The sequence below is a fragment of the Streptomyces sp. NPDC002125 genome (assembly GCF_053593715.1).
The window spans coordinates 1-112589 of the sequence record NZ_JBSFDD010000021.1 but is presented as its reverse complement, the minus strand read 5'-3'; the positions used below and the strand labels follow the sequence as shown (position 1 = coordinate 112589).

General features: G+C 71.8%; 104 protein-coding genes, 2 pseudogenes and 1 riboswitch (1 of these 107 running past the window's edge). Of the genes and pseudogenes, 62 read left to right on the top strand and 44 right to left on the bottom strand.

The window, feature by feature from the left end:
- Positions 1–580, top strand: a pseudogene (locus tag ACWCQM_RS29410) (MFS transporter) (it extends 628 nt beyond the left edge of the window).
- Between the two features lie 9 nt (positions 581–589).
- On the top strand, positions 590–1588 hold the full coding sequence (dapD, locus tag ACWCQM_RS29405) for a 2,3,4,5-tetrahydropyridine-2,6-dicarboxylate N-succinyltransferase (RefSeq protein ID WP_450918132.1): 999 nt from the start codon (positions 590–592) through the stop codon (positions 1586–1588).
- Here the strand turns inward: dapD and dapA are convergent.
- Entirely contained in the window at positions 1585–2472 is an 888-nt protein-coding gene (gene dapA / locus ACWCQM_RS29400) for a 4-hydroxy-tetrahydrodipicolinate synthase (RefSeq protein WP_450918131.1), read from the bottom strand. The genes dapD and dapA overlap by 4 nt on opposite strands.
- Positions 2473–2614: 142 nt before the next feature.
- Between dapA and ACWCQM_RS29395 the strand changes: the two genes are divergently transcribed.
- The 5 genes from ACWCQM_RS29395 to ACWCQM_RS29375 all read left to right on the top strand — a co-directional run bounded on the left by ACWCQM_RS29395 (position 2615) and on the right by ACWCQM_RS29375 (position 8927).
- Positions 2615–3256 carry a DUF4232 domain-containing protein gene (locus ACWCQM_RS29395; RefSeq protein WP_450918130.1) on the top strand — a complete coding sequence of 214 codons (642 nt, stop codon included), beginning with the start codon at positions 2615–2617 and terminating at the stop codon, positions 3254–3256.
- Positions 3257–3557: 301 nt separating this feature from the next.
- Positions 3558–5039, top strand: a complete 1482-nt coding sequence (locus ACWCQM_RS29390; RefSeq protein WP_450918129.1) for a hypothetical protein — start codon at positions 3558–3560, stop codon at positions 5037–5039.
- A gap of 200 nt (positions 5040–5239) precedes the next feature.
- A complete protein-coding gene (locus tag ACWCQM_RS29385) occupies positions 5240–6703 on the top strand; it encodes an alkaline phosphatase PhoX (RefSeq protein WP_450918128.1) in 1464 nt (487 codons plus the stop codon).
- Between the two features lie 333 nt (positions 6704–7036).
- On the top strand, positions 7037–8617 hold the full coding sequence (locus tag ACWCQM_RS29380; RefSeq protein WP_450918127.1) for a TROVE domain-containing protein: 1581 nt from the start codon (positions 7037–7039) through the stop codon (positions 8615–8617).
- Between the two features lie 79 nt (positions 8618–8696).
- On the top strand, positions 8697–8927 hold the full coding sequence (locus ACWCQM_RS29375; RefSeq protein ID WP_014156926.1) for a hypothetical protein: 231 nt from the start codon (positions 8697–8699) through the stop codon (positions 8925–8927).
- Positions 8928–9040: 113 nt separating this feature from the next.
- Here ACWCQM_RS29375 and ACWCQM_RS29370 read toward each other — a convergent pair whose 3' ends face one another.
- The 3 genes from ACWCQM_RS29370 to ACWCQM_RS29360 all read right to left on the bottom strand — a co-directional run bounded on the left by ACWCQM_RS29370 (position 9041) and on the right by ACWCQM_RS29360 (position 11431).
- Entirely contained in the window at positions 9041–10243 is a 1203-nt protein-coding gene (locus ACWCQM_RS29370) for a TerD family protein (RefSeq protein WP_450918126.1), read from the bottom strand.
- Between the two features lie 64 nt (positions 10244–10307).
- On the bottom strand, positions 10308–10541 hold the full coding sequence (locus ACWCQM_RS29365; protein WP_073747852.1) for a hypothetical protein: 234 nt from the start codon (positions 10539–10541) through the stop codon (positions 10308–10310).
- 80 nt (positions 10542–10621) lie between these two features.
- Positions 10622–11431, bottom strand: coding sequence for an NAD-dependent epimerase/dehydratase family protein (locus ACWCQM_RS29360; RefSeq protein ID WP_450918125.1), 810 nt, complete (start codon positions 11429–11431; stop codon positions 10622–10624).
- Positions 11432–11772: 341 nt separating this feature from the next.
- Here ACWCQM_RS29360 and ACWCQM_RS29355 point away from each other — a divergent pair, with 341 nt between their 5' ends.
- From ACWCQM_RS29355 to ACWCQM_RS29275, 17 genes and pseudogenes are all read left to right on the top strand, one after another.
- Complete coding sequence (locus ACWCQM_RS29355; RefSeq protein WP_450918124.1) at positions 11773–12732, top strand: 5-dehydro-4-deoxyglucarate dehydratase; 960 nt, start codon at positions 11773–11775, stop codon at positions 12730–12732.
- The gene (locus ACWCQM_RS29350) at positions 12729–13913 is read left to right on the top strand and encodes a hypothetical protein (RefSeq protein WP_450918123.1); all 1185 of its coding nucleotides are present in this window, start codon (positions 12729–12731) and stop codon (positions 13911–13913) included. The genes ACWCQM_RS29355 and ACWCQM_RS29350 overlap by 4 nt, the downstream gene beginning before the upstream one ends.
- A 219-nt stretch (positions 13914–14132) precedes the next feature.
- Positions 14133–14789 carry a GntR family transcriptional regulator gene (locus ACWCQM_RS29345; RefSeq protein ID WP_267076379.1) on the top strand — a complete coding sequence of 219 codons (657 nt, stop codon included), beginning with the start codon at positions 14133–14135 and terminating at the stop codon, positions 14787–14789.
- 50 nt (positions 14790–14839) lie between these two features.
- The gene (locus ACWCQM_RS29340) at positions 14840–15742 is read left to right on the top strand and encodes a dihydrodipicolinate synthase family protein (RefSeq protein WP_073747857.1); all 903 of its coding nucleotides are present in this window, start codon (positions 14840–14842) and stop codon (positions 15740–15742) included.
- On the top strand, positions 15739–17484 hold the full coding sequence (gene araD, locus ACWCQM_RS29335; RefSeq protein ID WP_450918122.1) for an L-arabinonate dehydratase: 1746 nt from the start codon (positions 15739–15741) through the stop codon (positions 17482–17484). The genes ACWCQM_RS29340 and araD overlap by 4 nt, the downstream gene beginning before the upstream one ends.
- 189 nt (positions 17485–17673) lie before the next feature.
- Positions 17674–18609: a carbohydrate ABC transporter permease gene (locus tag ACWCQM_RS29330; RefSeq protein ID WP_450918121.1), complete on the top strand. Its 936-nt coding sequence runs from the start codon at positions 17674–17676 to the stop codon at positions 18607–18609.
- Positions 18606–19523 carry a carbohydrate ABC transporter permease gene (locus ACWCQM_RS29325; RefSeq protein WP_450918120.1) on the top strand — a complete coding sequence of 306 codons (918 nt, stop codon included), beginning with the start codon at positions 18606–18608 and terminating at the stop codon, positions 19521–19523. The genes ACWCQM_RS29330 and ACWCQM_RS29325 overlap by 4 nt, the downstream gene beginning before the upstream one ends.
- A gap of 5 nt (positions 19524–19528) precedes the next feature.
- Complete coding sequence (locus ACWCQM_RS29320) at positions 19529–20887, top strand: pectate lyase family protein (RefSeq protein ID WP_450918119.1); 1359 nt, start codon at positions 19529–19531, stop codon at positions 20885–20887.
- Positions 20884–22056, top strand: a complete 1173-nt coding sequence (locus ACWCQM_RS29315) for a Gfo/Idh/MocA family protein (RefSeq protein ID WP_450918118.1) — start codon at positions 20884–20886, stop codon at positions 22054–22056. Before ACWCQM_RS29320 ends, ACWCQM_RS29315 begins: the two co-directional genes overlap by 4 nt.
- Positions 22053–22877: a DUF6807 domain-containing protein gene (locus tag ACWCQM_RS29310; protein WP_450918117.1), complete on the top strand. Its 825-nt coding sequence runs from the start codon at positions 22053–22055 to the stop codon at positions 22875–22877. Before ACWCQM_RS29315 ends, ACWCQM_RS29310 begins: the two co-directional genes overlap by 4 nt.
- Positions 22874–24430, top strand: coding sequence for a glycoside hydrolase family 43 protein (locus ACWCQM_RS29305; protein ID WP_450918116.1), 1557 nt, complete (start codon positions 22874–22876; stop codon positions 24428–24430). Before ACWCQM_RS29310 ends, ACWCQM_RS29305 begins: the two co-directional genes overlap by 4 nt.
- Before the next feature lie 26 nt (positions 24431–24456).
- A pseudogene (locus ACWCQM_RS29300) lies at positions 24457–25524 on the top strand (pectate lyase family protein); the annotation flags it as partial.
- 68 nt (positions 25525–25592) lie between these two features.
- The gene (locus tag ACWCQM_RS29295) at positions 25593–26927 is read left to right on the top strand and encodes an ABC transporter substrate-binding protein (RefSeq protein ID WP_450918115.1); all 1335 of its coding nucleotides are present in this window, start codon (positions 25593–25595) and stop codon (positions 26925–26927) included.
- 129 nt (positions 26928–27056) lie between these two features.
- Entirely contained in the window at positions 27057–27881 is an 825-nt protein-coding gene (locus tag ACWCQM_RS29290; protein ID WP_450918114.1) for a rhamnogalacturonan acetylesterase, read from the top strand.
- 93 nt (positions 27882–27974) lie between these two features.
- Positions 27975–29300, top strand: a complete 1326-nt coding sequence (locus ACWCQM_RS29285; protein WP_450918113.1) for a pectate lyase family protein — start codon at positions 27975–27977, stop codon at positions 29298–29300.
- A gap of 94 nt (positions 29301–29394) precedes the next feature.
- A complete protein-coding gene (locus ACWCQM_RS29280; RefSeq protein WP_450918112.1) occupies positions 29395–30501 on the top strand; it encodes a pectinesterase family protein in 1107 nt (368 codons plus the stop codon).
- On the top strand, positions 30498–31634 hold the full coding sequence (locus ACWCQM_RS29275) for a dienelactone hydrolase family protein (protein ID WP_450918111.1): 1137 nt from the start codon (positions 30498–30500) through the stop codon (positions 31632–31634). Before ACWCQM_RS29280 ends, ACWCQM_RS29275 begins: the two co-directional genes overlap by 4 nt.
- Here ACWCQM_RS29275 and ACWCQM_RS29270 read toward each other — a convergent pair.
- The 3 genes from ACWCQM_RS29270 to ACWCQM_RS29260 all read right to left on the bottom strand — a co-directional run bounded on the left by ACWCQM_RS29270 (position 31631) and on the right by ACWCQM_RS29260 (position 33892).
- Positions 31631–32464, bottom strand: coding sequence for a pectate lyase (locus ACWCQM_RS29270; RefSeq protein ID WP_450918110.1), 834 nt, complete (start codon positions 32462–32464; stop codon positions 31631–31633). The genes ACWCQM_RS29275 and ACWCQM_RS29270 overlap by 4 nt on opposite strands.
- A 145-nt stretch (positions 32465–32609) precedes the next feature.
- Entirely contained in the window at positions 32610–33320 is a 711-nt protein-coding gene (locus tag ACWCQM_RS29265) for a hypothetical protein (protein WP_450918109.1), read from the bottom strand.
- Positions 33320–33892, bottom strand: a complete 573-nt coding sequence (locus tag ACWCQM_RS29260; protein WP_450918108.1) for a SigE family RNA polymerase sigma factor — start codon at positions 33890–33892, stop codon at positions 33320–33322. The genes ACWCQM_RS29265 and ACWCQM_RS29260 overlap by 1 nt, the downstream gene beginning before the upstream one ends.
- A 217-nt stretch (positions 33893–34109) precedes the next feature.
- On the opposite strand from ACWCQM_RS29260, the gene ACWCQM_RS29255 reads away from it, so the two are divergent.
- On the top strand, positions 34110–35600 hold the full coding sequence (locus ACWCQM_RS29255) for an NCS2 family permease (protein ID WP_450918107.1): 1491 nt from the start codon (positions 34110–34112) through the stop codon (positions 35598–35600).
- Between the two features lie 101 nt (positions 35601–35701).
- On the opposite strand, the gene ACWCQM_RS29250 is transcribed toward ACWCQM_RS29255, so the two are convergent.
- Together ACWCQM_RS29250 and ACWCQM_RS29245 are read right to left on the bottom strand one after the other, a co-directional pair.
- Complete coding sequence (locus ACWCQM_RS29250; RefSeq protein ID WP_450918106.1) at positions 35702–37156, bottom strand: peptidoglycan D,D-transpeptidase FtsI family protein; 1455 nt, start codon at positions 37154–37156, stop codon at positions 35702–35704.
- Positions 37157–37280: 124 nt separating this feature from the next.
- Positions 37281–38051, bottom strand: a complete 771-nt coding sequence (locus ACWCQM_RS29245; protein WP_037691667.1) for an IclR family transcriptional regulator — start codon at positions 38049–38051, stop codon at positions 37281–37283.
- Positions 38052–38205: 154 nt separating this feature from the next.
- On the opposite strand from ACWCQM_RS29245, the gene ACWCQM_RS29240 reads away from it, so the two are divergent.
- The 7 genes from ACWCQM_RS29240 to ACWCQM_RS29210 all read left to right on the top strand — a co-directional run bounded on the left by ACWCQM_RS29240 (position 38206) and on the right by ACWCQM_RS29210 (position 46437).
- Entirely contained in the window at positions 38206–39726 is a 1521-nt protein-coding gene (locus tag ACWCQM_RS29240; protein ID WP_450918105.1) for an aldehyde dehydrogenase (NADP(+)), read from the top strand.
- Positions 39723–40337, top strand: a complete 615-nt coding sequence (locus ACWCQM_RS29235; protein WP_450918104.1) for a DUF1349 domain-containing protein — start codon at positions 39723–39725, stop codon at positions 40335–40337. Before ACWCQM_RS29240 ends, ACWCQM_RS29235 begins: the two co-directional genes overlap by 4 nt.
- A 215-nt stretch (positions 40338–40552) precedes the next feature.
- Positions 40553–41473 carry a VTC domain-containing protein gene (locus tag ACWCQM_RS29230; protein WP_450918103.1) on the top strand — a complete coding sequence of 307 codons (921 nt, stop codon included), beginning with the start codon at positions 40553–40555 and terminating at the stop codon, positions 41471–41473.
- The gene (locus ACWCQM_RS29225) at positions 41470–42147 is read left to right on the top strand and encodes a DUF4956 domain-containing protein (protein WP_450918102.1); all 678 of its coding nucleotides are present in this window, start codon (positions 41470–41472) and stop codon (positions 42145–42147) included. Before ACWCQM_RS29230 ends, ACWCQM_RS29225 begins: the two co-directional genes overlap by 4 nt.
- A complete protein-coding gene (locus ACWCQM_RS29220) occupies positions 42147–44027 on the top strand; it encodes a CotH kinase family protein (RefSeq protein ID WP_450918101.1) in 1881 nt (626 codons plus the stop codon). The genes ACWCQM_RS29225 and ACWCQM_RS29220 overlap by 1 nt, the downstream gene beginning before the upstream one ends.
- 164 nt (positions 44028–44191) lie before the next feature.
- The gene (locus ACWCQM_RS29215; protein ID WP_450918100.1) at positions 44192–44914 is read left to right on the top strand and encodes a response regulator transcription factor; all 723 of its coding nucleotides are present in this window, start codon (positions 44192–44194) and stop codon (positions 44912–44914) included.
- Positions 44911–46437 carry a sensor histidine kinase gene (locus ACWCQM_RS29210; RefSeq protein ID WP_450918099.1) on the top strand — a complete coding sequence of 509 codons (1527 nt, stop codon included), beginning with the start codon at positions 44911–44913 and terminating at the stop codon, positions 46435–46437. The genes ACWCQM_RS29215 and ACWCQM_RS29210 overlap by 4 nt, the downstream gene beginning before the upstream one ends.
- Positions 46438–46490: 53 nt before the next feature.
- On the opposite strand, the gene ACWCQM_RS29205 is transcribed toward ACWCQM_RS29210, so the two are convergent.
- Positions 46491–47063: a dihydrofolate reductase family protein gene (locus tag ACWCQM_RS29205; protein WP_450918098.1), complete on the bottom strand. Its 573-nt coding sequence runs from the start codon at positions 47061–47063 to the stop codon at positions 46491–46493.
- Positions 47064–47203: 140 nt separating this feature from the next.
- Positions 47204–47485 carry a mycothiol transferase gene (locus tag ACWCQM_RS29200; RefSeq protein ID WP_450918097.1) on the bottom strand — a complete coding sequence of 94 codons (282 nt, stop codon included), beginning with the start codon at positions 47483–47485 and terminating at the stop codon, positions 47204–47206.
- Positions 47486–47653: 168 nt separating this feature from the next.
- Here ACWCQM_RS29200 and ACWCQM_RS29195 point away from each other — a divergent pair, with 168 nt between their 5' ends.
- The gene (locus ACWCQM_RS29195; RefSeq protein WP_450918096.1) at positions 47654–48391 is read left to right on the top strand and encodes a DsbA family oxidoreductase; all 738 of its coding nucleotides are present in this window, start codon (positions 47654–47656) and stop codon (positions 48389–48391) included.
- A 70-nt stretch (positions 48392–48461) separates the two neighbouring features.
- Positions 48462–49523: an aminotransferase class V-fold PLP-dependent enzyme gene (locus ACWCQM_RS29190; RefSeq protein ID WP_450918095.1), complete on the top strand. Its 1062-nt coding sequence runs from the start codon at positions 48462–48464 to the stop codon at positions 49521–49523.
- 14 nt (positions 49524–49537) lie between these two features.
- Here ACWCQM_RS29190 and ACWCQM_RS29185 read toward each other — a convergent pair whose 3' ends face one another.
- Positions 49538–50074, bottom strand: a complete 537-nt coding sequence (locus tag ACWCQM_RS29185) for a MarR family winged helix-turn-helix transcriptional regulator (protein ID WP_450918094.1) — start codon at positions 50072–50074, stop codon at positions 49538–49540.
- A gap of 144 nt (positions 50075–50218) precedes the next feature.
- Between ACWCQM_RS29185 and ACWCQM_RS29180 the strand changes: the two genes are divergently transcribed.
- Complete coding sequence (locus ACWCQM_RS29180) at positions 50219–51286, top strand: alkene reductase (protein ID WP_450918093.1); 1068 nt, start codon at positions 50219–50221, stop codon at positions 51284–51286.
- Positions 51287–51422: 136 nt separating this feature from the next.
- Positions 51423–51884 (top strand): GNAT family N-acetyltransferase, encoded by a 462-nt coding sequence (locus tag ACWCQM_RS29175; protein WP_450918154.1) that lies wholly within the window; start codon positions 51423–51425, stop codon positions 51882–51884.
- A 90-nt stretch (positions 51885–51974) separates the two neighbouring features.
- On the opposite strand, the gene ACWCQM_RS29170 is transcribed toward ACWCQM_RS29175, so the two are convergent.
- The 4 genes from ACWCQM_RS29170 to ACWCQM_RS29155 are packed head-to-tail and all read right to left on the bottom strand — an operon-like array spanning position 51975 to position 56145.
- Positions 51975–53009 carry a LacI family DNA-binding transcriptional regulator gene (locus ACWCQM_RS29170; protein ID WP_450918092.1) on the bottom strand — a complete coding sequence of 345 codons (1035 nt, stop codon included), beginning with the start codon at positions 53007–53009 and terminating at the stop codon, positions 51975–51977.
- 42 nt (positions 53010–53051) lie between these two features.
- Entirely contained in the window at positions 53052–53912 is an 861-nt protein-coding gene (locus ACWCQM_RS29165) for a carbohydrate ABC transporter permease (protein ID WP_450918091.1), read from the bottom strand.
- A complete protein-coding gene (locus ACWCQM_RS29160) occupies positions 53909–54835 on the bottom strand; it encodes a carbohydrate ABC transporter permease (RefSeq protein ID WP_450918090.1) in 927 nt (308 codons plus the stop codon). Before ACWCQM_RS29160 ends, ACWCQM_RS29165 begins: the two co-directional genes overlap by 4 nt.
- The gene (locus ACWCQM_RS29155; RefSeq protein ID WP_450918089.1) at positions 54832–56145 is read right to left on the bottom strand and encodes an extracellular solute-binding protein; all 1314 of its coding nucleotides are present in this window, start codon (positions 56143–56145) and stop codon (positions 54832–54834) included. The genes ACWCQM_RS29160 and ACWCQM_RS29155 overlap by 4 nt, the downstream gene beginning before the upstream one ends.
- Positions 56146–56333: 188 nt before the next feature.
- Here ACWCQM_RS29155 and ACWCQM_RS29150 point away from each other — a divergent pair, with 188 nt between their 5' ends.
- Together ACWCQM_RS29150 and ACWCQM_RS29145 are read left to right on the top strand one after the other, a co-directional pair.
- Entirely contained in the window at positions 56334–58379 is a 2046-nt protein-coding gene (locus ACWCQM_RS29150; RefSeq protein ID WP_450918088.1) for a beta-galactosidase, read from the top strand.
- A 45-nt stretch (positions 58380–58424) separates the two neighbouring features.
- On the top strand, positions 58425–59984 hold the full coding sequence (locus ACWCQM_RS29145) for a glycoside hydrolase family 53 protein (protein WP_450918087.1): 1560 nt from the start codon (positions 58425–58427) through the stop codon (positions 59982–59984).
- 3 nt (positions 59985–59987) lie between these two features.
- Here ACWCQM_RS29145 and ACWCQM_RS29140 read toward each other — a convergent pair whose 3' ends face one another.
- Positions 59988–60995 carry a VOC family protein gene (locus tag ACWCQM_RS29140; RefSeq protein ID WP_450918086.1) on the bottom strand — a complete coding sequence of 336 codons (1008 nt, stop codon included), beginning with the start codon at positions 60993–60995 and terminating at the stop codon, positions 59988–59990.
- Between the two features lie 43 nt (positions 60996–61038).
- Positions 61039–61602, bottom strand: coding sequence for a TetR/AcrR family transcriptional regulator (locus ACWCQM_RS29135; protein ID WP_450918085.1), 564 nt, complete (start codon positions 61600–61602; stop codon positions 61039–61041).
- Positions 61603–61693: 91 nt separating this feature from the next.
- Here ACWCQM_RS29135 and ACWCQM_RS29130 point away from each other — a divergent pair, with 91 nt between their 5' ends.
- Positions 61694–62743, top strand: a complete 1050-nt coding sequence (locus ACWCQM_RS29130) for a zinc-binding dehydrogenase (RefSeq protein WP_450918084.1) — start codon at positions 61694–61696, stop codon at positions 62741–62743.
- 203 nt (positions 62744–62946) lie between these two features.
- Here ACWCQM_RS29130 and thpD read toward each other — a convergent pair whose 3' ends face one another.
- From thpD to ACWCQM_RS29105, 5 genes are all read right to left on the bottom strand, one after another.
- Positions 62947–63840: an ectoine hydroxylase gene (gene thpD / locus ACWCQM_RS29125; RefSeq protein WP_450918083.1), complete on the bottom strand. Its 894-nt coding sequence runs from the start codon at positions 63838–63840 to the stop codon at positions 62947–62949.
- A gap of 3 nt (positions 63841–63843) precedes the next feature.
- Positions 63844–64242: an ectoine synthase gene (locus ACWCQM_RS29120; protein ID WP_073747901.1), complete on the bottom strand. Its 399-nt coding sequence runs from the start codon at positions 64240–64242 to the stop codon at positions 63844–63846.
- Between the two features lie 62 nt (positions 64243–64304).
- On the bottom strand, positions 64305–65567 hold the full coding sequence (ectB, locus tag ACWCQM_RS29115) for a diaminobutyrate--2-oxoglutarate transaminase (RefSeq protein ID WP_267076427.1): 1263 nt from the start codon (positions 65565–65567) through the stop codon (positions 64305–64307).
- A gap of 95 nt (positions 65568–65662) precedes the next feature.
- Entirely contained in the window at positions 65663–66187 is a 525-nt protein-coding gene (ectA, locus tag ACWCQM_RS29110; RefSeq protein WP_450918082.1) for a diaminobutyrate acetyltransferase, read from the bottom strand.
- 360 nt (positions 66188–66547) lie between these two features.
- Positions 66548–67654, bottom strand: a complete 1107-nt coding sequence (locus ACWCQM_RS29105; protein WP_450918081.1) for a pyridoxal-phosphate-dependent aminotransferase family protein — start codon at positions 67652–67654, stop codon at positions 66548–66550.
- Between the two features lie 103 nt (positions 67655–67757).
- Between ACWCQM_RS29105 and ACWCQM_RS29100 the strand changes: the two genes are divergently transcribed.
- Together ACWCQM_RS29100 and ACWCQM_RS29095 are read left to right on the top strand one after the other, a co-directional pair.
- The gene (locus tag ACWCQM_RS29100; RefSeq protein ID WP_450918080.1) at positions 67758–68858 is read left to right on the top strand and encodes an amidohydrolase family protein; all 1101 of its coding nucleotides are present in this window, start codon (positions 67758–67760) and stop codon (positions 68856–68858) included.
- 322 nt (positions 68859–69180) lie between these two features.
- Positions 69181–70302, top strand: a complete 1122-nt coding sequence (locus ACWCQM_RS29095; protein WP_450918079.1) for an SCO1860 family LAETG-anchored protein — start codon at positions 69181–69183, stop codon at positions 70300–70302.
- 146 nt (positions 70303–70448) lie between these two features.
- Here ACWCQM_RS29095 and ACWCQM_RS29090 read toward each other — a convergent pair whose 3' ends face one another.
- Entirely contained in the window at positions 70449–73454 is a 3006-nt protein-coding gene (locus ACWCQM_RS29090) for a S8 family serine peptidase (protein WP_450918078.1), read from the bottom strand.
- Positions 73455–73735: 281 nt separating this feature from the next.
- Here ACWCQM_RS29090 and ACWCQM_RS29085 point away from each other — a divergent pair, with 281 nt between their 5' ends.
- Positions 73736–74716, top strand: a complete 981-nt coding sequence (locus ACWCQM_RS29085) for a helix-turn-helix domain-containing protein (protein ID WP_450918077.1) — start codon at positions 73736–73738, stop codon at positions 74714–74716.
- Positions 74717–74819: 103 nt separating this feature from the next.
- On the opposite strand, the gene cobC is transcribed toward ACWCQM_RS29085, so the two are convergent.
- Positions 74820–76340, bottom strand: a complete 1521-nt coding sequence (cobC, locus tag ACWCQM_RS29080) for an Rv2231c family pyridoxal phosphate-dependent protein CobC (RefSeq protein WP_450918076.1) — start codon at positions 76338–76340, stop codon at positions 74820–74822.
- Between the two features lie 107 nt (positions 76341–76447).
- Between cobC and ACWCQM_RS29075 the strand changes: the two genes are divergently transcribed.
- Complete coding sequence (locus ACWCQM_RS29075; RefSeq protein WP_450918075.1) at positions 76448–77170, top strand: ZIP family metal transporter; 723 nt, start codon at positions 76448–76450, stop codon at positions 77168–77170.
- A 110-nt stretch (positions 77171–77280) separates the two neighbouring features.
- On the opposite strand, the gene ACWCQM_RS29070 is transcribed toward ACWCQM_RS29075, so the two are convergent.
- The 7 genes from ACWCQM_RS29070 to ACWCQM_RS29040 all read right to left on the bottom strand — a co-directional run bounded on the left by ACWCQM_RS29070 (position 77281) and on the right by ACWCQM_RS29040 (position 85704).
- A complete protein-coding gene (locus ACWCQM_RS29070) occupies positions 77281–78627 on the bottom strand; it encodes a cobyrinate a,c-diamide synthase (protein WP_450918074.1) in 1347 nt (448 codons plus the stop codon).
- Positions 78621–79220, bottom strand: a complete 600-nt coding sequence (gene cobO, locus ACWCQM_RS29065) for a cob(I)yrinic acid a,c-diamide adenosyltransferase (protein WP_450918073.1) — start codon at positions 79218–79220, stop codon at positions 78621–78623. Before cobO ends, ACWCQM_RS29070 begins: the two co-directional genes overlap by 7 nt.
- Complete coding sequence (locus tag ACWCQM_RS29060) at positions 79220–81241, bottom strand: putative cobaltochelatase (RefSeq protein ID WP_450918072.1); 2022 nt, start codon at positions 81239–81241, stop codon at positions 79220–79222. The genes cobO and ACWCQM_RS29060 overlap by 1 nt, the downstream gene beginning before the upstream one ends.
- A complete protein-coding gene (locus ACWCQM_RS29055; RefSeq protein ID WP_450918071.1) occupies positions 81238–82818 on the bottom strand; it encodes a cobyric acid synthase in 1581 nt (526 codons plus the stop codon). The genes ACWCQM_RS29060 and ACWCQM_RS29055 overlap by 4 nt, the downstream gene beginning before the upstream one ends.
- The gene (locus ACWCQM_RS29050; protein WP_450918070.1) at positions 82815–83759 is read right to left on the bottom strand and encodes a cobalamin biosynthesis protein; all 945 of its coding nucleotides are present in this window, start codon (positions 83757–83759) and stop codon (positions 82815–82817) included. The genes ACWCQM_RS29055 and ACWCQM_RS29050 overlap by 4 nt, the downstream gene beginning before the upstream one ends.
- Before the next feature lie 132 nt (positions 83760–83891).
- Positions 83892–84020: riboswitch (cobalamin riboswitch) on the bottom strand.
- A 187-nt stretch (positions 84021–84207) separates the two neighbouring features.
- Positions 84208–84429: a hypothetical protein gene (locus tag ACWCQM_RS29045; protein WP_450918069.1), complete on the bottom strand. Its 222-nt coding sequence runs from the start codon at positions 84427–84429 to the stop codon at positions 84208–84210.
- A gap of 12 nt (positions 84430–84441) precedes the next feature.
- Positions 84442–85704, bottom strand: coding sequence for an anion permease (locus ACWCQM_RS29040; RefSeq protein ID WP_450918068.1), 1263 nt, complete (start codon positions 85702–85704; stop codon positions 84442–84444).
- 307 nt (positions 85705–86011) lie between these two features.
- Between ACWCQM_RS29040 and ACWCQM_RS29035 the strand changes: the two genes are divergently transcribed.
- From ACWCQM_RS29035 to ACWCQM_RS29025, 3 genes are all read left to right on the top strand, one after another.
- A complete protein-coding gene (locus ACWCQM_RS29035) occupies positions 86012–86671 on the top strand; it encodes a class II aldolase/adducin family protein (RefSeq protein ID WP_450918067.1) in 660 nt (219 codons plus the stop codon).
- A 164-nt stretch (positions 86672–86835) separates the two neighbouring features.
- On the top strand, positions 86836–87984 hold the full coding sequence (locus ACWCQM_RS29030) for an alpha/beta hydrolase family protein (protein WP_450918066.1): 1149 nt from the start codon (positions 86836–86838) through the stop codon (positions 87982–87984).
- Between the two features lie 185 nt (positions 87985–88169).
- The gene (locus tag ACWCQM_RS29025; RefSeq protein ID WP_450918153.1) at positions 88170–89468 is read left to right on the top strand and encodes a hypothetical protein; all 1299 of its coding nucleotides are present in this window, start codon (positions 88170–88172) and stop codon (positions 89466–89468) included.
- A 22-nt stretch (positions 89469–89490) separates the two neighbouring features.
- Here ACWCQM_RS29025 and ACWCQM_RS29020 read toward each other — a convergent pair whose 3' ends face one another.
- Both ACWCQM_RS29020 and ypfJ read right to left on the bottom strand, forming a co-directional pair.
- Complete coding sequence (locus tag ACWCQM_RS29020; RefSeq protein ID WP_450918065.1) at positions 89491–89901, bottom strand: VOC family protein; 411 nt, start codon at positions 89899–89901, stop codon at positions 89491–89493.
- A 74-nt stretch (positions 89902–89975) separates the two neighbouring features.
- Positions 89976–90863 carry a KPN_02809 family neutral zinc metallopeptidase gene (ypfJ, locus tag ACWCQM_RS29015; RefSeq protein WP_450918064.1) on the bottom strand — a complete coding sequence of 296 codons (888 nt, stop codon included), beginning with the start codon at positions 90861–90863 and terminating at the stop codon, positions 89976–89978.
- Positions 90864–91113: 250 nt separating this feature from the next.
- On the opposite strand from ypfJ, the gene ACWCQM_RS29010 reads away from it, so the two are divergent.
- Complete coding sequence (locus ACWCQM_RS29010) at positions 91114–92712, top strand: ABC-F family ATP-binding cassette domain-containing protein (protein ID WP_267076445.1); 1599 nt, start codon at positions 91114–91116, stop codon at positions 92710–92712.
- A 135-nt stretch (positions 92713–92847) separates the two neighbouring features.
- On the opposite strand, the gene ACWCQM_RS29005 is transcribed toward ACWCQM_RS29010, so the two are convergent.
- Positions 92848–92985: a hypothetical protein gene (locus ACWCQM_RS29005; protein WP_450918063.1), complete on the bottom strand. Its 138-nt coding sequence runs from the start codon at positions 92983–92985 to the stop codon at positions 92848–92850.
- 142 nt (positions 92986–93127) lie between these two features.
- Between ACWCQM_RS29005 and ACWCQM_RS29000 the strand changes: the two genes are divergently transcribed.
- A complete protein-coding gene (locus ACWCQM_RS29000; RefSeq protein ID WP_006123601.1) occupies positions 93128–93349 on the top strand; it encodes a helix-turn-helix domain-containing protein in 222 nt (73 codons plus the stop codon).
- Positions 93350–93499: 150 nt separating this feature from the next.
- Entirely contained in the window at positions 93500–94291 is a 792-nt protein-coding gene (locus ACWCQM_RS28995) for an enoyl-CoA hydratase/isomerase family protein (protein ID WP_073747921.1), read from the top strand.
- A gap of 53 nt (positions 94292–94344) precedes the next feature.
- Here the strand turns inward: ACWCQM_RS28995 and ACWCQM_RS28990 are convergent, their stop codons facing one another.
- Positions 94345–95043, bottom strand: coding sequence for a hypothetical protein (locus ACWCQM_RS28990; RefSeq protein WP_450918062.1), 699 nt, complete (start codon positions 95041–95043; stop codon positions 94345–94347).
- A 93-nt stretch (positions 95044–95136) separates the two neighbouring features.
- Here ACWCQM_RS28990 and ACWCQM_RS28985 point away from each other — a divergent pair, with 93 nt between their 5' ends.
- The 5 genes from ACWCQM_RS28985 to amaP are packed head-to-tail and all read left to right on the top strand — an operon-like array spanning position 95137 to position 97471.
- Positions 95137–95631, top strand: coding sequence for an Asp23/Gls24 family envelope stress response protein (locus ACWCQM_RS28985; protein WP_450918061.1), 495 nt, complete (start codon positions 95137–95139; stop codon positions 95629–95631).
- Between the two features lie 32 nt (positions 95632–95663).
- Entirely contained in the window at positions 95664–95855 is a 192-nt protein-coding gene (locus ACWCQM_RS28980) for a hypothetical protein (protein ID WP_031099868.1), read from the top strand.
- Positions 95852–96205 carry a hypothetical protein gene (locus ACWCQM_RS28975; protein ID WP_450918060.1) on the top strand — a complete coding sequence of 118 codons (354 nt, stop codon included), beginning with the start codon at positions 95852–95854 and terminating at the stop codon, positions 96203–96205. The genes ACWCQM_RS28980 and ACWCQM_RS28975 overlap by 4 nt, the downstream gene beginning before the upstream one ends.
- Positions 96202–96888, top strand: coding sequence for a DUF6286 domain-containing protein (locus ACWCQM_RS28970; RefSeq protein WP_450918059.1), 687 nt, complete (start codon positions 96202–96204; stop codon positions 96886–96888). The genes ACWCQM_RS28975 and ACWCQM_RS28970 overlap by 4 nt, the downstream gene beginning before the upstream one ends.
- Positions 96889–96892: 4 nt before the next feature.
- Positions 96893–97471 carry an alkaline shock response membrane anchor protein AmaP gene (gene amaP, locus ACWCQM_RS28965; protein WP_450918058.1) on the top strand — a complete coding sequence of 193 codons (579 nt, stop codon included), beginning with the start codon at positions 96893–96895 and terminating at the stop codon, positions 97469–97471.
- A 24-nt stretch (positions 97472–97495) separates the two neighbouring features.
- On the opposite strand, the gene ACWCQM_RS28960 is transcribed toward amaP, so the two are convergent.
- The 5 genes from ACWCQM_RS28960 to ACWCQM_RS28940 form a co-directional block, all read right to left on the bottom strand.
- On the bottom strand, positions 97496–98251 hold the full coding sequence (locus tag ACWCQM_RS28960) for an SDR family oxidoreductase (protein WP_450918057.1): 756 nt from the start codon (positions 98249–98251) through the stop codon (positions 97496–97498).
- Positions 98252–98255: 4 nt separating this feature from the next.
- The gene (locus ACWCQM_RS28955; protein ID WP_450918056.1) at positions 98256–100049 is read right to left on the bottom strand and encodes a glycoside hydrolase family 15 protein; all 1794 of its coding nucleotides are present in this window, start codon (positions 100047–100049) and stop codon (positions 98256–98258) included.
- Between the two features lie 104 nt (positions 100050–100153).
- Positions 100154–100954: an SURF1 family cytochrome oxidase biogenesis protein gene (locus ACWCQM_RS28950; RefSeq protein ID WP_450918055.1), complete on the bottom strand. Its 801-nt coding sequence runs from the start codon at positions 100952–100954 to the stop codon at positions 100154–100156.
- Positions 100955–101044: 90 nt separating this feature from the next.
- Complete coding sequence (locus ACWCQM_RS28945; RefSeq protein WP_073747930.1) at positions 101045–101278, bottom strand: hypothetical protein; 234 nt, start codon at positions 101276–101278, stop codon at positions 101045–101047.
- Between the two features lie 63 nt (positions 101279–101341).
- The gene (locus tag ACWCQM_RS28940) at positions 101342–102349 is read right to left on the bottom strand and encodes a DEDDh family exonuclease (RefSeq protein WP_450918054.1); all 1008 of its coding nucleotides are present in this window, start codon (positions 102347–102349) and stop codon (positions 101342–101344) included.
- A gap of 140 nt (positions 102350–102489) precedes the next feature.
- On the opposite strand from ACWCQM_RS28940, the gene ACWCQM_RS28935 reads away from it, so the two are divergent.
- The 4 genes from ACWCQM_RS28935 (at position 102490) to ACWCQM_RS28920 (ending at position 106101) form a co-directional block, all read left to right on the top strand.
- The gene (locus tag ACWCQM_RS28935) at positions 102490–103209 is read left to right on the top strand and encodes a VIT1/CCC1 transporter family protein (RefSeq protein WP_450918053.1); all 720 of its coding nucleotides are present in this window, start codon (positions 102490–102492) and stop codon (positions 103207–103209) included.
- Between the two features lie 256 nt (positions 103210–103465).
- Positions 103466–104359: a sterol desaturase family protein gene (locus ACWCQM_RS28930; RefSeq protein ID WP_450918052.1), complete on the top strand. Its 894-nt coding sequence runs from the start codon at positions 103466–103468 to the stop codon at positions 104357–104359.
- On the top strand, positions 104356–105036 hold the full coding sequence (locus ACWCQM_RS28925) for a lysoplasmalogenase (RefSeq protein WP_450918051.1): 681 nt from the start codon (positions 104356–104358) through the stop codon (positions 105034–105036). The genes ACWCQM_RS28930 and ACWCQM_RS28925 overlap by 4 nt, the downstream gene beginning before the upstream one ends.
- Before the next feature lie 21 nt (positions 105037–105057).
- On the top strand, positions 105058–106101 hold the full coding sequence (locus tag ACWCQM_RS28920; protein ID WP_450918050.1) for a zinc-dependent alcohol dehydrogenase family protein: 1044 nt from the start codon (positions 105058–105060) through the stop codon (positions 106099–106101).
- Positions 106102–106171: 70 nt separating this feature from the next.
- On the opposite strand, the gene ACWCQM_RS28915 is transcribed toward ACWCQM_RS28920, so the two are convergent.
- On the bottom strand, positions 106172–107701 hold the full coding sequence (locus tag ACWCQM_RS28915; RefSeq protein WP_450918049.1) for a S8 family peptidase: 1530 nt from the start codon (positions 107699–107701) through the stop codon (positions 106172–106174).
- 301 nt (positions 107702–108002) lie between these two features.
- Here ACWCQM_RS28915 and ACWCQM_RS28910 point away from each other — a divergent pair, with 301 nt between their 5' ends.
- The 3 genes from ACWCQM_RS28910 to moaA all read left to right on the top strand — a co-directional run bounded on the left by ACWCQM_RS28910 (position 108003) and on the right by moaA (position 111151).
- Positions 108003–108368, top strand: a complete 366-nt coding sequence (locus ACWCQM_RS28910) for a DUF485 domain-containing protein (RefSeq protein ID WP_267076461.1) — start codon at positions 108003–108005, stop codon at positions 108366–108368.
- Entirely contained in the window at positions 108365–110002 is a 1638-nt protein-coding gene (locus tag ACWCQM_RS28905; protein WP_450918048.1) for a solute symporter family protein, read from the top strand. The genes ACWCQM_RS28910 and ACWCQM_RS28905 overlap by 4 nt, the downstream gene beginning before the upstream one ends.
- A gap of 159 nt (positions 110003–110161) precedes the next feature.
- Positions 110162–111151, top strand: a complete 990-nt coding sequence (gene moaA, locus ACWCQM_RS28900; protein ID WP_450918047.1) for a GTP 3',8-cyclase MoaA — start codon at positions 110162–110164, stop codon at positions 111149–111151.
- Here the strand turns inward: moaA and ACWCQM_RS28895 are convergent.
- Positions 111134–111382 (bottom strand): hypothetical protein, encoded by a 249-nt coding sequence (locus tag ACWCQM_RS28895; RefSeq protein WP_073747941.1) that lies wholly within the window; start codon positions 111380–111382, stop codon positions 111134–111136. The genes moaA and ACWCQM_RS28895 overlap by 18 nt on opposite strands.
- 219 nt (positions 111383–111601) lie before the next feature.
- Positions 111602–111988, bottom strand: coding sequence for a DUF3099 domain-containing protein (locus tag ACWCQM_RS28890; RefSeq protein WP_450918046.1), 387 nt, complete (start codon positions 111986–111988; stop codon positions 111602–111604).
- A gap of 213 nt (positions 111989–112201) precedes the next feature.
- On the opposite strand from ACWCQM_RS28890, the gene ACWCQM_RS28885 reads away from it, so the two are divergent.
- Positions 112202–112486, top strand: a complete 285-nt coding sequence (locus ACWCQM_RS28885; RefSeq protein WP_450918045.1) for a GlsB/YeaQ/YmgE family stress response membrane protein — start codon at positions 112202–112204, stop codon at positions 112484–112486.
- Positions 112487–112589: the final 103 nt, after the last annotated feature.

Here is a 112589-nt window from a genome sequence, read left to right as displayed (position 1 = left end):
TGCTGGTCCTGCTCGCCGCGATCGTCTGCGTCGACCTCGTCTACCGCCAGCAGTACTCCACCCTGCCCGTCTTCCTCGCCGACCACGGCTACAGCACCCAGTTCTACGGCTGGCTGATCGCGGTCAACGGGGGCGTCATCCTCCTGCTCGAACTCCCGGCCGCGCACCTGCTGCGCCGCAGGGCACCCCTGACCGTCGTCGGGGCCGGACTGCTCCTGGTGGGGCTCGGCTACGCGGTGCTGACACCCGGGGCGGGCGCGGTGTTCGCCGTCTCGATGATGGTGTCGCTGACCCTGGGCGAGATCCTCTACAAGACCACGGCCACCGCCTACGTCGCCGACGAGGCGCCCGCCCACGCGCAGGGCAGGTTCCAGAGCCTGTACGCGGGCGCCTCCATCAGTGGCCAGGTCCTCGCCCCGCCGCTGGGCGGCGCCGTGTACTCCGCGGCACCCGCGCTGCTCTGGCCCCTCTGCGCCGTCCTGGCGTGCGGCGCGGGGCTGGCGGTCCTCGCGGCGAGGCGGCCGGGTGAACCCTCCCGGACGCTGAGACCGGTTCGCCCGCGCGGTGCCCGGGCGGTTAGGTTTTGGTCATGACCGACACGACTTCCCAGGGTTCCGCCCGTACCACCGGCGCCGTCGCCGCCGGCCTCGCCACCATCGCCGGTGACGGCACCGTTCTCGACACCTGGTTCCCCGCCCCGGAGCTCGCCGCCGAGCCCGGCCCGGCCGGTACCCAGCGCCTCAGCTCAGAGGAGGCGGTGAACCGCCTCGGCGAGGGCGCCGCCCGCGCCATCGGGGTGGACGCCCGCCGCGGGGTGGAGATCGTCGCCGTGTCCACGGTCATCTCCTCGCTCGACGACAAGCCGCTCGACGCGCACGACACCTACCTGCGGCTGCACCTGCTCTCGCACCGGCTGGTCCAGCCCCACGGCCAGAACCTCGACGGCATCTTCGGCTTCCTCGCCAACGTCGCCTGGACCTCGCTGGGCCCGGTGGCCGTCGACGACCTGGAGAAGGTCCGGCTCAACGCCCGCGCCGAGGGCCTGCACCTCCAGGTCACCTCGGTGGACAAGTTCCCCCGGATGACCGACTACGTCGCACCCAAGGGCGTGCGCATCGCCGACGCCGACCGCGTCAGGCTCGGGGCGCACCTGGCCTCCGGCACCACCGTGATGCACGAGGGCTTCGTCAACTTCAACGCGGGTACCCTCGGCACCTCCATGGTCGAGGGCCGCATCTCCGCAGGCGTCGTCGTCGGCGACGGCTCCGACATCGGCGGCGGCGCGTCCACCATGGGCACGCTCTCCGGCGGCGGCAAGGAGCGCATCGTCATCGGGCAGCGCTGCCTCATCGGCGCCGAGGCCGGCATCGGCATCGCGCTCGGCGACGAGTGCGTCGTCGAGGCCGGGCTCTACGTCACGGCGGGCACCCGGGTCACCATGCCCGACGGACAGGTTGTCAAGGCGCGGGAACTCTCCGGTGCGTCGAACATCCTCTTCCGCCGCAACTCGGTCACCGGCGCCGTCGAGGCCCGTCCGAACAACGCGGTCTGGGACGGGCTGAACGACATCCTGCACAGCCACAACTAGTCCGTAGCGGCGAGGAGTTCCTCGTACAGCCCACGCAGCCCGTCGGTCGCCTCGCGGCCGGCGGGCTGCAGCGGTTCGCGGACCGGGCCCGCGTCGAGCAGCGCCTTCACGGTGACCGTGCCGGGCAGGCCGGAGGACATCATCGCCTCGACCAGGCCGACGGTGAGCCCGTTCAGGCGGGCGGCCTCCGCGGTGTCACCGGAGTCGAACGCGTCCAGGACGGCCCGCATCGGGCCCGGGGCCACATTGGCGACCGTACTGACATAGCCCGCCCCGCCCAGTGCGTACAGCGGGAGGTTCAGCTCCTCGCAGCCCGAGTAGTAGGCCAGTGAGGTCCGCGCCATCACCTTCGTCGCCGCGAGCAGGTCGTACGAGCAGTCCTTGACCGCCACGACGCGCGGGTGCTCCGCCAGGCGCAGGAGCGTGGCCGGTTCGATCCTCGTGCCCGTGCGGCCGGGGATGTCGTAGAGCATCAGCGGGATGCCGGTGGCCTCCGTGACCCGGAGGAAGTGTGCCTCCACGGCGGCCTGCGGGGGGCGGCTGTAGTACGGGGTCACCACCAGCAGCCCGTCGGCGCCCGCCTCCTCGGCCTCCCGCGCCAGCCGGACCGTGTGCCGGGTGTCGGAACTGCCGACGCCCGCGACGAGCGGCACCGCCCCGCCGACCGCCTCCCGTACGGCCCGCAGCAGCGCGGTCTTCTCCTCGTCCGTCGTGGTCGGCGACTCGCCCGTGGTGCCGCTGAGCACGAGGCCGTCGCAGCCGTCCGCGACGAGAGCGGAGGCATGGCGGCGGGCCGCGTCCAGGTCCAGGCCGCCCGAGGCGGTGAACGGCGTGATCATGGCGCAGAGGGCGCGGCCGAAGGGTCTGGCCGTATGGGATGTCATCTCCGCAGTCTCGGCGCCCGGTGGGCACGGGTCCACTTAGTTCTGCTTGGGGTGACGGGCAAGAGAAGCTGAACGATGGCGGAACGGTCTGGCATGATCGAACGGAAGGGCGACGGACCGTTCCAGGGGTGGGGCACACGGCATGCGCGTACGGACATCGATCTCGGCCGCCGTGCTCGCGGCGGCCACCCTGACGCTGTCCGGCTGCGCCGGCTTCCTCGTCCCCGCGGGTGAGGGGGAGCCGGCCCCGTCACCGAGCCCGGCCGCCACGACACGCCCGCCCTGGGTCGCGCCGGACCCGGACCCCGGATCCGCCGCCGACGCGCCCGCCCAGGGCGCGCCCACCCCCGCGCCGCCGGCCGAGGGCTGCCCCGCCTCCGGAGTGGTCGTCGGCATGGGGCCCGTGGAGACGGCGATGTTCCACCGCGCCGTCACCCTCACGCTCACCAACTGCGGGAAGAAGCCGTACCGCGTCGACGGCTACCCGTCCGTCCGTGCGCTGGGCGACGACGGTGAGCGCCTTCCCGTCCCCGTGAACGCGGGCGGCTCGATGTTCGGCAACGACCCGGGGCCGGAAGAGGTCATGCTCAAGCCCGGCGCGCAGGTCCGCTCGACGCTGGCCTGGGTCTCCACCAAGGAGGGCGGCGACCTGATCGAGGGCGACGCCCTGGAGATCGCCGCTGCCCCGGACACGGGGGCGCGGGTCTTCCCCCTGGAGGGCCACGACATACGGCTGATGGACGAGCTCAACACGACGGCCTGGAGCACGGGCACGACCGGATGACCACGTCCCCGCCCGAAGGGCAACTCCCCGGCGGACACGGGCGCGTGCCGGCTGTGGGGACCCCGGCACCCCACGGGAGGCGGGCCCGGGACCACCCGGGCGTGACCGGTGACGGCCACGGCCGCACCCCGGCGCCCACGGAGCGGCAGAAGCCGGCCCGGCGAGGCCCCGCCGCCGGCCGGCGGGAGAACCGGGCGGCAGGGGACGAAATGCGTCTACGCTGGGGCCGCGGCCGAGGACTTGTACGCCACCGGTCCGGCCCCGCACAACAGCCCGCGCACGCCCCGAGGAGAACCCCCTGATGTCCGCAGAGCGCCCCTCCCTGCCGCCGGTGCGGCTGCACTCCGAGGCCGAGCTGGCACGGGACGCGCTGGCCGCTCCGCTGCTCGTCCGCGCCGTACGTCTCGCCCGCTGGGCCGGGCCCACGACACGGGTGGGCGCCGGTGGCGAGCTCGTCGAGGCCCAACTCCCCGCGGCGGCCGAGCACCTGGGGCTCACCGCCGACGAGGACGGCGCGGCGCTGGCGAGTGAGGCCTGGCGCCTCGCGGTCGACACGGGGCTCGTGGACGTCGAGGACCCGCAGGACGAGGACGGCCTCGGTGAGACCGCGGGAGACGACGCCGAGGGTACCGCCACGGCCGGTGAGAACCTCGCCCTGCTGACCTCCGGGTCCCCGCAGGACGTCCTCGCGATCTGGCTCGACGGCCTCGACGCCGTGCACGCGGACGCCACCGCCCCGGCCTTCGACGACTTCGCCGACCTCATCGGCGAGGACGGCAGCGTCGACTTCGACGCGCTGGACTGGGACCCGGAGGCGGAGGCCGAGTTCCTCGACGGGGTGCTCGGCAACCTCTATCTGCTGACCGTCTCGGAGGCGGGCCCCGCCGACGCCCCGGTGCCGCTGCCGGCCCTCGCCGCGTCCATGGTGGTGCCCGAGGACATGGGCGAGCCCACCGACGACGTGCTGGAGCAGGTGTCGGAGGCCATGATGCGGCTGGACGACCAGTTCCGGGTCCTCGAACCCATCGGGATCGTCGAGTACCAGCCGGTGGACGAGGCGCTGCTGACCGAGGAGGGCGAGGAGGCCACGCCGCCCGCCGACGACGAGGACGTCACCCGCTACGGCATGGTGAAGCTGACGCTGCTGGGCCTCTACGGCATCCGGGAGCGGATGCTGGAGGCGGGGGTGGACGCACCCGCCGTCGGCGACCTCGCGGACAAGGGCGCCGACGCGCTCCTCGACGGCATCGCGCACTACCCCGAGGAGGCCGCCCGCTCCGAGGTCGGCCTGTGGCTCGCACAGCACGGAGCCGCGGGGGCCGAGCCCGCCGCCGCCGAACTCCTGGGCGCGGCACGCGGCGCCGACGAGCGCGCCCCGCTGCGCAGGCTCCACTGCCAGCAGGCGCTCGCCCTGGTGGGGCCCGAGGCCGAACCCGCCGTGCGCGCGGTGCTCGGCGACCCCGAACTCGGCGGTCTGGCACGGGTCTGGCTGGCCGAGCGCGGCGCGGCGGACGTGCCCGCGCCGCCGGAGTCGATGATCTTCTGGCTCGCCGTCGACACGATCGCCGCGCAGCTGGACGCCGACGGTGACCTGGACGAACTCCAGGAGCTGGTCGAGGGGCTCTCCGGCCAGCACAGCGGATTCTTCGACGAGGCCTGGCGGGTGGACCACCCCGCGACGGCCGACGTCCTGGAGGCGGTAGGCCGGCTGCACCGCGACCGGAAGATCGCCAAGGAAGCGCGCAAGGCCGCCTTCAAGGCCCGCTCGCGCACGAAGGGCTGAGCAGGGCAGGGGGGCTTTCCGGCCAGGCGCGACCTTCCGCGCCTGGCCGGAACCACGTCCGGCGGCAGCTTTTGTCCCCGAACGCCGGAGGGCTTGACCTGCGGGCCCGCTCGACGTCGTACGTCGTTCAACTGGTGTTGGTGCGGGGGAGGGAGCGTGATCACGCCAACCACCCGGCCACGCACCACCAGGAGTCCGCGATGTCAGTCACGCGCAGGGAATTCACCAGACAGTCCGCCCTCACCGGGGCCGGCATCGCCCTCACCGGTGCCGTCGGCGCACTGGCCACCGCCCCCGGCGCCCTCGCCGCCGAGGACGCCCGGCACGGGCACGACGGGCACCACGGCCATGACGGCAAGGGGCACGGCAAGGAGCTGGGCTACGGCCCGCTGATCCCCGACCCCGACGGCATCCTCGCGCTGCCCGCCGGATTCTCGTACCGCGTCCTCACCCACAGCGGTGTCACCAAGCTGGAGACCGGCGAGCCGACCCCCTCCAACCACGACGGCACCGCCGCCTTCGAGGGCCCCCGCGGTGTCACCCTCCTCGTCAACAACCACGAGCTGAGCGGCACCCGGGCCGGCTGGGAGTACCCCGTCCCGCTCACCGACGGCCTCGTCTACGACCCGGTCGCGGCCGGCGGCTGCACCGTCGTGGAGACCCGTCGCGACGGCCGCACCGCCGAGTGGGTCGGCATCGCGGGCACCTCCACCAACTGCGCGGGCGGCAGCACCCCGTGGGGCACCTGGCTCACCTGTGAGGAGACCGAGGACAAGGCCGGCAAGAACGGCCTCCTCAAGGACCACGGCTACGTCTTCGAGGTCGACCCCTACGACAAGCGGGCCAACCGGGACCCCCGCCCCATCAAGGCCTTCGGCCGCTACGCCCACGAGGCCGTCGTCATCGACCCCAAGCAGGGTCACGCCTACCTGACCGAGGACGCCTCCGGCCCCAACGGACTGCTCTACCGCTGGGTCCCGCCGAAGGGCTTCAAGCACGGCCGCGGCAAGCTGCGCACCCTCGCCGACGACGCCGGTGTCCTCCAGGCCACCAAGTGCTTCGACAAGAAGGGCGCGTTCGTCGACGACCTCTCCCGCGCCACCGAGATCGGCACCGTCTACGGCGTGGACTGGGTGGACGTCCCCGACCGTGACGCGAAGACCGTCTCCGTGCGCAAGCAGTTCGCGGACGGCCAGATCACCCGCGCCCGCAAGCTCGAAGGCATGTGGTGGGGCGACGGCGGCGCCTACTTCGTCTCCTCCTTCGCGCGCTCCGAGAGCCCCGTGGCGCACGACGGCCAGGTCTGGTTCTACGACCCCAAGCGCCGCACGATCACCCTGAAGGTCCTCCTCGGCGTCAACCCCGACCCCTCCGTGGACGGCGCCCTCGACGGCCCGGACAACATCACCGTCTCGCCCTACGGCGGCATCGTCATCTCCGAGGACGGCAACGGACTCCAGCACCTCTTCGGGGCGACCGACAGCGGCCGTACGTACCCGATCGCGCGCAACGAGCTGAACGACGGAACGGCGGAGGACCCCTCCTACAGCGAATTGACCGGGGTCACCTTCTCGCCGGACGGAAAGACGCTGTTCGCCAATATCCAGACGCCGGGCATCATGCTCGCCATCACGGGCCCGTGGAAGCGTCAGCCCGCCAAGTAGCGCGCGGGGTCGCCGCGTGGCGCGGGAGGGAAATTCCCTCGCACGCCGCGCGGTCGTCCTCGTAAAGTCAGGGCCATGCACCTCCCGGTGCGAAGGCAGCGGCTACTTCCTTTCCCGAACAGCGCCGCAGCCGTCCTGACCTCGGGAGGCACGAGCGCCGGGGTGCCCGGTGCGCAGGCGACGGATACTTCCTCATTCGAGGGTTGCGGGTTCGAGTCCCGCCCGGCTCCGGCCGGTAGCTCAATCGGGTAGAGCATCGACACAACCGTCACCGATTCCGATCTCGGGCACCCCTTTGCCGTGCTCTTCCCCATGAATTCGGGGGAATTCACCATGGCACGCTTCAACACCCGTTCCACGCGTCCCCGCGTGACCTCGCCCGTGCGGTCGACCGGGCACACCGCGCGCAATCACCAGGGCGCCGCCGGACATCTCCGGGAGGCGCGCTCCGAACTTTTTCTGCTCGCGGTCGCGAACTTCGTGTCGCAGGAGACCTTCTACGAGGGCGGCGAGGAGCGCGACACCCGGTTCGCCGCACTCGTGCGGACCCTCGCCGTCCAGGACCCGGAGTGGACGGCGGGACTGCTGGGCTGGCTGCGCCGCGAGGCGCGGATGCGCACGGCGTCGGTCGTCGGCGCCGCCGAGTACGTGAAGGCGCGGCTCGACGCCGGCGCGGTGGACGGCCCGTCCAACCGCCAGGTCGTGGACTCGGTGCTGCTGCGCCCGGACGAGCCCGGTGAAATGCTCGGCTACTGGACCTCGCGCTACGGCCGGGCCGTGCCCAAGCCGGTCAAGCGGGGCATGGCCGACGCGGTGCGCAGGCTCTACGGCGGCAAGGCGCTGCTGAAGTACGACACCGCGTCCAGGGGCTACCGCTTCGGTGACGTCCTCAACCTGGTGCACGCCGCTCCGGACCCCACCAAGCCCTGGCAGGGCGACCTCTTCCGCTACGCCCTGGACCGCAGGCACCACCCCGAGAACGCCGTGGTGCCCGAGTCGAACCGCACCCTCATCGCCCACCGGGAGCTGATGGACCTGCCGGTCGCCGAGCGGCGCGCGGTGGTGACCGGGCCCGGCGGCGCGGACCGGCTGGCCGCCGCGGGCATGACCTGGGAGGCACTGGCGGGCTTTCTCCAGGGTCCGATGGACGCCGCGGCCTGGGAGGCCGTGATCCCGTCCATGGGCGCGATGGCGCTCGTCCGCAACCTGCGGAACTTCGACGAGGCGGGGGTCTCGGACGAGGTCGCGGCGCAGGTGGCGGCACGGATCAGCGACCCGGAGGCGGTGGCGGCCTCGGGACAGTTCCCCTTCCGCTACCTCGCGGCGTACCGGCACGCGCCGTCGCTGCGGTGGGCCTACCCGCTGGAGCGGGCGCTCGGCCACTCGCTGGCACACGTTCCGGCGCTGCAGGGCCGCACCCTGATCCTCGTCGACCGCTCCGGCTCCATGTGGTCGCCGCTCTCGGACCGCTCCCAGCTGAACCGGGCCGACGCGGCGGCCGTCTTCGGCGCGGCCCTGGCGCTGCGGGCGGCCGACGCCGACCTGGTGGAGTTCGGGACGACCAGTGCGCCGGTGGCGTTCCGCTGGGGCGAGTCCGTGCTGAAGATCCTGGAGCGCTTCGGCGACCTGGGCGGCACCGACACGGTGCGGGCCGTACGCAAGCACTACCGCACACATGACCGGGTGCTCATCGTCGCCGACGAGCAGGCGTCGTTCACCCACTACGGCGACGCCACCGACGGCATCCCGCTCACCGTGCCCGTCTACACCTGGAACCTCGCCGGATACCGGGTCGGGCACGCCCCGTCGGGAAGCGAGAACCGCCACACCTTCGGGGGGCTTTCCGACGCGGCGTTCCGCATGGTGCCCTTGCTGGAAGCGGGCAGGAGCGCGGACTGGCCCTGGAACCGCTGATTACGAATGCGGTACTACTGCCCGCTCCGGAGCGGTCGGGCATGGCGTCGGGCGCTTACAGGGCGCATACTCGACCGTAATGAAACAGTCAGCCGGATCCCGGCGTCACCTGCCTTCCAGTCCCTTCAACCGCCCGGCCCAGGCGGCCCCACCGGTCGAATGCTTCGATGTGGGCGACAGGGTGTCGCACGACCAGTTCGGACTCGGACGAGTCCTTGCTGTCGAGGGCGACAACGACGCAGTGCTCATCGACTTCTCGGGGCGACAGGGGAGGATCCTGAGCCCGTACTCCAAGCTGACCAAGCTCTGAGAGAGCGGACGAGCACGCACCGCGTCCCACCGGAGACTCTCCGGATCCGGGGCACCTGAGGGGTATGGCCCCCATCGGGTGCCCCGGAAGCCGTTCCGGGGCCCGTGACGGCGTCAGAGGGCCTTCGCGGCGGGCTTCACCATGCCCCGGACGGTCCGCGACTTCACGAACTCGCCCATACCGGTCATCTCCCATTCGCCGGAGAACTGCTTGATCAGCTTGGCCATCATCACGCCCGTCTGCGGCTCCGCGCCGGTCAGGTCGAAGCGGACGAGCTCCTCGCCGGTGGTCGCGTCGATCAGCCGGCAGTAGGCCTTGGCGACCTCGGTGAACTTCTGGCCGGTGAAGGAGTTGACCGTGAAGACCAGGCCGGTGGCGTCCGCCGGGATGCGGCCGAGGTCCACGACGATCACCTCGTCGTCACCGGCGCCCTCGCCCGTGAGATTGTCGCCGGAGTGCTTGATCGCGCCGTTCAGGATGGAGAGCTTGCCGAAGTAGCAGCTGTCCAGGTGGTTGCGGTTGGGGCCGTAGGCGATGACCGAGGCGTCGAGGTCGATGTCCTTGCCGCGGAAGGCGGGCTCCCAGCCGAGGCCCATCTTGACCTGCGAGAGCAGCGGCTTGCCGCCCTTGACCAGCGACACCGTCTGGTTCTTCTGGAGGCTGACCCGGCCCTTGTCGAGGTTGATCTTGCCGGAGCCGGCGGGCGCGGGCGGGGCCGGGGGAGCGATCCGGGGGTCCACGGGTGCGGTGGCCGGGGGCGCCACGGGCGGTGCGAGGGGCGCCGCCGCCGGGGCGGGCGGGGCAGCCGCGGCCGGCTCCTCCACCGAGACGCCGAAGTCGGTGGCGATGCCCGCCAGGCCGTTCGCATAGCCCTGGCCGACGGCGCGGGCCTTCCAGGCGCCGTTGCGCAGGTAGATCTCGATGACCACCAGCGCCGTCTCGCCGCCCAGCTGCGGCGGGGTGAAGGTGGCGAGCGCGCTGCCGTCGTCCGCGTTGCGCACGGTCGCGGTGGGCTCCACGCCCTGGAAGGTCTGGCCCGCGGCGTCGGGGCTCGCCGTGACGACGATCTTCTCGATGCCCGGGGGAACCGCCGTGGTGTCCACCACGATCGCGTCGGGCGCGGACCCGCCGCCCGAGCGGTAGGTCACGCCGGGGCCCGAGGGCTGGTTGTAGAAGATGAAGTCGTCGTCGGAGCGCACCTTGCCGTCGGCGGTGAGCAGCAGGCCCGAGACGTCGAGCCGCACGGGGGCGGCGACGTCCACCGCCACGCGGGCGGCGGAGAGAGGGATGTTCGAGCCGGGTGTCATTGCGGTCATGCACGGGGTAACGAACGACCCGGCTTTGCCGTTCCCTTACCTTTCGTACCGTGCTCCGTACGGCTCAGCGCCCGCCGCGGGCCCGGTTGCGCGGGTGGTCGCGGGCGGCCCGCTCGTTGCCGTGCTTGTACGCGCCGGTCCAGCGCGCCATGACGAGCTGGGCGTCGCCCGACACCACCTCGGCCAGGAACTTCTCCGCCCGGCCGCCGCGCAGGGTGCCCGCGGGGCGGCCGTGGTGGGTGATGGTGACGCCCGCGTCGCCGTGCTGCTCGTACTGGAATCCGGAAGGTTTCGGCATGGCCGTATGGTGCCCGCCCCGCGCCGTCGCGTCGCGGCGTTTTCCGGGCCGGGCCCGGCCGGCGGCCCCGCGGACAGACCTCAGTACGGCCAGATCGGCGGGTCCGTGACGAAGTGGCCGCCGATGTGGGCGTGCTCGGGATTCTGCGGGTCCAGCTCGCCGTGCTCGGCGACGAGCTTCTCCGCGTACTGCTCGGAGTCGTCCTGCGGTTCGTAGCCGAGGGAGCGGGCCGTCGTCAGGTCCCACCACAGGCGCGTGTTGTCGGAGGAGCCGTAGACCACGGTGTGCCGCACGTCCTCGGCCGTGAGCGCCGCGTGGAAGAGGCGCGCCCCGTCGCCCGGGCTCATCCAGACGGACAGCATCCGCACCGACGTCGGCTCCATGAAGCAGGACCCGATGCGCACGGAGACGGTCTCCACGCCGTGCTTGTCCCAGTAGAACTGGGCGAGGTCCTCGCCGAAGGACTTCGACAGGCCGTAGAGGGTGTCGGGGCGGCGGGGGGTCTCGACCGGGATCAGCGGGTCACCGGCGCGCGGGCGCGGGGTGTAGCCGATCGCGTGGTTGGACGAGGCGAAGACGATACGGCCGACGCCCTCCTCGCGAGCCGCTTCGTAGAGGTTGTAGGTGCCCTCGATGTTGGAGTGCAGAATCTTGTCGAAGGAGGCTTCCAGGGAGATGCCCGCGAGGTGGATGATCGCGTCGGCGCCCCGCACGGCCTCCCGCAGAGCGTCCTTGTCGCCGAGGTCGGCGGTGACGGCGTCCGGCTCGCCCTCGATGGGGGTGAGGTCCAGGAGGCGGAGGTCGTAGCCGTACGCCGGCAGCAGCCCCCGCATGAGGGTGCCGAGGCCGCCGGCGGCGCCGGTGAGCAGGACGGTACGGGGAGTGGGCATACGGGGATCTCCTCGGTGCGGGCGCAGGACGCGTCGCGGCGTGCGCGGACAGGGGCGGCAGGGTGCTGCGCGGAGCTGGACGTACGGACAGCAAGGTACGCGCGGCACGCAGACATGGCGCAACCCGCCCGGAGCGTCAAATCCATGGATGACATTCACATGCGTGGACACGCTAAGAAGTTCCCGCCGACCGCGTCAAGAGGGGCGCCGGTTCGCGCGATCCGCCACGCGTCGGCCGCACCTGTCTTGACCTTCGCCGCGGAACTGCCTTAGCGTGGCGCCGTTCATGAATATGGACGCCGATCATAATTGTGCACGCCTGAATCGCTCAGGGAGCGCCCGTGACCTCAGCCCCCCTTGCCGCCCGACTCACCGACGTCGCCGGGCCGCTCTTCTTCCCCGTCACCGCCTACGGGCCGGACGGCGCCATCGCCCTCGACGCGTTCCGCGCGCACGTGCGCGCGGGCGTCGACGCCGGTGCGGCGGCCGTCTTCGCCTGCTGCGGCACCGGCGAGTTCCACGCGCTGGCCCCCGAGGAGTTCCGCCTCGTGGTCGCCGCCGCCGTCGAGGAGACCGCGGGCCGGGTGCCCGTCGTCGCGGGCGCCGGTTACGGCACGGCGCTCGCGGTCCAGTACGCGAAGCTCGCGGAGGAGGCGGGCGCGGACGGGCTCCTGGCCATGCCGCCCTACCTCGTCGTCGCCGGCCAGGAGGGGCTGCTCGCCCACTACGCCGCGCTCGCCGCCGCCACGTCCCTGGAGACGATCGTCTACCAGCGGGACAACGCGGTCTTCACCCCGGAGACCGTCGTCGCCCTGGCGAAGACCCCCGGGATCATCGGTCTCAAGGACGGCCTGGGCGACCTCGACCTGATGCAGCGCATCGTCAGCGCCGTACGCACCGGGCTGCCCGGCGAGGACTTCCTGTACTTCAACGGGCTGCCCACCGCCGAGCTCACCGGCCTCGCCTACCGGGGCATCGGCGTCACGCTCTACTCGTCCGCCGTCTTCGCCTTCGCCCCCGACATCGCCCTGGCCTTCTACCGGGCGCTGGACTCCGGGGACGACGACCTCGTCAACGCGCTGCTCGACCACTTCTACCGGCCGCTCGTCGAACTCCGGGCCAAGGGCCGGGGCTACGCCGTCTCGCTCGTGAAGGCGGCCGTCCGGCTGGAGGGCCTGGACGTCGGCCACGTCCGCACCCCGCTCACCGAGCCCCCCGCCGAGCACGTCGAGGAGCTGGCCGCGATCATCGCCAACGGCCGCGCCCTGCTGGAGAAGTACCCCGCCGGGGAGGCCAGGTGAAGGCCTCCGCCTTTCTGTACCCCTGGGACGTCGTCGGTGACCCGGACGCGGCCCGCCGGCTCGCCGGCCTCGGCGTCGAGCAGGTGACGCTCGCCTCCGCCTACCACTCCACCCGGGCCCTGACGCCGCGCCACCCCGCCCGCCGGATCGTCACCGCCGAACACGCGGCAGTGCTCTATCCGCCGGACGAGGGCTGCTGGAAGGGGCGCGAGCTGAGTCCCTACCCGCAGTCCTGGGTGCCGGGGGAGGACCCGTACGCCGAGGCCGCCGAGGCGCTGGCGGACGCGGGCCTCCAGGTGCACTCCTGGGTGGTCCTCGCGCACAACTCCCGCATGGGCGCGGAGTATCCGGACACCTCCGTGGTCAACGCCTACGGCGACCGCTACCCCTGGGCGCCGTGCATCGCGCGGCCCGACGTCCACGCGTACCTGGTGGACCTGGCGGCCGAGGCGGCCGTACGCCCCGGGGCCTCGGGCACCGAGCTGGAGTCGTGCGGCTGGTACGGCTTCGCCCATCTCCACGCCCACGACAAGACCTCCGGGGTCGGCCTCGGGGACGCCGCGCAGTATCTGATGTCCCTCTGTTTCTGCGCCGACTGCCGCGCCGGTTACGCCTCGGCCGGCCTGGACGCGGAGGAGCTGCGGGCCGCGGTGCGCCGCGCCCTGGAGCCCGTCTGGGCCGGTCAGGGGTCCGGGGAGGCCGGCTGGCCGGGCGTCGGGAAGCTGCTCGGCGCGGACCTCGCCGACGCCACCCTGCGGTGGCGCGGACAGGTCGCCAGGGGCCTCCAGGAGGCGGCCGTCTCGGCGGTGCGGAGCGCGGCGCCGGGGCCGGACTTCCAGGTCCTGCTGCACGCCGACCCCGCGCCGTACCGCACCGGCGCCAACGTCGGTACGGACCCCGCCCACATCCTGTCCACGGCCGACGGGGTCGTGCTGCCCTGCACCGGCGGCGACGCGGCGCGCGAGGCGGTCCTGGGCCCCTTCGCGGGGCTCTCCGGGGTGCTGGCCGCCAACTTCAACGTGGTCACCGGCATGGGCGGAAGCCCCGGCACCCTGGCACGGGACGCCGCGCACGCGGCCTCGCTCGGCGCGGGCGAACTGCGCCTGTACCACGCGGGCCTGGCCTCCGGACCGGACCTCCGCGCGGTCGCGGACGCCCTGTCCGCGGTGCGAGGCGGCTGACCGGCCGGACGCCCCCCGCGGCTCTCCCGGCGCGGTCTCCCCGAACGCAGGTCCCCGGCACACGCCGGGGACCTGCGGCTTTTCCAACTTCCGGCGACGAAACCAAATTTCTTCTGCCAGAAGCGTTGACGAAACATTCGCACCGCTCTAGCTTCATCGCGTCATACTTCGTACGTCATATATGAGACGCGATACGCGAGATGTGAGAGCACCCTTCCCATGACCTTTGCGCCTGCCCCGATCCCGTCCAGGACCCAGTACGTGCTGGAGGCGATCAAGCACGCGATCCTCACCGCGCAGCTGCGCCCGGGACAGGCACTCGTGGAGACCGAACTCGCCGCCCAGTTCGGGGTGTCGAAGACGCCCGTGCGCGAGGCGCTGAAGACGCTCGCCGGCACCGGACTGGTGGTCATGAGCCAGTACAAGGGCGCCACCGTGCGGCTCGTGGACGCGGCCATGGCCCGGGAGGTGTACGACGTGCGCCTGCTCCTGGAGCCGGAGGCGCTGCGCCGCACCATCACCCGGCAGGCGTCGCTGGAGGCCGCCCAGGAGGCCCTGGAGCGGGCCGACTCGGCGATCGACAAGGCGGACAGGTCGCTCGCCAACCGGGACTTCCACCGGGCCCTCTACCTGCCCTGCGGCAACCCGCTGCTCGGCCGGATGCTCGACGAGGTCCGCGACCAGGCCGCGCTCGTGTCGACCGTCGCCTGGTCGGCCATCCCCTCCTGGGAGCGCGAGGCGGCCGAGCACCGCGAGATCCTCCGGCTCGCCCTCTCCGCCGACGCGGAGGCCGCCGCGGGAGCCCTGCACGACCACATCGCATCGTTCGTACGCCGTGCCTTCCCCGACGACGAAGACGGAGGTGACACGGCGTGAACCACCCGCTGGAACCGACTCACCAGCACTCCGACGAAAGGCCAGTCCGCATGGACCTCACCCCGCTGAAGGCGGCCCTCGCAGACGTAGTGGCGATCCCGGTGACCCCGTTCACCGAGGACGGGAGCATCGACGTTCCGGCCCACCGCGCCCTGCTGCGCAGGCTGCTCGACGGCGGCGTCCGCATCGTCACCCCGAACGGCAACACCGGTGAGTTCTACGCGCTCACCCCCGACGAGCGGCGTACCGTCACCGAGCTGACCATCGAGGAGGCGGGCGGCCGGGCCACCGTGCTGGTGGGTGTCGGCCACGACGTGCCGACCGCCGTGGCCGCCGCGGAGCACGCCAGGGAGGCCGGGGCCGAGATGGTGATGGTGCACCAGCCCGTGCACCCCTACGTCTCGCAGGACGGCTGGATCGACTACCACCGCGCCATCGCGGAGGCCGTCCCGGAGCTCGGCGTCGTCCCCTACATCCGCAACCCGCTGCTGACGGGCGAGGCGCTCACCGAGCTCGCCGACGCCTGCCCCAACGTCATCGGCGTGAAGTACGCCGTGCCGGACGCCGCCCGCTTCGGCGCGTTCGCCCGCGACGCTGGCCTGGAGCGGTTCGTCTGGGTCGCGGGGCTCGCCGAGCTGTACGCCCCCTCCTACTTCGCCACCGGCGCCACCGGATTCACCTCCGGCCTGGTCAACATCGCCCCCGGCGTCTCGCTGGACATGCTGGAGGCGCTGCGGGCCGGCGACTACACCGCGGCGATGAAGGTCTGGGAGCGGATCCGCCGCTTCGAGGAACTGCGCGCCGACCGGCAGTCCGCGAACAACGTGACGGTCGTCAAGGAGGCCCTGGCCTCGCTCGGACTTTGCCGCCGCGATGTGCGCCCGCCGAGCCGGGTGCTCCCCGAGGCGCAGCGCGCCGAGGTCGCCGACCAGGTCGCCGGGTGGTCGATATGACAGCCGACCGCACGGCGGGCCGCCGTATCGCCCCCGAGGAGCTGCGCAGCCACCAGTGGTGGGGCACGGACGGGCTCCGCTCCTTCAGTCACCGCGCCCGCACCCGGCAGCTCGGCTACCTCCCCGAGGAGCACCTGGGCAAGCCGGTCATCGCGATCCTCAACACCTGGTCCGACATCAACCCGTGCCACGTCCATCTGCGCGACCGCGCGCAGGCGGTCAAGCGGGGCGTCTGGCAGGCGGGCGGCTTCCCGCTCGAATTCCCGGTCTCCACGCTCTCGGAGACCTTCCAGAAGCCGACCCCGATGCTCTACCGCAACATGCTGGCGATGGAGACGGAGGAGCTGCTGCGCTCCTACCCCGTCGACGGCGCGGTGCTGCTGGGCGGCTGCGACAAGTCCACCCCCGCGCTGCTGATGGGCGCCGCGTCCGTCGACCTGCCGACGGTCTTCGTGCCCGCCGGGCCCATGCTGCCCGGCCACTGGCGCAACGAGGTCCTGGGCTCCGGCACGGACATGTGGAAGTACTGGGACGACAAGCGGGCCGGACTCATCGGCGACTGCGAGATGGGCGAACTGGAGAACGGGCTCGCCCGCTCTCCCGGCCACTGCATGACGATGGGCACCGCCTCGACCCTGACCGCCGCCGCCGAGGCGCTGGGCGTCACCGTGCCGGGAGCGTCCTCCATCCCGGCCGTGGACTCCGGCCACGACCGGATGGCCGCGCAGTCCGGCCTCCGTATCGTCGAACTGGTGTGGCAGCAGCTCACGCTGTCGCGGATCCTCACGGCGGACGCCTACGAGGACGCCGTCGCCACGGTGCTCGCGCTCGGCGGCTCCACCAACGCCGTCATCCACCTGATCGCGATGGCCGGCCGCTCCGGGGTGAAGCTCACCCTGGACGACTTCGACCGCATCGCCCGCACCGTCCCGGTCCTCGCCAACCTCCGCCCCGGCGGTAAGTACCTGATGGAGGACTTCCACTTCGCCGGAGGGCTGCCGGGATTCCTGGCCCGGCTCACCGACGTACTCCACCTGGACCGGCCCACCGTCACCCACGACACCCTGCGCGAACAGATCGACGGGGCTCTCGTGCACAACACCGACGTCATCCGGGAGCGGGACAACCCCCTGGCCGAGGAGGGCGGCGTGGCGGTGCTGCGCGGCAACCTCTGCCCCGACGGCGCCGTCATCAAGCACATCGCCGCCGAGCCGCATCTGCTCCGCCACACCGGGCCCGCGGTCGTCTTCGACGACTACAAGGAGATGCAGCGCACCATCAACGACCCGGCCCTGGCCCTCACCCCGGACCATGTGCTGGTGCTCCGCAACGCCGGCCCCAAGGGCGGCCCCGGCATGCCCGAGTACGGCATGCTGCCGATCCCGGACTACCTGCTCAAGCAGGGGGTGCGTGACATGGTGCGGCTCTCCGACGCCCGGATGAGCGGCACCAGTTACGGGGCCTGCGTCCTGCACATCGCGCCCGAGTCCTTCGTCGGCGGACCGCTCGCCCTGGTCCGCACCGGGGACCTGATCACGCTGGACGTGGAGGCGCGGCTGCTCCACCTCGACGTGTCCGACGAGGAGCTGGAGCAGCGCAGGTCCGAGTGGACCGAGCCGCCCGCCCGCTACGGGCGCGGTTACGGCGCGCTCTACCAGGACCAGATCACCCAGGCCGACACGGGATGCGACTTCACGTTCCTGGCCCGGCAGGGAGAAGTGCCCGACCCGTACGCGGGCTGAACCGGGCGCACGGAATTCAGCGCGCCGCTCCCGTCCGGGATACCGAACGGCATGCGGTAAGCGCTTGCACCATGCACGGAAAACGCGCACCGAACGCACCGTGAGCATGGAGCGCACGCACCGCACCGCACCGAAAGAACGCACCGAGAGCACGGCACATCCCGCACTTCCCAGAGATCGGAGAGCGTCATGGCCCACGCAGCCGTGGCCCCACCGCCGCCCAAGGCGAAGGCGCCCAAGCGCCGTTCGGCGAGTCCCCGCCGCCTGCCGTACCTGCTGATCGCGCCCGCGGGCCTGCTGATGCTGGGCTTCATCGCCTATCCGGTGGTCAGCGTCTTCTACTACAGCCTTCAGAACTACAACGTCACCAAGCCGTGGCGGAACGGCTTCGCGGGCCTCGACAACTTCACCCGGATCTTCACCGAGGACGAGCAGTTCTGGCCGACGCTCGGCTTCAGCGCCCAGTGGGTCTTCACCCAGGTGACCCTCCAGCTCGCCCTCGGCCTCGCCCTCGCGCTGATCGTCAACCAGACCTTCATCGGCCGCGGCATATCCCGCGCCATGGTCTTCTCGCCCTGGGCCGTCTCCGGCGTGCTGACCAGCACCATCTGGATCCTGCTCTACAACTCGTCCACCGGCTTCAGCCGCTACCTCGCGGACGCCGGGATCGGCGAGTACGGCACCTCGGTGCTCTCCGACACCGGGACGGTCTTCTGGGCGGCGACCATCTCCGAACTCTGGCGCGGTGTCCCCTTCTTCGCCATCCTCATCCTCGCCGACCTCCAGTCCGTCTCCAAGGAGCTGTACGAGGCGGCCGCGGTGGACGGCGCGGGGCGGATGCGGCAGTTCTTCCACATCACCCTCCCGCACCTGCGCGACGCGATCATCCTCGCCACCCTGCTGCGCGGGGTCTGGGAGTTCAACAACGTCGACCTGCTCTACACCCTCACCGGTGGCGGGCCGGCGGGTGAGACGACCACACTCCCGCTCTACGTCGCCAATACAGGCATCGAGGGCCACGACTTCGGATACGCCTCGGCGCTCACCACCGTCGCCTTCGTGATCCTCCTCTTCTGCTCGATCGTCTATCTGCGCCTGAGCAAGTTCGGAGGCGACCACAAGTGACTGCCGCACTCGCAGAGAAGAACAGCGCCCGCACGCCGGGCCTCTCCACGGGCGACGACGCCCCGCCGCCCTCCGCGCCCCGGCGCAGCAAGCGCGAGCGTGCCTTCGACGACGTACCGCGCTGGCAGATCTATGTGCCGCTCGGCATCTATCTGCTCTTCACGCTCATCCCGTTCTACTGGATGTTCCTCTTCGCCGTACGGCCCGCCGGCTCCACCTCGCTGGTGCCCTGGCCGATGACGGGGGACCACTTCTCCAAGGTCTGGAACGAGCGCAGCTTCGCCCTCTTCTTCCAGAACAGCATGATCGTCGGCGTCGCGACGCTGATCGCCACGACCCTGGTCGCGCTGGCCGGCGGCTACGCCCTGGCCCGGTTCGACTTCAAGATCAAGGGCGCCTTCATGCTGGCGCTGCTCTGCTCGCAGTTCATCCCGGGCGCACTGATGCTCGTGCCGCTCTTCGAGATCTTCAAGAACCTCCAGATGATCAACTCCCTGGGGAGTGTCGTCATCGCGGAGACCGTCTTCCAGCTCCCCCTGTCGATCATCCTGATCAGCGGCTTCATCAAGAACGTGCCGGTCTCCCTCGAAGAGGCCGCCTGGGTGGACGGCTGCTCGCGCTTCAAGGCCTTCTGCGCCGTGGTGCTGCCGCTGCTGCGCCCCGGACTGATCGCCGTAGGCTCCTTCGCCTTCGTCCACAGCTGGAACCACTTCCTGTTCGCCCTGATGTTCCTCAGCGAGCAGGACAAGCAGACGATCCCGGTCGGCCTGAACACCCTCATCGGCGCCGACAGCGTCGACCTGGGGGCGCTGGCCGCGGGCGGAGTCATCGCCGCCGTGCCCGTGGTGATCGTCTTCGCCTTCATCCAGAAGTGGCTCATCACCGGCTTCAGCGCCGGCGCCGTGAAGGGATGACGGACATGACCCCCAAGCTCCGTCCCCGTACGGCGCGCAGAGCCGCCGCCGCGCTCGCCCTGCTCCTCGGCAGCCTGGCCCTCCAGCCCGGCGCCGAGGCGGCCACCCCGGCCCCCTCGGCGCGGCCCGCGGCCCCGGAACGCGACCTCGGCCGCGAGGTCCTGCCCGAGGGCGACGGCTGGGCGGCCGAGGGCGCCGGGACCACCGGCGGCTCGGCCGCGGACGACGCCCACGTCTTCACCGTGCGCACCAGGGCGCAGCTCGTCGCGGCGCTCGACGGCGGCAGCTCCACCCCGAAGATCATCAAGGTCGCGGGGACCATCGACGCCAACACCGACGACCGCGGACGGCGCCTGGACTGCTCCGACTACGCCACCGACGGCTACGCCCTCGACGCCTACCTCGCCGCCTACGACCCCCGCACCTGGGGCGGAGCCAAGCCGGCGGGAGCCCAGGAGGACGCCCGCAAGGCATCCGCCGCCCGCCAGGCCGAGCGCGTCGAACTCCTGGTCGGCTCCAACACCACCCTCGTCGGCGTCGGCACCGGCGCGGTGCTGAAGGGCGCGAGCCTCCAGGTCAGGGACGCGGACAACGTCATCGTCCGCAACCTCGAACTGCGCGACGCCTACGACTGCTTCCCGGCCTGGCAGCCCAACACCGGCGGACTCGGCGACTGGAAGACGGCGTACGACACGCTCTGGCTGCGCGGCGCCACCCATGTCTGGGTCGACCACGTCACCGCGAGCGACAAGGGCAGGCCCGACGACGAGGAGCCCACCCTCTTCGGACGCAACTTCCTGCGCCACGACGGGCTCCTCGACATCACCAACGGCTCCGACCTGGTCACCGTCTCCTGGAGCCGGTTCGCCGACCACGACAAGGCGATGCTGATCGGCAACGGCGACGGGGTCACCACCGACCGGGGCAAGCTCCGCGTCACCCTGCACCACAACGAGTTCCACTCCGTCGTGCAACGCGCGCCCCGGGTCCGCTTCGGCCAGGTCCACCTCTACAACAACCGCTACGTCATCCCCGAGGACGGCGGCGACTACCGCTACTCCCTCGGCGTCTCGACCGAGTCGCGGATCGTCGCGGAGAACAACGCCTTCGAGGCCCCGGGCCACGTCGAGGTCGCCGACCTGCTCAAGAGCTGGAACGGCAGCGCCCTCACCCAGCGCGGCACCGTCTTCAACGGCTTCCCCGTCGACCTCGTCTCCATCTACAACGCCTACAACTCCGGCAGCGAGCAGGACCTCAGCCCCGACACCGGCTGGACGCCCGCCCTGCACGGCCCCGTCGACAGCGCCGAACGCGCCGCCGCCGACGTGGCCCGCGAGGCAGGAGCGGGGAGGGCTGCCCGATGAGCACGAGCACCCCCCTCCCCGTCGTCCTGGCCGGTGCCAGGGGCCACGGCCGCTGGCACCTCGCCAACATCCGCCGGCTCCAGCACCAGGGCCTGGTCAGACTGGCCGGCATCTGTGAGCTGAACCCGCTGACCGAGGACGAACTCGAGGCGTTCGCAGGTGAACTCCCCGAGCAGTCGTCCGACTTCGGCGCCCTGCTGGACTCCACCGGGGCCCGCGCCGCGATCATCTGCACCCCCATCCCGACCCACACCGCGCTCGCCCTCACCGCGGCGGCCCGGGGCGTCCACCTCCTCCTGGAGAAGCCCCCCGCCGCGACCTGGGACGACTACGCCCGCATGACCGAGGGCGTACGGGAGGCGGGCATCGCCTGCCAGGTCGGCTTCCAGTCCTTCGGCTCGCACGCCGTGCCCGCCATCAAGGACCTCGTACGCTCCGGAGCCATCGGAGAGCTGCGCGGCATCGGTGCCGCGGGGGCCTGGGTACGCGACGACACCTACTTCCGCCGGGCGCCCTGGGCGGGCCGCCGCAGGCTCGGCGGGACGGACGTGGTCGACGGGGTGCTCACCAACCCGCTCGCGCACGCCGTCGCCACCGCGCTCGAACTCGCCGACAAGGGGACGGCCGAGGACGTGGCGTCCATCGAGACCGAGCTGTTCCGGGCCCACGACATCGAGTCCGACGACACCAGCTGCGTCCGCGTCACCACCACCGACGGGCTCCCCGTCACCGTCGCGGTCACCCTCTGCGCGGAGGAGGCCGGTGAGCCGTACGTGATCGTCCACGGCGACCGGGGCCGCATCACCTTCTGGTACAAGCAGGACCGCGTCCTCGTCCAGCGCGCCGGACACGGGCCCGAGGAGGCCGTGCACGGGCGGACCGACCTCCTGGAGAACCTCGTCGGCCACCTGGAGCACGGCACCGCTCTCCTCGTGCCGCCGGAGCGCACCGGCGCCTTCATGCGGGTCGTCGAGGCCGTACGCACCGCACCCGAGCCCACCGCGCTGCCCGCCGCCGCCTGGCACACCCGGCCGGACGGACCCGGCGGCGGCATCCGGCGCGTCGTACGCGGCATCGACGGAACCGTCGCCGCCGCGGCCGACACCCTCACCCTCTTCTCCGAACTAGGCGCCTCATGGGCGCGCCCCAGCGAGGTGAGCACACCATGACCACGGCACTCCTCAGCTGCGCCGGACGCCCCGTCGGCCGCTACACCTACCGGCCCGACACCGACAGCCGGCCCTACCTCCACCCCGTCACCACCCTCGCCGGCACCCCGGTCACCGAGGAGCGCCCGGCCGACCACATCCACCACCTCGGCGCCTCCGTCGCGGTGCCCGACGTGGCCGGGCACAACTTCTGGGGCGGACGCACCTTCGTCCGCGGCCAGGGCCCCACAGAGCTCGACAACCACGGGACGCAGCGCCACCTCGGCTGGAAGCTCCGCGACCCGGACGGCTTCGTGGAGGAGCTCAGCTGGGAGGCCGACGGAACCGAGCTGCTGCGCGAGCACCGCACCGTCGCCGTCACCGAACTCTCCGACACCGCCTGGGCGCTGGACTTCTCCTTCTCCCTGACCAACCGGGGCGGCGGCGACCTCTCCATCGGCAGCCCCGCCACCAACGGCCGCCCCGGCGCCGGGTACGGCGGCTTCTTCTGGCGCGCCCCCAAGGAGGCCGCCCCGCCCGCCGTGTTCAGCGGAACCCTCGACGGCGAGGAGGCCGTGCACGGCAGGGCCGCGGACTGGCTGGCCCTCGCGGGGGACGGCTGGACGCTCGTCTTCGCCGGCGCGACCGAGGAGACCCGGCGCGACCCGTGGTTCGTACGGACCACCGAATACCCCGGCGTCGGCTCGTCCCTCGCCGCCGACCGCCGGCTGCCCGTCCCCGCCGGAGCCACCGTCGTACGCCGGATCGTCACCGTCGTCGCCGACGGCCGCCTCGACCGCGACTCCGCCGCCGCCCACGTCCGCAAGGTGGCGACCACATGAGCGCCCCCGTGAAGCTCCGGTCCGCGGACCTCGGGGACGGCACCTACCGCAACCCGGTCCTGCACGCCGACTGGTCCGACCCGGATGTCGTCCGCGTGGGCGACGACTACTACCTCACCTCCTCCAGCTTCGGGCGTGTCCCCGGGCTGCCGCTGCTGCACTCCCGCGACCTGGTCAACTGGACCCTCATCGGCCACGCCCTCGAACGGCTGGGACCCGACGCGGACTTCGCCGTGCCCCGCCACGACTGCGGGGTGTGGGCGCCCTCGCTGCGCCACCACGACGGACGCTTCTGGATCTTCTGGGGCGACCCCGACCACGGCATCCAGCAGATCAACGCCGAGGACATCCGCGGCCCCTGGAGCGCCCCGCACCTCGTCAAGGCGGGCAAGGGCCTGATCGACGCCTGCCCGCTCTGGGACGAGGAGACCGGCGAGGCCTACCTGGTGCACGCCTGGGCGAAGTCCCGCTCCGGCATCAAGAACCGGCTCACCGGCCACCGGATGAGCCCCGACGGACGCGAGCTCCTCGACGAGGGCACGACCCTGATCGACGCCGACACGATCCCGGGCTGGTTCACCCTCGAAGGTCCCAAGCTCTACCGGCACGACGGCTGGTTCTGGATCTTCGCCCCCGCCGGGGGAGTGGAGACGGGCTGGCAGGGCGCCTTCCGCTCGCGGACCTTCGACGGGCCCTACGAGGAGCGCGTCGTCCTGGAACAGGGCGCCACCGAGGTCAACGGCCCCCACCAGGGCGGCTGGGTCCGCACCGCCGCCGGCGAGGACTGGTTCCTCCACTTCCAGGCACGCGGGGCGTACGGCCGTGTGGTGCACCTCCAGCCCATGACCTGGGAGGACGGCTGGCCGGTCATCGGCGACCGGGGGGAACCCGTCCTCGTCCACCCCCTGCCGAAGGGGCCGGGAGGGACCCCCGGGACACCCGCGTCCAGCGACGACTTCCCCGGAGGGCGCCACGGCCGCCAGTGGCAGTGGACGGCCAACCCCCGGCCCGGCTGGACCGTCGGACACGCGGGCGACGGGCTGCGGCTCAGCTGCGTACGGACCGCGTACGCGCACGACCTGCGGGCCCTGCCCAACGTCCTGGTGCAGCGGCTGCCCGCCGAGGAGTTCACCGTCGAGGTCGGCATCACGCTGGACAGCGACGAGCCGGGCTCCAAGGCCGGGCTCGCCGTGCTCGGGGACGCCTTCTCGTGGATCGGCCTGGAGACCGGCCCCGACGGCACGGCCCGGCTCGTGCACCGGTACGCCGAGACCGTCGCCGAGCACGAGCGGGACGCCGAACACCCCCGCCCCGCGCCCGGCGCCGTCGTCCGCGTCCGGATCGAGGTCGGCAGGGGCGCGCGCTGCCGCTTCTTCGCCGACACCGGCGACGGCACCGGCTTCAGGGCTTCCGGCCAGGTCTTCGCCGCCACCCCCTGGCGCTGGGTCGGCGCACTGCTCGGCCTCTTCGCCACCGCACCGACCGGCACCGGGCCCTCCGGAACCGCCGGCTTCACCGCCTTCCGCACCAGCGAAAGACCTCGCACCACCTGACCCCGCACCGCTGTATGGGAGCCGCAATGACGCACCTCCGTACCGAGCGCACCAGAGCGAGAACGCTGTTCACGGCCTTCGCCCTCGCCGCCGCCCTCCTGCTGCCCGCAGCCCCGGGCGGGGCGGCGGCAGCGGAGGCGCCGCGGCCGGCCGCCGCCCACCAGGGCGGCGGGCCCGGGACCCCGCACGGGCCCGGCACCCCGCACGGATTCGCCTCGCTCGCCGGGGGCACCACCGGGGGCCGCAGCGGCGAGGTGGTGACCGTCACCGACCAGGCGGGCCTGGAGAAGTACGCCGGTGCCGAGAAGCCCTACGTCATCAGGGTGGCCGGCTCCATCGCCGTGGAGCCGTTCGGGGCGGACATCGACGTCGCGTCGGACAAGACCATCGTCGGGGCGGGCGACACGGGCGAGATCGTCCATGGCGAGCTCCACCTGAACCCCGGCACCAGCAACGTCATCATCCGCAACCTCACCATCCGCGACTCCTACGTGGAAGGCGACTGGGACGGGAAGACGACGGACTTCGACGCGATCCAGATGGACTCGGCCGACCACGTCTGGATCGACCACAACCGGCTGACGCACATGGGCGACGGGCTGCTCGACATCCGCAAGGACAGCCAGTACATCACCGTGTCGTACAACCACTTCGACAACCACAACAAGGCGCTCGGCATCGGCTGGACGGAGAACGTCACCACGCAGATCACGATCGACCACAACTGGTTCAGCGGCACCAAGCAGCGCAACCCGTCCGCCGACAACTGCGCCTACGCCCACCTCTACAACAACTACCTCTCCGCGCAGGTCGCGGACGGGGACCCGCTGTGGACGTACGGCAACTGGGCGCGCGGCGCCACGAAGATGGTCATCGAGAACAGCTACTACCAGGACGTCCAGCACCCCTACCAGGCCGACGACACGGCCGAGCTGGTCCAGCGCGGATCGATCCTGAAGAACACCACGGGACGCACCGACGCCCGGGGCACCGCGTTCGAGCCGCGCGACTTCTACCCGTACACCCTGCACCGGGCCGCCGACGTGCCGAGGCTCGTCACCCGGAACTCCGGCCCGCAGAAGTACATCGGTACCGCGCCGCACGGCACACACCACTGATTTCCCCCCACGCACGCGTACAGATCCGAGAGAGAAGAGCCGACATGAACATCTCGAAGACGCTCCGGGGGCGTGCCGCGACCGCGGTGTCCCTCACGGCGGTCCTGGCCATCGCGGCCACCGGCTGCGGTGACGACGGCAGCAGCTCAGGCACGGAGGGCAGCGGCAAGGGCGAGATCACCTTCTGGGACAACAACGGTGGTCCGCGCACCGAGATCTGGACCGAGATCATCAAGGATTTCGAGAAGGCCAACCCGGACATCAAGGTCAAGTACGTCCCGATCCCGATCGCTGACGTCCAGTCCAAGTACGACACGGCCATCGCGGGCGGCGGCCTGCCCGACGTCGGCGGCGTCGGCACGGCCTACCTGGCCAACATCGTGTCCCAGGAAGCCCTGGAGCCCGTCAACGACCGGCTGGAGAAGTCGGAGCTGAAGGGCAAGCTCGTCGAGAGCATGGTCGAGAGCGTCAAGGCCGCAGGCGGCCGGGGCGACGACATGTACTCCGTGCCGACCTCCGCGAACAACGGCGCGCTCTGGTACCGCACCGACCTGTTCGAGGCGGCCGGCCTGGAGGCTCCCACCACCTGGGAGAAGTTCTACGTCGCCGCCGACAAGCTCACCGACGCGAAGAAGAACAAGTTCGGCTACACCATCCGCGGCGGCGCCGGCTCCATCGCCCAGGCCCTCGACGCGATCTACGGCCAGACCGGCATCACGGAGTTCTGGGACGGCGACAGGACGACCCTGAACGACCCGAAGAACGTCGCGGCGCTGGAGAAGTACGCCGGCCTCTTCAAGAAGACGACGCCGGCCGCCGACGTCAACAACGACTTCACCAAGATGGTCGCCCAGTGGGACACCGGCACCATCGGGATGCTCAGCCACAACCTGGGCTCCTACCAGGACCACCTGAAGGCCCTCGGCGAGGACAAGTTCGCCGGGATACCCGCCCCCACCGGGGCCGGTGACAAGCGTGTCCAGGTCTCCAACCCCGTCGACGGCCTGGGCCTCTTCCGGTCCAGCAAGAACAAGAACGCGGCGTGGAAGTTCATCGAGTTCGCGGCCTCGCACGAGTCCAACAGCAAGTGGAACGAGTCCGCGGGCGCCATCCCGGCCAACACCGAGGCCGCCAAGGACCCGTGGATCTCCAAGACCGAGCCGACCGCGCTCGCCGCGAAGGCCCTCACCGACGGCTCCACCACCATCGTGGACCTGCCGTACCACCTGCCCGACTGGAACAACATCAGCAAGGCCGACAACGAGCCGGAGTTCCAGAAGCTGCTCCTCGGCAAGGTCACGGCCAAGGCCTTCCTCGACAAGATGGCCGATGAGCTGAACACCGCCCAGAAGGAGTGGAAGGAACTGGGCAACGGCTGAGCCGCCGCCCACGCCACGCCAGGCACCCCGGTGACCGGGGGACCGGCGGCGGTCCGGGTCGCGTCCCGCCGCCGGTCCCTCCCCACGTGCACCACCTCGCGTTCGTCCTCCGAGAGAGGCAGTCATCCTGTGTCACTCACCCGCAGACGGACGGCAGCCGCGCTCCTCGCGCTGCCCCTCGCCCTCGGCGCCACCCCCGCACTCGCGGACGGCGGCCGGGGCAGGCCCAGGCCCCGGACGCTGCACATCGCGGGCGACTCCACGGCGGCCCAGAAGTACGCCGCCGCGGCACCCGAGACGGGCTGGGGCATGGCCCTCCCCTTCTTCCTGGGCCGCTCGCTCACCGTCGCCAACCACGCGATGAACGGCCGGAGTTCCAAGAGCTTCATCGACGAGGGCCGGCTCACCATCCTCCTGGAGGGCGTCCGTCCGGGCGATCTCGTCCTCATCCAGTTCGGGCACAACGACGAGAAGACCGAGGACCCGGCCCGGGGCACCGACCCCTACACCACGTACCAGGAGTATCTGCGGCAGTACATCGTGGGCGCCCGTGAGCGCGGGGCCGAGCCCGTGCTGATCACCCCGGTCGAGCGTCGCCGCTTCGCCGAGGACGGCACCGCGAAGCCCACCCATGGGGAGTACCCCGCGGCCATGCGCGCCCTGGCGGCCGAGGAGGGCGTGGCCCTGCTCGACCTCCAGGCGCTCTCCCTCGCCCGCTGGCAGGAACTCGGCCCGGACGGGACCCTGGCGTACTTCAACTGGCTGGAGCCCGGAGAGTCGCCGAACTACCCGGACGGCAAGCAGGACAACACCCACTTCCGGCCCGAGGGCGCGATCGAGGTGGCCAGGACGACGGCCCGCGCCCTGCTCGACCGGCGCGTACTCGCACCGCGCGACCTGCGCCGCCTCGACGACCCGATCCCCGCGGAACGGATCACCTGGCCGCAGGCCTGACCCTCCGCACCACCGCGGTCCGGCCCCACGGCCCGCCCGCGCACCTGGATCTCCTCCACTCCTTCTTCCACGTACGACAGTTAGGGATCAGCCATGCCCGCACGTATGAGACACACCCGCGCCATCGCCGTGGTGCTGGGAACCGCCTCGCTCGCCCTCGCCGTGACCGTCCCCGCCCAGGCGACCGGCCACGGAAAGGGCATCGAGCGCTCCGTGCTCCCTGCCGGTGACGGCTGGGCCTCCGCCGAGGGCTCCACCACCGGCGGCGCGAACGCCACCCCCGACCACGTCTACACCGTCACCAACCGGGCCGAGCTCATCGCCGCCTTCGAGGAGGCCGGGGACGCGCCGAAGATCGTCAGGATCGCCGGCACCGTCCACGGCAACTCCGACGCCGAGGGCACCCCGATCGGCTGCGAGGCCTACCAGCAGGACGGCTACACCCTGGAGAAGTACCTCGCGGCCTACGACCCGGCCGTCTGGGGCACCGACGCGGTGCCCTCCGGCCCGCTGGAGGAAGCCCGCGCCGCATCCGCGAAGCTCCAGGCCGCCGCGGTCAACGTGAACGTCCCGTCCAACACCACGCTCGTCGGGGTCGGCAAGGACGCCACGATCATCGGCGCCAGCCTCCAGGTGAAGAACGTCTCCAACGTGATCGTCCGCAACATCTCCTTCGAGGACACCTACGACTGCTTCCCCCAGTGGGACCCGACCGACGGTGACCAGGGCGCCTGGAACTCCGAGTACGACAACCTCGTCGTCCACGGCTCCACCCACGTCTGGGTCGACCACAACACCTTCAGCGACGGCGACCGCCCCGACGCCGACCAGCCGCACTACTTCGGCAAGGTCTACCAGCAGCACGACGGCCTCTTCGACATCGTGCGCGGCGCCGACCTCGTCACCGTCTCGTGGAACGTCCTCAAGGACCACGACAAGACGATGCTGATCGGCAACAGCGACAGCGCTGGAGCCACCGACAGCGGCCACCTGCGGGTGACGCTGCACCACAACCTGTTCAAGAACGTCAACGAGCGCGCGCCCCGCGTCCGCTTCGGCCAGGTCGACTCCTACAACAACCACTTCGTCGCCACCACCGGCAGCGTCTACGGCTACAGCTACGGCATCGGCAAGGAGTCCAAGCTCGTCGCCGAGTCCAACGCCTTCACCCTCGGCTCCGGCTTCGACAAGGCGAAGATCCTGAAGAAGTGGTCCGAGGCCCCGCTCACGGCGGGCGACAACTACGTCAACGGCCGCAAGACCGACCTGATCGCCGTGCACAACGCGGGCGTCCCCGAGGAGCAGCTCGCCACGGGCGCCGGCTGGACCCCGACGCTGCGCACCAAGGTCAACCACCCGCTCGCCGTCCCCGTGCTGGTGGCCCTCAAGGCGGGAGCGGGCAGGACCTCCGCCCGCTGACCCCGCCCCCCGATCCGGCCGGAGCGGCACCGCACCCTTCCACCACCCCGGAAGGCGCCGCTCCGGCCGGCCCTTCTTCGCAAGGAGTTCCGCCATGCCCAGCAGACGCAGCGCCCTGTCCCTGCTCGCGGGCGCGGGAGCGGCCCTCGCCCTCGGCGCCCCCGCCGCCCACGCGCGCCCCGCACCGCACAGCCGCCCCTTCGGACGCTACGGCTCACCGTCCCGCCGCCTCGACGCCCTGACCCTGTACGTCGATCCGCTCGGCAGGGGCGACCACACCGACGTCCGGTCCGCCGTCGAGGCCGCGACCGGCACCGGCCACACCCTGGTCATCGCCCCCGGCACCTACCGCGGTGCGGTCACCATCGGCGCCGCCAGGTCCGGTCTCACCCTCATCGGCGCGAGCGGCGACCCGCGCGACACCGTCATCGTCCACAACAACGCGGCCGGCACGCCCAAGCCCGACGGCTCGGGCACCTACGGCACCAGCGGGTCCGCCAGCGTCACCGTCCAGGCCGCGGACTTCACCGCCCGCGACGTGACCTTCGCCAACGACTGGCTGCGCTCCGACAATCCGGGGTACACCGGCACCCAGGCCGTCGCGATCAAGGTCCAGGGCGACCGTTCGGCGTTCCACGGCTGCCGCTTCCTCGGCCACCAGGACACCCTGTACGCCGACTCCCTCGCCCTGACCTCCTTCGCCCGGCAGTACTACCGCGACTGCTACGTGGAGGGCGACGTCGACTTCGTCTTCGGCCGGGCCACCGCCGTCTTCGACCGCTGCCACTTCCGCACACTGACCCGGACCGACCTGGCCTCGGCCCCGTACGGTTTCGTCTTCGCTCCCAGCACCGCCGGAGCCAACCCGCGCGGATACCTGGTCCTGCGCTCCAGGATCACCAGCACCGCCCCGGACGCGTACTACAAGCTGGCCCGCCCCTGGGTGCCCTCGTCGGACCTCACCGCGCACCCGATGCTGACGGTCCGCGACAGCCACCTCGGCGCGGGCATCGACGCGGTCACTCCGTACGGCACGATGTCCGCGGGCTTCCCCTGGCAGGACCAGCGTTTCGCGGAGTACCGCAACACCGGCCCCGGCGCGCGCGTCACCGACCCGGCCGAACGCCCGCAGCTCACCGCGTCCGAGGCCCGCTCCCACACCCCCGCCGGCTACCTCGGCGACTGGCGCCCCCAGGCGTGACGCCGGGCATCACCCAGGGCGTGCTGCCCGTCTTCCACGAGCGGCTCAGGGACGAACTCACCTTTCCGCTCTCCTGGGAGAGGTCCACCACGCGCGACTTCCCGGCCTGGCGCGCGACGGCACGCGCCGCGGCCGGGGAGGCGCTGCTCCAGCCGCCAGGACCCGGCCCCGAGCCCTTCGACCCGGTGACGGTCGACGAGCACCGCTCGGGGACGTACACCGGACGCACCGTGGAGTTCGCCCTGAGCCGCTACACGCGCGCCCGCGGCTCCCTGCTGGTGCCGCACGGCGCGGGTCCCTTCCCCGCCGTGCTGCTCCTGCACGACCACGGCGGGGAGTTCTCGATCGGCCGTGAGAAGACCGTGCGGCCCTGGTCGGATCCCGGCCGTCTCGCCCTGGCCACCGCGTGGGCGAAGCGGTGCTACGACGGCCGGTTCATCGGGGACGAACTGGCCGCCCGCGGCTACGCCGTGCTCGCCGTGGACACCCTCGGCTGGGGCGACAGGGGCCCGCTCGCCCACGAGGACCAGCAGGCCCTGGCCGCCAACCTCCTCCAGCTGGGCACCTCGCTGGCCGGACTCGCCGCGCACGAGGACATCCGCGCGGCGGCCTTCCTCGCCTCGCTGCCCGAGGTCGACGGGGCGCGCGTCGGCGCGCTGGGCTTCTCCATGGGCGCCTACCGCGCCTGGCAGCTGTCCGCCCTGTCCGACGGGGTCCGGGCGGCGGCGGCCGTCTGCTGGATGACGGGGCTCAAGGAGATGATGGTGCCGGGCAACAACACCCTGCGGGGCCAGTCCGCGTACTTCATGCTCCACCCGGGCCTCAACCGCCTGCTCGACATCCCGGACGTGGCGTCCCTCGCCGCCCCCAAGCCCGCGCTGTTCCACGCCGGGGGCCGCGACCACCTGTTCACCGCGGCCGGGGTGGAGACGGCGTACGCGAAGCTCCGCGCGGTCTGGGACTCGGCGGGGGCGGGCGACCGGCTCACCACCACGGTCTGGCCGGAGGCCGGCCATGTCTTCACGGCCGCCATGCAGGACGACGTCCACACCTGGCTCGGCACATGGCTCGGCGCCCCCGCCGGGTCCGGACCGGGACCCGGTGGGGGCGCCTCACCGCCGCCGCAGACCTAGTCGTAGCTGAGATCCGACGCGGTGTAGCGGCAGTACGTGCCGTCCGGGCCACTGCCCGTCTCCGTCGGCTCTGCACCGGTGCTGTTGCCGGTGTAGCGGACGCACGGCTTGATCTTCTTGCTGCTGTCACCGTGGATGCGCACCGAACGCAGCGCCGCGGTGTCCCCGTAGTTGGTGTTGATACCGACCAGGGACTTCCCGGGCACCGTGACGTCGACGTCGTTCACGATGATCTCGCGCTTGTACTGCTTGGAGCAGTTGCCGCAGGAGCGGACCAGCTTGCCGAAGTCCGCGACCTGGAACTTCGTGATGACCAGCTTGCCCGCGCCGTTGAACTGGAAGACCTTGTCGGAGGCCTTCTTGGCGCCGCCGCCGTACACCGTGTAGACGGAGCCGGTCGACGTGCCCTTGAAGGACGCGGCATCCTCGCCGACGTCCTCCCACCAGACGTTCTGGATCGTGCAGCTGCCGGAGCAGTGGACGCCGTCGGCGGCGGGCGAGCCCAGGATGACGTTCTTCAGCGTCGCCCCGTCGGCCAGCTTGAAGAGCGGGTCCTGGCCCTCGTCCTGACCGTCCCCGCCGAGGTCACCGCTCCCGTAGAAGCGCTTCAGCGAGCCGTCGTACGTCCCCGAGACCTCGATGGTCTTCGAGACGGCCTGGGAGCCGGTGGCGCTGGGCCAGGCGGGCACGGCGGCGGTCGCCGCGCCGGCGGGCTGGAGCATCACGTTGGTGGCCAGGGCGGCGCCGGTGAGGCCGAGGGCCGCGGTCAGCGCCGCGGCCATACGGCGCTTGCCGGGGCGGCGCCTGTGCTTGTGCGCTCGTTCGCTCATGTTCGTCGGTCCCGTTCGTAGGGGGGTGGGGGGAGTGTTGCGCTCAAGAGTCGCCACCGCCCACGAAAGGGTTGCCGGGTTCCGGATGTGTTTTCCTTCCCGTCTCCGGCGCCCCCGGTGCGCGTCGTCTCCCGGCCCGCCGTGCTCAGCGCGTTTCGCTGAAGCCGCCGCCCACCGACGTCGTCCCGTCCGCCGTGCGCGCCCGCGCCGTGTAGTCGTCCTGCCCGGTGTCGCGGGCGCCCTCCGCGTGGTTGTACTGCCCCGCGAAGGTGTGCGTGCCCGTGGGAACACCACGGCCCGGCTTCAGCGTCCAGCGGTAGACGAGGTAGCCGTCCTCCTCCCGCGCCGTGGCCTCGAAGTCCCCCTCGGGCAGGGAACGCCAGGAACCGGTGGTGTTCACCCCGCCGTTCATCGCGATCCGGAGCTCGACGGTGAGCCCGGTCAGCGGCTCGGTCGTCTTGACCACCACCTCGCTCTGCGCCCAGTAGTCGCTGCTGTTGGGGTCCAGCGAACCGTCCGACCACAGCGGGCCCTTGCCCGCGGGCAGTTCGCCGCCCCTCACCGGGGGCGGCGTGGCCGGGGCCGGCGGCGCGGGCTCGGCCGCCACCCGCTGCCCGCCCGACGGCTCCTCCCGGCCCGTCGAGGTGACCGCGAACGCGCCCGCCGTCAGCACCCCGCACACCGCCACCGTCGCGCCCGCGATCCGCAGCCACGGCATCGGCGAGCGCGGGGCCCGCGCGGGGCGGGCCGGCGGCCCCTGGGCCATCCCGCGCTCGATCCGGGCCAGCATCCGCGCCCGGTCGGGCCGGTGCGAAGCGGCGGCCGTGCGCAGCCGCTCCCGCAGGTCCTCGTCCATCAATGCCTTCCTCCGGTGCGCTGCCCCGCGACCGCCACCTGTACCTGTGCCGCCGGGGTCTCGGATCCGAGCAGCCGCTGGAGTTCCGCCACTCCGCGCGAGGTCTGGCTCTTCACCGTACCGACCGAGACCCCGAGGACCAGAGCGGTGTCCCGTTCCGACAGGTCGAAGGCGTGCCGCAGCACCACGCACGCGCGCTTGCGGAACGGCAGCCGCCGCAGGGCCCCTTGGACGTCCACCACGGCCGACACGTCCGGCCCGTCCGCCGCATAGCCGTCACCGGCGGCGCGCGGCGCCCAGAACAGGGCGATCCTGCGGCGCTCGCGCACCGCGCTGCGGATGCGCGTACGGGCGAGGTTGGCGACCACGCCCCTCGCGTACGCCGCCGGGTGATCGGCGCCCCTGACCCGGTCCCAGCGGTGCCAGAGGGCCATCAGCGCGTCCGCGGCCAGATCGTCGGCCGCGTCCGCCTCGCCCGTCAGCAGATGGGCGAGCCTGGCGAGTTCGGCATAGTGCGCCTCGAAGAACGCATGGAACTCGGCGGCGGCAGCATCATCGACGACCGTGCCCACGGTGACCTCTTCTCTGCACTGGTTTCCTGCACTCGAACGAGCTGTGTACGTTCCCATTCCCGTTCGCGGGGCGAGAGCGTACCAACGTGCACCCCGGAAGCGCTTCGACGCGGGTGCGCCTCCCAGTAAGGCGTAACACGGCGAAAACCTGAACCCCCCTGCGACAGGTGAACAATCCAGCTACCCGTCGAGGGACCTTCACGCAACAAGGAGAGTCATGCCGGACAGAGCCGATTCCACGGTGAACAAGAGCGAAGCACCACCCGCGCCCGATCCCTCGGGACCCCAGGTGACCGGGGGAAAGGCGAACGCGGTCGACCGCTACTTCTCGATCAGCGCCCGCGGTTCGAACTTCGGACGCGAGATACGCGGCGGCTTCGCGACCTTCTTCACCATGGCCTACATCCTGGTGCTCAACCCGATCATCCTCGGGTCGGCCGAGGACAAGTTCGGCAACCACCTCTCGGGCCCCCAACTCGTCACCGCCACCGCCCTGGTGGCCGCCGTGATGACCGTCGTCATGGGAGTCGGCGGCAATCTGCCGCTGGCCCTCGCCGCGGGTCTCGGACTCAACGCCGTGGTCGCCTTCCAGCTCGCACCCCTGATGAGCTGGCCCGACGCGATGGGCCTCATCGTCCTCGAAGGGCTGCTCATCTGCGTCCTGGTCGTCACCGGTCTGCGTGAGGCGATCATGACGGCCATCCCGGCCGCGCTCAAGCAGGCCATCAGCGTCGGCATCGGCCTCTTCGTCGCCTTCATCGGCTTCATCGACGCCGGCTTCGCCACCCGCATCCCCGGCGACACGGGCTCCGTCCCCGTCCAGCTCGGCCTCACCGGACAGCTCTCCGGCTGGCCCGTCCTGGTCTTCTGCCTCGGGGTGCTGCTCACCGTCGCGCTGCTCGCCCGAGGGGTGAAGGGCGCCATCCTCATCAGCATCATCGTGATGACCGTCGTGGCCGTCCTCATCAACGAGATCGCCGACATCGCCCCCACGGCCTGGGGCCTGACCGTCCCGGCCGTCCCCGACGACCTCGTGGCCGCCCCGGACTTCGGGCTGATCGGCTCGTTCAGCCTCTTCGGGGCGTTCGGCGAGGTCGGTGCCGTCACGATCGTGCTGCTCGTCTTCACCCTGCTGCTCAGCGACTTCTTCGACACCATGGGGACCGTCGTCGGCGTCTCCACCGAGGCCGGGGTCCTCGACGAGAACGGCAAGGTCCCGCACCTCGGCCGGGTCCTGCTCATCGACGGCGCGGCGGCCGTCGCGGGCGGCGCCGCCTCCGCCTCCTCCGCCACGTCCTACGTCGAGTCCACGGCGGGCGTCGGCGAGGGCGCGCGCACCGGCTTCGCGTCCCTGGTCACCGGCGGCCTGTTCGCCCTGGCGCTGTTCCTCACCCCGCTGGTCACCGTCGTCCCCGCGCAGGCCGCCGCGCCGGCCCTGATCGCGGTCGGCTTCCTGCTGATGGCCCAGGTGCGGCACATCGACTGGGAGAAGTACGAGATCGCGGTCCCGGCCTTCCTGACGATCGCCGTGATGCCGTTCACCTACTCGATCACCAACGGCATCGGCGCGGGCTTCATCGCGTACGTCGTGATCAAGGCGGTCCTCGGCAAGGCGCGTGAGGTGCACTGGCTGCTGTGGGGCGCGTCGGCGCTCTTCGCGGTCTACTTCGCCATCGACCCGATCGAGCAGCTGCTCGGCGTGAAGTAGCCGCCCGGCTCCGACACGACTCCGCCACCGCTCCCGTCGGAGCGGTGGCGGAGTCATGCCGGGCCGGGCTCAGGGGGCGCCGGAGCCGTGTCCGGCCCGGCTCAGGACGTCAGCGCGGCCTTCATCATCTTCTGCGCGATCGGCGCCGCGAGACCGTTGCCGCTGACCTCGGAGCGGGCCGCCCCCGAGTCCTCGACGACCACGGCCACGGCGACCTGCTTGCCGGTCGAGTCGTCCTTCGCGTACGAGGTGAACCAGGCGTACGGGGTGTTGCTGTTGTCCACACCGTTCTGCGCGGTGCCCGTCTTTCCGCCCACCTCGGCGCCGTCGATCCGGGCGTTGCTGCCCGTGCCCTCCTCCACGACGGTGACCATCGCGCTGCGCAGCTGCTCGGCCGTCGACGCCTTCACCACGCGCTCGGTGTCGCCGTCGGAGTACTCCTGGAGCGTGGAGCCGTCGGAGTCCGTCACCTTCGAGACCATGTGCGGCGAGGCCAGCTCACCGCCGTTGGCGAGGGCCGACGAGACCATGGCCATCTGGAGCGGCGTCGCGGTCACCTCGAACTGGCCGATGCCGGTCAGCGCGGTCTGGGCGTCGTCCATGCCGGACGGGTACACGCTCTGCGACGCCCGCACCGGCACGTCCAGCTTTTCCGTGTCGAAGCCGAAGGCGTCCGCCATCGCCTTCAGCTTGTCCTGGCCGAGATCTGCCGCGACCTTCGCGAAGACGTTGTTGCAGGAGTACTGGAGGGCGGTGCGCAGGGTGGCGTTCTCACAGGGGGCCGAGGGGTTCTCGTTCGACAGGACCGTGGTCGTGTGCGGGAGGGTGTACGGATCGGGGCTGTCCGTGGCCTCGTCGACCGAGCTGTAGAGGCCGTTCTCCAGCGCCGCCGACGCGACGACCAGCTTGAACGTGGAGCCGGGCGGGAGCGGCTGCCGCAGCGCCCTGTTGACCAGGGGCTTGTCCTTGTCGTCCAGCAGCTTCTGCCAGGCGTCGCCGTCCGACGTACCGCTGATGTCCGACGGGTCGTACGAGGGCGAGGAGACCATCCCGAGGATCCGGCCGGTCTCCGGGTCGATCGCGACCGCCGCGCCCCGGTCGTCGCCGAGCGCCTCGAAGGCCGCCTTCTGGACACCGGGATCGATGGTGGTCACCACGTCGCCGGGCGAGGTCTGTTCGCCGGTGAGCAGATCGGCGGGGTTCTTGAGCCGGTCGTCGGTGCCGTCGAGGACATCGCTGTAGATGCCTTCGAGCTGGGTGGCGCCGTACGCCTGCGAGCTGTAGCCGGTGACCGCCGCGTACAGCTCGCCCTGGGTATAGGAACGCTTGTAGCGGAGGTCGTCGACGCTCCGGGTCTCCTTCGAACCGGTGACCGGCGAGCCGGCCACGATGATGTCACCGAGCGGCTGCGCGTACTGCGCGATCACGTTCCGCCGGTTGTGTTCGTCGTCTGCGAGCGCCCGGGCTTCGTACGCCTGCACCCAGGTCGCCCGCACCAGCAGGGCGAGGACCATGAGCAGACAGAAGACCGAAGCGCGCCTGATCGTCTTGTTCATCCCGCTGGAGGGACGAACGGGGGCGCCGGGGGCGTTCCCGTTCGTGTTCCTTCTCACCGGTTTCTCAGGAGCGCCGGTTCCTCAGGGGCGCGGGTTTCCCGGGAGTGCGAGGGCCCTCCGGTGCTCAGAGCCGCCGGGTCGCGAGGGTGAGCCGGTCGCGGGCGTCGAAGAGGGCGTCCTTGACCATCTGCTCGTGCGCGGGCGTGAGCCGGGCGACCGGGACCGAGCAGCTGATCGCGTCGCGCGCCGGCGTGCGGTAGGGGATCGCCACACCGAAGCAGCGCAGCCCCAGCGTGTTCTCCTCGCGGTCCACCGCGTAACCCTGCTCGCGGATGAGGTGCAGCTCCTCGATGAGCTTCTCGCGGTCGGTCAGGGTGTGCTCGGTCAGCGCGGGCAGCGTCTCGGGCAGCATCTTGCGGACCTGCTCGTCACTGTGGGTGGCGAGCAGCGCCTTGCCGAGCGAGGTGGAGTGGGCGGGCAGCCGGCGGCCGACGCGGGTGAAGGGGCGCAGATAGTGCTGGGACTGCCGGGTGGCGAGGTAGACCACGTTCGTCCCGTCCAGCCGGGCCAGGTGGATGGTCTCCGTGGTGTCGTCGGAGAGCCGGTCCAGCGTGGGGCGGGCCGCGGCGACGACCTCGTCGCCGTCGATGTACGAGGTGCCCACGAGCAGGGCCCGCACGCCGATGCCGTACCGCGTGCCGGTGGCGTCGGTCTCCACCCAGCCGAGCTCCACCAGCGTGCGCAGCAGCATGTAGAGGCTGGACTTGGGGTAACCGACGGCCTCCTGCACCGCGGCCAGCGAGTGCATGCCGGGGCGCCCCGCGAAGTATTCGAGGAGCTCCACCGTCCGTACAGCGGACTTGACCTGTGCCCCACCAGACTCGGCTACCGACATGCCTTATGCCCCTTCCAGCCCTCTTGTACGACCCTGCGACTTCTTGCCAACACGGAACGCCCGGAAATAGAGTTCCCATGTATTCACGTTCAGGAACGCTGTTCAGAATACCGAACAACTTCTCCTGTGTGGCAGTGGACCGGAAGGAAACACGGTGGCAGCAGCACCAGTCTGGAGCGTCGACCCCCGAACGGGGAACCCGCGTGAGCAGGTTGCGGTGGAGGCTACAGCGGAGGAGGTCGACCGCGCGGTCCGGGCGGCGCACGCCGTGCGCGGCGCGCTGGCCGACCGCACCGTGCGCGCGGCCTTCCTGCGCACCGCGGCGGATCTGCTCACCGATGCCAAGGACCGGATCGTCGAGACCGCCGACGCGGAGACCGCGCTCGGCCCGGTCCGGCTGACCGGGGAACTCGCCCGCACGGCCGCGCAGCTGCGGGCCTTCGCCGAGGTCGTCGACGAGGGCGCCTTCCTCGACATCCACATCGACCACGAGGACGGCAGCCGGACCCCGCCCTGGCCGGACCTGCGGCGCTACAAGATCCCGCTCGGCGTCGTCGCGGTCTACGCGGCCAGCAACTTCCCGCTCGCCTTCTCCGTCCCCGGCGGCGACACCGCGAGCGCGCTCGCCGCGGGCTGCCCGGTCGTCGTCAAGGCGCACCCCGACCACCCGGCGACCTCCGAGGTCTGCGCCGCGATCCTGCGCGCGGCCGCGGCCCGGCACGGTCTGCCCGAGGACGTCCTGACCGTGGTGCACGGCTTCGAGGCGGGCGTCGAGCTGGTCAGGCACCCGCTGGTCTCCGCCGCCGGCTTCACCGGGTCGATCCGCGGCGGCCGGGCCCTGTTCGACGCCGCGGCGGCCCGGCCCACCCCGATCCCCTTCCACGGCGAGCTCGGCTCCCTCAACCCGGTCGTGGTCACCGAGGCCGCCGCCGCGGAGCGCGGCGAGCAGATCGGCGCGGGACTCGGCGGATCGATGACCATGGGCTCGGGGCAGTTCTGCACCAAGCCCGGCTTCGTGTTCGCCCCGTCCGGCGAGGCGGGCGACCAGCTGCTGAAGTCGCTGACCGAGACCGTCAGCGGCACCAGCGCCGGGGTCATGCTCGACCACCGGATGCGCGACGCCTTCGTCAGCGGAGTGGCCGAGCGGGCCGCGCTCCCCGACGTCGAGACCCCGGTCACCCCGGGCGCGGGCGGCGAGCACACCGTCTCCGCGGGCTTCCTCACCGTGCCGGCGCGGCGGCTCGCCCAGGAGGGACCGCACGACGCGCTCCTGGAGGAGTGCTTCGGCCCGGTCACCGTCGTGGCGCGCTACGACTCCCCGGAGGAGATCACCGCCGTGCTCTCCCGGCTCCCCGGGAACCTCACCGCCACCCTCCAGATCGCCACCGAGGAGGCCGACGGCAGCGCCGCCGGACTGCTGGCCGAGCTCACCCCGGTCGCCGGACGCGTCCTGGTCAACGGCTGGCCGACCGGTGTCGCGGTCGCCCCAGCCCAGCACCACGGCGGCCCCTACCCGGCCACCACCTCCACCTCCACCTCGGTCGGCGCCACCGCGATCGAGCGCTGGCTGCGCCCCGTCAGCTACCAGTCGACGCCCGAGGCGCTGCTGCCGCCGGAGCTGCGCGAGGACAACCCGCAGGGCCTGCCCCGCCGGGTCGACGGGCGGCGCGCATGACGGCGGTCCAGCTCCCCGAGCTCCCCTTCTCCCTGGAGCCCTTCGGTCCCGAGGGGCAGTGGGCGTACGCCGACGGTGTGCTGACCGGCTCGGCGGGTGCCAAGCAGGACCGTTTCGTCCCGCCGGGCGGTGACGCACTGGAGCCCGCCACCGACGCGCCCCGTCTGCTGGGCGCGGCGCCGGAGGGCGACTTCCAGCTGATCGCCCGGGTCACGGTGGACTTCGCCGCCGCCTTCGACGCGGGCGTCCTCTACCTCCACGTGGGGGAGCGGGACTGGGCGAAGATCTGCCTGGAGCTCTCCCCGGAACGCCCGACGGTCTGCACCGTGGTCACCCGCGGCCAGTCCGACGACGTCAACTCCGCCGAGGTGGAGGGCGACAGCCACTGGCTGCGGCTCAGCCGTACCGGCGGCGCGTTCGCCTTCCACGCCTCGGCGGACGGTGAGCGGTGGACCTTCGTGCGGTTCTTCACGCTCGGTACGGAGGAGGAGCGCCCGGCGGCCCGTATCGGCTTCCTCGTCCAGTCGCCCACGGGTGACGGCTGCGCGGTGTCGTTCGACCGCATCGCCTTCCGGCCCTCCGCCCCGGCCGATCTGCGGGACGGCAGCTGACGTAACGGCACAGGTGCGCGAGGGGCCCGGATCCGCGAGGATTCCGGGCCCCTCGTTCTGTGAGGGGGAACCGGTGTCGCATACGCCTGCCGTTCACCCAGAGGTCACCTGGAATCCTCCTGCAATCAACCCGTGTTTCTCACGGCTTCCTCATGCGCCGTTGATTGCGTGTCATGTGCCGGCCGGTCCGGCACGTAGACGTAAGGAGGCGCAGGGTGTCGCGACCCGACATGGCTGCAACCCGTGGGCCCCGGGACGGCGACGCCCCGGCCCAGGGGAATGACCAGCCGTTGCACGTGGCCAGCAGGCTGCACGCGTTCAACCGGTTCGAACTGAAGTACCTCGTGCCCGTGGAGCAGGCCGCCGAGATCCGTGAAGAACTCGGCGAGCGGATGGACCGGGACCTGAACAGCCCGGTGGGCGGTTACGGGGTCTGGAGCCTGTACTACGACAGCCCCGAGCTGCGGTTCTACTGGGAGAAGATCGAGGGCCTGAAGTTCCGGCGCAAGCTGCGGATCAGGCACTACGGCGATCTCGACGGAGTCACCGACGAGTCGCCGGTGTGCGTGGAGATCAAGCAGCGGGTGAACCGCGTCACGCAGAAGCGCCGCATCACCCTGCCCTACGAGACGGCCAGGCGGCTGTGCGACGGCCGGGAGATGGTGGAGCACTCGCCCCGCGAGAGCGGCTTCGTCCAGGAGGTGCTGGATCTGGTCATCCGGCTGAACCTCCGGCCGACCGCGATCACGGGGTACCAGCGCGAGGCGCTGGTCGGCCGGGCTTCGGACACCGGGCTGCGGGTCACCTTCGACCGGCGTATCCGGGGCCGCGACCGCGACTTCCACTTCGGGATCGCCACGCCGGAGAACCGGTTCACCATCCCGCCGCACATGTCGGTGATGGAGATCAAGGTCAACGAGCGCACACCGCACTGGATCACCGACCTCGCCGCGCGCCGGAACCTGAACCTGGTGCGCATCAGCAAGTACGTGCAGTCCATCGAGGCGTTCGGCCTGGCCCCCAGGTCCGTCTTCCACGTCGACGAGGCGGACTGTCCGCCGCCCACCCCCCACACCCGACTGCCGCTGGGGCAGCCGGCGGCGCCGCACGCGCCGGTGAAAGCAGGAGCTAAGTGAACTTCGATCTGCAGGAACTCAGCGGGACGTTCAGCGTCGCGGACGTGGTCGCCGCCATGGCGCTGTCGTTCATCCTGAGCACGGTGATCGGCTACACCTACCGGTACACGCACCGGAACGTGTCCTACAGCCAGTCCTACGTCCAGACGCTGGTCATCGTCGGAATGATCGTCGCCCTGATCATGCTGGTGGTCGGCTCGAACCTGGCGCGGGCGTTCTCCCTGGTCGGCGCGTTGTCCGTGGTCCGCTTCAGGAACGCGGTCAAGGAGACGAGGGACGTCGGCTTCATCTTCCTGGCCATGGCCATCGGCATGGCCTGCGGTGCGCGCTTCTACACGCTGGCCGCCGTCGGCGCCATCGTGATCTGCGTCATCATCCTCGTGATGTTCAAGTTCAACTGGTTCGCCCTCAACGTGCAGCGCCAGGTCGTCAAGGTCCAGGTCCCCGCAGGTGAGGACTACACGCCCGCCATCCGTGACGTCCTGATCAAGTACACCTCCGAGTTCGAGCTGGTGAGTACGGAGACCATCCGGGGCGGCGCGCTCAACGAGGTGTTCTACACCGTGCGGATGAAGAAGGGCACCGAACCCGGCGACCTCGTCACCGCCCTCCAGGAGCGCACGTCCGGGCAGCGGGTGACGGTGCTGACCGGTTACGACACGACCGACCTGTGATGAGCGGCGACGCAACGCCGGCTCGCCGGCGGCGGCTGAAGGACCGCATCCCCGTGCGGGTGCGGCACCACTGGAAGCCGGCCGGAGCGCTCTGTGTGGGCCTGGCCGTCATGGTGTACGCCTTCGGTGACGCCCGTGTCTCGCCGTACGTCACTTCCGCCTCGCAGGTGGAGGCGGACCCGATCACCGACAACATCCAGGGCACGGTCGGCCTGTACGACACCACGGTCAAGCACTCGATCCAGCTGTCGTTCGACCAGACCGACTTCGACAAGATGATGAAGGAGTTCGAGGACGAGGGGACCAAGGAGTCCATCGAGGCGGACCTCACCATCGACGGGGTCTACCTGGAGGACGTCGGAATCCGCCTCAAGGGGAACTCCACCCTGATGTCCCTGCGCGGCAACCAGGGCGGGGCCGGTGGCGGCCGGATGCCCGCCGGAGCCGGACAGGGCGCCCCGCGGCAGCAACAGGGCGGCGGGGGCCAGGACCGCCGGACGGCGAACGGCGCCGGCGGTCCTGGCGCCGCAGGCGGTGCCGGAACGGAGGGCGCGGGTGCCGAGGGTGGCACCGGAGTCGCGGGCGGAGCCGCAGGCGGTGCCGGAACCGGGGCTGGTGCCGGAACCGAGGGCGCTGCGGGAGCGGGCGAGGGAACCACGGGTGCCGCCGGCGGTGAGGACGCCGCCGGCGGCGCGGCAGGCCGGGGCGGTATGGGGGGCGGGATGACCCAGTACAACCTCTCCGCCGACAAACCCGAGGAGCTGCCCTGGCTCATCAAGATCGACGAGTACGTCGAGGGCCGCGCCTACCAGGGCGAGCGCGAGATCTCCCTGCGCCCCGGCAGCGACGAACAGGTGCCGCTGAACGAGGCCCTGTCGCTGTCGCTGATGGACAGCAGCGGAGAGCCCGCCGAGCGCTACGGCTTCACCACCGTGGCCGTCAACAACCGTCCAGCCGTCACCAGGCTGATGGTCGAGAACCCCGACACCGAGTACGCCGAGGCCGTCGACGGCAACGGAGTGCTGTACAAGGCGAGGGCGGGCGGCAGCTTCGACTACCAGGGCGACGACCCCTCCGACTACGAGAGCTCCTTCCGGCAGCTCAACATGGTCGGGAGCCAGGACCTCGAACCCGTCATGAAGCTCATCAAGTGGGCGGACGAGGCAACGGACGAGGAGTTCGCCGAAGACCTCGGCAAGCACGTCGACGTCGAGTCGTTCGCCACGTACGTCGCCGCGCAGAACCTGCTGCTGAACTTCGACGACATGGCCGGCCCCGGAAAGAACTACCTGCTCCGGTACGACCTGGACACCAAGAAGTTCTCCGTGCTCGGGTGGGACTACAACCTCACCTTCAGCGGGGACGCCGAGGCCGGGCCTGACGACGACATGAGCACGGGCGGCGGCTTCCGCGGCGGCGCAGGCGCCGGTGGGACGGGCCAGGAGGAAGGCGGACAGGCGGCCGGCGGCCAGGAGGGCGGCCAGCCGCAGGGCATGCCCGAACTGCCGGAGGGCATGGAACCACCGGAGGGCATGGAGCTGCCGGAAGGCATGGAACCACCGGAGGGCATGGAGATGCCCGGCGGCGAGGACGGCGGCCCGGGCGGGGCGGGCGGCCAGGGCGGTTCCATGGGGGGCCACGCCCTCAAGGAGCGCTTCCTGGAGCTGGACGCCTTCGACAGCGTCTACAAGAAGGCGTACGGCGAGTTGTACGCGAAGTGGTTCGGCTCGGGTACGGCGCTGAAGGCGCTGGACGACATCTCCGGACAGGCCGCGAAGGCCGGTGTCGCCGCGGCCGATCTGGAGAAGGCCGTCGCCACGCTGCGCACCACCGTCACCACGCGCACCGAGGCACTGGCGAAGGACGAGGAAGTGAAGTGACCGGATGACCACCGGCGCCCCGTAACGGATCCCCCCGTCCGTTCCGGGGCGCCGGCGCACCCGTCTCTCACAGGAGCGTTCCGTACGGTGGGCGCCGCCCCCAGCCACCCGCCGGCTCCGGTCGGCGGGGGACGCGCCCCCGTACCACCCGAGGTGAACCCCACGTGACGGCCTCCCCAGCCCGGCACACCGTTCTGGTCGTCGAGGACGACCCGAGCATCCGCACGCTGCTCACCTCGGCCCTGCACGCGGCCGGCTACGCCGTCGCCTCGGCGGGGTCCGGGCAGGAGGCCTTCGCGGAGACGGGCCGCAGCAGCCCGGACCTGATCGTGCTGGACGTGATGCTCCCCGACACCGACGGCTTCCGGGTGACCCGCGAACTGCGCGCCCGGGGCATCTACACCCCGGTGCTCCTCCTCACCGCCCGTACCGAGGTCGAGGACCGCATCATCGGACTCAGCTCGGGCGCCGACGACTACGTCACCAAGCCCTTCCACGTCCAGGAGATCCTGCTGCGGGTACGGGCCATCCTCCGCCGCAGCGCCGGACCGCGCACCGGGCCGCCCGCCGTGCGCCCGCCCCTGCGCTACGCCGACCTCACCCTCGACGAGGAGGCCCACGAGGTGTGCCGCGCCGGGCAGCGGGTCCCGCTGTCGCCGACGGAGTTCAGGCTGCTGGCCTGCCTCATCGCGCAGCCCGAGAAGGTCCTGGAGAAGCAGCAGATCCTGCAACGGGTCTGGCACTACGACTTCGCCGGTGACACCCGCATCGTCGACACCTACATCAAGAACCTGCGCCGCAAGATCGACCGTACGGAACCGCCGCTCATCCACACCGTCCGGGGCGTCGGCTACTGCCTGCGCCTGCCGAGGGACGGCACCGCGTGAGACGGCTCCCGGCGCGGCTGCGCCCCCGCTCCCTGCGCACCCGCCTGGTACTGATCGCCACCGTCCTCGCCACCGCGGCCGTGCTGGTGTGCCAGGCCACCGGACTGACCCTCATGCGCTCCTGGCTCATCGGGCAGGTCGACGACCGCCTCACCGACTTCCGCCCGCCCTCACCGGTCTACCGGGACATCGCCAGGGGCGGGGCGCCCGCCCACCGGCCGCCCGACCACGAGACCCTTCCCTCGGACTTCCGCGTCTACTTCTACGACGCCGAGGGCGACCTCCTGCCCGACTCCCTCGGCAGCGGCCACGGCGAACCGCGTCTGGCGCGCACCGTCACCGCGGGCGGCCTCGCGGACGGACGCCCCGCCACGGTGCCCGCCGAGGACGGCGACGGCAGCTGGCGCGTGGTCGCCGACTCCGGACCCGACGGCATGCGGGCCGTCGTGGCGCTGCCCCTCGACACGTTGCGGGACGCGACGTCCCGGCTGCTCTGGTTCAGCCTCGCCATCGGCGCGGTCACGGCGGCCGGGGTGACGCTGCTCGGCGGGGCCGCCGTGCGCCTCGGCCTCCGGCCGCTGACCCGTGTCGAACACACGGCACGGAGCATCGCCGGCGGCCGGCTGGAACAGCAGGTCGCCGACACCAGCCCGGACACCGAGGTCGGCCGCCTCGGCATCGCCTTCAACACCATGCTGGACCAGCTGCGCGCGGCGCTGCACCGCAAGGACAGGACCGAGCGGCGGCTGCGCCGCTTCATGGCGGACGCGGGCCATGAGCTGCGTACCCCCCTGACGTCCCTCCAGGGCTTCGCCGAACTCCTGCTGCACGACCCGCACATGTCCCCGGGCCGCCGACGCGAGGCCCATGAGCTCATCGCGCAGAACGCCGACCGGATGAGCCGCCTGGTCGACAGCCTCTTCCTGCTGGCCAAGCTCGGCGAGGCCCCCGGCACCGAGCACGGTCCCGTCGACCTGCTCTCCCTGGCCGCCGACTCCATCGCCGCCTCGGCCGTACGCCACCCGGGGCGGCGCATCACCCTCGCCCCGCTGGAGCGCGGCGGCCCCGGGGGCTCGGGGGAGCTCGACGTCGTGGAGGGCTCGGGCGATCCGGACCAGCTGGCCCAGGTGCTGGCCAACCTCCTGGACAACGCCTGCACCCACACCCCGCCCGGCACCCGGGTCCAGGTGCACGTCGGGAGCCTGAGCGTGGGCCCCCGCACCGGAGGAGCCGACCGCCCGGGCCGCACCAGCGCCGGTCCACCGCTGCCCGGCGGCGCTCGCGCCCATGTCATCGAGGTCGTCGACGACGGCCCCGGTCTGATGCCCGAGGACGCGCGGCAGGTCTTCGACCGCTTCTACCGGGCGGCACCGGCCCCGGGCGCACCACGTGACAGCGGATCGGGCCTCGGTCTGGCCATCGCCTCGACCATCGCCGAGGCCCACGGCGGCCGGCTGGAACTCGACACCGGCCCCGGCGAGGGCTGCGCCTTCCGGCTGCTCCTCCCGGCGGGACCGTCCTGAGCCGTCCCGAGCCGTCCCCGCAGGGAACGCCGGACGGGCTCCCCCTGGCCGCTTCAGCGGACGACGTCGAAGACGTTCTTCTGCAGCCCGTTGGCGTAGGCCTCGTGCTCGACGAGCTTCAGCTTCTGGGTGTCCTTGTCCGTGGCGCTGAACAGCCGCTTGCCCGCGCCGAGCAGGAGCGGGAAGACGAGCAGGTGGTAGCGGTCGATCAGACCGGCGTCCGAGAGGCCGTGGTTCAGGGTGGCGCTGCCGTGGACGATGAGCGGTCCGCCCTCGGTCTCCTTCAGCGCGGCGACGTCGTCGAGCGAGCGCAGGATCGTCGTGTCGCCCCAGTTCGAGACGAGCCCGTTCTCGGTGAGGGCGGTGGAGACGACGTATTTCGGCATCGTCCTGTAGTCGGCGAAGTCCTCCATGCCGGGCCACACCGCGCTGAACGCCTCGTAGCTGACCCGGCCCAGCAGCATCGCCGCGGCCTCCTTCTGCTCCCGGCCCTTGATCTCGAAGGCCTCGGGGACGAACTCCACGTCCTTGAAGGTCCATCCGGAGTTCCGGTAACCGGGCTCGCCCCCCGGTGCCTCCATGACACCGTCGAGCGAGACGAAGGCGGTGCTGATCAGCGTACGCATCTGAGTTCCTCGATATCTCTTGTCCGGTTCCCGGCGGATCCATCTTGTGCGCCGCGACCGCCTCGTGGCCGGTGCGCGCCCCTCATGGTCTTCGACTGCGGCGCACCAGGAAACTCATCGGTGCCGGACTCGCCGCCCGGTCACCTCTGTGCGTCGGGCAGCCCGTCGGCCGTGGCGTTCTCGGGGCACCGGTACTGCCCCATGTCCCACATGCCGTCAGGGGTCCTGCCGGTGGCGTCGGTGAGGATGTGCGTCCAGACCCGCTCGGCCCGGGTGAGGTGGTTCAGGATGCCGCCCAGCGTCAGCTCGCTCACCGTGGACCGTTCTGTCAGCTGGGCGTCCGACGCGTCCCGCGTGGTGATGAGCAGGAGCCGGCGCGCTTCGCGCAGGGCGGCCAGGAGTCCTTCGGTCTCGGGTGCCATGCGGACACCGTAGGGAGCGAACAGGTCAGATCCTGGCCTCCTCCAGGACGCGTCCCCCGGGTGTGGTCCGGTGCCGCGCACCGGGAATCAGCCGCCCCGGCCACGCGTTGAACCGGCGGCGGAGGCTCCCTCCGCGCCGCTACCGCAGAGCTGGAGAGTAGAAGAGTCATGCGCGTCGAGATCTGGAGCGACATCGCCTGCCCGTGGTGCTACATAGGCAAGGCCCGCTTCGAGAAGGGGCTGGCCGGGTTCGCCCACCGTGACGAGGTCGAGGTGGTCCACCGCTCCTTCGAGCTCGACCCCGGCCGGGCCAAGGGCGACACCGAGCAGGTGATCGACATGCTCGCGCAGAAGTACGGGCGCACCCCCGAGGAGGCGCGGGGCATGGAGGCCAACGTCGCCGCGAACGCACGCGCCGAAGGGCTCGGCTACCGCGCGGAGGGCCGCGACCACGGCAACACCTTCGACATCCACCGGCTGCTGCACCTCGCCAAGGCCCGCGGGCGCCAGGACGAGCTGCTGACCCTCGTCTACCGGGCGAACTTCGCCGAGGAGCGCTCGGTCTTCGACGACGCGGTGCTCGCCGACCTGGCGGTCGAGGCGGGACTCGACGCCGACGAGGTGCGCGCCGTGCTGGCCGACCCCGAGGCGTACGCCGGCGATGTGCGGGCCGACGAGCGCGAGGCCGCCGAGCTCGGCGCGAACGCCGTGCCCTTCTTCGTGCTCGACCGGCGCTACGGCATCTCCGGCGGACAGCCCGCCGAGGTCTTCGCCCAGGCCCTGGAGCGGGCGTGGCAGGACCGCCCCGCCGCCACCCTCACCCAGGTCGGCGGGGACGCCGCGGCCTGCGACGCGGACGGAGCCTGCGAGGTGCCCGAGGCGGACCCCGCCGGCCGGCGCGTCTGAGGACGCCGATGGCGCGCCGCCCAAAAGAACGTGATTGACGCGGATTTGGGCGGCCGTCAGGCTGTCGGGCATGGAGACCTCCGTGATCGACCAGGCCAGGGCCACCGAGTTCGCACCCGGTTCCACCTATCTCAACACCTCGACCTGCGGGCTGCTGCCCCGTCGCGCGGCCGAGGCCGTCAGGAAGCTGGCCGACGAGAGCGTCATGGGCGTCCGGGGCGGCTTGGGCAGCTTCGCTTCGGTGGACGCCGCCCGCGCCGGCTTCGCCCGGCTCGCCGGGGTCACGCCCGCGCGGGTGGCCCTCGGCGGCTCCGTCGCCGCCCATGTGGGCCTCATCGCGGCGTCGCTCCCGCCCGGTGCCGAAGTCCTCGCGCCGGAAGGGGAGTTCAGCTCGGTCGTCAGTCCCTTCGCCGTACGCGGCGACCTGAGGATGCGCTACGTACCGCTGACCGGACTGGCCGAGGCGGTCCGGCCCGGGACCGCGCTCGTCGCCTTCTCCGCCGTCCAGTCCTCCGACGGCAGGATCGCCGACCTGGACGCCGTGCGCGAGGCCGCGGCGGCGCACGGGGCGCGCACGATGCTCGACGCCAGCCAGTCGGCCGGATGGCTGCCGCTGGACGCCGGGGCGTTCGACTACACCGTCACCGGTGGCTACAAGTACCTGCTGAGCCCGCGCGGTACGTCGTTCCTGACCGTGACCGAGGAGGCGCAGTCGTCCCTGCCGGCGCTGTACGCGAGCTGGGTCGCGGCCGAGGACCGCTCGAACAGTACGTACGGTCCCGTCGAGAAGCTCGCCGCCGAGGCCCGGCGCTTCGACGAGCCGGTCGCCTTCCTCGCCTATCACGCGGCCGAGCAGTCCCTGGAGCTACTGGCGGAGGTCGGGATCGAGGCCGTGCACGCCCATGCCACCGGGCTCGCCGCCCGCTTCCGGGAGGGGCTGGAGTCGATCGGCCACCCGGCCGTGCCCGGCGCCTCCGCGGTCGTCGCGGTGCCCGGACTGGGCGGCCGGGAACCGGATCTGGCCGAGGCCGGGGTGATGGTCTCCGCCCGGGCGGGAAACCTGAGGGCCGCCTTCCACCTGTACAACACCGTGGCCGACGTCGACCGCGCCCTGGACGTGCTGTCCGGCTGAGCCGGACGCCCGGGCTACCGCTCGGGGCAGTCCCCGGCCTCCCGGCAGAGGTTCTCCTCCACCTTGGCCAGCAGCCGGGCCAGCTCCGCGCGCTCACCGGGCCCGAGCCCGGCGAGGGTGTGCTCCTCCAGGCCCGCCCAGGCGTCGCGGACCCCGGTGCGCAGGGCGCAGCTCTTCTCCGTCGCCTCGACCAGCACGGCCCGCCGGTCGTCCGGGTCGGGGCGGCGGCGGACATGCCCGGTCTGTTCGAGGCGCTGGAGCATCTTGGTGACGGTGGAGGGGTCCAGGTCCATCGCCTTGATCAGCTCGGCCTGGCGGACCGCCCCGGTGTCCCACAGGTGCATGAGCAGGAACTCCTGGCCGGGGTAGAGCCCCACCCCCTTGAGCAGTCTCCCCGCCGCGATCCTGTGCAGCCTGGCCAGCCGGGAGACGGCGAGGCTGACGGGACCGCCGAGGGCCGCGCCCGGCGGGCCGCCGGAGCACACGGGGCCGACGGAAGCGCCGCCCTCGGGGTGTGCCGCGTCGGCGGGGGTGGTGCTGTCGGCCTGCATCGGGACTCCTCGGGACGGTGTCGCCGCCGGACCGCGGCCGGGTTCATGACGTCCTCATGAACTTTACCTTGGTCGGCCAATTAATCGGTTACAGTGGCAGCCGCAAGATTACTTGGCCGACCATGTAAAGCCCTGGAGGCTCCCTTGAGCACCGTGTTCGACCCCATCGATCTCTCCGGCACGCAGCTCTCCAACCGCATCGCCCTCGCGCCCATGACCCGCAGCCGGGCCGGTGAAGGAGGCACGGCGACCGACCTCACCGTGGAGTACTACACCCAACGGGCCTCGGCCGGGCTGATCATCACCGAGGGGATCCAGCCCTCGGTGGTCGGCCAGGGCTACCCCTCCACCCCCGGCCTGCACAGCGCCGAGCAGATCGCCTCCTGGCGCAAGGTCACCGACTCCGTGCACGCGGCCGGCGGCCGGATCTTCGCCCAGATCATGCACGCGGGCCGGATCGGCCACCCCGTGCTGCTGCCGGACGGGCTGACCCCCGTGGGCGCCTCCCCGGTCACGGCGCCCGGACAGGTCTACACCCACGTGGGCCCGAAGGACTTCGTGGAGCCGCGCGAGCTGACCGACGCCGAGATCCGTGCGACCGTCCAGGACTTCGCCACGGCCTCCCGCAACGCGGTGGAAGCGGGCTTCGACGGCGTCGAGCTGCACGGCGCCAACGGCTATCTGATCCAGCAGTTCCTGGCCCCCAACACCAATCTGCGCACCGACGAGTGGGGAGGCTCCGACACGGCCCGCATCCGGTTCGCCGTCGAGGTGGTCAAGGCGGTCGTCGCCGAGATCGGAGCCGAGCGGACCGGGCTGCGGATCTCGCCCGGAAACCCGTACAACGGCATCGAGGAGCCCGAGCCGGACGCCGTCTACCTCGCGCTCGCCGCCGAGCTGGAGCCGCTCGGGCTGGCCTATCTGCACGTGCTGGAGCAGGCCGACGGCCGCGAACTGACGCTCGCGCTGCGCAAGGTGTTCACCGGAACCCTCGTCATCAACGTGTTCTCCGACGGGCCTACAGGACCCGAGCACCACACGGTGATCGACGACGGGACGGCCGACATGATCTCCTACGGCGCCCTGTTTCTCGCCAACCCGGACCTGCCGGCCCGGCTGAAGGCCGGAGGGCCCTTCAACACCCCGGACCCGTCGACCTTCTTCGGCGGCGACGCGAAGGGTTACACCGACTATCCGGCCCTGGCGTCCTGAGGTACGGCGTCCTGATGTCCGAGGACGGCGTCCGGTCGTCGCCCCGTGGCAGACTGCCGTCGTGAGCGACGACGAGACGAACGGGAACATACGCATCCGGCCGGGCCGTCCGGCCGACGCGCCGGCCATCCTCGGCATGCTCGACGCGGCGGTCGTCTGGATGAACGCCCGTGGCAACACCCAGCAGTGGGGCACCACTCCGTACTCGAAGACCTCCGGCGGCGCCGCACGCGTCGAGCGGTACACCACGGTGAACTCGCCGTACATCGCGGAGCTGGACGGGGTGCCCGCCGGGGCGGTGGTGCTCGACACCGGGCCCAGTCCGCAGATGCCGATCGCGGCGGCCGGGGAGCCGGAGCGGTATGTGCGGCTGCTGATCTCCGACCGCCGGCACGCGGGCCGCGGCATCGGGGCGGCTCTGCTGGCCCACGCCGTGGAGGAGACCCGGCGGGCGGGCGTCGGTCTGCTGCGGGTCGACTGCTGGGCGGGGGGCGGGGGCGAGCTCGTCGCGTACTACGAGCGCAACGGCTTCGCGCCCACGGACAGCTTCCTGAACGGGACCTGGCCGGGACAGGTGCTGGCCCGGAGGGTCGGCTGAGCCCCGGCCGACGAGCCGGCCGGGGCTCAGCGGGGTGGGCGGGGTGTGCCTCCTTGCCGCCCCCCGGCGGGGCCGATCCGGGCCCGTCGGCTACGCCGACCTCCGGCGCACCAGTTCCGTGGGGAGTATCACCGCGGCCGGGTCCTCCCCGCCGATCTGCGCCAGCAGCACCCGTACCATCTCCGCGCTGATCCGGTCCCAGGGCTGACGGACCGTCGTCAGCTCGGGGCGTGCCGCGAGCGCCGCGGGCGAGTCGTCGAAGCCGCCGACCGCGATGTCGTGGGGCACCCGGCGGCCCGCCCGCTCCAGCGTGCTCAGCACGCCCTGCGCCATCAGGTCGGACGCCACGAACACCGCGTCCACGTCGGGTGCCCGCTCCAGCAGCAGCGAGGCCGCGGCCTCACCGCCCGCCCGGCTGTAGTCGCCCGGCACGATCAGCGACTCGTCGACGGGCAGGCCGCACTCGGTGAGCGTCTCGCGATAGCCCGCCAGCCGGTCCACACCGCCGGGGGTGTCCAGCGGACCGGTGACCGTGGCGATCCTGCGCCGCCCCGACTCGTACAGGAAGCGCACCATGTCCCGCGCGCCGTTGCGGTCGTCCGCCGCCACATAGCTGACCCTGGACCCCTGCCCGAGCGGCTTGCCGCAGGCAACCAGCGGTACGCCGGCCTCGTGCAGCTGGGCCGCGACCGGGTCCCCGGAGTGGCTGGAGACCAGCAGCACCCCGTCCACATGCCCGGCGATGTACCGCATGTTGCGGCGGCGCTCCGCCTCCGTGCCCGCGATCATCAGCAGCAGCGGGATGTCGTGCGCGGCGAGCGCGGTGGTGCAGCCGCGCAGCAGCACGTTGAAGTTCGGGTCCTCGAAGAAGCGCTCCTGCGGCTCGGTCAGCAGGAACGCCACCGAGTCGGAGCGCCCGGTGATCAGGGACCGGGCGTGCCGGTTCACGGTGTAGCCGGTCCTGCGGATGGCGGACTGGACCGCGTCGAGCGAGGCCGGGCTGACGTTGTGGCCGCCGTTGAGCACCCGCGAGACCGTGCCCCGGGAGACACCCGCCTCCCGTGCGACGTCGTGGATCGTCGGCGGCCTGCGGCGTCCCGCGCCGTTCTGTTCTGTGCGGCTCATGGTGCTCGATCTTTCATGAAGGGGTGCCCTGTTGAGGAGCAGTCAGGACTTTACGGCGCCGGACAGCAGGTCGAGGCTCCAGAACCGCTGGATCACGAGGAACAGGGCGATCAGCGGGATGATCGCCAGCAGCGCTCCGGTGATCACCAGCGTGTAGAGCGCCGGAGTGTTCGATCCCTGCTGAAGGAGCGTGTAGAGCCCCAGGGTGACCGGGAACTTCTCGTCGTCGCCGAGCATGATGTAGGGCAGCAGGAAGTTGTTCCAGACCGCCACGAACTGGAACAGGAACACCGTCACCAGCCCCGGCACCATCATCGGCAGTGCGATCGTCCGGAAGATCCGCCACTCGCCGCCGCCGTCCATCCGCCCGGCCTCGATCACATCGGCCGGCACGGCCGCGGCCGCGTAGATCCGGGCGAGGTAGACGCCGTACGGGGAGAGGATCAGCGGCAGCAGCACCGAGAGGTAGGAGTCGGTCATGTCCGCCTCGGCGAGCAGCAGGTACTGCGGCACGGCGAGGATCACCGGGGGCATCAGCACCCCGGCGAGCAGGATGTTGAAGACCGTCTCCTTGCCCCGGAAGCGGTACACGGCAAGCGCGTACCCCGAGACCGCCGACACCGCGGTGGAGAGCAGGGCGCCCGCCCCCGCGTAGAAGGCCGAGTTGGCCATCCACTTCCAGTACACCCCGTCGCGGTACTCCGTGAGGTCGGCGACGTTGTCGGTGAAGCCGGAGCCCGGCAGGAAGGTGAAGGTGGAGAACAGCTCGCTGCCGGACTTGGTCGAAGCGACCAGGACCCAGGCGACGGGCAGCAGGCAGTACACGGCGCCCAGGAGCAGCGCGGCGGTCGGAACGAGCGGGAAGCGTCGGCGGCCGGTGGTGGCGAGGGACTGGGTGCTCATCGGGAGTCTCCCTGCTTCGTACGGGAGTTGGCCGCCCTGAGGAAGCCGAAGGACAGGGCGAGGGTGGCCAGGGCGATGATGACCGCCTGGGCCGCCGCCGCGTGGATGTCGTTGTTGACGAAGGCGTCCTGGTAGACCTTCATCAGCGGACTCCAGGTGGTGGAGAGGGAGTTGGTGAGCGGCTTGAGCGTCGTCGGCTCGCTGAAGACCTGGAGCGTCGCGATGATCGAGAAGAAGAAGGTCAGGATCAGCGAGGGCGCCACCATCGGGATCTTGATGCGCAGTGCGATCTGGAGCTGCGAGCAGCCGTCGATCCGCGCGGCCTCGAAGATCTCGGCGGGGATGGCCCGCAGCGAGGTGTAGATCACGATCATGTTGAAGCCGGTGCCGCCCCACACCGCGATGTTGGCCAGCGAGAGGTACAGCGGCCCGCCGTCCAGCAGATCGGGCTGCGGGAGCCCCACCGCGTCGAGCACGTACAGGAAGGGGCTGACGTCCGGCAGATACAGGAAGCCCCACATCAGCGCGGCGATGACGCCCGGGATCGCGTACGGCAGGAAGATCGCCAGCCGGCTGAAGCCGCGCAGCCGCAGCCGCTCGTTGTCCAGCAGCAGCGCGAAGAGCAGGGCGAGGCCGAGCATGGCCGGGACGACGATCGCGCCGTAGCCGAGGATGCGCAGCGCTCCGCCGAGCAGCTCCGTGTCGGTGAGCGCGTCGGTGTAGTTGGACAGGCCGGCCCAGATCTCGTCCCGGGCACCCTTGCCGAGTCCGAGGCCCTTGACCTCGGTCCTGCGGAAGCTGAGGTACACGGCGTAGCCGATGGGCAGGGCGAAGAAGAGCAGGAACAGGACGGTGGCGGGAACCAGGAAGACGTACGGGGCGCTCCTGACCCCGTACGCCTTCCCGCGGGGCGTGCGTGTCACTCGGAGACTCCGAAGCCCTGCTTCTTCAGGTCCGCGACGGTGGCGTCCTGCATCGCGGTCAGCGCGGCGCCGAAGTCGGACCTGTTCTTGGCGGCCTCGGCGAAGCCGTCCTTGAAGGCGCTGTAGGCGACGTTGACGTTGGGGCCCCAGGCGGCGGGCGCGGTGCCCTGGGCGATCTTGGCGGCCTCGGTGTAGAAGGCGGGCTGGTTGGAGAAGTAGTCCGGGGCCTTCGCGAGCGCGCCACCGGTCTGGGCGGAGGTCGCGGCGGGGTAGATGCCGCTCTCCTTCACCAGCGCGGCGAGGGCCGTCGGGTCCGTGTTCAGCCACTTCGCGAAGGTGGCGGCGGCACCCTTGTGCTTGGAGTCGTTGGTGACGGCGGTGGAGGAGCCGCCCCAGCTGCCGGTGATGTTCTCACCCGCGGTCCACTGGGGGAGCGGGGCCATCGCCCACTTGCCCTTGGTGTCGGGCGCCGCGGTGGTCAGCGTGCCCGGGGCCCAGACCGCGCTGACCCAGGCGGCCTGCTTGCCGGTGTTGAGTGCCTTGTTCCAGGCCGGGGTGTACATCGGCTGGTTGTCGATGGCGCCCTCCTTCACCAGGCCGCCCCAGAAGTCCGCGACCTTCTGCGTGGCCGGGTCGTCGATCGCGACCTTCCACTTGTCGCCGCCCGTCGTCCACCACTTCGCGCCCGCCTGCTGGGCGAGGCCCGCGAAGAGACCCGAGTCGTTGGAGGAGAAGGTGGTGAGGTCCTTGTCCGGCGCCTTCTTCTTCAGCGCGCGGGCGGTCTCGGCGAACTCGTCCCAGGTGGTGGGCACCTTCAGGCCGTACTGCTCGAAGAGGTCCTGGCGGTAGTAGAACATCAGCGGACCCGAGTCCTGCGGCAGGGCGTACAGGGCGTCCGAGCCGAGCGTGGCCTGCTGCCAGATCCCGTCGGCGAACTCGCCCTTGGCGTCGCCCGCCTCCTTCGATATGTCGGCCAGGACGTCGTTGGAGACCAGCGTGGGGAGCGCCTGGTACTCGGCCTGGACCAGGTCCGGGGCCTTGTGGGCCTTCGCCGCCGTGATGATCTTGGTGACCAGGTCGTCGCCCGACGCCTGCTTCTTCACCGTGACGGTGATGCCCTGCTCCTTGCCCGGACCCTTGTTCCAGATGTCCGCGACCTTGTCCAGGCCGGGCGCCCACGCCCAGTACGTGAGCGAGGCGGGCCCGGACGCGGCCGGCTCGTCGCCGCCGTCGTCCGAGCCGCAGCCCGAGAGCAGGGCGGTGGCGGCGAGAGCGGCGGCGGTGGTCACCGCGACGGTGCGGTATTTCATGGTTTCTCCCCTGACGAGACCGGCGAGCGCATCGGCGGGCTTGGCCGAGAAGCGCTGTGAGCGTTCACAGTAGAGAAACCAAACCGACACTTGTCAATGGTTGTTGCTGTGCGGTTATGTTGGCCCTGCGCCGCCGAGAGTGTGTGTGCACGTTCCCAGAAGTTGTCCCAAAGAGCCAGGAGCTGTCCATGCCGCACTCAGAATCCGCTGTCTATCCGGTCGGCCTGCGGAAGCTGGCCTTCGGCGGCGACTACAACCCTGAGCAGTGGCCCGAGGAGGTCTGGCACGAGGACGTCCGCCTGATGCGGGAGGCCGGCGTGACCATGGTCAGCGTCGGGATCTTCTCCTGGGCGCTCCTGGAGCCCGAGCCGGGCACCTACGACTTCGGCTGGCTCGACCGCATCCTGGACCTGCTGCACGTCAACGGCATCCGCGCCGACCTCGGGACCCCCACCGTCGCCCCGCCCGCCTGGTTCTACCGCGCCCACCCCGAAGCCCTGCCGGTCAGCCGCGACGGCGTCCGCTACGCCTTCGGATCACGCGGCGCGATCTGCCACAGCTCCGCCCCGTACCGCGCGGCGGCGGCGAACATCACCGAGCAGCTCGCCCGCCGGTACGCGAAGCACCCCGCCCTCGCGCTGTGGCACGTCCACAACGAGTACGGCGTCCCCGTCAGCGCCTGCTACTGCGACGGCTGCGGCGCCCACTTCCGCCGCTGGCTCGCGGCCCGGCACGGCACCGTCGAAGCGGTCAACGAGGCCTGGGGCACCGCCTTCTGGGGCCAGCGCTACCGCAGCCTGGACGACATCGACCCGCCCCGCACCACCCCGACCGTCGGCAACCCCGCCCAGCAGCTGGACTACGCCCGCTTCGCCGACGCCACCATGCGGGAGAACTTCACCGCCGAACGCGACATCCTGCACCGCCTCGCCCCCGGCATCCCCGTCACCACCAACTTCATGACCGCGCTCAGCCAGTGCGAGTCCGTCGACTACTGGGCCTGGGGCCGCGAGGTCGACCTCGTCACCAACGACCACTACCTGATCACCGACGGCCGCCGCACCCACGTCAACCTCGCGATGGCCGCCGACCTCACCCGCTCGGTCGCGGGCGGGGCGCCCTGGCTGCTGCTCGAACACTCCACCAGCGGCGTCAACTGGCAGCCGCGCAACCCCGCCAAGCGCCCGGGTGAGATGGCCCGCAACAGCCTGGCCCATGTGGCCAGGGGTTCCGAGGGAGCGATGTTCTTCCAGTGGCGGCAGTCGCGTCGCGGTGCCGAGAAATTCCACTCCGCGATGGTCCCGCACGCCGGCACCGACTCCCGGATCTGGCGTGAGGTCAGCGCGCTCGGCGCCGGTCTCGGCCTCCTCGAAGGCATCCGGGGCACCAGGACCGTCGCCGACGTGGCGATGCTCTGGGACTGGGAGTCCTGGTGGGCGCAGCGCCTGGAGTGGCGCCCGAGCGAGGAGCACGACGCCCGCGAGCGCGCCGACACGTTCTACGCCTCGCTCTACGACCGCCACCTCACCGTCGACTTCGCCCACCCGGACGCCGACCTCTCCGGCTACCCGCTGGTCGTCGTCCCCGCGCTCTACCTCGCCACCGAGGCGAGCGGCCGCAACCTGCGCCGTTACGTCGAGAACGGCGGCACTCTCGTCGTCTCGTACTTCTCGGGCATCGTCGACACCGACGACGCCGTGCACCCCGGGGCGTACCCCGGCGCGCTCCGGGACGCGCTCGGCGTGACGGTCGAGGAGTTCTCCCCCCTGGGCGAGGGCGGCACCGTACGCCTGATCACCCCCGAGGGCGCACCCGAGGGCCCGGACCTGACCGGCGACCTCTGGTCGGAGGTGGTGATCCCGCGCGGCGCGGAGACCGTCTGGTCGTACGCCGACGGCATCCCGGCGGGCCGCCCCGCCGTCACCCGCAACCGGCTCGGCGACGGCACCGCCTGGTACGTCTCCACCCGGCTCTCCGGCCCCGCCCTGGACGCCGTCCTGGACCGCGCCGCAGCGGACGCGGGCATCGCGCCCCGCGCCGACCTCCCGTACGACGTCGAGGTCGTGCGCCGCACCGGGGAGACCGGCAGCTACCTCTTCGTGATCAACCACACCGACGCCGACGCAGGGGTGGCCCTGGACGCCCCCGGCACCGAACTCCTCACCGGCGAGCCCGCCGTGGACAAGCTCGCCGTTCCGGCGGGGGCGGTCCGCGTCGTACGGCTCGACGGCTGAGGCGCCCGCACGTTCACCCGCACAACTGTCGAAGGGACATCGACGATGTACGGAACGACGCACACCCGCGCGAAGGCGGCCGGGGCGGTGGCCGCGCTCTGCGGCCTCGTGTTCGCCGCGCTCCCCGCCCAGGCCGCACACGCGGCCACCGCCCCCGTCAACACCGGCTTCGAGTCCGGCGCGACCGGCTGGTCGACGTACTCGGCCGGGGGGCAGAACGCCGCCTCCTTCACCGAGGCGGGGGGCCACGGGGGCAGCACCCGGCTCAGCCACTGGTCGGCCTCGGCGTACAAGGTCGAGACCTACCAGTACCTGAGCGGCCTCACCGACGGCACGTACACCCTCAGCGCCTGGGTCCGCTCCGGCGGCGGCCAGAACTCCGCCTACATCGCCCTGCGCGACTGCGGCGGCGCCGAGCAGCGCACCGACCTGCCGCCGACCGCGAACGGCGCCTGGATCCGGCTCGTCACCTCCGTCAAGGTGACCGGCGGGGCCTGCACCATCAGCCTCAACTCAGACGCGCACGCGGGGGAGTGGGCCAACTTCGACGACATCACCTTCGCCGCGGGGAGCACCGGCCTGACCGTCAAGGGCGGTGACCTCTCCACGCTCCCGAAGAACGAGGCGTACGGTGCGACGTACAGCAACGCGAGCGGTACCGCCGGGGACGCGATGAGCATCCTCAAGAGCTCCGGGATGAACTACGTACGCCTCAAGGTGTGGGTGAACCCGGCCGACGGCTACAACAACAAGGCCCGTGTCCTCGCCATGGCCAAGCGCGCCAAGGCCCTCGGGATGAAGATCCTCATCGACTTCCACTACTCCGACGCCTGGGCCGACCCCGGCAAGCAGAACAAGCCCGCCGCCTGGGCCGGACACGGCTACAGCCAGCTGCGCACCGACGTCTACAACCACACCTACGACGTGCTGAACGCGCTCAAGGCCCAGGGCACCACGGCCGACATGGTGCAGATCGGCAACGAGATCAACGGCGGGATGCTCTGGCCGGAGGGCTCGACCAGCAACTGGTCCCAGCTGGCGGGCCTGATCACCTCCGGAGCGAACGCCGCGAAGGCCGTCTCCTCCAGCACGAAGGTGGCGCTGCACCTCGCCGAGGGCGGCGACAACGCGGGCACCCGCTGGTGGTTCGACAACGCCGTGTCACAGGGCGTCTCCTTCGACGTCATCGCCCTCTCCTACTACGGCTACTGGCACGGCTCGCTGTCCGAGCTCCAGACCAACCTCGACGACGCCGCCTCCCGCTACGGCAAGCCGGTGATGGTCGCCGAGACCGCCTACGCCCACACGCTCGCCAACGACGACGGACTGGAGAACAACGTCGCCACCACGAGCCAGCTGGTCGCCGGTTACCCGGCCACCCCGGCCGGCCAGGCGGCGAACCTCCGCGACGTCATGAACGTCGTCGAGGCCGTCCCGGGCGGCCGGGGCCTCGGCGCCGTCTACTGGGAGCCCTCCTGGACGGCCGTGACCGGCAGCGGCTGGGACCCGGCGGACCCGTCGTCGGGCAACGCCTGGGAGAACCAGGCGGTGTTCGACTACAACGGCAAGCTGCTCCCGGCCGCCGCCTGGTTCTCGCACAGGTAGCCGCTACAGGGGCGCGCCGTGCCACCTCCACGAGGTGACACGGTCGCGCCCCGGCAGATCGGCCCGGCCGGTGGACCAGAGCAGTACGGTCCACCGGTCCTCGTCGTCCGGGGCGTCGGGAAAGAGCCGGGCCAGCACCCGGTCGCAGAGGTCCCGGGGCGGGGCCCAGCCGAGCGACAGCCCGGCGGCGACGTCGTGGGTGTGCACCAGGGTCTCCACGATGCCCATCGCGGCGAAGCCCTCCGGGTCGGAGAGCCCGAACACGTGGTGGGAGCGGACGTCGGAGGGGGTCGTACGCACCATCGCCGTCAGGAGCGCTCCGCTCGCCTCCAGCGTCTGGAGCAGGCCGGGGACGCCCGCCTCCGGGTCCGCGAAGACCGAGTTCCCGGGGCCGCCCTCGCGGTCGGGCGCGTACCGGAACGGCACCACGCCGTCCTGCGGGGGCCTGCGCGGGCCGAGCTGGACGGCGTACGCGAAGAGGTCGTCGCTCAGGTGCTCCACCGTCTCCCAGCAGTCCCAGTCCAGCGACCCCGCCGGGACGTGCCAGTCGTCGGCCGGGGACGTCGCGAGGGTGTCGACCGCGAGCCGGACCGCCAGCGTGACATCGTCGGCGGTGACGGGCAGCCGGGTACCGGTCAGCGCGGCCCGTTCGCGCGCACCGCACTCCACGCAGAACTCGTTGCCCTCGGGGTCGGCCAGCGTCGCCCAGCCCCGGCCGTCCGGCCTGCGGTGGTCGGCGACCAGCGTGGCGCCCAGGGCCAGCAGCCGCTCGACCTCCTCGTCGCGGGTGTGCTCCTCGGGGCGCAGGTCGAGGTGTATCCGGTTCTTGACGCTCTTGGACTCGGGCACCGTGACGAAGAGCAGCGTGCCCCGGGGCGACTCGACGAGGGCCTCGGGGTCGCCGGGCGCGTCGTCGTCGGAGACGGATGAGCCGAGCACCTCGGCCCAGAAGCAGGCGAGCTTGTAGGCGTCGGCGCAGTCGACGGTGATGTGCTGTACGAGCGAAGTCATGGGCGCCACTGTTGCCGCTGACCGGGCTTCAGGTCCAGCAGTTTCAGGCCTCGTGCCGGGACCGGACGGCGGCCCGGACCAGGGCTCGTGCCAGGGCGGTGCTCTCCGGGAGGGTGTCCACCGGGAGCGGCTGCGTGGCGAGAGCGCCCTCGTGCAGCACGAGGAGTTGCGCGGCGAGGACGTCGGGGTGCGCACAGCCCGCCGCGGCGGCGAGTTCCTCGAACAGGCCCAGCAGCCAGAGCTTCTGGCCCGCGGCGATCGCGTACGCGGGATGCGCGGGGTCCGGGAGCTCGGCCAGGGCGTTGATGAACGCGCATCCGCGGGTGCTGGTCACGCTCCAGGTCCGCAGCGCGTCGAAGGGCGCGGTGACGGCCGCGACCGGGCTGTCGCAGGCGTCGACGGCGGCGCGGACCAGCGACCGCCAGCGCTGGTCGCGCTCCTCCAGGTAGGCCGCGACGAGCTGGTCCTTGGAGCCGAACCGGTTGTACAGGGTCCGCTTCGTCACCCCTGAGCGCTCGGCGATCAGATCCACACCGACCGCCGTGATCCCACGGCTGTAGAACAGCTCCTCGGCAGCCGCGACGATGCGCCGGCCGGCCGGAGTCATGGGCCGTGTCCCCTGCATGGCGAGCCTCTTCACCGATCGGTGTACCGTGGAAGATGTTTACAGATCAGTATACCTGTGAGGAGGCCGAGTGATGGATACCCCCGAGACCATGCGCGCCGTGCGGATCGCAGGGCACGGAGGGCCGGAGGTCCTGGAGCGGGCGGAGGTGGCGGTGCCGGCACCGCAGGCGGGAGAGGTGCTGGTCAGGGTCGCCGCGGTGGCCCTGAACAACACCGACCTGTGGACCCGGGAGGGCGCCTACGGCCGCCCGGATGACCCGAAGGCGCTCTCGGGCTGGCGGGGCCCGATCGGCTTCCCGCGCATCCAGGGAGCGGATGTGGCGGGCCGGGTCGTGGCCGTCGGCCCGGACGTGGACGGTGGCCTCGCCGGTCGCCGGGTGGTCGTCGACCCGGCGATCTACGACACCGAGGGCCCGGACGCGAACCCGGTGGGCCTGATGGGGAGCGAACGCGACGGCGGTTACGCCGAGTACGTGACAGCGCCGGCGGCGCGGGTGCACGACGTGACGGACTCCCCGCTCACGGACGACCAGCTGGCGACACTGCCGACCGCCTACGGCACGGCGCTGGGCATGATCGAGCGGGGCCGGCTGCGGGAGGGGGAGACCGTCCTGGTCTCCGGGGCGTCCGGCGGCGTCGGGATCGCGCTGATCCAGATCGCCCGCGCGCGAGGAGCGCGCGTGCTCGCCATCAGCAGCGGATCCAAGACCGACGCGGTGCGCGAGGCGGGCGCGCACGAGGTCCTCGACCGCGCACGTGACATCGCCGGGCAGCTCCGCGCCGCCGCCCCGGACGGCATCGACGTCGCTCTCGACGTCGTGGCCGGAGAGCTGGTGGGCGACGGGCTGCCCCTGCTGCGCGAAGGCGGCCGGTGGGTCGTCGCCGGCGCGCTCGGCGGATACGACGTGGCGTTCGACGTGCGCCGTCTCTACCTGCACAACGCTCAGGTGATCGGCTCGGCGATGCACACGCCGACGCACTTCGCCCTGCTCATGGACCTGGCCCGCCGAGGTGAGATCCAGCCCGTCGTCGCGGCGGCGTACCCACTGGACCGGGCCGCCGAGGCGCAGGAGGAGCTGGCCCGCAGGGCCCATGTCGGAAAGATCGTCCTGCGCCCCTAGGGTCCTACGTCCGGATCAGGCCGGACCGCCCCGCGGAGCCGCGGTCGCGGGGCGGCGCGGCGCGGTGGTCACCGGCCCGTGACGCCGGCTGTGTCCAGCACCTCGGCCGAGGCGGGCGGCCGGACTCCGCGCGCCGGTCCGGCGGGCGCGCGGAAGGGGCGGGACGCCTGACGCGTCCCGCCCCTTCCGGCCGTCGTGTGCTCCTACTTCACCGGGGTGAAGTCGCGGGCGCCGATGAACTCGGGCCTGCGGATCGGAGCCGCGAACGGCTCCTGCGCGGTGTTCTCCACGCTGTTGAACACGATGAAGACGTTGCTGCGGGCGTACGGGGTGATGTTGTCCCCCGAGCCGTGCATCGCGTTGCAGTCGAACCAGGTCGCCGAACCGGCCGCACCCGTGAAGAGCTTGATGCCGTGCCGGTCGGCCATCTTCGTCAGCGCCTCGTCGGACGGGGTGCCGGCGTCCTGCATCTGCAGGGACTTCTTGTAGTTGTCCTTCGGCGTCTCGCCCGCGCAGCCGAGGAACGACTTGTGCGAGCCGGGCATGATCATCAGCCCGCCGTTGGTGTCGAAGTTCTCGGTCAGCGCGATCGAGACGGACACGGTCCGCATGTTCGGCAGACCGTCCTCGGCGTGCCAGGTCTCGAAGTCCGAGTGCCAGTAGAAGCCCGAGGCGCCGAAGCCGGGCTTCACATTGATCCGGGACTGGTGGACGTAGACGTCCGAGCCCAGGATCTGGCGGGCCCGGCCCACCACACGCTCGTCACGGACCAGGTTCGCGAAGACCTCGCTGATCCTGTGGACCTCGAAGACGGACCGCACGCTCTGGGACTGGGGCTCGATGATCGAGCGCTCGTCGGCACGGACGCCGGGGTCGGCGACGAGCCGGTCCAGCTCCGCCCGGTAGACGGCCACCTCGTCCGGCGTGACGAGCTGGTCGACGGTGAGGAAGCCGTTCTCCTCGAAGCTCTGGAGATCCTTGGCGGTGACCGGCCCGGGCGTGCCCGGCGCGGACCAGATGACCGGGTCCTGGCGGGGAGTGGTCATCTCGGCGGCGCCGCGCGAGGGGTACAGGTCGGTGCGTACTTCGGTGGTCATGGTTCAGCCCTCCTCTGTCAGCAGCGGGTAGACACCGTTCTCGTCATGGTCCTCCCGTCCGGTGACGGGGGGATTGAAGACGCACACGCAGCGGAAGTCGGTCTTCGGCCGCAGCGTGTGGTGCTCATGTCCGTTCAGCAGGTACATCGTCCCGGGGGAGATCCAGTGCTTCTCGCCGGTCTCGTCGTTGGTGAGCTCGGCCTCGCCCTCGGTGCACAGAACGGCCTCGATGTGGTTCGCGTACCACATCGACGTCTCCGTGCCCGCGTACAGCACGGTCTCGTGGAGCGAGAAGCCCACCTTCTCCTTGGCGAGCACGATGCGCTTGCTCTCCCAGGTGCCTGAAGCGGACCTGATGTGCCGGTCGGTGTTCTCGATGTCACTGAAAGATCGGACGATCACGGTGGGATGGTGCCTTTCTCTTCTGTCCTGCTCAGTTGTGCCTGTTCCGGGGCGCTGCCCGGTCAGGCGGTCTCACGGACGGACCGGGCCAGCGTGCGCAGGCCCTCGTCCAGCTCATCGGGGGTGATGGTCAGCGACGGCAGCAGCTTCACCACCTCGGACTGCGGGCCGGAGGTCTCCAGCAGCAACCCCAGTTCGAAGGCGCGCTTGCAGACGGCGGACGCGCGCGCCGGGTCGGTGAACTCCAGCCCCCAGACCAGGCCCCGGCCGCGGAAGTGCGCGGTCGGCTCCTCGCCGCAGATCGCCAGCAGGGTCTTCTCCACCTGCTCGCCGCGGGCCAGTGTCTGCTTCTCCATCTGGCCGTCGGCCCAGTAGGCGTCCAGCGCGGCGGCGGCGGTGACGAAGGCCGGGTTGTTGCCCCGGAAGGTGCCGTTGTGCTCGCCGGGCTCCCAGATGTCCAGCTCACCCTTGAAGAGGCAGAGCGACATCGGCAGGCCGTAGCCGCTGATCGACTTCGACAGGGTGACGATGTCCGGGACGATGCCGGCCTCCTCGAAGGAGAAGAAGCCGCCGGTCCGGCCACAGCCCATCTGGATGTCGTCGACGATCAGGAGCATGTCCTGGCGGTGGCACAGGTCCTGGAGCGCCCGGAGCCACTCGGCGCGGGCGACGTTGATGCCGCCCTCGCCCTGCACGGTCTCCACGATCACGGCGGCGGGCTTGTTCAGCCCGGAGCCCTGGTCCTCCAGGAGCCGCTCGAACCAGAGGAAGTCCGGGACCGTGCCGTCGAAGTAGTTGTCGAACGGCATCGGGGTGCCGTGCACCAGCGGGATGCCGGCCCCGGCCCGCTTGAAGGCGTTGCCGGTCACGGCCAGCGAGCCGAGCGACATGCCGTGGAAGGCGTTGGTGAAGGAGACGACGGACTCGCGCCCCTTGACCTTGCGGGCGAGCTTCAGCGCCGACTCGACGGCGTTGGTGCCCGTCGGGCCGGGGAACATCACCTTGTAGGGCAGGTCACGGGGGCGCAGGATGACGTTCTCGAAGGTTTCGAGGAAGGCCCGTTTGGCCGTCGTGGCCATGTCGAGGCCGTGGGTGACGCCGTCGCGCTCGATGTAGTCGATCAGCGCGCGTTTCAGCACCGGGTTGTTGTGGCCGTAGTTGAGCGATCCGGCACCGGCGAAGAAGTCGAGGTACGAGTGGCCGTCCTCGTCGGTCATACGGGCGCCCTGCGCGCGGTCGAAGACCGCGGGCCAACCGCGGCAGTAGCTCCGTACTTCCGACTCAAGGCTCTCGAAGACGCTCAGGGCGGGCGGGGTGATGGTCACAGCGGATCTCCTGCTCGAGGGGGGTATGACGGGCGGAGGGTCGGACATGCCCCAGGGAGCCGCGCCCGGGCGGGGCGCGGAGGGGCGAGGGGGCCCTAGAAGGGGCCGATGCGGTACAGCACCTCCGGCAGGTGCGTTCCCTCGGGGAACAGCGACCCGTCGAAGAGCACCTCGCGCTCCAGCGGTACGTCGTGCCGCTGCGCGTAGGAGGTGAAGAGCCGGTCGGAGGCGGTGTTGTCCGGGGTGATCGTCGTCTCGACCGATTCCAGACCCTGGTCGGAGGCGACACGGGCGGTCAGGGCGTCCAGCAGGGTGGCCGCCAGTCCCTTGCCACGGTGGGCCTGGTCCACGGCCACCTGCCAGACGACGAGCGTCTCGGGGCGGTCGGGGCGGATGTAGCCGGTCACGAAGGCGATCGGGTCGCCGTTCTCGTCACGGGCGACCACGGAGGTCGCCGCGAAGTCACGGCACCACAGCAGGTAGCTGTACGAGGAGTTGAGGTCCAGGACCTCGGAGTCGCGGGCTATGCGCCAGATCGCGGCTCCGTCCTCCACTCGCGGGGTGTCGATACTGAGGAATTCGCTTCGGGCACGTGCAAAATCTGCTGGTGCGGCGGTCATGCGAATTGAATTTACCCAGCAAAAATCAAAATTGCATCGCCGCAGGGGGTTGGGTGAAAGGGCTCGCTGTGTTATCACGCGGGCGCGGACTCGCCGTGCTGCAGGGGAGATTTCGCCCGTCTTGTGCGGAATTTACCGCCCATAACGGACCCGATGTGGGGTCGGTCACATCGTTGTAACTCTCCTGATATCTGTTTCGGCGCCTTGGGCCGATCGAGTGAAAACCGCAGCGTTTAGGCTCGAAGAACGGGGGAAGAAGAATGTGGGGAGCTGCTCCCGATAAAGCAGCTCCCCTTTTGTGTCGATTGAATCCGCGACCATATGCCGTTGAATCGGCGATCAATGGGCGCAATTAATAATTCAGTCGTTCGTCCAGGTTTCCGCTACGGCTTCGCGGGAAGCATCGACACCGGCGGCCAGGCCCGCGCCCTCCAGCGCGGTCCCCAGGGCCGCCAGCGACGACAGCACCACGTCCCGCGTCGCGTCCGCGCCGTAGTGGTTGACCCGGATCATCTCCTTGGACAGCGCCCCGCCGCCCGCGATGAGCGGCACCGAGGGGTCGGCCGCGAGCGCGCGCTCGACGAGAGCCGCCGCGTCGACGCCCGCGGGCGCGCGCAGCGTCGTCGCGACCGGCGCCGCGTCACGGGCGTCGTGGACGTACGGCTCCAGACCGCCGCCGAGCGCGACGGCGCCCGCCCGGGTGGCCGCGGCGGCCGACGCGTGCCGTGCCATGACGGTGTCCAGGCCGTCCGCCTCGATCCGCTCCAGGCAGGCCTCCAGCGCCAGCATCTCCAGCTGCGCCGGGGCGTGCGGCAGGGCCTTGCGGCCCGCGTCGATCCAGCGGGCCTTCCAGTCCAGCAGCGAGAGGTACGACTGACGCGGGGCCCGCGGGTTGGCCGCCATGCGCTCCCACGCCCGCGCGCTCACCGACACTGCGGAGACCCCGGCCGGGCCGCCCATCGCCTTCTGCGCGCCGATGACGCACAGATCCACCCCCCAGGCGTCCACGAGCAGCGGCTCGGCACCCACCGAGGCGACGGCGTCCACCATGAACAGCGCGCCGTGTGCCCGGACCACCTCGCCGATCTCGGCGACCGGATTGGTGTTGCCGGTGGCCGCCTCCGCGTGCACCAGGGACACGAAGTCGATCTCCGGGTGCTCGGACAGCGCCCGCTCGACCTGCTCGGCGGTGACCGCCGAGTGGAAGGGGACCGCGAGGTCGACGACCTCGGCGCCGCAGTCGCGCAGCCAGTTGCCGAAGGTCTGGCCGTAGGGGCCGGTGACGACGTTCAGCGCGGTGGAACCGGGCCTGGCGCCGCCCCGGATGCACCCTTCGAGCGGCAGCAGCGCCTCGCCCTGCATGATGACGACGTCCTGCTCGGTGGAGAGGAGGGCGGCCACCCGTCGCTCGACGGCTGCGAAACGCGCGGCGGTGAGCGGGGCGAGATCGAGGAACGGGTGCGTCACGGTGGTGCTCTCTTCGGGTCGGCCGGTGCGCTGTCAGCGCCTGCGTCGAGGGTACCCAGCGGCCCCGGGGGCCCCGCCGGGTCCGCCTCGTACAGTGCTGTCCATGAGTGATCACGAGGCGGCGCCGGTGCTGCGTATCAAGGGGCGGGTGCTCGTCGGGCCCGACGAGGTGAGGGACGAACTCTGGGCGGTCGACGGGCGGATCACCTACGAGCGGCCGCCCGGCGCCGACGGCGCGACGACCCTCACCGGCTGGGCGCTCCCCGGCCTCGTCGACGCCCACTGCCATGTCGGCCTCGGCCACCAAGGGCCCGTCGACGTGGCGACCAGCGAGAAGCAGGCCCTCACCGACCGGGAGGCGGGCACCCTCCTCATCCGGGACGCCGGATCGCCCTCGGACACCCGGTGGGCCGACGCACGCGAGGACCTGCCGAAGATCATCAGGGCGGGCCGGCACATCGCCAGGACCCGCCGCTACATCCGCGGCTATGCCCATGAGATCGAGCCCGGCGACCTCGTCGCATACGTCGCCCAGGAGGCGCGGCGCGGCGACGGCTGGGTGAAGCTGGTGGGCGACTGGATCGACCGGGACGCCGGGGACCTGGCCGCCTGCTGGCCCAGGGGTGAGGTCGAGGCCGCGATCGCCGAGGCGCACCGGCTGGGGGCCCGGGTCACCGCGCACTGCTTCGCCGAGGCGGCCCTGCGCGACCTGGTGGAGGCCGGGATCGACTGCATCGAGCACGCGACGGGGCTCACCGAGGACACCATCCCGCTCTTCGCGGAGCGCGGCGTGGCGATCGTCCCGACGCTGGTCAACATCGCCACCTTCCCCGGCCTCGCGGACGCGGGTGAGACGAGGTACCCCCGCTGGTCGTCCCATATGCGACGGCTCCACGCGCGCCGCTACGACACCGTGCGCGCGGCCTACGACGCGGGCATCCCGGTCTTCGCCGGCACGGACGCGGGCGGCACGCTGGCCCATGGTCTGGTCGCCGACGAGGTCGCCGAGCTGGTGAAGGCCGGCATCCCGCCCCTCGACGCGCTCTCCGCGACGGCCTGGGGAGCGCGGCGGTGGCTGGGCAGGCCGGTGCTGGAGGAGGGCGCCCCCGCCGACCTGGTGCTGTACGACGAGGACCCCAGGGCGGACGTACGGGTGCTGGGGTCCCCGCGCAGGGTGGTGCTCAATGGAAGGGTGACCGGCTGATCCCGGTTGACCCGCGAACGGGCGCCGTGTTGACCAGCGGTGACCCGATGCCGCGGCTTTCGTTGAACCACCTTTCGGTGCGCCGCACGTGAGGCGCGGGGCACGGGCCGCGCGTGGGTGAAACGGGTGATTCCGAGGAACTCCTGTGCCGCGAGAATCGAATGTGCGCACGGAAACCCCTCTTTGGGGTGAACTGAGGGAAGGTAACCGCCAGTTCACTCTCCGTGCGTAAAGATTCACGGAGTCGAGGCCACCGGTGCCCGCGATGTCCCCCATTGGACGGCGCCGGCGGCTCCATGTCTCTTGTGGGGGTTCCACCATCTTGAACAGCAACACCTTCCGTCTGGCTGCCCTGGCGGTCGCCGCCGCTCCCGTCGCTCTCCTGGTCGCCGTCCCCGCCCAGGCCGCGACCGCGACGACCCCGGCCACGCCGGGCGGACACGGAAAGGCGAGCGCGGTCGTGCTCCGAGCCGGGCTCGACGTCTCGCTCCTGAACAAGTCGGTGCAGGTGCCGCTCGTGGCCACGCTCAACGAGGTGCACGCACCGGCGAGCGCGGAGAAGACCGCGCTCAGCGTGGAGCTCGACGGTGTCGAGAAGGGGCGGCCCATCCGTGTCCTGAAGGCCGACGTGGCCACCGCGAACGCCACGGTGGACGAGCACAAGGCGGAGGGCTACACCAACCTGGCGAAGGCCAGGGTTCATGTGCCCGGGCTGCCGGGTCTCTCGCTCATCGAGGTCCAGAAGGTCACCTCGAAGGCGCTGTGCGAGGTCGGAAAGAAGCCGGTCGCGGAGTCGAACGTGCTGGGGCATGTGACGGTGCTCGGCAAGCGGGTCCGGCTCACCTCGGCGGGCACGACGAACATCCATGTGCCGGCGGTCGGTGACGTGACGCTCGACCTGTCCAAGACCGAGACCACCACGCGGACGGCGGCGGCGACGGCGCTGCGGCTCTCGGTGTCCGTGAACCCGGCGGAACTGAACGTCGCCGAGGTGGAGGGCGAGATCGTGCTGGCCGAGGCGACGTGCGAGACACCCAAGGGCGGCGGCTCGGGCAACGGCGGTTCGGAGAACGGGGGCTCGGGCAACGGCGGTTCGGGCAACGGCGGTTCGGAGGACGGCGGGACCTCCGGCAACGGCGGTTCGGGCAGTGGCGGTTCGGAGGACGGCGGGACCTCCGGCAACGGCGGCTCGACGGGCGGCGACGACGGCTCCGGTGACACGGACGGTTCGGGCAGCACGGGCGGTACGGGTGGCACCGGCGGCGCGGACGACGTCGTCGACGTGAAGCCGCAGACCGGGACCGACCCGGTCCAGGCCTCCTCCGGCGACCTCGCCGAGACCGGCTCCAGCTCCTCGACCCCGTACATCGCGGGCGGCGCGGCCGTCCTGCTGGCGGCCGGCGCCGGCGCCACGGTCATCGCCCGCAAGCGCGCCCGGGGCTGACCGGGGCACGTACCGGGGCAGCCGCGGGCAAGGTGAACGCGGGCGGCCGACGGCCCGGTACGCACGTCTGCTCCGCCTTCCGGGACCTGGCCGGCCCTCGGAAGGCGGAGCATGTGGTGCCTGCTGCCTGCTGCCTGCTGCCTGCGTCAGTTGAGGGTCAGGAAGGTTCCCGCGCCGTTGCGGTACTCGATCCAGACGGTGGACCGGGCTCCGGCCGGAACGCCGGACCAGGCGGCGGTCAGGTCGGTCGGGGTGCCGGGGGTGACACGGGAGTGGGCGGGTGTGACGGTGGCCTTGCCGGTGACCGGGCTGTCCTCGCTGATGTGGTTCACCTGGTAGGTGTACGGGGTGACGCTGTCGCCGTCGCCGGAGTAGTCGAGAGCGACCACGGCCACGAAGATCGCGTCGGCGTTCGTCTGCGGCACACTGATGGTGGAGGTGCCGTCGCTGTCAGGGTCGGCGAACGCGGCGCTCTGAAGGACCCCGTCGATCATCGGTCCCCAGACGACGCCTGCGACATTGCCTTCGGCCACGTCGAAGTGGACGGAGATCTGGGAGGCCTTGGTGCCGGCCGGGATGGCCGCCTCGTGGTGGATCTCGGCGGTTCCGGTCAGCGTGCCCTCGGTGAGGGGGGAAGAGACCGGGCCACGGGCGGTGGCAGTGAGAGGGCTGGTCGCAGGAGTGACGGAGAAGGTGGTCTCGCCGCTGCTGCCGGAGCCCTTGATCTCGGCGGGCGCGTGGACGCTCTGCGGGGTGACGGCGATCGGGCTGCGGACGGTGGTGCGACCGGAGGTCCAGGTGAGGGAACCGGTGTCGAGCACTCCCGACGGTGCGGTGGTCACCTCGAACTCGACCGTGAAGGTCCGCTTCTGCCCGGGGTGGCTGAAGTGCAGGACCGACGGTGAGACGGTGGCCTTCACTCCCGGGAGGTCGACCTCGGCCCGGTAGGTACCGGCCGTGGTGGCGGTGACGGTACGGGTGACGGCCTGGGTGCCGAAGAGCTCACCGATGGCTATGGAGGGGTAGTTGAGATCACTCGGATCGACGGCCTTCACACCGGACCGGGTGTCGATACCGACCCCTTCGAGGTATCCGAGCCAGTCCTGGTCGCCGGAGTCGTAGACGAGCCCGGGCCTGAGCATCGCACGGGCCTCGACCTCACCGGCGCCCTGTGCGAAGACGTCGGTGCTGTCCTTGCCGTCGGCGGTCCTGGTGGGGGTGGCGGTGGTCATCATGGCCGACTTGACGCTCATCGGGGACCAGGTGGGGTGCTCGGCGAGGTAGAGGGCGGCGAGACCGGCGATGTGCGGGGTCGCCATGGAAGTGCCGGAGTAGAAGTCGAAGTCATGGCCATGGTTACCGGGCGGGGCCACGGCGGCCAGAATCGTGGCGCCGGGCGCGGTGATGTCCGGCTTGATGAGGTCGCCCTTCCCCGCGAGGGAGGGACCGCGCGAGGAGAAGCCGGCGACCTGCGGGTATGTGGCACCCGCGCCGCCCCTGCTGAGGGTCACGGTGGCGTCGCCCGCTGCCGCGTAGTCGCGTACAGCGGTGGCGGCTGGTCCGCCCAGGTGGACGGTCGGCACGGAGTGCAGGTCGCCGTCGGTGCTCTCGCTGCCGTTGTTGACGAGGACCATGCCCACGCCACCGGCCCTCTTGACCTCGGCGGACTTGTCGGTACGGGCAGTGACGCCGCGGGTGCAGACGACCACCTTCCCGGCGGTACGTGCGGGGTCGAGGGTGCCTGCCGCGCAGTAGCCGGCGTCGGCGGTCTCCGCGGTCCTGACGGCGTCGGCGAGGACGAGCGACGCGGAACCGACGGTGCCGTCCACGCTCGTGCTGACACCGGTGTAGCTCTTCCCGTTGCCGAGGGTGACGGTGCCGGTGTACGGGGCGATGGTTCCGGCGGCGACGGTGGTGGTCCAGGGGGCCGTGTTGTCGAGGCTGGAGGCATCCGGGCCCGCGTTGCCCCCGGCGGTCGCAACGAAGACGCCTGCCGCGGCGGCGTTGCGGAGCGCGGTCTGGGCCGGGTCATCGTATGTGCTTTCGAACATGCCGCCGAGGGAGTAGTTGATGACGTCCACGCCGTCGGCGACGGCCTGGTCGATGGCGGCGACCAGGTCGCTGGTCAGGCCTCCGTCCTGCTTGCCGTCCTTGCTCTGCCAGAGTGCCTTGTAGACGGCGATGGTGGCGGCGGGTGCGACGCCCGAGATGGTGCCGAGGTCACGGCCGTCGGCGGTGGCGCGCACACCGGAGTTGCCGGCCGCGGTCGACGCGGTGTGGGTGCCGTGGCCCTGGCTGTCGCGGGGTGAGGTGTAGCCGGCGCGGTTGGACGCGGGGACCCTCTGGAACCAGCCCTCACCGAAGTACCGGGCGCTGATGATCTTCTGGTTGCAGTCGGTCGCGGCGAAACTCTCGCCGGTCTGGCAGGTGCCGGTGAACGTGGTGCCGTCGGCCTTGTGCATCACGGTGGTGGTGCCGTCGAGGTAGGGCCGGTGGGGATCGTCCCGGCCCGGCTTTCCGCCGGGTGCGCGGGTGGGCTTCTCCGCCTTCAGCGCGGGGGCCTCGAAGGAGGCGCTCTCGGGCCAGATGCCGGTGTCGATGTCGCCGATCACGACGCCCTTGCCGGCCTCGGCCGTGCCGCCGAGCGCGGCCCACAGGCCCTTCCGGCCGGAGAGGCCGAGGAAGTCGGTGGAGTTCTTGTCGTCGGAGGCATGGTGGAGCCGGTCGGGGGCGATGCCGGTGACGCCCTTGGTACGGGCCAGCTGGACGAGCTGGGCAGCGTCGAGCCGGGCGCTGAACGTGTTGGTGGTGACGGCGTAGTGCTGGCGGACGGTGGCGCCGACCTTCTTGGCGACCTGGCGCTGCTCCTCGGTCAGGTGGGTGCGGTAGCGCTTGGCGTCCGGGGTGGTGACGTCAAGCCTCTCGCCCTCGGCGGGCCTGGTGGCGGGGAGGTCGTCGACGCTGCCGTCGTAGGTGACGAGGGGCTGATCGGCGAGCGTGATCAAGTAGGTGCCCTCGGCGAGGGGAGTGGTGGACCCGGTCGCGACGGCGGGGGTGGCGAGGGGCAGACTGACGACGGCGAGGGTCGTGGCGAGCAGGGCGCTGATGGCGCCGCGCCGGTGTCGGAGCGCTCTTCGTGGCTGGTGTGTCATGGGTTTCCTCACGGGTTCAAGGGCATGCCGGGTAGACGAGCGGGGGTGCTCGCCTGTGGCACGGGCCCAGGGGCCGGGGTGGGTGAAACGCCTTTTCACGTGCGGTGTGTGACTGATGGACCAACAGAAGTGAACGCTTTGCGATCACTTGCTGTCCAGATAATGTGATGGCGCGTTTGGCGCGTGACCGAACGCGCCACCTGTGAGGGGACCCCGGCCGGTGACCTGCCTGCCCGTACCTGTCCGCGGCGGCCAGACATGTGTGGCAGGGAGGGCCGGTTGTGCTGGAAGCAGTGGGCGTGAGCCGTTTCGACGAAGACGTGTACCGAGCGGTGCTGACGGGGCCGCAGATCGCGGTGCGTGATCTCGCGGAAAGCGTCGGGGCCGGGGCGGCACGTACCGGACAGGCGCTGCGGCGTCTCGCCGGTCTGGGACTGGTACGGAGGGTCGAGCGGGGCCGGTGGGAAGCGGTGAGTCCGCAGTCGGCCCTCTCCGCCCTGCTGCACCGACGCCGCTCGGAGACGGAGACCGTGTTCGCGAGGCTCGAGACGGAGTTCGCCCACCTGCACCGTCTCCACCGGACAGGGCAGTTGCGGTCGGACCCGGGCACTCTGGTGGAGGTGCTGACCGGCCGCGAAGAGATGATGCGCAAGGTCGATGAGCTGAGCCGCTCCGTCACCACGCATCTGTGGACGCTGGACAAGCCGCCGTATCTGGAGGCGGTGGGACAGCCCCACCACAGCGAAGTGGAGACGACGACGACCCGGGAGTGGATCGAGCGCGGCGTGGACATCCGCGGCGTCTACTGCCTGGAGTCGATCGAGCCGCCCGGGCGGCTGGAGACGATTCTGAATCTGGCGGCGCTCGGGGAGCAGTCGCGGCTGCTGCCGCATCTCCCGTTCAAAGCACGGATCGTGGACCGTCGGGTTGCGGTGGTGCCGCTGGCAGGAGGAAGCCAGGACTCCATCATGCTGGTACATCCGTCAGGTCTGCTGGACGGGCTGATGGAGTTGTTCGAGGCGTACTGGGAACGGGCCGAGCCCATGTTCTCCGAGGGGCTAGGTGCGGTGGAGGGGCCCAGCGAGGAGGAGCTGGTCCTGGTGCGGTTACTGCACGCCGGATACAAGGACCAGGCGATCGCACGTCAGTTGGGAGTGAGCGTGCGTACGGCCACACGTCGGGTGGCGGCGTTGATGCGCAGACTGGACGCGGGAACACGCTTCCAGGCCGGAGTGAAGGCGCGGGAGCGGGGCTGGCTGTGATCCCCGGCCCGACCCGGGTGACCGCCCCACCGCAGGGCGGGAAGTGCGGGAGGTCGGCCATCTCCCCGCCCCGCCCGCCCCCCCGCCCCGCGCCTCCCCGCCCTCAGCCGACGGCTCTCCGGGGCAGTCCCTGGAGGGCCAGGTCGAGCGCCTGAAGGAACCGGTTGGTCGTCACACGGTCGCGTACGGCCAGACGCAGCCACTCGCTGCCCAGCCCGGGAAACGTGTCACCGCGCCGCGCCGCGAACCCGCGCGAGCGCAGCAGCTCCCGTACCTCGTCCGCCCGTTCCAGCCGCAACAGCACGAACGGCCCCGCCGCCGGCTCGACCACCCGTACCTCGCTGAACTCAGCGAGCCCGGCCAGCAGATGAGCCCGGTCCACCGCGATCCGGTCCGCCGCGTCCGCCGCCTCGACCAGCGCGCGCGGCTCCATGCACGCCTCGGCCGCCGCCAGCGCGGGGGAGGACACCGGCCACAGCGGCTGCGCCTCCTGGAGCAGCGCGATCGTCGCCGGGTCCGCCAGCACGTAACCGATCCGCAGCCCCGCCAGGCCCCAGGTCTTGGTCAGGCTCCGCAGCACGACGAGGCCCGGGACGTCCTGGCGCGCGCACAGCGCCTCACGCTCGCCCGGGACGGCGTCCATGAAGGCCTCGTCGACCACCAGCGTCCGCCCGGGGCGCGCCAGTTGCTCCAGTACCGCTGCGGGATGGAGGACGGACGTCGGATTGGTCGGGTTGCCGACCACCACCAGATCCGCGTCGTCGGGCACCGCCGCCGGGTCCAGCCGGAAGCCTTCCTCGGGGCGCAGCAGCACCCGCCCGACCTCGTGTCCCGCCGCGCGCAGAGCCGCCTCCGGCTCGGTGAACTGGGGGTGCACGACGACCGGCCGCCGCGCCGGGAGAGCGCGGGCGATCAGCACGAAGGCCTCCGCCGCACCCGCCGTGAGCAGCACCCTCTCCTCGGGCAGCCCGTGCCGCCCCGCGACCGCAGCGCGGGCCGGCCGCCCGTCCGGATAGGCGGCCAGGGAGCCGAGCGACGCGGCGACGCGCTCCCGCAGCCAGTCAGGGGGTGTGTTGGTCCGTACGTTCACGGCGAGGTCGGTGAGATCCAGGCCGCGCACCTCCGCGTCGCCGTGGTGCCGAAGATCGGGCCCGGCGCTCTCCGTGTGCTTCGTGTGCTTCGTGGGGGGCAGCATGTCAGCCATGGTGTCCGGCCCGGGGCCATTCGTCGATGCCGTGTTGTCGGCCATCGTGGTCCGGCGGGCCACCGCACAGGTCGCCGAGGCCGACTTCCGCTTCGGTACGAGCAGTTCACCGGCCTCCATGAGCGCCGCGGCCTCCGCGACCGACCCGGTCGCGACGGCGGAACGCGGGGCCGCCGAGGGGTTCGGCACACGGACCTTCGCCAGCGCCCCCGCCGCGTACGACCGCACCGGCACCCCGAGCCGGGCCGCCGCACCCGTGATCCCCGGATCACCCGCCCTGGTGTCCAGCGTCGCCAGCTCCACCACGTCACCGGCCGCGAGCCCGGCCTCCTCCAGCGCGCTCCGGATCAGCGCGAGGACCTCCTCGGCGGGGACGCCGTGCCGGGCGCCGACACCGACGACGAGCGCGGCTCGGGTCATGGGAGAAGTCCTTCCGGAGAACAGGGACGGGGAGCGGGGTGACCGGGCGACACGGCCGAGGGGCGCCAGAGGTGCGGGAAGCGGGGTCAATCCGCTAGCAAGGGCCCATGGCGGTATTCGTCGCGCTCGGCGCGTTCCTGATGACCCTGGCGGGCGGCTGGGTCGCCCAGCGCGTCAGCGACCGCCGGCACCTCGTGCTCGGTCTCGCCGGGGGACTGATGCTCGGAGTCGTCGGGCTCGACCTGCTGCCCGAGGCGGTGGACGCCGCGGCCGGAGCGGTCTTCGGGGTGCCCGCTGCCCTGCTGCTCTTCGTGGGCGGCTTCCTGACGGCCCATCTTGTCGAGCGTTCGCTGGCGGTACGCCAGGCGGCACACGGGGCGAGCGAGGAACGGGTGCCCCAGGTCGGGCTGACGGCGGCGGCCGCGATGGTGGGCCACAGCCTGATGGACGGCATCGCGCTCGGCGCCGCCTTCCAGATCGGCGGCGGCATGGGCGCCGCCGTCGCGCTCGCCGTCATCACCCACGATTTCGCCGACGGATTCAACACGTACACGATCACCAGCCTCTACGGGAACGCCCGGCGCAAGGCGCTCCTGATGCTGTACGCGGACGCCGTCGCCCCGATCGTGGGCGCGGCGACCACCCTGCTGTTCACCCTTCCGGAGGAACTGCTCGGCTGCTATCTCGGTTTTTTCGGCGGGGCGCTGCTCTACCTCGCCGCCGCCGAGATCCTTCCCGAAGCACACCACAGACACCCGGCGCGCTCCACGATGCTGTGCACCGTCGCGGGCGTGGGCTTCATCTGGCTGGTGGTCGGCATCGCGGAGTGACCCCACTCCCCTCCACGGCACCACACCCCGCACGGTCACCTCCGGCCAGGACGCCACCCCGCGCACGGGCACGGTCACCTCCGGCCGCCGCACCACCCCTCGCACGGGCGTCACCCCCGGCACTGCTCCACGAAACGCCGGGCCACCCCGGGGGCCGCCGCCCAGTGCGTGTGCAGATAGCTCGCGTGCACGCCCCGCTGCACGAAGCCCTCCACCCGCCGCTCCGGCTGATGCATGCCCCAGGCGGGCGTCGCACCGGCCCCCGGCTCCAGCACCGTGCGGTGGAACTCGTGCCCGCGCAGCCGGGCCCCGGCCACCGCCAGCACGCTGTCGGTCACCGCCACCGCCTGCCGGTAACCGAGCGTCAGCCGCTCGGACATCCGGGCCGAGGCGTCCAGCACCCCGCACATCGGCCGCCCGTCCAGCTCACGGGCCAGATACAGCAGCCCCGCGCACTCCGCGGCCACCGGTGCGCCGGACAGGGCCAGCGAGGTCACCGCCCGGCGCAGCGGCTCGTTGGCCGACAGCTCCGGCGCGTACATCTCGGGGAAGCCGCCGCCGATGACCAGCCCCGCCGTGCCCGCGGGCAGCTTCTCGTCGTGCAGCGGGTCGAAGACGGCCACCTCCGCGCCCGCCGCCGTCAGCAGCTCGGCGTGCTCGGCGTAGGCGAAGGTGAACGCCGCGCCGCCCGCCACGGCCACCACGGGCCGGGAGGCCGGCGAGGGGTGGTGCTCCGGCTCCCACGCCTCGTCGGGCAGGGCAGGCGCCGAACGGGCCAGTGCCAGCAGGGCGTCCAGATCGCAGCCCTCCCGTACCCGCTCACCCATCGCCCGTACGGCGTCGAGGGCATCGGCCTGCCGTTCGGCCACCGGGACGAGGCCCAGATGGCGCGAGGGCGTCGCCACCTGCGGGGCCCGCCGCAGCACCCCGAGCACGGGCAGCCCCGACTCGTCCAGCGCCTCCCTCAGGAGCGCCTCGTGACGGTCGGAGGCCACCTTGTTCAGGATCACCCCGCCGATCCGCACCTCCGGGTCCCAGGAGGCGAAACCGTGCACGAGAGCGGCGACCGAGCGGGACTGCGAGGACGCGTCGACCACCAGCACGACCGGCGCCCGCAGCAGCTTGGACACCTGGGCGGTCGAGGCGAGCTCGCCCTGCCCCGACGCCCCGTCGTACAGCCCCATCACGCCTTCGACGACCGCCAGATCGCAGCCGTCCGAGCCGTGCGCGAACAGCGGGGCGATCAGATCGGTCCCGCACATGTACGCGTCGAGGTTGCGCCCCGGCCTGCCGGTCGCCAGCGCGTGGTACCCCGGGTCGATGTAGTCGGGCCCCACCTTGTGCGGGGACACCGCGAGACCGCGAGCCGCGAGTGCCGCCATCAGGCCCGTCGCGACCGTGGTCTTCCCGCTCCCCGAGGACGGCGCGGCGACGACCAGACGAGGAACACTCACCACTCGATGCCTCTCTGGCCCTTCTGGCCCGCGTCCATCGGGTGCTTGACCTTGGACATGTCCGTCACCAGGTCGGCGGCCTCGATCAGTTTCTGCGGGGCGTTGCGCCCCGTGATGACCACGTGCTGGGTCCCGGGACGGTCACGCATGACCTCGACGACCTCGTCGGTGTCGATCCAGCCCCAGTGCATCGGATAGGCGAACTCGTCGAGCACGTACAGCTTGTACGTCTCGGCGGCCAGGTCACGCTTGACCTGCTCCCAGCCCTCGCGGGCCTTCTCCTCGTTGTCCAGCTGATTGTCCCTCTGGACCCACGACCAGCCCTCGCCCATCTTGTGCCAGTCGACGGTGCCGCCCTCGCCGCTCGCCCCGAGCACCTTCAGCGCGTTCTCCTCGCCGACCTTCCACTTCGCCGACTTCACGAACTGGAACACCCCGATCGGCCAGCCCTGGTTCCAGGCCCGCAGCGCCAGCCCGAAGGCCGCCGTCGACTTGCCCTTGCCGACACCCGTGTGGACGAACAGCAGCGGACGGTTGCGCCGCTGGCGCGTCGTCAGCCCGTCGTCCGGTACCGATACAGGCTGTCCCTGTGGCATTACGCGGCCCTCCCGGCAGCAGTGAAGTCCTTGACCAGCCCGGCGATCGAGTCGGCGCGCAGCTCGTCGAGCGTGACCGCGCTGCCCCCCAGATCCCGGGCCAACTGTGCGGCGAGACCGAGGCGTACGATCCCCGACTCGCAGTCCACGACGACGGACGCGGTGCCCTCGGAGGCGTGCAGCCGCCCGGCCCGCCCCGCCAGCGCCACCGGATCGACGCCCCCGGTCGCCCGGCCGTCGGTGACCACCACGAGCAGCGCCCTGCGCGACGGATCGCGCAGCCGCTCCACCCGCAGCACGTCGTGCGCCTTCAGCAGCCCTGCGGCCAGCGGGGTGCGCCCGCCGGTCGGCAGCGACTCCAGCCGCGCCGCGGCCGCGTCCACCGACGAGGTCGGCGGCAGCGCCACCTCGGCGCCCCTGCCCCTGAAGGTGACCAGACCGACCTTGTCCCTGCGCTGGTAGGCGTCGAGCAGCAGCGACATCACGGCGCCCTTCACCGCGCTCATCCGCTGCCTGGCCGCCATCGAACCCGACGCGTCCACGACGAACAGCACGAGATTCCCCTCGCGCCCCTCCCGGGTGGCCTGGCGCAGATCGTCCCGCCGTACGACGAGACCCCGGCCCGCGCGGCCACGCGCCCGCTGATGCGGCGCCGCCGCCCGCACGGTCGCCGCCAGGTGCAGCTTCGTCAGCGCCCCCTCGGGCCGCCGAGATCCGGTGGTCCGCCCGTGCTCCGTGCGCGCCCTGGACCGCCGCCCGGCCGCGCCCTCGCCCAGACCGGGCACGCTGAGCACCTTCGTGCGGAACGGCTCGCCCGACCGCACCGGCTGCCGCTCCCCGGCGCCGCCCGGCGGGGGCGCGGGCGTGTCGCCGCTCCCCGTCTCCGTGTGTCCGGGAGCGTCCGGCGTGTCGGGCCCGGCGCCCTCCGGGCCGCCGGCGTCGGGGCCGCCGCCCTGCGGAGGAACCCCGCCGCCCGGCCCGTCGGGGTCCGGGTCGTCGTCGCCCCGCTCGTCCGCCGCGTCCTGAAGGGCCTCGTCCAGCTTGTCCTCGTCGAGCCCGGGCGCGTCGAACGGGTTGCGCCTGCGCCGGTGGGGGAGCGCCAGGAGCGCGGCCTGCCGCACATCGTCGGCGACGACCTCGTCCCGCCCCGCCCACGCGGCCAGCGCCGTCGCCGTGCGGGCCATCACGATGTCGGCCCGCATCCCGTCGACCTCGAACGCCGCGCACGTCGCCGCGATCTGCCGCAACACGCCGTCGCCGAGCACCACATGGGGCAGCAGGGCGCGCGCGGTGGTGATCCGCTCACGCAACGCGGCCTCCTCGTCCGCCCACCGTGCGGCGAAGGCGGCCGGATCGTCGTCGTACGCGAGCCGCCGCCGCACGACCTCCACGCGCAGATCCGTGTCCCGGGAGGCGGCGACCTCGACGGTCAGGCCGAAGCGGTCCAGCAACTGCGGCCGGAGCTCGCCCTCTTCGGGGTTCATCGTCCCGACCAGCAGGAAGCGTGACGCGTGGCGTACGGAGACGCCCTCGCGCTCCACGTACGAAGCGCCCATCGCCGCCGCGTCGAGCAGCAGGTCCACCAGGTGGTCGTGGAGGAGGTTGACCTCGTCCACGTACAGGATCCCGCGGTGCGCGTCGGCGAGGAGTCCCGGCTCGAAGGCCTTGACGCCCTCCGACAGCGCCCGTTCGATGTCGAGCGCCCCGACGAGCCGGTCCTCCGACGCGCCGACGGGCAGCTCCACCGTCCGCGCCGGACGCGACACGCCCGGTGCCGCCTCGTGCGGGCCGTCGGGGCACGCCGGATCGGGCGCGGCGGGGTCGCACGAGAACCGGCAGCCCGCCACCACCTCGACCTCCGGCATGAGCGCGGCCAGCGCCCGCACGGCGGTGGACTTGGCGGTGCCCTTCTCCCCCCGCACGAGCACCCCGCCGACGGCCGGACTCACCGCGTTGAGCAGGAGCCCGAGCCGCAGATCGTCCTGCCCGACCAGGGCGGTGAAGGGATACGGCGTACTCACGGAGCCTCCTCTGTCGCATGTACAACCGGTCCGGACGCATCGGGCGTCCGGGCCGCGGGCGGCGCGGGCGCGGGTGGCGCGCCCGGCGCGATGAACGGCAGCCCCTCGGGCGCGCCGGTCTCGATCAGCCGCCACAGCGCGTCCGTGTCCGCGTGTTCCTCGATCAGATCGCCCAGCCGGTCGAGCTGTTCCTCCCGCAGCGCCTCGAAGCTCGTGTCCGGAGCGGCGGTGAACCTCCGCCCCGATGCCCGCGCGACCTCGCCCAGGAACGCCCGCCGGAACGCGTCGCTCTCCAGCGACCCGTGCCAGTGCGTCCCCCACACCGAGCCCACCCGGCACCCGTCCAGGAACGGCTCGCCGCCGAGCACCTCGGCGACCCCGTGATGGATCTCGTAGCCCTCCACCGGTTCCCCCAGCGCCGAACCGACGGGCCTCTCCAGGACCTTCTCCCGGCCGAAGCGGACGCGTACGGGCAGCAGTCCCAGCCCCTCGACCAGTCCGGCCCGCGACTCCACCTCGTCCTCGATCCACTCACCGAGCACCTGGAACCCGCCGCAGATGCCCAGCACCGGCCGCCCCGCCGCCGCCCGCCGCGCCAGCGCGCCGGCGAGGCCCCGCTCCCGCAGCCACGCCAGCGCCTTCACGGTGCCGCGCGTCCCGGGCACGATCACGAGGTCCGCGTCGGCGAGCTCCTCCGCCCGGTCCACGAACCGCACCACCACACCCGGCTCGGCCGCCAGGGCGTCCACATCGGTGAAGTTCGACATCAGCGGTACGGCGCACACCGCGACCCGCAGCACGTCCTCGCCGTGCGGCGGGGCCACGACCGACTCCCGCACGGTCCCGCGCATCGAGACGCGCAGCCCGTCCTCCTCGTCGATGCCCAGCCCGTGGGCGTACGGCAGCACCCCGTACGTCCGCCGCCCGGTGAGCCCGAGCAGCATGTCGAGGCCGGGCTCCAGCAGCGACACGTCACCGCGGAACTTGTTGACGAGGTACCCGGCGATCAGCGCCTGGTCCTCGGGGCTCAGCAGCGCCGTCGTGCCGAAGAACGACGCGAAGACCCCGCCCCTGTCGATGTCCCCGACCACCAGCACGGGGAAGCGCGCGGCCCGCGCGATGCCCATGTTCACGATGTCGGTACGCCGCAGATTGATCTCGGCCGGACTGCCCGCCCCCTCGCAGATCACGGCGTCGTACGTGCCCCGCAGCTGCTCCAGACAGTCCGTGACCGTCCCCAGCAGCGCCTCCTGGCGCCCCCCGTGATAGCCGCGCGCACTCATCTCGCCGACCGGCTTCCCCATCAGGACGACCTGGCTGGAGCGGTCACCTCCGGGCTTGAGCAGCACCGGGTTCATCAGCGCCGACGGCTCCACCCGGGCCGCCTGGGCCTGCATCGCCTGCGCGCGGCCGATCTCGGCCCCCTCGCGGGTGACGAACGAGTTCAGCGACATGTTCTGCGCCTTGAACGGCGCGACCTTCACCCCCCGGCGCACCAGCCACCGGCAGATGCCGGCCGTGACGACGCTCTTGCCCGCGTCCGAAGTGGTGCCGGCCACCAGCAGCCCGCCGCTCATCCGACCCTCCGCCCCATGGCCGACCGCCCCGCCGCACACACGGCGAGGGCCAGCACACTCACCCGGCGCGACAGCCGCACCGCGCGTTCGATGTCCTCGACCCGCACCTCGCGGCCGGCCTCCCCGTTGAGCACGGGCCGGTGCTCGACCCGCCCGCCGTACGCCAGGGTGCCGCCCAGCCGTACGCCGAGCGCACCCGCGAACGCGGCCTCCACCGGGCCCGCGTTGGGGCTCGGATGCCGGTCCGCGTCGGCCCGCCAGGCCCGGACCGCCTCGCGCGGGCGGCCCCCGGCGGCCACGGCGAGCACGGCGGTGAGCCGGGCCCCGGGCCAGCCCGCGAGGTCGTCGAGCCGGGCCGACGCCCAGCCGTAGCGCCGGTAGCGGGGCGACTTGTGCCCGACCATGGCGTCGAGCGTGTTGACCGCCCGGAAGGCGACCAGCCCGGGTACGCCGCCGAGCGCACCCCACACCAGAGCCCCCACGACGGCGTCCGACGTGTTCTCGGCGACGGACTCCACCACCGCCCGGGCGATCTGGTGCCCGTCCAGGGCCTGCGGATCGCGGCCGCACAGATGCGGCAGCCGCTCCCGGGCCTTCTCGATGTCCCCGGCGGCCAGCGCCCCGCCGATGGCGCGGGCCTCGCGGCCCAGCGACGTACCCCCGACGACGGACCAGGTGGCGGCGGCGGTCAGCGCCACGGCCGCGGCCGGACGGTCGCGCACGGCACGGGAGGCAAGGGCGGCAGCGCCCGCGGCGCCCCCGGCGCAGACGAGCGTGTGCAGGGCGCCCCAGCCGCGGTGGTCGCGCCACAGCCGGCTCTCGGCAGCCGCGGCGGCCCGCCCGAAGGCGGCGACGGGATGGCCCCGCCGGGGATCGCCGAACAGCAGGTCGCCGATCAGGCCGGCGGCGGCGCCGTAAACGAAGATGCGGTCGGCTCGCACGCGCTCAGCCGGCCGTCGCGCCTCGAAGGACCTTCGCAGCGGGTGGCGGTGGGGTGACCGACGCAGGGCAGCCAGACATGGCGTATGTCCTCACTCAGGGTCCGCGCCCTGGTTCGACGTGACCGGCGACGAGAGTCTCCTGGCTTCCGGATCCGCAGGTCCTCCGGCCTTCCAGTCCGCGGTGGCGGACCGTGACTTCCGTGTGGAGGCTGCTCCCCGGTGACAGTGGCGGGACCGCGCCGGATTCGCACCGGCTTCCTCTCCTGTCGCCGTAAGGCCGGCCGGCACACGGGGGGTGGGCCGGCCGGCCTCAATGGCTCCGGCAGTCCACCATGCCCCGCGAACACCAGTCAACCTGCCGTTGACCTGCGGGGCTTCAGTGTGCTGAGACGCACACCGGGCCGGACACGAGGTGTGTCCGGCCCGGTGTGCGTGTCCGTTCGGTGGATCAGGCGACGATCAGATAGATCCCGTACGCGACCGCCGCCACGCACAGCGCGAAGCAGGCGTACGCGCCGGTGCGCGCCAGGACGGCGGAACCGCCCCCTTGCGCCGGCGACGCCAGCTTGGCGAGACCCGTGATGCCGAGGGTGAAGAGGCCGACCAGCGCGACGGTGACCACGAGGCTGACGCCGAAGACGGAGGCGAGGGCTGCCCAGTCGATGTTCATGCGGATCTGTCCTTACACCTTGGCCGGCCGGGCCGGGTCGGCCGGAGTCTCGGCCGTCGTGGCCGGGGCGTGGATGGTGGTCTTGAGGTCCGCGACACCCGAGCCGACGGGCGGCGGGCTGACGGCCGCGATGGCGGTCGTGACGACGCCCGCGGGCTCGTCCCCGGTCGCGTTGACGTTGGTGTGGTCGACCGGCTTGCGGCGCGACAGCAGCCAGATGGCACCGGAGCCCGCGACGAGGAGGACGGCGACGACCGCGACACCCCAGGGGCCCTGCTTGGTCAGGAACTCGGCGCCCGCGCCGACCAGACCGGCGGCCGGCAGCGTCAGGCCCCAGGCGACGAACATCCGGGTGGCGGTGGACCAGCGGACCACGCCCCCCTTGCGTCCGAGGCCCGCGCCCATGACCGCGCCGGAGCAGGACTGGGTGGTCGAGAGGGAGAAGCCGAGGTGCGACGAGGCCAGGATGACCGTGGCCGCACTGGTCTGGGCCGCGAAGCCCTGCGGCGGGCGCAGGTCGGTCAGGCCGCTGCCCATGGTGCGGATGATGCGCCAGCCGCCGAGGTAGGTGCCCAGCGCGATGGCGATACCGGCGGAGGCGATGACCCAGACCGGCGGGTTGGAGCCGGGGGCGAGGACACCGCCGGTGACCAGCGCCAGGGTGATGATGCCCATGGTCTTCTGCGCGTCGTTGGTGCCGTGGGCGAGCGAGACGAGGCCCGCCGACGCGATCTGACCTGCGCGGTAGCCCTTGGCGGTCGACTTCAGCTGCGCGGGGTCGGTGATCTTCCGGTTGATGCGGTACGTCAGCTTCGTGGCCAGCAGCGCGGCCAGACCGGCCACGAGCGGGGCGGCGATCGCGGGCAGCAGGACCTTCGTGACGACGGTGCCGCCGTTGATCGAGGACCAGCCGGCCGACATGACCGCGGCGCCGATGAGGCCGCCGAAGAGTGCGTGGGAGGAGCTGGAGGGGAGGCCGACCAGCCAGGTCAGGAGATTCCACAGGATGGCGCCGACGAGTGCGGCGAAGATGACCTCGGTTCTGAGGCCGTCCTCGTTGATGATCCCGCCGGAGATCGTCTTGGCGACCTCCACGGACAGGAACGCGCCGACCAGGTTGAGAACGGCGGACATGGCCACCGCGGTCTTGGGCTTGAGAGCGCCGGTCGAGATGGTGGTGGCCATCGCGTTGGCGGTGTCGTGGAAACCGTTCGTGAAATCGAACACGAGAGCTGTCACGACCACAATCGCGAGCAGCAGCGTGATGTGTTCCATTTACCCAGGCAATCGTTCGACGTCATTGGCACGTGGAACGTAAGCAACCTGGATGAACGGAAGGTGAACTGAGCAGGGCGGCGTGGTGACCCCAACCGTGTATGCGCATTCCGCTTGTGAGTCTCCTGAGCGCCCCGGCGGGCCCGCGCCGGTGCGGCGACTGGCCGGTGGGGCAGGACCCGGACCCGTGGCCCGCCAGGCACCCCCCGCCGAAGAGACCTCGGTCACCTGATCACCTGATCGCCGGATCACCGCGCCCCCGGGGCTGTCCCGCCGGGGGTCACAGGACAGCCCTAGGATCGCCCGCATGAGCGACGGAGACCAGGACGAGATCGCCCGGGCGTGGCACGACGTCGTGGGGACGGCCCGCAGGACACGGGCGGAGGGTCTGGTCGTCGGCACCTCGGGCAATGTGTCGGCCCGCGTCGGCGACACCGTGCTGGTGACCCCCACCGGCGTGCCCTACGACCGGCTGGGCCCGGGGGACGCCGTCGGCGTCGACCTCGAAGGCCGCCAGGTGCTGGGAGAGCTGCTCCCGACCAGCGAACTCCCGCTCCACCTGGCCGTCTACCGCAACACCGGGGCCCGGGCCGTCGTCCACACCCACGCCGTCCACGCCACGGCCGTCTCCACCCTCGTCACCGAGGTCCCGCTCGTCCACTACGCCGCCGCCCTGCTCGGAGGCCCCGTCCGCACCGCCCCCTACGCCCGCTACGGGACCCAGGAGCTCGCCGACACCATGCTGGCCGCCCTGCGCGACCGCACCGGCTGCCTGCTCCGCAACCACGGCACCGTCACCTACGGGGACACCCTCGACGAGGCCTACGACCGGACCGCCCAGCTCGAATGGATGTGCAGGCTCTGGCTCACCGCGAGCTCCGTGCCGGGCCTGAGCCCCACCCTTCTCTCACCCGCCGAGTTCACGGAGGCCCAGGAGGCCCTGAAGGGGTACGGCCAGCCCGGCTGAGCCCTGCGCGCGCACCGGGGCCGGTCCGGCCGAGCCCTGCGCGCACCAGGGCCAGCCCGGCCGAGCCCTGCGCGCACCACGGCCGGCCCGGCCGAGCCCGGCGCCGCGCACCGTACGGACGCGGCCCACTGGCAGCCCGTGCCCCTCCCCAGGACACTGGAGCCGTGCGCCCGGCAACCGCGGCGGCAGCAGCCGTCACCACGATCCTCGGCGTCGGCGCGGCAGCGGTCGCCGCCGGCCGCTACGCCAGCGACGCCGCCCTCGGGGCGCCCTCGCCACGGCCCTTCCCCGGCGACCGCCGCCTCACCGTGCACGCCACCGCGGCCGGCCAGGTCACCCTGACCCGCTCGTTCCCCGCGCTGCGCCCCGGCACGTACGGACTGACGGGCCGCGACGTCCACGCGGTCGTCGGCCCGGTGGCCGAGCAGCAGCCGCACGGGCCCGGCGCGTCCGCCGTCTCCGCCGACACCGTCGTGCGCCGGCTGGAACGCGTCAACCTCGGCAGCCTGAAACCGGGCGCCAGGGTCCGGCTCACCCCGGAACTCCACCGGGGCGACCCGTACGCCGCCCTCGGCCTCGGCTACAAGGAGACCGAGATCCCCGGAGAGCTCGGAGGGCTGCCCGCCTGGTTCGTGCCCGGAGCGCGCGACACCTGGGTGATCACCGTGCACGGCCTCGGCACCACCCGGGAGCACCCCCTCAACGTCCTCGGCTTCCTGCACGGCCAGCAGCTCCCCGTGCTGGACCTCGCCTACCGAGGCGACCCCGGCGCCCCGCGCTCCCCGGACGGCCTCGCCCACCTCGGCGAGTCCGAATGGCGCGACCTCGACGCCGCCATCCGCTACGCCGTGCGTTACGGCGCCGAGAACGTCATCGTCCACGGCTGGTCGACCGGCGCCTCGATGGCCCTGCACGCGGCCGTCAACTCCGCGCTCCGCGACCGCATCCGCGGTCTCGTCCTCGACTCCCCGGTCCTGGACTGGAAGACCACCCTGCGTGCCCTCGCCTCCGCCCGCGGCGTCCCCTCCGCGCTGATGCCCCTCGCCGTCAGGGCCGCCCAGGGGCAGACCGGTCTGTACGGGGCACGGCTCCTGGACACCTCGGTGCCGACGGCCCTGCACGCGCCGACCCTGATCTTCCACGGCCCCGACGACACGCTGGCCCCCTGGCAGCAGTCCCGGGAGTTCGCCGCGCGCCGCCCCGACCTGGTGACCCTGCACTCGGTACCCGAGGCTCCGCATGGGGCGATGTGGAACGTTGATCCCGCCGGTTACGAGGAGGTGCTGCGGCGCTTCCTCACGCCCCTGATGTGAGCTGATGGGCCGGAACGGCCCGGTTGGTGACCCGGCCCCGAGGCCTCCCGAACCCCGGTGACACAGCTTCCGTTTGGGCTTTCGGCCCGTCAGAGGCAAGACTGCTCCTCGTGACGTCCCGTACCCCGCGCGACTCCAGGCTGCGACTTGTCCGCCCGCGACCCCAGGCGACCGCCCGTAAGGCCGTGACGACCCGGCGCACCAGGCCGGCCCCCCGCCCACCCGAGGGCACACCACCCCCGGCGGAACTGGCGCGCCAGGCCAGGGCCGTGCTGGCCGACGCCGTGCGGATCGCGCACTGGGCGGCGGACGGCACGAGCCCCGGGTCCGCCCCGCTCGCGGCCCAGGCCCTGGAGCGGGCCGCCGCCTCGCTGGAACTCTCCCCGGCCCAGGTCCTGGCCGGCTGGGACAGGGCCAGGCTGGCCGGACTCATCGAGCTGCACGGCGACACCGCCCGCCCCGGCTGGCGGCTGCGCGCCTGGGACCGCGACGACTCCGCCGTGCTCCGCGGCTGGGTGGCACTCTTCGACGCCTGGTCGCTCGTCCACGCCTCGCCCGAGGGCATCGAGGCCGCGGCGGTGGCGGAGGCCGTCGAGGCCGTACCCCAGGTGCTCTCCCTCCTCCAGCTCTCCGCGGGCCCGGTCACCGTGCCCGCGCTCCTGGACCTGCTGGGCCAGCGGGTCGCGGAGCTCCACGAGGAGCGGTGCGAGGTGGCGTACGGCCCCGAGGAGCAGCCCGCCCCCGTCGGCGGGCAGTCCGCCGACCTGAACGCGCTGCTGCTCGACTGGGCCCTGGAGGGCCTCGCCTCCGTCGGCGCCCTCACGCTCGGCTCAGGCCACGCCACCCTCACCCCGCTGGGCAACTGGGCGGTCTGGGTCAAGCTGGAGCAGATCTGCGTCGCCGCCCAGAGCCCGGCCGGCAACATCGAGCAGTCCGCCGCCGACATGCTGCTCGGCTGCGCGCGCCTCACCCCTGGCCCGGCCCGCGCCGAATACCGGGCCTGGCTCGCCGCCCGGACCGTCGGCAGCGCCGTGGGCGAGCTGCTGGCCGTGGCCCGAGGCGAGGACGCCCTGCTGCGCGGCCTCGCCTTCGAGGCACTGCGCGTCGTCGGAGCCCCCGCCGAGCCCGTCGTCCGCTCCGTCGTCACCGAAGCGCCCCTGCGCCCCTACGCGCTGCTCTGGCTCGCGGAGTACGAGGGCACCGACCCGGACGACGCCCAGGACGTCCTCAGCCGTGAGGAGGCCACCTGGCTCTGGGTCGACACCGCCGCCGCCGTCGCCGACCACGGCGAGACCGGGCTGCTGGTCAGGCATCTCGACTCCGCCGTCCAGGGCACGGTGCCCGCGCTCCTGGACGAGGTGCGGGCCGTCGGGCACCCGCGCACGGTCCAGGTGCTCGTCGCCCTGGCCGCCGCGCATCCGGACCCCGCGCTCGCCAAGGCGGTACGCCGCGCCGCCTTCCAGGTGCACACCGGCGGGGCGTGAGCGCGCGTACGCCCCGGGGCGGTCAGTCCGAGGTCCCCGGGGCGTACGTCCCGAAGCTCCACACGTTGCCCTCCGCGTCCCGGGCCATGTAGTCCCGTGAGCCGTAGTCCTGGTCGGTGGGCGGCATGAGGATCTCCACCCCGTGCTCCACGGCGCGCGCGTGGTGCTCGTCCACCTCGTCCACGACGACGTACACCGCCGCGGGTCCGGCGCCCTCCATCGCCCTGGCGAAGACGCCCTCGCCCCCCTTGGACCCGAGCATCACCCTGCCGCCGCCGCAGGACAGCTCGGCGTGGAGCACGCTGCCGTCCTCGCCCTCGTAGACCGCTTCCTCCTTGAAACCCAGGGCCTGGGTCAGCACCCGGATCGCGGCCTTGGCGTCGTCGTAGAGAATCGCGGGAAAGACCGTGGGGACGCCGTCGGTGCGTGTCATCACGCTCACCCTCCTCCTGCTCTCACCGTTCCTCTGTGATCTGCGTCTCAGTCTCGCACCGGCCACCGACAACGTCAGCCGAAGGTGTCGCAGCGGGCCGGGTCCCCGGTGCGGAACCCCGTGGTGAACCACTGCCGCCGCTGCGCCGACGAGCCGTGCGTCCAGGACTCCGGGTTCACGCTCCCCTGGAACTTCTCCTGGATGCGGTCGTCGCCGACCGCCGCGGCCGCGTCGAGCCCGTCCCGGATGTCCGCCTCGGTCAGCTCCGTGATCAGGGGCCGCCCGGACTCCGAGGGCGTGGTCGTCGCGTGGTTGGCCCAGACCCCGGCATAGCAGTCCGCCTGGAGCTCCACCTTGACGGAAGCGCTGTCGGCGCCCTGCCTTCCGTCCTGCGCCCTGCGCAGCGTGCCCAGCTGGTTCTGCACATGGTGGCCGTACTCGTGCGCCACCACGTACGCCTCCGCGAACGGCCCGCCGCCGGCCCCGTACGCCGTCCGCAGCTCGTCGAAGAACCCCAGGTCGAGATAGACCTGCCGGTCACCGGGGCAGTAGAAGGGGCCGACCGCCGAGGTCGCCGAACCGCACGCGGTGCCGATCCGGTCGCTGAACAGGACGGTCCGGGCCCCGGTGTACGTTCCGCCGCTCTGCTCGAACTCCTGCTCCCAGTAGTCCTGCACGCTGTTGACCACCGCCACCGTCCGGCAGTCGTCCTTCGTGTTCGCGTCGCCGCCGGTCCGGCAGCTCTGCTCGACCTGGGCCGCCGAGGACGAGGTCGCGGCGGGCTCCGGATCGCCCGAGGAGAGGCCGAGCTGTTCCGGGCCGACACCGAAGAGCAGCCCGAGGACCAGCGCGATCAGGCCGATGACGCCGCCGCCCATGGTGGCCCGGCCGCCCGGAATCCTGCTGCCGCGGACATCCCGGACCTCGGATGTGTCCAGACCGGCGTCATCGTCGAACTGCATGGCCACCACCCTCTGCTCCGGCCGCGCAACGGAACGCGCGCCACCCTGCGCCGAGTATCGGATGGTTGCTCCCTGTATGCCCGCTCACGTCATCCGGCGGGACGTGGCGGTGGCGGAGCGGGAGCATGAGGCAAACCAGGTGGACACCGCCAGTAGACTGAGTCCCATGGCAATTCTCCTTGTGCATTAGACGGCGTCGAGTCGTGAGCCCGCTGTCCCTCCGCCGTCCATACCGCCCTGGAGTTTTTCCGTGATCACCGCTTCCGGCATCGAGCTGCGTGCCGGCGCCCGCATCCTTATCGAGTCCGCCTCGTTCCGCATCGCCAAGGGCGACCGCATCGGCCTGGTCGGCCGCAACGGCGCGGGCAAGACCACCCTCACCAAGTGCCTGGCGGGGGAGGGCACGCCGGCCGGCGGCACCATCACCAAGAGCGGCGAGGTCGGCTATCTCCCGCAGGACCCGCGCACCGGTGACCTCGAGGTCCTGGCGCGCGACCGCATCCTCTCGGCCCGCGGGCTCGACGAGATCCTGCGCAGGATGCGGGAGAACGAGGAGCGGATGGCGAACGGCAAGGGCGCCACCCGAGAGAAGGCGATGAAGAAGTACGAGCGCCTGGAGACGGAGTTCCTCACCAAGGGCGGATACGCCGCCGAGGCCGAGGCCTCCACCATCGCCGCCGCGCTGAGCCTGCCCGACCGGGTGCTCGGCCAGCCGCTGCACACGCTCTCCGGTGGTCAGCGCCGTCGTGTCGAGCTCGCCCGCATCCTCTTCTCGGACGCCGACACCCTGCTCCTCGACGAGCCCACCAACCACCTCGACGCGGACTCCATCGTCTGGCTGCGGGACTACCTCAAGTCCTACCGCGGCGGCTTCATCGTGATCTCCCACGACGTCGAGCTCGTCGAGACCGTGGTCAACAAGGTGTTCTACCTCGACGCCAACCGCGCCCAGATCGACATCTACAACATGGGCTGGAAGCTCTACCAGCAGCAGCGCGAGGCCGACGAGAAGCGCCGCAAGCGCGAGCGCCAGAACGCCGAGAAGAAGGCCGCGGCGCTGAACTCGCAGGCCGACAAGATGCGCGCCAAGGCGACCAAGACCGTCGCCGCCCAGAACATGGCCAAGCGCGCCGAGCGCCTGCTCTCCGGGCTGGAGGCCGTGCGGGTCTCCGACAAGGTGGCCAAGCTGCGCTTCCCCGAGCCCTCCCCGTGCGGCAAGACCCCGCTGATGGCCGAGGGCCTCTCCAAGTCCTACGGGTCGCTGGAGATCTTCACCGACGTGGACCTCGCCATCGACAAGGGCTCCCGCGTCGTCATCCTCGGCCTCAACGGCGCGGGCAAGACCACGCTGCTGCGGCTCCTCGGCGGTGCGGAGAAGCCCGACACCGGCCAGATCATAGAGGGCCACGGCCTCAAGCTCGGCTACTACGCCCAGGAGCACGAGACCCTCGACCCGGAGCGCACCGTCCTGGAGAACATGCGCACCGCCGCGCCCGACCTCGACCTCGTCGAGGTCCGCAAGACGCTCGGTTCGTTCCTCTTCTCCGGCGACGACGTCGACAAGCCGGCCGGAGTGCTCTCCGGCGGTGAGAAGACCCGTCTCGCCCTCGCGACCCTGGTCGTCTCCTCCGCCAACGTGCTGCTGCTCGACGAGCCGACGAACAACCTCGACCCGGCCAGCCGCGAGGAGATCCTCGGCGCCCTGCGCACGTACAAGGGCGCGGTCGTCCTCGTCACCCACGACGAGGGCGCCGTCGAGGCGCTCCAGCCGGAGCGCATCATCCTGCTGCCCGACGGGGTCGAGGACCTCTGGGGTGCGGACTACCGCGACCTGGTCGCCCTCGCCTGAGCCCGGACGCGCCCCCCGGACGCGCCCCGGGGAGGTCCCGGACGCGCCCCCTCGGGGCCGTCCACGGGCCCGCTCGAACCGGTGTGGCGCCCGGTGATCCAACGCGCATGGATCATTCGGCCCATCGGTGATCCATCATCTGGGTGAGGGGGTCTCGTACCCCGGCGCGGCGCCCGGCAGATAGCTGCCGGGCGCACTCATTTCGGGCTTCTCGCCCCGTACGGCCCTGACCTGGCCGTTCTTCCCGCTGCTCGCTCCGTGGGCCTCCGGCACGCCTCTGAATGCTTGATTCCGCTTGTGTCGGAGCGTCTCAGGACGCGGAATCCCGTCGTACGTACCTTGCCGAATGGGTGGCCAGGAAGGCGGGGAGGGGTGATCATGAGAGTCCAGAGCGCACTTCCTTGAGGAGGCACGGGTGGCCGAGACTCTGAAGAAGGGCAGCCGGGTAACCGGCGCCGCGCGCGACAAGCTCGCGGCAGACCTGAAGAAGAAGTACGACTCCGGTGCGAGCATCCGGGCGCTGGCCGAGGAAACCGGCCGCTCCTACGGGTTCGTCCACCGGATGCTCAGTGAGTCAGGAGTCACGCTGCGGGGACGCGGCGGAGCGACTCGAGGCAAGAAGGCCGCTTCGGCCTGACGGCGGGCAGCGGTCAGGGGCAGGCGCAGGCCCGCCCCGGGGCTCACCGGAACACCAGGTGGCCACCCGGCCGATCGTCAGGTCGTCCGGGTGGTTACTGTTCAGTTACTTGCCAGTAAGTGCTGACAGCACCCGATCCGGAGGCGCCCCATGACCTCGCTCGACTCTGTGCTCGACAAGGACGGCGTACGGCTCACCGTCGAAGACGCGGTTGCCACGGTGACGCTCACCAACCCGGCCAAGCGCAACGCTCAGTCTCCCGCTCTGTGGCGGGCGTTGGCAGAGGCCGGACGGGCACTCCCCGGGAGCGTCAGGGTCGTCGTGCTGCGCGGCGAGGGCAAGTCCTTCTCCGCGGGCCTCGACCGGCAGGCGTTCGCCCCCGAGGGGTTCGACGGCGAGCCGTCCTTCCTCGACATGGCGCGCGGCCCGGAGTCCGAGCTCGACGCGACCATCGCCGAGTACCAGGAGGCGTTCACCTGGTGGCGCCGCAACGACATCGTGTCGATCGCGGCCGTCCAGGGGCACGCCATCGGTGCCGGCTTCCAGCTCGCCCTGGCGTGCGATCTGCGGATCGTCGCCGAGGATGTGCAGTTCGCCATGCGCGAGACCAGCCTCGGTCTGGTCCCGGACCTCACGGGCACGCACCCCCTGGTGCACCTCGTGGGATACGCCCGCGCGCTGGAGATCTGCGCCACCGGCCGCTTCGTCCACGCGGAGGAGGCCGAGCGCACCGGGCTGGCCAACCTCGTGGTCCCCGCGGACCAGCTCGACGAGGCCGGCCGGGACCTGGCCGCCGCACTGCTCGCCGCCCCGCGCGACGCGGTCGTCGAGACCAAGGCGCTGCTCGGCGGCGCCGTCTCGCGTACGTACGAGGAGCAGCGCACCGCCGAGCGGGCCGCCCAGGGCCGCCGGCTTCGCGATCTCGCGGGCATCGCGGACTGACCTGCCCCGAGCACCACGACACCCTGCCCCTCGCCGTGCGGCGAGGGGCAACGTCATTCCCGGTCCACGACGGCCGTGACCAGCACGGCGACGGCCGGGCCGCCCTCCACGGCCCCGGACACCGCGCCGCGCACCGCCCGGGCCACATCGAGTGCCCTGTGGTCCCCCGCCGTCGCGAGCTCGACCCGTACCTGCCCGTCCGCCTCCTGCACCGGGCTGCCCAGCACCCGGGTCAGCGCGACGACGCCCTGTACTCCGGCCGCCGCGGTCCCGGCGGCGCCGTCCGGCTCCGCCGCCCGGAGCTCGGCCGGTGGCGCCGTGACCGGCTCCGGTTCGTCCTCCAGCAGCTCCGTCACCCGCAGGTCCACCTCGTCGACCACCAGCCCGAGCCGCTGGGCCGCCGCCGTCAGCAGAGCCGCGCGCAACGCGTCGGCGGTTACGGTCAGTGGCCGCCTGGCCGTCGCCGCGAAGCCCGCCTCGATCCGCAGCGGGCCGGGCGGCAGGGCGCTCGGCGGCGGAGGAACCACCGGCTCCGGCGCCTCCTGCGTGTCGTCGGACGGGGCGATCCTCAGCGTCCCGAGCACCGCCCCCGAACCGGACGCGGCACCCCGCAGCACCGCTGCCGCCGCCTTCTCCGCGATCCAGGAGCCGTCCTCGGGCTCACCCAGGGGAAGCAGTCTGCCCAGGCCGAGCCGTAGGCGTACCGCAGCGGTCCATCCCTCGGCCCGGTGCGGGCCGTCAGCCGTTGTCATTGCCCCACCCTGCCCCATCCACGGCGCGGGACCGGGCAAGCGCACTTACTGTGGGCAACGGAAGTTCCACCCGCCCCGAAGGGAAGAGCGGCGATGAGCGAGACTCCACAGCGGAACCAGCCCCAGGCCCCCGGCAGTGTGCCAGGAGGGGACGACGGCAGGCAGAGCCAGTTCAGCAAGCGTGGCGGCGGAGCCCCGGGCACCCGCGGCCGTACGACCATCGCCGACGGCGTGGTCGAAAAGATCGCCGGAATGGCGGCACGCGATGTCGTCGGTGTCCACGCCATGGGCAGCGGTCTCTCCAGGACCTTCGGAGCGGTGCGCGACCGCGTCCCGGGCGGCGGCAAGTCCGTGACCCGCGGTGTCAAGGCGGAGGTCGGTGAATCGCAGACCGCCCTCGACCTGGAGATCGTCGTCGACTACGGGGTGTCGATCAGCGAGGTGGCGCGTGACGTCCGCGAGAACGTCATCGCGGCGGTCGAGCGGATGACCGGCCTGGAGGTCGTCGAGGTCAACATCGCCGTGAGCGACGTCAAGCTGCCCGACGAGGAGGACGACGAGGACGAATCCGAGTCACGCGTCCAGTAGACCTCCCACGCGCGGCAGTTGAGGAGCACACGATGAGCATGGCTGTGGTCGGCCTGGTGGCCGGCATGGCGCTCGGCTTCGCCGGTTACTTCGGCGGCTTCGGGGCCTTTCTGCTGGTGGCCGCACTGGGCGCGGTCGGCTTCGTCGCCGGCCGCTTCCTGGACGGCGACCTGGAACCCGGCGACTTCTTCCGGAGTCGCGAGCGCGGCGACCGGCGACGGTGACGGCGGCGACAGGCCGGGTCGACCCGGCCGAACGCGGGCAGACCCGGATCGCCGACCGGGTCGTCGCCAAGATCGCCGCGCAGGCGGCCAAGGAGGCCGTCGACGAGCGGCCCAAGGGCGCCGTGGCACCGCGTGCGAGCGTCACCGTGCACCGGGACACGGCACGCGTGAGGGTCAGCCTCGACCTCGCCTATCCCTGCGACATCGGCCGTCAGTGCGGCGCGGTGCGTCGTCGCGTGGCCGAGCGGGTAAGAGCCCTGGCGGGGATGGAGGTGCCCGAAGTGGCGGTGCAGGTCGAACGGCTGCATGCCTCGGGAGCGGGCACCGCACCGGAGGGGAGCATCCGATGAGCGAGCCCCAGGACCCGGAGAACAGCACGCGCCGCCTGCCCACGGTCGAACCGGCCCCGGCCGGCGGCGTCATCGAGATGGACCAGTCCGCCTCGGGCTCGACCTTCGAGCCCGCCGCCGCGCCGGACCACAAGGGCGGCCGGGCGGGACGCTTCTGGTCCCGGCGCAGGATCCCCGCCGCGGTGGTCGCCCTGATCGTCCTCGGCGGCACCGGGCTCCTCCTCTACGACATCGCGGCGGTCCGGGCCGACCACCCGGCCATGCAGTGGCGGCGCTCGGCCGCCGACGACCTGGCGAGCCGTCACCTCGACGACGTATGGGTGCTCGCCGGATCGGCCCTGGCGGCGGCGCTCGGGCTCTGGCTGCTCCTGCTGGCCCTGACCCCCGGACTGCGCGCCCTGCTCCCGATGCGCCGCGACCACCCGGGAGTCCGGGCCGGACTCGACCGGAACGCCGCCGCCCTCGTCCTGCGCGACCGGGCGGTGGAGGTGGCCGGAGTCCAGGCGGTGCGCGTGAGGTTGAGCCGCCACAAGGCGACCGTGCGGGCCCTCTCGCACTTCCGTGAACTCGACGACGTCAGGGCCGACCTGGACACCGTCCTGTCCACGGCCATCAGCGAACTCGGCCTGGCGAGGCCGCCCGGCCTCGCCGTGCACGTCAGCCGGCCGGCGAAGAAGGGGTGACCCCGTGATCGGAACCGTCAACCGGGTCCTGCTCGGCCTGGCCGGCCTGGTCCTGCTCGTCGTCGGCGGCGCCGTCCTCGCGACGGGGCTCGGTGTGTCCGTGCCCTCCTGGTGGCCCTACGACGGCAAGGACGACGTCCTGCTCAGCAGAGGTGACCGGTTCAGGTGGCGGGACGAGGGCTGGTGGTGGCCGGTGGTCATCGCGGTCCTCGCTGTCCTGGTCGTTCTCGCGCTGTGGTGGTTCCTCGCACAGCTGCGCAGGGGACGCCTCGCCGAGGTGCTGGTCGACAGCGGCGACGGAGAGGGAGCGCTGCTGCGCGGCAGGGCCCTTGAGGGCGTGCTCGGCGGTGAGGCCACCGCCCTGGACGGGGTGTCCGAGGCCAAGGTCGCCCTGACCGGCAAGCGCACCGCCCCCAGGGCCCGGGTCCGGCTGCTGATGGAGCCGCACGTCGCCCCGGCACTGGCGCTGCGCGGGCTCACCGAGGGGGCGCTGACCAACGCCAGGACCTCGGCCGGGCTGGACGAACTGCCCGCCGAGGTCCGGCTGAAGGCGGTCAAGCACCGTGCGGAGCGGGTGAGCTGACGGCGGACCGCCCGCGCGCGAGCGTCAGAAACCGTGCCGGGCGCCGCCGTCGACGGGCACCATGATGCCCGTCAGATAGGAAGCGGCGGGCGAGAGCAGGAAGGCCGAGGTCTTCCCGAACTCCTCCGGGGTGCCGTAGCGGCGCAACGGGATGCGGGCCTCGTTCGCCGCGCGGGAGGCCTCCGCGTCGCCGGACAGGGCGTCGAGCTCGCGCACCCGGTCCGTGTCGATCCGGGACGGCAGCACCCCGACGACCCGGATGCCGCGCGGGCCCAGCTCGTCGGCGAGGGACTTGGCGAAACCGGCGAGGCCGGGGCGCAGCCCGTTGGAGATGGTCAGTCCGGCGATCGGCTCGTGCACCGATCCGGACAGGACGAAGCCGATGACACCGCCCTCGCCGAGCGTCTCGGCCGCCGTGCGGGCGAGGCGCACCGCGCCCAGGAAGACCGACTCGAAGGCGGACTGCCACTGGTCGTCCGTGTTGTCGGCGAGGAAGCCCGGCGCGGGGCCGCCCACGCTGATGAGGATGCCGTCCAACCTGCCGAAGTGGTCCCTCGCGGCGTCCACCAGCCGGCGGGCGGCCAGCGGGTCGGCGTTGTCCGCGGCGATGCCGACCGCGTCCGGGCCCAGCTCCGCCGCCGCCTCCGTGGCGCTCTTCTCGTCACGGCCGGAGACGATCACCTTCGCCCCGTCGGCGGCGAGGGCGCGCGCGGTGGCGTTGCCCAGCCCGCGGGTCGCCCCGGTGACGATGTACACACGGTCCTTCAGTCCAAGATCCATGGCCCTATCCTGCCAAGTCCTCACCGGCGAGGTCGACCGCGCTGTTCACCAGGCCGATGTGGCTGAACGCCTGCGGGTAGTTGCCGAGCTGGCGGCCGGCGGCCGAGTCGTACTCCTCGGCCAGCAGCCCCACGTCGTTGCGCAGCTCCAGCAGCCGGCCGAAGAGCTCCTCGGCCTCGTCCCTGCGGCCCGTCCGCAGCAGGGCGTCGACCAGCCAGAACGAGCAGGCGATGAAGGCACCCTCGTTGCCGGGGAGACCGTCCACCGACGCGCCCTCGGTGCTGTAGCGGCGGATCAGACCGTCGTGGGCGAGCTCGTCGCGTACCGCGTCCACCGTCCCGATGACCCGTGGGTCCTCGGGCGGCAGGAAGCCGGTGCGCAGGATCAGCAGCGTCGAGGCGTCCAGCTCGTGGGAGCCGTAGTACTGGGTGAAGGTGTTGCGCACGGGGTCGTAGCCCTTCTCGCAGACCTCCGCGTGCACGGCGTCCCGCATCGCCCGCCACCGGTCGGCGTCGCCCGGGAGCCCGGGGTTCTCCTCCAGGGTCCGCACCGCGCGGTCGGCCGCGACCCAGGCCATCACCTTGGAGTGCACGAAGTGACGGCGCTCCCCGCGGACCTCCCACAGGCCCTCGTCCGGCTCGCGCCAGGTGGACTCCAGGAAGCCAAGCAGGCTCAGCTGGAGGTTCCAGGCGTGCGGCTTGTCGTCGAGCCCGGCGTCGCGGGCCAGCCTGAGCGAGTCGATGACCTCGCCGTACACATCGAGCTGCAGCTGCCGCACCGCCGCGTTGCCCGTGCGGACCGGCAGGGAGTTCTCGTAACCCCGCAGCCAGGGCAGTTCCGTCTCGGGCAGTCTGCGCTCGCCCCCGAGCCCGTACATGATCTGGAGGTCCGCGGGGTCACCGGCCACCGCGCGCAGCAGCCAGTCGCGCCACGCCGCCGCCTCCTGGAGGTATCCGGCCGAGACCATGGCGCCCAGGGTGAGGGTGGAGTCCCGCAGCCAGCAGTAGCGGTAGTCCCAGTTCCGTACGCCGCCGATCTCCTCCGGCAGCGAGGTGGTGAGGGCCGCCACGATCCCGCCGGTCGGGGCGTAGGTGAGCGCCTTCAGGGTGATCAGGGAGCGGAGCACCGCTTCCCGGTGCCTGCCCTGGTAGGTGCAGCGCGCCGCCCACTTCGCCCAGTCGGTGAGGGTGTGCTTCAGCGCCTTGTGAGGATCGATCAGCTTCGGGCGGGGGGAGTGCGAGGGGTGCCAGGTGAGGACGAACGCCACGGACTCGCCCTCGGTGACCGTGAAGGAGGAGCAGGTGCTGAACTGCTGGCCCCACGTCTTGACCGGCGGTTCGCTGCGCAGCCAGACGGAGTCCGGGCCCGCCACCGCCACCCGGTGGCCGTGCGAGCGGCGCATCCAGGGCACCACGGAGCCGAAGTCGAACCGCAGCCGCAGGACGGAGCTCATGTCGACGGTGCCGCTGACGCCCTCGACGATCCGCATGACGTCGGGCGCCTTGTCGCGCTGCGGCATGAAATCGATGACCTTGACCGTGCCGGTCCTGGTCTCCCAGAAGGTCTCCAGGACCAGGGAGTCGTCCACGTAGGCGCGACGGGTGCAGTTCTCCGTGCTGTGCGTGCCCTGGGGGGCGATGCGCCAGTGCCCGTTGTCCTCGTCGCCGAGCAGGGCCGCGAAGCAGGCGCCCGAGTCGAAGCGCGGCAGGCACAGCCAGTCGACAGAACCGTTCCTGCCGACCAGGGCGGCCGTCTGGAGATCACCGATGAGGGCGTAGTCCTCGATGCGTGGGGTCACGCTCTGGCGTCTTCCCGAACCTGGGCCCCGCTAAGCAGCGAACCCGGTTCGAACAGCCTGGTGCAGGGCCCTGAGGGCACTCCCCAGGGATCACGGGACAGCCCTCAGGCGGTCGCCGGCTCCGGCTGCTCCGCCGCCTCGTCCTCGGCGGCGGCCATGGCCTCGGCGCGGTCGCGCTTCTCACGGCGTACGAGGATGATCCACCCGACCGGGACCCCGGCGGCGAAGAGCCACCACTGGACGGCGTACGCCATGTGCGGGCCGATCGAGCCGTCGTCGGGGGCCGCGATGGTCTCGGGGCTGCCGTCGGCCGGTTCGGGAGAGGTCAGCTCCAGGTAGCCGCCGAGCACCGGGCGGCCGAGCAGGTGCGACTGCTGGGCGCTGTTGATCAGCATCACCTGGCGGTCCGGCAGGCCCTCCAGGTCCTTGATGCCGCTGGCGCTCGTCGTCTCGTCCGCCTTGAGCCTGCCCTTGACCGTGACCTCCCCGCCCGGCGGTGCCGGGACCTCGGGGAAGGACTGCTGGTCGGCCGCCGCGGGCACCCAGCCCCGGTTGACGAGGACGGTGCCGCCGCCCTTGAGGTTCAGCGGGGTCAGCACCAGTACGCCGATGCGCTCGTCCTGCGAGGTGCGGCGGCGCACGACGACCTCGTGCTCGGTGTCGAACGTGCCGGTGGCCGTCACGGCACGCCAGTAGTCGGAGCGGGGGACCGTGTGCCCGGGGGAGGTCAGCCGGGTCACGGGGACCGGGTCCGCCTCGAGGTTCCGGGTGATCAGCGCGTTCTGCTCGACCCGGTGTTCGTGCCGGTGCAGCTGCCAGAAACCCAGCTCGACCATCGTGGGAATCATCGCGAGGACGAGGAGGGTGAGAATCACCCACTGCCGGGTCAACAGGAAGCGGTACACCCCATGACCGTACAACCGGGGTCATGGGGTGCGGCACGGAGGGGTCCCCGTGCGGAGGGAGCGGGCGCTCCCACGGACCTGAGCGGCCCGTCATACTTTGTCCACGATGCCCGCCCTTCCCTCGGCGCGGGCGCAGTGGCCGCCGCAGTACCAGTGGCCGTCGACCTCGACGCCCTGGCCGATGACCTGCACCCGGCAGTGCTCACAGATGGGCGCCATGCGGTGGATGGCGCAGGAGAAGCAGTCGAAGACATGCACCGCGCCCTGCGCGTGCACCTCGAAGGACATCCCGTAATCGTTTCCGCAGACCTCACAACGTGCCATGCGCCACAGGGTGGGACGCCGGGCGGCGACGGGCGAGCGGATGCCGGGCGAGTCGCCCCCGGTTCACTCCGATGACGGTGACGGCGCGGGCAGGGAGACCGACGTCGCCGGTGCCACATCCCTCAGCAGATGGGTGAACGCGCTCTCCTCCAGGATCGGAGTGCCGAACGACTTGGCCTTCACCGTCTTGGACGTCGCCGAGTCGGGATCGTTGGTGACGAGCAGGCTCGTCAGCCGGGACACGCTCGTCGCCACATGCAGACCGGCCTCCACGGCCCGGTCCTCCAGCAGCTCCCGGTCGATCGAGGTGTCCCCGGAGAACGCCACCCGCATGCCCTGCATAAGAGGTTTGTCCGACTCGTAGCGCCCCGGATTCGGATACGGGCACGCGGGGCGCTTGCGCGAGGGGCGCCAGCTGCCCTGCCCCTGCGAGGGCCGGTACCCGGCGCGCGGGGTGACCGGGGAGTCGTGCCACTCCGTCAGCGGGCGGCACTCCAGCAGCGGCAGCCGCACACCGTCCCGGGCCGCCGCGTGCAGACTCGGGCGGAAGGCCTCCGCCAGCACCCGGGCGTCGTCGAGGGCGTGGTGCGCGCGCTGCTGCACCACGCCGAAGTGCGCGGCCAGCGACTCCAGCTTGTGGTTGGGCAGCGGGAGCCGGAGCTCCTTGGCGAGCGCGATGGTGCACAGCCGCTGCTCGACGGGCGCGGTGACCGCCGCGCGCGCGTACTCACGGGCGATCATCGACCAGTCGAACGCGGCGTTGTGGGCGACGAGCACCCGCCCCGCGAGCCGCTCCGACAGCTGCGCGGCGACCTCGGGGAAGAGCGGGGCGCCCTCCAGGACGTCGCTCGTCAGCCCGTGGATCCAGACCGGACCGGGATCGCGCTCGGGGTTCACCAGGGTGTACCAGTGGTCCTCGACGTCGCCCCGGGCGTCCAGGCGGTACACGGCAGCGGAGATTATCCGGTCGTCGCGGGCGAGTCCGGTGGTCTCCACGTCGACGACCGCGTACCCCTGGGGATACGCGGCCGGCCACGGCGCTGCGGTCTGACGGTCGTCGAGCATGGTCACAGAGAATACGGGCCGGGACCGACAGCGACCTATCCGGGCGGTCCCGCCGTGAACCCTGTGGTACTGGAGAGCAGTTGACCGGCGGCCGGAACAGCGGGTCGCGGATGCGCCGGGGAAGGGCGCGGTGAGACGCTCCCGGGGTGACGGAGACACAGGCGCAGACACACGACGAACCCCACGGCGGCGGACTCGGTGCCCGGCTCAACTGGCTGCGGGCCGCGGTGCTCGGCGCCAACGACGGAGTGGTCTCCACAGCGGGCCTGGTTGTCGGTGTGGCCGGGGCCACGGGCGACCGGTCCACCCTGCTGACGGCCGGCCTCGCGGGGCTGCTCGCCGGCTCCATGTCGATGGCGGCCGGCGAATACGTGTCGGTGTCCACCCAGCGCGACTCGGAGAAGTCCGCGCTGGAGACGGAGAAACGGGAACTCCGGGAGACCCCGGAGGCCGAGCTCGCCGAGCTGACCGGACTTCTGGAGGAGAAGGGGCTGAGCAACGAGCTCGCCCGGGAAGCCGCCGTACAGCTCACGCAGCGCGACGCGCTGCGGGCCCACGCCGAGGTCGAGCTGGGCATCGACCCGGACGAACTGACCAACCCGTGGCACGCGGCGGGAGCGAGCTTCCTGGCCTTCACGGTGGGCGCGCTGCTGCCGCTCCTGGCGATCGTGCTGCCGTCCACCTCGGTACGGCTCCCCGTCACCGTGCTCTCCGTGCTCGCGGCACTGGCCGCCACGGGCTGGTGGAGCGCCCGCCTGGGCGCGGCACCGGCCGGGCGGGCGGTGCTGCGGAACACGGCCGGGGGAGCGGTGGCCATGGCGGTGACGTACGGGGCGGGGGCGCTGCTGGGGGCGGCGGGGGTGTGAGGGCTCTGCCTGGGCGTTGCGCACGATCTGCTCCGGAGGGAAGAGCTCGGCGCCGGTGACGCTTGTCGGTCGCCGGCCGGATGAGAGCAACTTCCGTACCCGGCACGTGTGTTCCTCCCCCTGGACTACGCGCGTGCCGGAAATCCCACGACGGGGCGGTTGGTGGAAACTGCTAAACGTCCCTGACTCCGCGTCTCGCATACTTGTCGGTAACAACATCTATGCCCGGCGCCACGAGCGGCTCTACGGTGCACGCATGGAGCCGAACCTGCCCGATGTCGTGCTGTGGTCGATCCCGGCCTTCGTCCTGCTCACCGTCCTCGAAATGGTGTCGTACCGCCTGCACCCGGATGACGACGCCGCCGGGTACGACGCCAAGGACGCCGCCACCAGTGTCACGATGGGACTGGGCAGCCTGGTCTTCGACCTGTTGTGGAAGATACCCGTCGTGGCGATCTACGCCGCCCTGTACGAACTGACCCCGCTGCGCGTACCCGTCCTGTGGTGGACGGTCCTGCTGATGCTCCTCGCCCAGGACTTCTTCTACTACTGGTCCCACCGCGGCCACCACGTCATCCGCGTCCTCTGGGCCTGCCACGTGGTCCACCACTCCAGCCGGAAGTTCAACCTCACCACCGCGCTGCGCCAGCCCTGGACCTCGCTCACCTCCTGGCCCTTCTATCTGCCGCTCATCGCGCTGGGCGTGCACCCGGCCGCGCTGGCCTTCTGCTCGTCGGCGAACCTCGTCTACCAGTTCTGGGTGCACACCGAGCGGATCGACAAGCTGCCGAGGCCCTTCGAGTACGTCCTCAACACGCCCTCCCACCACCGGGTGCACCACGCCTCGCAGGGCGGTTACCTGGACCGGAACTTCGGCGGGATCCTGATCCTCTGGGACCGCCTCTTCGGCTCGTTCGCGGCCGAGACCGAGCGTCCCGTCTTCGGGCTCACCAAGAACATCACCACCTACAACCCCCTCCGCGTCGCCACCCACGAGTACGCCGCCATCGCCCGCGACGTACGGGCGGCCACCACCTGGAGCGAGCGGGCCGGCCGGATCTTCCGGGGACCGGGCTGGCAGCCGTCCGGGAGCGCGGGCACCGGCCCCGCGCCCGTCCCTCCGCGCACCGCCGCCGAGCGCACCGGATGAGCCCCCGCACGGGTGCGCCCCGCTTCGTACGCCCGCTGCTCCTCGCCTTCCTCGCCGTCGCCGCCGTCGACCTGGCCGGACTCCTTACCGGGGCGGAGACCGCGCACCTGATCGCCAAGCCGCTGCTGATGCCGCTGCTCGCCGCCTACGCCGTGGCCCGGGGAGGCCCCCGGCTCCTGACCGCCGCGCTGCTGTGCGGCTGGGCGGGCGACGTACTGCTGATGCCCGGATCGGACGCCGCGTTCCTCGCCGGGATGGGCTGCTTCGCCGCGGGGCACGTCTGCTACCTCGTGCTCTTCGGGCGCGACCGTCCGCGCTTCCCCCTGGGACTCGTGTACGCCGCGGCCCTCGTGGTCCTCGTCGCCCTCCTGTGGCCCGGGCTGCCGGGCGGGCTGCGGATTCCGCTGACCGGGTACAGCCTGCTGCTGACCGCGGTGGCCTGGCGGTCCGGCTCCCTCGGGTGGCGGGCGGGGGCGGGCGGCGCGCTCTTCCTGCTCTCCGACGCGCTGATCGCCACCGGCATCGCCGACTGGACGCCGCTCCCCGGCCACGACTTCTGGATCATGCTGACCTATATCGCCGCGCAGTACCTGCTCACGCGGGGGGCGCTCGGCGGAGCGGAGGATTCCACCGGCGCCGCCCCTGGGGCGTACCGTGAGAGGAGTATCAGAATCTGAGACGATCGAGGATCTCCACGCATGCGCGCCACCGTCATCCACGCCCCTCACGACATCCGGGTCGAGGAGGTGCCCGACCCCCGGGTCCAGCAGCCCACCGACGTGGTCCTGCGGGTCCTGCGGGCCTGTATCTGCGGCAGTGACCTGTGGGCCTACCGGGGCGAATCGGCCCGGCAGCCCGGCCAGCGCATCGGCCACGAGTTCCTCGGCGTCGTCGAGGAGGCCGGCTCCGGGGTCAACGGCTTCGCCGTCGGCGACCTCGTCGTCGCCCCCTTCGTCTGGTCCGACGGCACCTGCACCTACTGCGCCGAAGGGCTCACCACCTCCTGCCCCCGGGGCGGCTTCTGGGGTTCGGTCGGTTCGGACGGCGGCCAGGGCGAGGCCGTCCGCGTCCCGTTCGCCGACGGCACCCTGGTGAAGCTCCCCGCGGCCGCCGCCTCCGACGACCGCCTGCTGACCGCGCTCCTGGCGCTCTCCGACGTCCTGGGCACCGGGCACCACGCGGCGCTCGGCGCGGGCGTGAAGCCCGGCAGCACCGTCGCGGTCGTCGGTGACGGCGCGGTCGGCCTGTGCGGCGTCATGGCCGCCAAGCGGCTCGGCGCCGAGCGGATCATCGCCCTGGGCCGCCACCAGGCCCGTACCGACATCGCCCGCGCCTTCGGAGCCACGGACGTCGTCGCCGAGCGCGGCGAGGCGGCTCTCGCGGCCGTACGGGAGCTGACGCGCGGCGAGGGCACCCACGGGGTCATCGAGGCGGTCGGCACCGAGCAGTCGATGCGCACGGCCCTCGGCATCGTGCGCGACGGCGGCTCCGTCGGATACGTCGGAGTCCCCCACGGCAGCGGCACCGGCGTGGACCTCGGTGTCATGTTCGACCGGAACGTCGCCCTGCGCGGAGGCGTCGCCCCCGTGCGCGCGTACATCCCGGAGCTGCTCCCCGACGTGCTGGACGGCACGATCGACCCCTCGCCCGTCTTCGACCTGACCGTCGGGCTGGACGGGGTGCCGGGCGGCTACAAGGCGATGGACGAGCGCACGGCGCTGAAGGTCCTCGTCAAGCCGTAGCGCCCGCCGTACGCGGGAGGGGCCGGGGACAGCTGTCCCCGGCCCCTCCTTTCACGCCGTGCCTCGCCGGTTACCTGGTGACCGCGTCCAGCGCGTCCACGACACCGGCTCCGTAGAAGCCGTTGTACCGGGTGCCGCCCTCGCAGACCGCGTCCACGGTGCCGTCACCGTCGATGTCGTACGGCGCGCCGCACGCGGTGGCGTCGGCCTGGTGCGTCAGCAGTGCCTTCACCGCCGCCGCGGAGGCACGCGGATGGGACGACTTGATCAGGGCCGCGACGCCCGCGACGTGCGGGGACGCCATCGACGTGCCGGCCTTGTAGTTGTAGCCGCCGCCGACCGTCGTCGACAGGACCAGACCGCTGACGGCCGGAGCATCGGGCGTCTGGTAGCGCGTCGAGTCACCGCCCGGGGCCGCGACGTCGATGACCCCGAGACCGTAGTTGGAGTACGAGGACTTCAGGCCCTTCGCCCCCGTCGCGGAGACCGTCACGACTCCCGGCAGCATGGTCGGGATGTCGGGGCAGGCGCTCGGGTCGATCGTGCGGGTGACCGTCGTCGTGTCGTTGGGGCTCGTCGTGTCCTCGATGGCGTCGAGCGCCAGGTCGTGGTCGGAGTTGCCGGCCGCGGCGACGTTGACGACGCCCTTGCCCTCCGCGTAACGGGTGGCGCGGGTGATCGCCTCGACCAGGGCGCCCTGGTCCGGGTCGTTCTTGCAGTTGAACAGCCAGGGGTCGGTGTAATAGCTGTTGTTGGTCACATCGACGCCGTGCTCGGCGGCCCAGACGAAGCCGCAGACGACGGCCTCGGTGTAGAAGAAGCCGGCGGGCGTGGACACCTTGATGCCGGAGACCTTCACCCCGGGTGCGACGCCGGTGACGCCGACGCCGTTCTTCGCCGCGGCTATGGTGCCCGCGACGTGCGTTCCGTGGTCGCTCTCGCCGGCCGCGGGACGCCAGGCGCCGTCGGTGGTGTCCGGGGCACCGGACACGCAGTTCACCGAGGCCTCACGGTCGAAGTTCGGCGCCAGGTCCGGGTGGGTGTCGTCCACGCCCGTGTCGATGACGGCGACCGTGACCTTGCTGCTGCCGAGCGACTTCTGGTGCGCCTTGTCCGCCTTGATGGCGGGCAGGTCCCACTGCAGGGGCTCCAGCGGGTCCTGGCCGGCCGTCGCCTCGGCGGCGGCGGCCTGCGCCTGCCCGGCGGAGAGCGGCTGGCCGACCCCGATGTCCTTGGTCGCCTGCGGGACGATCGGGTTGGTGCGCGTGGCGCCCGCCGACTGGACGCCCTTGGCCTTGCGGATCGTCGCGCCGAAGTCCGGGTTCTTCGAGTGGACGACGATGACGCCGATCCTGTCGTACGACGTGACGACCGTCCCGCCGGCCGCGGATATCGCCTTGCGGACCTGCTTGACGGTGCCGTGACCCGCCCGCGTGTTCACGACGTACGACAGCTGGGGGCCGTCCGCCGATACCGCCGCCGGCTCCTCAGCGGGTGCCGCGGCCGCGGTCCCCGTCGGGAGGAAACCGAGCGAGGCCGTGAGCGCGAGTCCGACGGGCAGCGTGAGTACGCGTGTCCGTCTGGATGCCAGATGAGCCATGGGTTCTCCACATCATCCGTGCCAGTGGTCCGGACACAGGTGTGTCCGGTCCGGTACATGACCAGTGAAGTTATCGCTGATCTTCCCCGCGCATCAATGAATACGGGCAAGTGAGTTCGAGGTGTGACCTCCGGGAGGTGCGTCCACGCGGCCACTCCGCAGAAGACCGAACCTGCGGTGAACCGCTTCGCCGCGCTCTCCGTGCCGTTGCACAGGGAGCCGTGCACCAGCCCCGAGCAGCAGAGGACTCCCTGTGAAATCCACCGTGCCCACCACCGCACCCGCGTCGCGAGGAGAATCCGTGGCTACCGAAGCACCGCCGCCCCAGAAGCGTGAGGACGACAGCCCCGTCCAGCCCACGACGGAGGCGTTCCTCGAGGCGCAGAACAGCGCGGAGTTCACCGAACTGCGCCGCTCCCACCGCTCGTTCGCCTTCCCGCTGACCGTGGGCTTCATCGCCTGGTACCTGCTGTACGTGCTGCTGTCCAGCTATGCCGGTGACTTCATGGGCACCAAGGTCGTCGCCAACTTCAACGTGGCCTTCGTCTTCGGCCTCGCCCAGTTCGCCACCACGTTCCTCATCGCCTGGTTCTACTCGCGCCACGCCACGAACAAGCTCGACCCGAAGGCGGCAGCCATCAAGTCCCGTCTGGAGGCCGACGCATGAGCGCCGTGTACGAATCCCACGCAGCGATCCAGCTGGCCGCCTCCTCCACGACGGAGCACCGGCCGCTGATCATCACCCTCTTCGCGGTCTTCGTCGCCGCGACCCTGGGCATCACCGTCTGGGCGGGCCGGCAGACCAAGAGCGCCTCCGACTTCTACGCCGGCGGACGGCAGTTCACCGCCTTCCAGAACGGCCTCGCCGTCTCCGGCGACTACATGTCGGCGGCGTCCTTCCTCGGAATCGCCGGGGCCATCGCGCTCTTCGGATACGACGGCTTCCTCTACTCCATCGGCTTCCTCGTCGCCTGGCTGGTGGCCCTGCTGCTTGTCGCCGAGCCCCTGCGCAACTCCGGCCGGTACACCATGGGCGACGTCCTCGCCTACCGGATGCGCCAGCGGCCGGTGCGCACCGCCGCGGGTGTCTCCACCATCGTCGTGTCGATCTTCTACCTGCTCGCCCAGATGGCCGGCGCGGGCGTGCTCGTCGCTCTGCTGCTCGGGATCACCAGCGACGCCGGCAAGATCCTCATCGTCGCGCTGGTCGGCGTACTCATGATCCTCTACGTCACCATCGGCGGCATGAAGGGCACCACCTGGGTCCAGATGGTCAAGGCCGTGCTGCTCATCGCGGGCGCGCTGCTGATGACCCTCATGGTGCTCTGGAAGTTCGACTTCAACGTCTCCGACCTGCTGGGCACCGCCGCGGAGAAGAGCGGCCACGGCGCGGCCTTCCTGGAGCCCGGCCTGAAGTACGGCGCGACGGGTACGTCGAAGCTGGACTTCATCTCGCTCGGCATCGCGCTGGTGCTCGGCACCGCGGGCCTGCCGCACATCCTGATCCGCTTCTACACCGTCCCGACCGCCAAGGCCGCCCGTAAGTCCGTGAACTGGGCCATCGGCATCATCGGCGCCTTCTACCTGATGACGATCGCCCTCGGCTTCGGCGCCGCGGCGCTCATCGGGCCCGAGGAGATCAAGGCGAAGAACCCGGCGGGCAACGCGGCGGCGCCCCAGCTCGCCGAGTACCTCGGCGGGGTCGGCACCACCGGCGGCGCCATCATGCTCGCCGTCATCTCCGCCGTCGCCTTCGCGACGATCCTCGCCGTGGTCGCGGGCCTCACCCTCGCCTCCTCGTCCTCCTTCGCCCACGACATCTACGCCAACGTCATCCGCAAGGGGAAGGCGACCGAGAAGGAGGAGATGAGCGCGGCCCGCTGGGCCACCGTCGCCATCGGTGTCGTCTCCATCGGGCTCGGCGCGATGGCCCGCGACCTGAACGTCGCCGGACTGGTCGCCCTGGCCTTCGCGGTCGCCGCGTCGGCCAACCTGCCGACGATCCTCTACAGCCTGTTCTGGAAGCGCTTCACCACCCAGGGCGCGCTCTGGTCCATCTACGGCGGCCTCGCCTCGTCCGTGCTGCTGGTGCTCTTCTCGCCGGTCGTCTCCGGCAAGGCCTCCTCCATGTTCCCGGACGTGGACTTCGCCTGGTTCCCGCTGGAGAACCCGGGCCTCATCTCCATCCCGCTGGGCTTCCTGCTCGGCTGGCTCGGCTCCATCCTCTCCAAGGAGGTGCCGGACAAGGGCAAGTACGCCGAACTCGAGGTCAAGTCCCTCACCGGCACCGGAGCCCACTGACCGGCCCGCCGCACCATCCGCCGGGGCCCCGTCGTAGAGAGCTACGACGGGGCCCCGCCGCACCTCGTGCCAACCGAGCCTCCTGGATGTCACAGGTCTCGCGTAGTCTCGGAGGAGTCAGACCGCATCCGCGGACATCACCGGGGGAGGGGGCCCACAGTGCTCATCGACACCTACGGCCGGGTCGCCACCGACCTGCGTGTTTCACTGACCGACAAGTGCAATCTCCGCTGCACCTACTGCATGCCCGAAGAGGGCCTCCAGTGGCTGACCAAGTCCGAGCTGCTCAGCGACGACGAGATCGTCAGGCTCATCCGCATCGCCGTCACCGGCCTCGGCGTCAGGGAAGTCCGCTTCACCGGCGGCGAGCCGCTGCTCCGCCCCGGACTGGTGTCCATCGTCGAGCGCTGCGCCGCCCTGGAGCCCCGCCCCAGGATGTCGCTCACCACCAACGGCATCGGGCTCAAGCGCACCGCAGCCGCTCTGAAGGCCGCGGGCCTGGACCGGGTCAACGTATCCCTGGACACCCTGCGCCCCGACGTGTTCAAGACGCTCACCCGCCGTGACCGGCACAAGGACGTCCTGGACGGGCTCCTGGCCGCCCGGGAGGCCGGACTCACCCCCGTGAAGGTCAACACGGTGCTGATGCCCGGGCTCAACGAGGACGAGGCCCCCGAGCTCCTCGCCTGGGCCGTGGAGCACGACTACGAGCTCCGCTTCATCGAGCAGATGCCGCTCGACGCCCAGCACGGCTGGAAGCGCGACGGGATGATCACCGCGGGCGACATCCTGGCCTCGCTGCGCACCCGCTTCACCCTCACCGACGAAGGGGACGAGGAGCGCGGATCGGCTCCCGCCGAGCGCTGGACAGTGGACGGCGGCCCCCATCGCGTGGGCGTCATCGCCTCCGTGACCAGGCCCTTCTGCAGCGCCTGCGACCGCACCCGGCTCACCGCCGACGGACAGGTCCGCACCTGCCTCTTCGCCCGCGAGGAGACCGACCTGCGCGGCGCCCTGCGCTCCGACGCGCCGGACGAGGAGATCGCCAGGATCTGGAAGCTCGCGATGTGGGGCAAGAAGGCGGGCTCCGGTCTCGACGACCCCGCCTTCCTCCAGCCCGACCGCCCGATGTCAGCGATCGGTGGCTGAGGACTCCCACTCCTCCAGCGTCACGACGTCCTTCAGGAAGCCGCGCACCCCGAGGAACGAGGAGAGGTGCTCCTTGTGCTCGTCGCAGGCCAGCCAGGTCTTGCGGCGGTCCGGAGTGTGGAGCTTCGGGTTGTTCCAGGCCAGCACCCACACGGCGTCGGCGCGACAGCCCTTGGCGGAGCAGACCGGAGCACCGGTGGCGCTCTCGGCGGAGGTATCGGGGAAGTTCACGGCCTCAACCCTAAGGGTCCCGCCGGAAGGCCCCGCGACGCATCCCCATCGGAGAAAGGGCGACGCCGAGCAGCCACGGGGGGAGCTGCCCGGCGTCGGTCCGTCGCTCCGACGGGGGATGCGGAGCGCTCACGAAGTATGCCACGCGGACCGGGGTCCGGTGCACCTGAACGCCGTGATTGATCTGAGCTTTTCTTGAGCTTTACGGGCCGTCGCGGGTCAGTCCGCGCTGCGCGGATCGTTACCCCGGCCGGCCTGCCCGGGCTCTGCCGCGGACTCCGCTGCCGGCTCCGAAGCGCCCGCCGCCGCAGCCGTGCCGAGGGCGGGCCGCATCGGCGTGGGCACGAAGGTCGAAGGCAGCGAAGGGGTGTTCTCCCGGCCCGCGTTGGCGATGACCACCGCGACATACGGGAGCAGAACGCCCAACGCGAGCGCCACCACGGCCACATGCCTCTCGACGTTCCACAGGGTCGCGGCCAGCACCACCGAGACGGTGCGCACGGACATGGAGATGATGTAGCGCCGCTGCCTGCCGCGCACGTCGTCGGCAAGTCCCTGCCGCGCGCCCGTGATCCGGTAGACCTCCGCGCCGCTCTGCTTCCGCATCGTGACTCCACCACCACGTCTCTGTGCCGGACATCCCCGTACGGCGCCGCTCCTACGGTACGCCCGCCGTCCGCCGCGTTCGAGACCGGGGTATGTCCCGTTCATACCGGTCCGGGGCGCCGTCCCACGTACGGCCCTGTCCAGCATGCGGCGTACGTCCGGTGGGCCGAGACTGGGCGAACGTGCGCACACCGCGCCGCACGAGGAGGCGATATGAGCTGGTTGTGGGCAATCATCGTGGGTCTGGTGCTGGGTGTGATCGCCCGGGCCATCCTGCCGGGCAAGCAGGACATCCCTCTCTGGCTGACGACCGTCTTCGGCATCCTCGGCAGCATCCTGGGCAACGCGGTCGCCGGCTGGATCGGTGTCAGGGACACCTCCGGCATCGACTGGACCCGCCATGTGCTGCAGCTGATCGGTGCCGTGGCCGTCGTCGGTGTCGGTGACATGGTCTGGCAGTCCGTCAAGGGCAACCGGAGCAAGCGCCAGAGAACCTGACCCCGGGCCGAACGGCAGTGCGGCCGGTCACGCGAGACGCGCCCCGCCGCCGCTCCGCACGAGACCTACCTCGCCATATCCCTTGACCTGAAGGCCGCCAAGC

Excerpts from the sequence above, each read along its gene's own strand:
- ACWCQM_RS29280 (WP_450918112.1), top strand. The coding sequence starts at position 29,395 with ATGCCCAGCAGACGCAGCGCCCTGTCCCTGCTCGCGGGCGCGGGAGCG.
- ACWCQM_RS28920 (WP_450918050.1), top strand. The coding sequence starts at position 105,058 with ATGCGCGCCACCGTCATCCACGCCCCTCACGACATCCGGGTCGAGGAG.
- ACWCQM_RS29190 (WP_450918095.1), top strand. The coding sequence starts at position 48,462 with ATGGAGACCTCCGTGATCGACCAGGCCAGGGCCACCGAGTTCGCACCC.
- ACWCQM_RS29170 (WP_450918092.1), bottom strand. The coding sequence starts at position 53,009 with ATGAGCCGCACAGAACAGAACGGCGCGGGACGCCGCAGGCCGCCGACG.
- ACWCQM_RS29045 (WP_450918069.1), bottom strand. The coding sequence starts at position 84,429 with ATGAACATCGACTGGGCAGCCCTCGCCTCCGTCTTCGGCGTCAGCCTC.
- cobO (WP_450918073.1), bottom strand. The coding sequence starts at position 79,220 with ATGCCACAGGGACAGCCTGTATCGGTACCGGACGACGGGCTGACGACG.
- ACWCQM_RS29245 (WP_037691667.1), bottom strand. The coding sequence starts at position 38,051 with ATGTCGGTAGCCGAGTCTGGTGGGGCACAGGTCAAGTCCGCTGTACGG.
- ACWCQM_RS29150 (WP_450918088.1), top strand. The coding sequence starts at position 56,334 with ATGCCGCACTCAGAATCCGCTGTCTATCCGGTCGGCCTGCGGAAGCTG.
- thpD (WP_450918083.1), bottom strand. The coding sequence starts at position 63,840 with ATGACCACCGAAGTACGCACCGACCTGTACCCCTCGCGCGGCGCCGCC.
- ACWCQM_RS29265 (WP_450918109.1), bottom strand. The coding sequence starts at position 33,320 with ATGGACGAGGACCTGCGGGAGCGGCTGCGCACGGCCGCCGCTTCGCAC.
- ACWCQM_RS29145 (WP_450918087.1), top strand. The coding sequence starts at position 58,425 with ATGTACGGAACGACGCACACCCGCGCGAAGGCGGCCGGGGCGGTGGCC.
- ACWCQM_RS29155 (WP_450918089.1), bottom strand. The coding sequence starts at position 56,145 with ATGAAATACCGCACCGTCGCGGTGACCACCGCCGCCGCTCTCGCCGCC.
- ACWCQM_RS29195 (WP_450918096.1), top strand. The coding sequence starts at position 47,654 with ATGCGCGTCGAGATCTGGAGCGACATCGCCTGCCCGTGGTGCTACATA.
- ACWCQM_RS29200 (WP_450918097.1), bottom strand. The coding sequence starts at position 47,485 with ATGGCACCCGAGACCGAAGGACTCCTGGCCGCCCTGCGCGAAGCGCGC.
- ACWCQM_RS29100 (WP_450918080.1), top strand. The coding sequence starts at position 67,758 with ATGAGTGATCACGAGGCGGCGCCGGTGCTGCGTATCAAGGGGCGGGTG.
- ACWCQM_RS29285 (WP_450918113.1), top strand. The coding sequence starts at position 27,975 with ATGCCCGCACGTATGAGACACACCCGCGCCATCGCCGTGGTGCTGGGA.
- ACWCQM_RS29040 (WP_450918068.1), bottom strand. The coding sequence starts at position 85,704 with ATGGAACACATCACGCTGCTGCTCGCGATTGTGGTCGTGACAGCTCTC.
- ACWCQM_RS29320 (WP_450918119.1), top strand. The coding sequence starts at position 19,529 with ATGACCCCCAAGCTCCGTCCCCGTACGGCGCGCAGAGCCGCCGCCGCG.
- ACWCQM_RS28890 (WP_450918046.1), bottom strand. The coding sequence starts at position 111,988 with ATGCGGAAGCAGAGCGGCGCGGAGGTCTACCGGATCACGGGCGCGCGG.
- ACWCQM_RS29295 (WP_450918115.1), top strand. The coding sequence starts at position 25,593 with ATGAACATCTCGAAGACGCTCCGGGGGCGTGCCGCGACCGCGGTGTCC.
- ACWCQM_RS29140 (WP_450918086.1), bottom strand. The coding sequence starts at position 60,995 with ATGACTTCGCTCGTACAGCACATCACCGTCGACTGCGCCGACGCCTAC.
- ACWCQM_RS29385 (WP_450918128.1), top strand. The coding sequence starts at position 5,240 with ATGTCAGTCACGCGCAGGGAATTCACCAGACAGTCCGCCCTCACCGGG.
- ACWCQM_RS29390 (WP_450918129.1), top strand. The coding sequence starts at position 3,558 with ATGTCCGCAGAGCGCCCCTCCCTGCCGCCGGTGCGGCTGCACTCCGAG.
- ACWCQM_RS28915 (WP_450918049.1), bottom strand. The coding sequence starts at position 107,701 with ATGGCTCATCTGGCATCCAGACGGACACGCGTACTCACGCTGCCCGTC.
- ACWCQM_RS29235 (WP_450918104.1), top strand. The coding sequence starts at position 39,723 with ATGACGGCGGTCCAGCTCCCCGAGCTCCCCTTCTCCCTGGAGCCCTTC.
- ACWCQM_RS29090 (WP_450918078.1), bottom strand. The coding sequence starts at position 73,454 with ATGACACACCAGCCACGAAGAGCGCTCCGACACCGGCGCGGCGCCATC.
- ACWCQM_RS28970 (WP_450918059.1), top strand. The coding sequence starts at position 96,202 with ATGAGCGAGCCCCAGGACCCGGAGAACAGCACGCGCCGCCTGCCCACG.
- ACWCQM_RS28995 (WP_073747921.1), top strand. The coding sequence starts at position 93,500 with ATGACCTCGCTCGACTCTGTGCTCGACAAGGACGGCGTACGGCTCACC.
- ACWCQM_RS28925 (WP_450918051.1), top strand. The coding sequence starts at position 104,356 with ATGAGCCCCCGCACGGGTGCGCCCCGCTTCGTACGCCCGCTGCTCCTC.
- ACWCQM_RS29250 (WP_450918106.1), bottom strand. The coding sequence starts at position 37,156 with ATGAACAAGACGATCAGGCGCGCTTCGGTCTTCTGTCTGCTCATGGTC.
- ACWCQM_RS29175 (WP_450918154.1), top strand. The coding sequence starts at position 51,423 with ATGCTCGACGCGGCGGTCGTCTGGATGAACGCCCGTGGCAACACCCAG.
- araD (WP_450918122.1), top strand. The coding sequence starts at position 15,739 with ATGACAGCCGACCGCACGGCGGGCCGCCGTATCGCCCCCGAGGAGCTG.
- ACWCQM_RS29310 (WP_450918117.1), top strand. The coding sequence starts at position 22,053 with ATGACCACGGCACTCCTCAGCTGCGCCGGACGCCCCGTCGGCCGCTAC.
- ACWCQM_RS29330 (WP_450918121.1), top strand. The coding sequence starts at position 17,674 with ATGGCCCACGCAGCCGTGGCCCCACCGCCGCCCAAGGCGAAGGCGCCC.
- ectA (WP_450918082.1), bottom strand. The coding sequence starts at position 66,187 with ATGACCGCCGCACCAGCAGATTTTGCACGTGCCCGAAGCGAATTCCTC.
- ACWCQM_RS29270 (WP_450918110.1), bottom strand. The coding sequence starts at position 32,464 with ATGAGCGAACGAGCGCACAAGCACAGGCGCCGCCCCGGCAAGCGCCGT.
- ACWCQM_RS28905 (WP_450918048.1), top strand. The coding sequence starts at position 108,365 with ATGAGCGCCGTGTACGAATCCCACGCAGCGATCCAGCTGGCCGCCTCC.
- ACWCQM_RS29395 (WP_450918130.1), top strand. The coding sequence starts at position 2,615 with ATGCGCGTACGGACATCGATCTCGGCCGCCGTGCTCGCGGCGGCCACC.
- ACWCQM_RS29255 (WP_450918107.1), top strand. The coding sequence starts at position 34,110 with ATGCCGGACAGAGCCGATTCCACGGTGAACAAGAGCGAAGCACCACCC.
- cobC (WP_450918076.1), bottom strand. The coding sequence starts at position 76,340 with ATGACCCGAGCCGCGCTCGTCGTCGGTGTCGGCGCCCGGCACGGCGTC.
- ACWCQM_RS29305 (WP_450918116.1), top strand. The coding sequence starts at position 22,874 with ATGAGCGCCCCCGTGAAGCTCCGGTCCGCGGACCTCGGGGACGGCACC.
- ACWCQM_RS29130 (WP_450918084.1), top strand. The coding sequence starts at position 61,694 with ATGGATACCCCCGAGACCATGCGCGCCGTGCGGATCGCAGGGCACGGA.
- ACWCQM_RS29365 (WP_073747852.1), bottom strand. The coding sequence starts at position 10,541 with ATGCCGAAACCTTCCGGATTCCAGTACGAGCAGCACGGCGACGCGGGC.
- ACWCQM_RS29360 (WP_450918125.1), bottom strand. The coding sequence starts at position 11,431 with ATGCCCACTCCCCGTACCGTCCTGCTCACCGGCGCCGCCGGCGGCCTC.
- ACWCQM_RS28945 (WP_073747930.1), bottom strand. The coding sequence starts at position 101,278 with ATGGCACGTTGTGAGGTCTGCGGAAACGATTACGGGATGTCCTTCGAG.
- ACWCQM_RS29035 (WP_450918067.1), top strand. The coding sequence starts at position 86,012 with ATGAGCGACGGAGACCAGGACGAGATCGCCCGGGCGTGGCACGACGTC.
- ACWCQM_RS28930 (WP_450918052.1), top strand. The coding sequence starts at position 103,466 with ATGGAGCCGAACCTGCCCGATGTCGTGCTGTGGTCGATCCCGGCCTTC.
- ACWCQM_RS29370 (WP_450918126.1), bottom strand. The coding sequence starts at position 10,243 with ATGACCGCAATGACACCCGGCTCGAACATCCCTCTCTCCGCCGCCCGC.
- ypfJ (WP_450918064.1), bottom strand. The coding sequence starts at position 90,863 with ATGCAGTTCGACGATGACGCCGGTCTGGACACATCCGAGGTCCGGGAT.
- dapD (WP_450918132.1), top strand. The coding sequence starts at position 590 with ATGACCGACACGACTTCCCAGGGTTCCGCCCGTACCACCGGCGCCGTC.
- ACWCQM_RS28960 (WP_450918057.1), bottom strand. The coding sequence starts at position 98,251 with ATGGATCTTGGACTGAAGGACCGTGTGTACATCGTCACCGGGGCGACC.
- ACWCQM_RS28980 (WP_031099868.1), top strand. The coding sequence starts at position 95,664 with ATGAGCATGGCTGTGGTCGGCCTGGTGGCCGGCATGGCGCTCGGCTTC.
- ACWCQM_RS29380 (WP_450918127.1), top strand. The coding sequence starts at position 7,037 with ATGGCACGCTTCAACACCCGTTCCACGCGTCCCCGCGTGACCTCGCCC.
- ACWCQM_RS29020 (WP_450918065.1), bottom strand. The coding sequence starts at position 89,901 with ATGACACGCACCGACGGCGTCCCCACGGTCTTTCCCGCGATTCTCTAC.
- ACWCQM_RS29315 (WP_450918118.1), top strand. The coding sequence starts at position 20,884 with ATGAGCACGAGCACCCCCCTCCCCGTCGTCCTGGCCGGTGCCAGGGGC.
- ACWCQM_RS29135 (WP_450918085.1), bottom strand. The coding sequence starts at position 61,602 with ATGACTCCGGCCGGCCGGCGCATCGTCGCGGCTGCCGAGGAGCTGTTC.
- ACWCQM_RS29220 (WP_450918101.1), top strand. The coding sequence starts at position 42,147 with ATGAGCGGCGACGCAACGCCGGCTCGCCGGCGGCGGCTGAAGGACCGC.
- ACWCQM_RS29055 (WP_450918071.1), bottom strand. The coding sequence starts at position 82,818 with ATGAGCGGCGGGCTGCTGGTGGCCGGCACCACTTCGGACGCGGGCAAG.
- ACWCQM_RS29375 (WP_014156926.1), top strand. The coding sequence starts at position 8,697 with ATGAAACAGTCAGCCGGATCCCGGCGTCACCTGCCTTCCAGTCCCTTC.
- ACWCQM_RS29345 (WP_267076379.1), top strand. The coding sequence starts at position 14,133 with ATGACCTTTGCGCCTGCCCCGATCCCGTCCAGGACCCAGTACGTGCTG.
- ACWCQM_RS29075 (WP_450918075.1), top strand. The coding sequence starts at position 76,448 with ATGGCGGTATTCGTCGCGCTCGGCGCGTTCCTGATGACCCTGGCGGGC.
- ACWCQM_RS29205 (WP_450918098.1), bottom strand. The coding sequence starts at position 47,063 with ATGCGTACGCTGATCAGCACCGCCTTCGTCTCGCTCGACGGTGTCATG.
- ACWCQM_RS28990 (WP_450918062.1), bottom strand. The coding sequence starts at position 95,043 with ATGACAACGGCTGACGGCCCGCACCGGGCCGAGGGATGGACCGCTGCG.
- ACWCQM_RS29165 (WP_450918091.1), bottom strand. The coding sequence starts at position 53,912 with ATGAGCACCCAGTCCCTCGCCACCACCGGCCGCCGACGCTTCCCGCTC.
- dapA (WP_450918131.1), bottom strand. The coding sequence starts at position 2,472 with ATGACATCCCATACGGCCAGACCCTTCGGCCGCGCCCTCTGCGCCATG.
- ACWCQM_RS29340 (WP_073747857.1), top strand. The coding sequence starts at position 14,840 with ATGGACCTCACCCCGCTGAAGGCGGCCCTCGCAGACGTAGTGGCGATC.
- ACWCQM_RS29185 (WP_450918094.1), bottom strand. The coding sequence starts at position 50,074 with ATGCAGGCCGACAGCACCACCCCCGCCGACGCGGCACACCCCGAGGGC.
- ACWCQM_RS28885 (WP_450918045.1), top strand. The coding sequence starts at position 112,202 with ATGAGCTGGTTGTGGGCAATCATCGTGGGTCTGGTGCTGGGTGTGATC.
- ACWCQM_RS28985 (WP_450918061.1), top strand. The coding sequence starts at position 95,137 with ATGAGCGAGACTCCACAGCGGAACCAGCCCCAGGCCCCCGGCAGTGTG.